This window comes from Ochrobactrum sp. PL_is501, from assembly GCF_055816895.1.
Genome location: NZ_JBVPGR010000031.1, coordinates 169245 through 266262, shown reverse-complemented (window position 1 = coordinate 266262; position 97018 = coordinate 169245). Strand labels below are relative to the sequence as shown.

The window sequence follows — 97018 nt, the reverse complement described above, 5'->3', positions numbered from 1 at the left end:
TGCAGCTCTGGTTGCAGCTTCCGGCGCTCAGGCTGCCGACGCAATCGTCGCGCCAGAGCCAGAAGCCGTTGAATATGTCCGCGTCTGCGATGCTTACGGCGCTGGCTACTTCTACATCCCAGGCACCGAAACCTGCCTGCGTATCCATGGCTACGTTCGTTACGACGCCAAGGGCGGCGATCGCGTTTACGCTCGTTCGCTGGACGACCTCGAGCGCGACACCTGGGGCAAGAACGCCCGTGCAACGCTTCGCTTCTCGACCGCTTCGGAAACCGAACTCGGCACCCTGAAGACGTTCACCGAACTGCGTTACAACTGGAACGGCGGCGGCGACGGCGAAGAATACGCATACGGCTCGAGCGAAAACAGCTCTCTGCGTTATGCTTACATCCAGCTCGGCGGTCTGCGCGTTGGTCTCGACGAATCGGCTTTCGTAACCTTCCCTGGTTACCTCGGCAACGTCATCAACGACGACGTGATCCTCGCTGGCGGCTACCGCACCAACCTCATCAGCTACACCTTCACCGGCGGCAACGGCTTCTCGGCCATCCTGTCGCTTGAAGAAGGCGGCAACGGCGACTCCGACGTTGACGTAACGCTCAAGGACTACACGCCGCACGTTGTTGGCGGTCTGAAGTACGCTGGCGGCTGGGGCTCGATCGCTGGTGTTGTCGCTTACGACGCCCGCAACGAAGAGTGGGCTGGTAAGGTCCGCGCCGACGTCAACATCACCGACCGTTTCTCGGTTTGGGTAATGGGCGGTTACAAGTCCAACGACGACAACTACTACGTCACGCAGGAATTTGCTGACGGCAGCTGGCGCGGTATCCGCCGTATCGACTCGTTCTACGGCACCTGGGGCGGCGATTGGGCCGTTTGGGGCGGCGCAGCGTTCAAGGCAACCGAAAAGGCTACCTTCAACGTTCAGGTCGCTTACGAAGATGCAGAAACCTTCGCAGCAACTGCAAACGTTGCTTACGAACTGGTTCCTGGCTTCACCATCACCCCAGAAGTTTCCTACACCAAGTGGAACGACAAGCACTCTGAACTCAAGGGTGAAGATGCTTGGCAGGGCATGGTTCGCTTCCAGCGCTCGTTCTAATCCCTTCGGGATTGTTCAAAAGAACCCGGCAGCATCGCTGCCGGGTTTTTTGTTTTTCGATTTTCACGGTTGTGACCTTGCTTTCACCGGAAACTCAGTCTTTGTACGGATAAGAAAGCGATACGTGTTTCGTCGCTTCGTTTCCGATCATTTCCAGCGTGGAGACGCCACGACATGTTCAAATGGTTTTGGCCCGGCATAACGTGGACCGCAGCGCTGATGGCGCTTGCCCTCTGGTTCGGTGCGGACCGGGTTGAGACGGATATCGCGACGCGCACCGGCGAGGCACTCGCTCCATTCGTGTGGGCGGGCTTTGATGTGGACGGTCGCGATGTCACGCTGAAGGGCATTGCGACCGATCCAGAAGTACAGTCTGCTGCCAAAGATGCGCTGGAAAAGGTATGGGGGCTTCGCGAGGTCACCGATCTGACGAGCGTTCTACCGCTCGTGTCGCCCTACGCATTGCAGATAAAGAAGAGTGCTGACGGAATTGTCCTGTCCGGTTCAGTTCCGGATAATGACGTAAGAGACCGAATCATGACTGCCGCTGAAAGTGCGGCTCCGGGCATTCCGCTTGACGATCAAATGGCGGTAGGCCGCGGCAGCCCGCCGGACTTCGCTCATTCGGTGGAGTTTTCCCTGCAACTCCTGTCGGGATTGCGGGAAGGGGAGATCGGGATTTCCGATCGCAATATTTCGATCAAGGGCAGGGCAGCAGACGCAGCAAGCTATCAAAAGCTTCAGGCTCGATTGAGTTCTTCGCTTCCCTTCGGTCTGAAGGCTGAACGGGTTGAGATTGGCGAAGCTGAGCCTTCACAGTGAGCAAGGCCGGTCCGATTTGGAATTCATCTCCGCCAGTTTTCTGTTCGGAATTGACAGCCCGCCTGTTCGGGCCTTTCCTTTCGCACTATGAATAGGCATAGCGGAGCATATGTTCCGTTTCCGGAATAGAAAGCGGACCTGACAATGCTTTATTTAGCCGTATCGTTTTGGCCGGTTCTCGTCGTGGCGGTTCTGATTGGCGCGGTTGTCGGCTGGCTGACCGGTTCAAAGTAGTGGTTGCAAATTTGGGGCGGGGAAAATTAACGGCGAATATGTTCGTCGGGCTTGAGTAATTTGGAGTACGAGGAAACCATATGCCGTTGCTGATTGTTCAACTGGCTGTTCTTGTTGCCATCGCTTTTATTGTCGGCTGCTTTCTGGGCCGCTTCGTCAGGCGCAGAAACGCTGCAGTCCCGGACCGCGAACGCACAATCATTGCCGCAGCACGCGCCACCTTGCCCGTCGAAGAAAAGCAGGAAACGGCCAAGGAAGCTGAAGCACCAGCGGAAGCCGAAGGCCCCAGGACCTCACCGCAGCCGAGCGAGCCGCAGACGCTTTCGGTCAAAGTCGTGCCCGAGGCAGAAGTGGTTGGAAACTGGCCTTTGCAAGCCGAAAGCCAGGAGGCCGATGCGGAACCCGTTCTCGATCCGGGCCGTCCAGAGCTTCTTGAAGCTGCACGTCGTGGAAAAGCTGATGATCTCACCGTCATAAAAGGTATCGGTCGGGCCGTTCAGGGATTGCTCAACGGTATCGGCGTATTTCATTACGACCAGATTGCCAGCTGGAACGATGAAGAATCGCGCTGGATTGAGCGAAATATAGGTTTTCCGCGCCGAGTGGAGCGCGAGGATTGGATCGCGCAAGCCGCAAAACTGGTGAATGCAGCGAACAAAGCCAGTGCCAGGCATACGGAAAAGCCGCGAAAGGCGACCAAACCCAAACCGCGACGGACAAAAAAAGCAGGCGAATGAGCCTGCTTTTTCTTTGTCTTTTAATATTCCCGCTTAACGCCGGCCGTAAATCAGGTCAGCCTGGATATCGGCGCTGCCGGTCAGTCGGGCCTTGTATACCTCGTAGTTTTCCATCACCCGCTGAACGTAGTTTCGTGTCTCGGAATACGGGATGCGCTCTATCCAGTCCACCACCTGATCAATGGGCTTGCCGCGCGGATCGCCGTATTTCTCGATCCATTCCGATGCGCGGCGGGGGCCGGCATTGTATCCGGCGAAGGTGAGAACGTATGACCCGTTGAAACGATCGAGCTGTTCTCCGAGGAAATGGGCGCCAAGCGTGGCATTGTATCCTGCGTCCGTCGTGAGACGCGGTGCGGAGAAGCTCATGCCGTTACGGGTCGCCACATTCTTCGCTGTTGCAGGCATCAATTGCAGCAAGCCGCGTGCCCCGGCCTTTGAAACAGCACCAACGTTGAACTCGCTTTCCTGCCGGGCAATTGCATAGGCAAGGGCTTTGCCTGATCCGCTTATATTGGCGCTTGCCGGGATTGCGCCAAGCGGATGCGACAGGGCACCAACGTCGAGGCCGCGCAACGCAGCATTCTTGCCGACGCGCAGAGCCAGATAATGATTCTCGTTGCGTTCAGCCATGACCGCCAGCAGGGCCAGTTCGCCTACACTGTCGAGCTCTTGCGACAGCTGGTTATAGAGGGTGGTTGCCCGACTGCTGTAGCCCACCTGCTCCAACCGCTTGATTGCCTGTACCGCAGGGCGGCCGGCAAAACGCGTACGATCTGCCTCGGTTGGCTTTGGATAGATGAGTTCCGGTGCTTTTTCGCTTAGTTTGGCTGCTGAAAGCTGTCCGTAGAATGTCGTGCCGAAATGAGCGGAACGGCGATAATAGTCGCGGGCATCGCCGCCGGAACCGGCTTCAGCGGATCGCCCGAGCCAGTAGAAGGCACGGGACGCCGAAATTGGACGGGAGGAAATTTCTGCGATTCTGGCAAAATGCGGCGCAGCCGTTTTCGGCTGGTTCAGGGCGCGGAGCGCATACCATCCGGCATGGAATTCCGCTTCTGCGGCCATGGTGGGCGATTCGGCGGCATGAGCCGAAACCAGCTTGTACGCGAGCTGCGGCTTTCCAAGATCAAGTAGTTCTCGTGAAAGGATGCGGCGTTCGACCCACCATGCATCCGGATCGACAAGCGCCGACGCCTGACGCGGAGCTTTCAGCATGAGGTCTGTCGCCTCATTGTAGCGTTCGGCACGACGCAGATAGCGAATCTTCAGAAACTGATAGGCAGCATTGCCCTGCCAGCTGCGGTCGACATCCGCTATCGCCTTGGCGGCATTCGGAGATTTTTGTGCAACTGCCGCAAAGGCATTATAGAGCGATTGCGCCTGTGCAGGGCCTGCAAGCAGCTTTGCCGACTGCATGCGGTCATTATAGAGAGAGCGCAGAATGCGGCGCTGATGATCCTCGCGGGTCAGGACGCCCGAAAACTCTTTCAGTATCTTTTGCTCGTCTTCGGCAGAAAGGCGCTGCGTAGCCCACCACGGCGAAAGCAGCTCTCGCGCTTTGGCGGCATTGCCGGTGCCGATATAGGCGCGGGCAAGCACAATCATGCCTTCGGTAGTCTCTGGCCGCCTATTGCCGAGCGATGCGATGACGGTTGCAGGGGCCGGATTTTCCTTGAGCAGAGCCCGCTCGGAATTGCGCCGCAGGACTGGAGTTCCCGGCCAACCGCGCAGCTCTGCAACCGCCGTGGCGATTTCAGCGCTCGGAACGCTGTCGAGACCGGAAGTGGCAATTGCCCAGGTCAATATCTGGCGGTCAAGCGAACCATGCGGCATTCCATTGCGGAACGCAATCGCGCTCGCGGCGTCTCGGGAGGAGAGGGCGTCAAGGCCGCTCTTGAGCGTTCCGCCTATCGCGGCCGGATTTTCCATGCGGCTGACTGCTGACGTCATGACCGGATCGGGCGTATTCGGGCGCGGTTTCGGCGTTACAAGATTCATCGGCGACTGATGTGTCGCGGTCGGCGCAAACGGGCGCGCGAGCGGAGTTGGAATATCTGTCGGTAGCGACGATTGCGCGAGCGAAATCATCGGCTGCAAGGCAACCGCAACAAAGCAACTGGCGAGGAGCGCTTTTTTCTTCAAGGATATCGCTGCGACGTGTTTTGACATTGGCTAACTAGAACAAAGACTTGGTTGATGCGCAATATGTTGTTGAAATCAGGCTTTTCTTAGCCCGGCTTTTGACGGTCTATTTCGCCATTGAAGTTAGGTCCTGAGCCTAGGCTCAAGGAATGAATCTATCCTTAATAAAGCGTTATCTCCGATCTTCGCTGGCACAGACCTTCCGCAACGTTTGATGTTCTTTTAATCAATCCGGCCTATCATCGGCAGTGCACGGAACTAGCAACAAATTTTGCCGCAAAACTGCCGCATTGCGCCTGTTTTGCCAGCATACCCCGCTTGCTCCACTCGTGCTGCAAGACTATTGTGCAACGCCTCTACCTGGTCACATACCCAAGATGATCGGGGAATGAGGTCCCGTCTTTCTTTTCTCAGGAGTTCACTAATGCTGAAGGGCTCAATTACCGCGCTTGTCACGCCATTCGATTCCGAAGGAGCGTTCGACGAGAAAGCCTTTCGCGCATTCGTAAACTGGCAGATCGAAGAAGGCACCAAAGGTCTTGTTCCGGTCGGCACGACTGGTGAAACGCCAACGTTGTCGCATGACGAGCATAAGCGCGTCATCGAGGTTTGCATCGAGGTTGCGGCTGGCCGCGTTCCCGTGATTGCCGGTGCCGGCTCCAATAATACGGTGGAAGCGATCGAGCTGGCGCAGCATGCCGAAAAGGCTGGTGCTGATGCGGTTCTCGTCGTCACGCCTTATTATAACAAGCCGAACCAGCGCGGTCTTTACGAACATTTCTCGCGTGTGGCGCGCTCTATTTCGATTCCGCTCATCATCTACAATATTCCCGGCCGTTCGGTCATCGACATGACGCCGGAAACGATGGGCGCTCTTGTTCGCGACCACAAGAATATCTTGGGCGTCAAGGATGCGACCGGCAAGATCGAACGCGTTTCGGAACAGCGTGCGACCTGCGGCAAGGATTTCATTCAGCTTTCCGGTGAAGATGCCACTGCCCTCGGTTTCAATGCCCATGGCGGGGTAGGGTGCATTTCGGTTACATCCAATATCGCGCCGCGCCTTTGCGCCGAATTCCAGGATGCGTGCCAGGCCGGTAATTTCGCCAAGGCGCTCGAATTGCAGGATCGCCTCATGCCGTTGCACAAGGCGCTCTTCATCGAGCCGAATCCTTCGGGGCCTAAATATGCCTTGTCTCGTCTGGGTCGCGTCGAAAATGTGCTGCGTTCGCCGATGGTAACGGTGGAAGCCGCGACGGCAGAGAAGATCGATCAGGCCATGAAGCACGCGGGTCTGGTCAACTGACCTGCCAAGTTTACCGCTTTCGCTGATTTTTACGCTCCCGTAGCTTCGGGAGCGTTTTCATTTCCGGCATTGCACATTATATGGTGCCATCATGAACAAGCCCAAGAATTCTCCCGTGCGCAAGATTATCGCGGAAAACCGCAAGGCGCGCTTCAATTTTGAAATTCTCGATACGCTCGAAGCCGGTCTGGTTCTGACAGGCACCGAGGTCAAGTCGTTGCGCGCCAATCAGTCCAACATAGCCGAAAGCTATGCGAGCTTCGAGAACGGCGAGTTCTGGCTCATCAATTCCTATATTCCGGAATATACGCAGGGCAATCGTTTCAACCACGAGCCACGGCGCCTGCGCAAACTGCTCGTCAGCAAGCGCGAAATGTCTCGTCTGTTCAATTCCGTATCACGCGATGGAATGACCGTGGTGCCATTGAAGCTTTACTTCAATGATCGGGGCCGGGCTAAGCTGGAATTGGCGCTGGCGCGAGGCAAAAAGACTCACGACAAGCGCGAGACTGAAAAGAAGCGCGACTGGAATCGCGAAAAGGCTCGCTTGATGCGGGATAAGGGATAAATATCGGCAAAGAAAGAGCGCTTCAGGCGCTCTTTTGATTCAGATAGTTGCGCACATTGCGAAACACGGTGCGGAACATGGCGTCGGTCAGCCGTCCGGTATTCGTGTTATAGCGTGAACAGTGATAGCTGGAGAAAATCCGCAAATTGCCGATGTCGCTCACCTTGTCGTGACCGAACGGATGGCGCGCTACCGGTGCTCCAAGCGCACGGACAGTCGATTGATGCGCAATCGTTCCCAGCGTGACGACGGCTTGCAGATTTGGAAACCGGGTCAGCATTGGCGACAGGAACTGGCGGCAGTTGTTGATTTCAGAGCCGATAGGCTTGTTTTCCGGTGGCACGCATCGCACAGCATTGACAATGCTGGCATCCAGCAGGCGCAAGCTGTCATCGGGGCGGGCCTCGAATTTGCCGGTCGCGAATCCGAATTCGCACAATGTACTGTAGAGAAGATCCCCGGCATAATCGCCGGTAAAGGGGCGCCCGGTTCTGTTGGCGCCACGCAAGCCCGGTGCCAGTCCGACAATCAGGAGCCGGACATCGCTATCATGCGCAGGCAGAAATGGCGGAACCGGTGAATTGTGCCACGAAGGTTCCTTGCGCCGCCATTCCTGCAGGAAAGCATGCAGCCTTGGACAAATATCGCAATTGGGAGATGGTTCGGAAATCATGCCCTTGCATGAACCGGCTCGACGACGGCGTCAATAGCTGTCGTCGAGATCATCATCCTGACGGCGCGCCGGACGTTCTGACGGATCGCGACCGATCTCAGCCTTGAGCGAGACCAGATCGATGAAATGATCGGCCTGACGGCGCAGTTCATCCGAAATCATGGCGGGCTGTGTGGTCAGGGTCGAAACGACGGAAACCTTGCGGCCCTTGCGCTGAAGAGCTTCAGCGAGCGAGCGGAAATCACCATCACCGGAGAAAATCACAAAATGATCAACCGTATCGGTAAGCTGCATGGCATCCACGGTCAGCTCGATGTCCATGTTGCCCTTCACCTTGCGGCGTCCAGTGGAATCGGTAAATTCCTTGGCAGCTTTGGTGACGACCTTGTAGCCGTTGTAATCCAGCCAGTCGATCAAGGGCCGGATTGACGAATATTCCTGATCTTCAACCAGGGCGGTGTAATAATAGGCGCGGAGCAGATAGCCGCGCTTTTGAAATGCTTTCAAAAGCTTCCGATAATCAATATCGAACCCCAAGGTTTTTGAGGCAGCGTATAAATTGGCGCCATCAATAAAAAGCGCAATCTTTTCACGAGAATCGAACATCGTGCAATATATCCACTCTACGGCCGGACGGGAGTGGGCCGGCGACCGCTTATTCAGTTTGTTTTCTAAAACGGCGGGTGGTATCGAATTTTACCAGTGCGTTTATTGCCTTCTAAGGACATATCACAGAAAAACAAGCAACCATTGGTTGTTATTTGCCTGCACTAAATTACCTAAGAGGGAGCCTTATATCAGTAATCTCTTTTTGGTTTATAAATTATTGTGCCGTTTCGACGCATTGCGGGGTTTTATGAGGCAAATCCGTGAAATCGGCGTTAATTTGCCAGATTTCATACGGTGATGCACGAGCAATTCCGCTTTTGCTTGTAATTTGGCTCCGCACGCGTTATGTGGGGAAAAATCCAATAAAGTTCGAGAAATGAAAGGGACCGCGCATGGCCCGCGTCACTGTTGAGGACTGCGTAGATAAGGTCGAGAACCGTTTTGAGCTGGTTCTGCTGGCTGGTCACCGTGCTCGCCAGATTTCCCAGGGTGCACAGATCACCATCGACCGCGACAACGACAAGAATCCCGTCGTTGCCCTGCGCGAGATCGCCGATGAAACCCTGTCGCCGGACGATCTGAAGGAAGACCTTATCCACTCGCTGCAGAAGCATGTGGAAGTCGATGAGCCGGAAGCGGCTGCGCCTGCACAGATCGCCTCTTCGTCGGAAGACGTTGCGGAAGGCATTGCAGAAGCTGCCGAGGAAGACGTAGTTGCTTTCGACCGCATGTCGGAAGAAGAGCTGCTCGCCGGTATTGAAGGCCTCGTCGCACCAGAGAAGAACGACGATTTTTAATCGTCCTCTGGATTAAATCTTTTTGCATGCGCTGCGAGTTTCCGTCGTGGCGCATGTTTTTATGCGCGTGCTCGTGCGCGAGGGTCGGCAGCTGCGATGCTGGACGCCTGCCCGGAAGACGCGCCGCGCTCCAAATGACGAGCGGTTTCTGCCGGAAATTAATATTGTCGGCAGAAAATTAAACCTAAACGTCGAGAACTGTTCGATTTTCGGTGATTTTGGGTCACAATACCCGATATGTTTCCAAACATCGGTTTCGAAAGGGAGTTCTCGTAGATGATGCGCCAATATGAGCTTGTGGAGCGTGTGCAGCGATACAAGCCTGACGTGAATGAGGCGCTTCTCAACAAGGCATATGTCTATGCCATGCAAAAGCATGGCAGTCAGAAACGTGCTTCCGGAGATCCCTATTTTTCGCATCCGCTCGAAGTCGCCGCGATCCTCACCGATATGCATCTCGACGAAGCGACGATTGCCATCGCCCTTCTGCACGATACGATTGAAGATACCACAGCCACCCGACAGGAAATCGATCAGCTTTTCGGTCCCGAAATCGGCAAGCTCGTCGAAGGGCTGACCAAGCTCAAGAAACTCGACCTCGTTTCGAAGAAAGCAGTGCAAGCGGAAAACCTTCGCAAGCTGCTTCTGGCGATTTCCGAAGATGTCCGCGTGCTTCTGGTCAAGCTGGCCGACCGTCTGCACAATATGCGCACGCTGGGCGTGATGCGGGAAGACAAGCGCCTGCGCATTGCCGAGGAAACGATGGATATCTATGCGCCGCTTGCAGGCCGCATGGGTATGCAGGATATGCGCGAAGAGCTGGAAGAGCTGGCATTCCGCTATATCAATCCCGATGCTTGGCGTGCTGTCACGGATCGTCTGGCCGAACTTCTGGAAAAGAACCGCGGCCTGCTGCAGAAGATCGAAAAGGACCTGTCCGAGATTTTCGAAAAGCATGGCATCAAGGCCAGTGTGAAGAGCCGCCAGAAAAAGCCATGGTCCGTGTTCCGCAAGATGGAAACAAAGGGCCTGTCGTTCGAGCAGCTTTCCGACATTTTCGGCTTTCGTGTCATGGTTGATACGGTGCAGGATTGCTACCGGGCGCTCGGACTTATCCATACGACATGGTCGATGGTTCCGGGCCGGTTCAAGGACTATATTTCCACGCCCAAGCAGAACGATTATCGGTCGATCCATACCACCATTATCGGGCCGTCGCGGCAGCGCATCGAACTGCAGATACGCACGCGCGAAATGGACGAGATTGCGGAATTCGGCGTTGCTGCCCACTCGATCTACAAGGATCGCGGCAGCGCGAACAACCCGCACAAGATCTCTACCGAAACCAATGCCTATGCATGGTTGCGCCAGACAATCGAGCAGCTTTCAGAAGGCGATAATCCGGAAGAATTTCTCGAACACACCAAGCTTGAACTCTTTCAGGATCAGGTGTTTTGCTTCACGCCGAAAGGCCGTCTCATTGCTCTGCCGCGCGGTGCGACGCCGATCGATTTCGCCTATGCTGTTCACACAGATATCGGCGACAGCTGCGTTGGCGCAAAGGTCAATGGCCGCATCATGCCGCTGATGACCGAGTTGAAGAACGGTGACGAAGTGGAGATCATCCGGTCCAAGGCACAGGTGCCGCCTGCGGCCTGGGAATCGCTTGTCGCTACCGGCAAGGCGCGCGCCGCCATTCGGCGCGCTACCCGCTCGGCTGTCCGCAAGCAATATTCCGGGCTTGGCATGCGCATTCTGGAGCGCGCATTCGAGCGCGCCGGAAAGCCGTTCAGCAAGGATATTCTTAAACCCGGACTTCCGCGCCTGGCGCGCAAGGACGTGGAGGACGTTCTGGCTGCAGTCGGACGCGGTGAACTGCCGTCGACCGATGTGGTCAAGGCCGTTTATCCCGATTATCAGGATACGCGCGTGACTTCGCAGAACAGCCCCGCCAAGACTGGCGAGAAGGGCTGGTTCAACATTCAGAATGCAGCCGGCATGATATTCAAGGTGCCGGAGGGCAGCGAAGACGCGACAAAGACCGACGCCGACGCCGCACCGAAGCCGGGGAAAAAGGCGCTGCCGATTCGTGGCACCAATTCGGACCTTCCGGTGCGTTTTGCCCCGGAAGGCGCTGTGCCCGGAGACCGTATCGTCGGCATTCTCCAGCCCGGTGCCGGCATCACCATCTATCCGATCCAGTCGCCGGCGCTGACGGCCTATGACGATCAGCCGGAACGCTGGATCGATGTGCGTTGGGACATTGACGAGCAGATGAGCGAGCGTTTCCCGGCGCGTGTCAGCGTCTCGGCTATCAACTCGCCGGGCTCGCTTGCCGAGATAGCGCAGATCGTGGCGGCCAATGACGCGAATATTCACAATCTTTCCATGGTGCGCACCGCACCGGATTTCACCGAAATGATTATCGATGTCGAGGTTTGGGACCTCAAGCATCTCAACCGTATCATTTCCCAATTGAAAGAAAGCGCGAGCGTCAGCGGCGCGAAACGCGTGAACGGATAGGACTAAGATGAACACCGAAGATGTGCTTGCCGTCTTCCGCGAAGCGGGGGCGATCCTTGAAGGCCACTTTATCCTCACATCGGGCCTGCGCAGCCGTATTTTCCTTCAAAAGGCACGTGTTTTCATGCATGCCGACAAGACGGAAAAGCTTTGCAAGGCATTGGCGGAAAAGATCGAGGCGGCAAATCTCGGGACCATCGATTACGTGGTTGGACCAGCCATTGGCGGTCTCATTCCTTCCTATGAGACGTCGCGCCATCTGCACGTTCCGTCAGTCTGGGTGGAGCGCGAGAACGGGGTGTTCCGCCTGCGGCGTTTCGATGTGCCGAAAGGCGCACGCGTCGTCATCGTGGAAGATATCGTCACGACTGGACTTTCCATCCGCGAAACGATCGATTGCATGAAGGACCTCGGTATCGAAGTCGTGGCCGCAGCCTGTATCGTTGACCGCTCGGCGGGAAAGGCCGACGTCGGCACGAAGCTGATCTCTCTCGCCGAGTATGAAGTCCCAGCCTATCCCGCGGATAAATTGCCGCCAGAGCTTGCTGCAATTCCGGCAGTGAAGCCCGGTAGCCGCAACATTTAAGCAGGCAAGCCGATGGCTTTCCATGCGCTGCAGGGGGATACACCCCTGCGGCGAAATTCCGCTTTGCGGGACGCGTTATAGTTACCTATTTAAGGGTAACTGCCAGAGACGTTCTTCCGGCTTCCATAAACAGGATTCCATCGTGAGTGTAGCGCCTATCATATTCGATCCCAGATCGCCTTATCGTGCGCCATGTGGGGTATGCGTGGATTGCGATGTCCGGCGGATGGCCGTTTGCGCTGCGCTGGATGACGGCGATCTTGGCGCTCTGGAAGCAATCATGACCTCCAAGCGTCTCGATGCCAATGAGCAGCTGGTGGAGGAGGGCGAGCCGAAGCGTCGCGTCTTCAGTCTGACTTCCGGCATGTTGCGCATCTATACGTCGCTTCCTGATGGGCGTCGGCAGATTGCGGGTTTCCTGTTCCCCGGCGATTATCTTGGCCTGGCGGACGACGAGACTTACTCCCAGTCGGTTGAGGCTGTGGTGCCATCAGTCCTGTGTGCCTTTACCACCAGGGAGATGGACGATCTGATGGAGCGTTTTCCCAAATTGAAGGAGCGCCTGCATCAGATGACGCGGGCCGCGCTTCGCACGGCGCGCGACAATCAGCTTGTCCTCGGACGCCTTGCGCCGGTGGAAAAGCTTGCGAGCTTCCTGCTGGTCCTTTCTTCCCGTGCGGAAAAGCGCGGCGAGAAGCCCAACCCTGTTCATCTTTCGATGAACAGGACCGACATTGCCGACTATCTCGGCCTGACGATTGAAACCGTCAGCCGCAGCTTCACAAAGCTGAAGACGCAGGGGCTGATCCAACTGCTCGATGCTAATACGGTGGAAATCCTGTCGCGTCGTTCACTGGCAGCCGTTGCTGGAATGGACCCGGAAAGCCTCTAGCTTCAAGCCCACATCGCCAAAAGCCGGGTGAATTTCCGTTGATTCAAATCAATGCACTACCCGGCTGAACAGCCTAATCCTGACCATAGAAATTGATGCGAACCCGTCTTGGGGCGCGCGATTCAAAATGGGGAAAACAGGTGCTGTTGTGGCTGGGAATTGCAATATCGGCTGTCATGCATGCGGGCTTCCTTGCCGCATCATGCCGTCTTGCCCCGCAGAATGTCGCTCCGGTTCCGGTGCGCGCATCGGCAGGGCTTCGCCGGAGCGACCAACGCTTAAGGTGGACGCGCTATGCATGAAGAAGCGATAAGACGCTACGCCGCATTGGCTGTACCCAGATATACCTCCTTTCCGACGGCTGCGGATTTCATGCCCGTGGGCGCTGAGACCACGCATCGCTGGCTGCGCCAGATCGGGCCGGAGGAAAGCGTCTCCCTTTACATCCATGTGCCCTATTGTCGGCAGCTGTGCCACTACTGCGGTTGCCATGCAAAAATGGCTGTCCGCAACGATGTGGTCGAGAATTTCTGTACTGCTCTGCTGAGCGAAATCGAGACCGTCAGCAAGAGCCTGACCGCCCGGCCGAATGTGGTTCACCTTCATTGGGGCGGGGGGACGCCCTCGATTTTGAACCCGCGCCAGTTTATGAGCATTCTGGCGGCGCTGCGCGTTGCATTCGACTTTTCGCCTCAGATGGAACATGCCATTGAGCTTGACCCGCGCACCGTCACGCCACAGCTCGTACGTACGCTTGCGCTCATGGGCGTCAATCGTGCCAGCCTCGGCGTGCAGGATGTAGACGCCGAGGTCCAGAAAGCCATCGGTCGCATTCAACCGATAGAGACGGTCGCCAAGGCTGCAAGTCTTCTGCGCGAAGTCGGCATTGATCGCCTCAACTTCGACCTCATCTATGGCCTGCCGTTGCAGACAGTGGAGACATTGCGCGAGACCTGCGAAAAGGTCGCAATACTCAAGCCCGATCGCGTTGCCTGCTACGGCTATGCGCATCTGCCCCAGCGCCGCGCCAATCAGCGCCTCATCGATGCGAGCCTCCTGCCGGATGCCGATGAACGCTTCGCTCAGGCACGTGTCGTCGCGGAAAGCTTCATCGGTTTCGGTTATGAACCAGTGGGGATCGATCACTACGCATTGCCTGACGACAGTTTGGCCGTTGCCGCGCGCAATGGCACGCTGCACCGCAATTTCCAGGGTTATACGGATGATCGCTGCCAGACTCTGATCGGTCTCGGCCCGTCATCGATTTCGCAGTTCCCCGGCGGCTATGCCCAGAATATCTCGGACGTGACGCAATATTCCAAGCGCGCTAACGCGGGCGAACTGGCAACGGTCCGTGGTTATGCGATGCGCGAAAGCGACCGTATCCGCGCCGGTATCATCACCGCGTTGATGTGCAATTTCCGGGTCGATCTGAACGCTACGGCCCCGGGTGTGGAGTTTTCCGATGAGCTGGCCTTGTTGCGCCCTCTGGTCGCGGATGGGCTGGTGGAAGTCCGTGGCGGGGTCATCAGCGCGACAAGTGACGGCAAGCCGCTGATCCGTCTGGTTGCGGCTGCTTTTGATGAATTTCGCAGGGAGACGATGCACGGCTTCAGTTTCGCCGTCTGAACTTGCGTTGGAACAAAGATGTAGAGCGAAAGATGCTCTATCAAGAAAATGCTGCTGCACCGGGCCGTCAAGAAGGTCAGTAGCATGGGAGCACCGCCGTTGGGGGACGTGCGGTGCTCCACTATTTCAGAGCACAGCCCGAAAGCCAGGACGGCCTTCGGGCTGTGTGTTTTACGTGTCAGGCCTTGCGGTTCTTTTCCAGCTTGGGCAGGAAAATTGTCAGCAGGCCGAGCAGCGGCAGATACGAGCAGATGTTGTAGACATACTCGATGCCCTTTTGGTCAGCGACGACGCCAAGAACGGCGGCTGCGATACCGGCCATGCCGAAAGCAAAGCCGAAGAACAGGCCCGACACCATGCCGACACGTCCCGGCAGCAGTTCCTGAGCGAATACCACGATGGCCGGGAAGGCCGAGGCGAGGATCAGCCCGATGATGACCGTGAGGACAGCCGTCATTTCGAGATTCGCATAGGGCAGGGCCAGCGTGAACGGCAGGACGCCGAGGATTGAGGCCCAGATCACCTTGCGCGCACCGATCTTGTCACCAATGGGCCCGCCGATGATCGTTCCCGCGGCGACCGCGCCGAGAAACAGGAACAGAAGCAATTGCGATGCCTGCACCGTCACGCCGAAATGGCTGATGGTATAGAACGTGTAGTAGCTCGTCAGGCTGGCCATGTAGATGTACTTGGTGAAAACCAGCATCGCCAGAACGCCAACCGAGACGAGCACCTTGTTGCGCGGCAGCGGAAGGGTCTTGTCCGGTTTCGCCTTGCTGGCGTTGGCAATCCGGTAGCGATTGTACCAGTTGCTCACATACCAGAGCAGCATCATGCCGACGAGCGCGGCGACAGAGAACCAGGACACGCTGATCTGGCCGAACGGCAGGACGATGAACGCTGCCAGAAGTGGGCCGATGGACGAACCGAAATTACCGCCCACCTGAAACAGCGACTGCGCGAAGCCGTGCCGTCCGCCGGAGGCGAGCCGTGCCACGCGTGCCGCTTCCGGATGGAAGACCGACGAGCCGAAGCCGACAAAGGCCGCACCCAGAAGCAGGATCGAATAATGATGCGCGGTCGCCAGAAAGACGAGGCCGACAAGCGTGCAGCCCATGCCGAACGGCAGGGAATAAGGCATCGGCTTGCGGTCCGTGTAGATACCCACGAGCGGCTGGAGGATCGATGCCGTCATCTGGAAGGTGAACGTCAAAAGCCCGATCTGCCAGAATGACAGGCTGTAGTTGTCCTTCAGCATCGGATAGATGGCCGGAAGGAGCGACTGCATCATGTCGTTCAGGAAATGGCCCATGCTTGTGGCCAGAATAATGGCGAGGACAGTATTGTCCGCGCCGCTGTTTGATGGCTGCTGTGCAGCACTCATGCTCATACTGCTACTCCGAAGATGAAAGCCAGTCTTCTGGTGTATTTCCTGCGACACTATCTGACAGCAGGAAAAGAGATTTCAAGGAAATTGCGGATGTTGAGAGCCTGTTCCAAAAGTCGCCATGCCGGTCTGCAAATGGCAATTTTCTGCGTTCCGGTGCTCACGTACTGTTCAAGTACATTGTGCTCCGGTACTCGAAAATCGCCATTTTCGCCTCGGCCTGCCGCTTTTTGATTCAGGCTCTGATGAGAAACCGGCGAAAATTTGCGAATTTGATGCCTGAACAGGCATGTGGCTTGCTCAAACGTCAAATTCATTTCGCCAGCGAATGTCGCGACCCATTCTCAGCACACTATTAATAGGACTATTGCCTCTCGCCCGCTTTCGTGATTTGGTCCAATAGTTTCGAGAGTGGGCCAAACAAAGGGCAGAGCTGCAATGAAACCGAAGTCGCCGCCGGGCCTGCTGCTGCCGGGAAGCGAGGAACTGCAGAAGTTCCACGAGCAGCGCATCGCCATGCTGGAAGGCATGAGCGGGCCGGTGATTGCTTTGCCGACGCGCTATCCCGACGGCTATTTCGTGCCGCGCCATCGTCACAGCCGGGCGCAGCTTCTGTGTGCGTCCCAAGGGGTGGTGCTGGTGACGACCGATGCCGGACGTTGGATGATACCCAGCGATCACGCCATGTGGATACCGGCGGGTGTGGAACATTCGGTCGAAATTCTCGGCGAAGTCTTCATGCGGTCGATCTATATCTGCGTCGATGCTGTGTCGGGTGTGCCGGATTATCTTCATGTGGTCGGGCTGACCGATCTCATGCGGTGCCTCATAACCGATGCAACGGCGCAGGACAGTACGCCTGAACCTGACAGCCGCGATGCGCTGGTGATCGAACTTATATTGCGGGACCTCCACACGCTGCCGCAACGCTCGTTGGGCCTGCCTTTTCCATCCGATCCGCGCCTGGAGAAGCTGTGTCGGGAATTCGTGAAAAAGCCTTCTTCACGCGCCACAATTGACGACTGGGCGGACAGGATGGCGATGAGTCGACGCTCGTTCACCCGGCATTTCCAGCGGGAAACCGGCGTAAGCCTTTCGGTCTGGCGCCAGCAGGCATGCCTGTTCGCCGCAGTTCCCCGCCTCACGGAAGGGGAGGCGGTGACGAGCGTGGCGCTGGATCTGGGTTATGACAGCGTTTCCGCTTTCACGACGATGTTCCGCAGGATGCTCGGAGTTTCGCCACGGTTCTATTTGCCGCGGCTCGACACTGTTCCGTTTGAACGCAGCGATAGCGTCGCGGCGGAATAATAATAATTGTCTCTGCGATGGGAGCGCATTAATAGGACGACATGCTTTTTCAACGCCGTAATCCCCCGACCAGAAAAGAGCGTCTGAGGCTTCTGGTCTGGCCGCGCCGCTCCTTCTCCCGTTCCCTCCGGTACGGTGGCAAACGGATTCTGCGTATCACGGCCTCGCCGCATGCCGTTGCTGCCGGTCTGGCGGTCGGCGTGTTCTCGGCGTTTACGCCTTTCTTCGGCTTTCATCTTATCATTGCGATTGTGCTTGCCTATTTTCTCGCCGGGAATATCGCTGCCGCAGCGCTTGGCACGACGCTTGCCAACCCGCTGACGCTGCCGTTCATCTGGGGAAGCACGTTCGAGCTTGGCCGTTTCATCATGAATGGCAGCATCGATGATGCGCCGCCGGTGCGCCTCGGACGAGCCTTGGAAACTATGCGTTTCGATGAAATCTGGACCCCGCTCCTGAAACCGATGCTGTTCGGTTCCACCATTCTGGGCGCCGCATTCGCCGTGGTGGTCTATTTTGTCACCCGGTTTGCGGTTTCAGCCTTCCGTCGTCGCCGTATCGAGCGTCTTGCGGAAAAGCACCGCCTGCATCGCGCACAGGAGTCTCAGAAAGCATGATTGTCGGTATTGGCAGCGACCTCATCGATATTCGCCGTGTCGAAAGTGCGCTTGAGCGGCATGGCGACCGTTTCCGCAACAGGGTCTTTACAGAGACCGAGCAGAAGAAATCGGATGGGCGCAAGCAGCGCGCCGCATCTTATGCAAAGCGTTTCGCCGCGAAGGAAGCCTGTGCCAAGGCGCTCGGAACCGGCATAGCCCAGGGCGTTTTCTGGCGGGACATGGGCGTGGTCAATGCTCCTTCGGGAAAGCCCACCATGCATTTGACCGGCGGCGCGGCCAAACAGTTGCAGAAACTCTTGCCCGCCGGAACCCGCGCTGCCATACATCTGACAATTACCGATGATTTTCCTCTCGCGCAGGCTTTCGTTATCATCGAAGCCCTGTCTGAGACGAAATAATTGTGATTGTGACAGGCAAACTCCTGCTCATAATCGTGCGATAAACCGGCGTTCTGCCGGCGGCGTGATTGCGTCATGCATTCATAGTCGTTATTAGATCGCGTTATCGGAAGCGGAGATCCAATGAGCGTGTCCAGCAAAAGTGAGACAAAAAAATCCGGCGGCCTTGGCGAAACCATCAGCGTTATCGTGCAGGCGCTGCTGCTGGCACTGGTCATCCGCACCCTGCTTTTCCAGCCTTTCAGCATACCATCGGGCTCCATGCGCCCAACGCTTCTGGAAGGCGATTATCTGTTCGTTTCCAAATATGCCTATGGCTATTCGCGCTATTCGCTGCCGTTCGGGCTGGACCTGTTTTCGGGCCGTATCTGGAGCGCTGAGCCGAAGCGCGGCGACGTGGTGGTGTTCAAGCTGCCGAGCGATCCTTCTGTCGACTATATCAAGCGCGTGATCGGCCTGCCGGGCGACCGCGTGCAGATGCGCGGCGGTGTGCTCTATATCAACGATCAGGCGGTCAAGCGCGATCGCATCGGTACGATCAATAATCCCGATGTCACCGAGCAGAACCGCCCGGTCGAGGTTTACCGAGAAACCCTGCCGGAAGGCGTGACCTACGACACGCTCGATCTTGCGCCCAATTCCATCGGTGACGATACGCGCGTCTTCGAGGTTCCCGCCGGTCATTACTTCATGATGGGCGACAATCGCGACAACTCGCTCGATAGCCGCTTCGGTGTCGGTTATGTGCCGTTTGAAAATCTGGTCGGACGCGCCAACATCATTTTCTTCTCCATCGCCGACAAGGCAAGCCCGTTGGAAATCTGGAAATGGCCGTCCGAAGTTCGCTTTGGCCGACTGTTCAATTCAGTCAATGGCACACCGCATACAGCCGTAACCGGAAATTGAAATGGCTTCGGCAAATCAGACAGCAGCAATTCTGGAAGAGCGCACCGGACACCGTTTTCTTAATCTGAAACGGCTGGATCGTGCGCTCACCCACTCAAGTGTGCAGGCGCCATCGCGCGCAAATTATGAACGTCTCGAATTTCTCGGTGACCGCGTTCTGGGGCTGACCGTCGCCGAAATGCTGTTCGATGAATTCCCGGAAGCATCCGAAGGCGAATTGTCGGTTCGTCTCAATGCGCTGGTAAATGCCGAAACCTGTGCGGCGATTGCCGACGAGATCGGTCTTGCCGATCTCATTCATACCGGCTCCGACATCAAGTCACTGAATGACAAGCGCCTCTTGAATGTGCGGGCCGATGTCGTCGAGGCGCTGATTGCCACGATCTATCTCGATGGTGGGCTTGAAGCCGCGCGACGCTTCGTCAAGCGTTACTGGGAAAAGCGGTCCCTGCAAACGGGCGCCGCCCGCCGTGATGCCAAGACGGAACTGCAGGAATGGGCGCACCAGCAGGGCAATGTCCATCCTGCCTATTCCATCATCAGCCGCACCGGCCCGGACCATGATCCGTTGTTCACGGTGGAGGTGACGGTCAAGGGTTTTGCTGCGGAAACGGGCGAGGGCCGTTCAAAACGGATAGCCGAACAACACGCGGCGGAAGCGATGCTTTATCGTGAAGGCGTCTGGAAGCGTGACAATCCGGCTTGATGCAAGAATTGGCAATTTTTAAATCGTGATCGGTTATAATGGTCTAATACGGATAAATGCCGCTTTCGCGTGCAGTTTTGTCGTATCTGGGACGTCGTGCGCTGGAGGACGGCGGCGTTCCGCAAGGAAATATCGTCTGGAAGGATAAACAATGAATAATCGGACGACGCCGGCTGACGGCGAGAACGAAGCAGGACAGACGCGTTCCGGCTTCGTGGCGCTGATCGGGGCGCCGAATGCGGGGAAATCCACGCTGGTCAATCAGCTTGTGGGAACCAAGGTTTCAATCGTCACGCACAAGGTGCAGACGACGCGCGCCCTTGTGCGCGGCATATTCATCGAAGACCAGGCGCAGATTGTCCTGGTGGACACGCCGGGCATTTTCCGCCCGAAGCGCAGGCTCGACCGCGCCATGGTCACCACGGCCTGGGGCGGCGCCAAGGATGCCGATATCATTCTGGTGCTTCTCGATTCGCAAGGCGGCTTGAACGAAAATGCCGAAGCGCTGCTTTCGAGCATGAAGGATGTGCGCCAGAAGAAGGTTCTGGTGCTCAACAAGGTCGATCGCGTCGATCCGCCGATTCTGCTGGATCTCGCCCGCAAGGCCAACGAGCTTGTCGCATTCGACCAGACTTTCATGGTTTCCGCGCTTAACGGCTCGGGCTGCAAGGATCTGGCAAAATATCTGGCCGACAATGTTCCAAACGGCCCATGGTATTATCCGGAAGACCAGATTTCCGACATGCCGATGCGCCAGCTCGCGGCCGAAATCACCCGCGAAAAGCTCTATCTGCGTCTGCATGAAGAACTGCCCTATGCGTCGACCGTGGAAACGGAGCGCTGGGAAGAGCGCAAGGACGGCTCCGTTCGCATCGAGCAGGTCATCTATGTCGAGCGCGAAAGCCAGAAGAAGATTGTCCTCGGTCACAAGGGCGAGACGATCAAGGCAATCGGGCAGTCAGCGCGCAAGGAAATCTCCGAGATACTGGAACAGACCGTTCATCTCTTCCTTTTCGTGAAGGTGCGTGAGAACTGGGGCAACGATCCGGAACGCTATCGCGAAATGGGCCTTGATTTTCCAACCTAGAGCGCGTTTCGATCTGATGAAATCAGATCGGCGCTCTAACTTTGTACTGGCGCGCATCTTGTCCGAAAACCGTTTCACACTTTTCGGGATGCGCTAATTCATAAGACTGGCGGCCATGGAATGGCGCGATGAAGGCATAATTCTCGGGACACGACGCCATGGCGAGACAAGCGCCATCGTGGAAGTGATGACCCGTGAGCATGGCCGCCATATGGGTATGGTGCGCGGCGGGCGTTCCCGCCGCATGCAGCCTTTGCTCCAGCCGGGCAATCATGTTGATGTGACATGGTGGGCGCGGCTGGATGAGCATATGGGCAGCTTTACCATCGAACCGCTGGAGTTTGCTGCCGCGCGCCTCATCGAAACGCCGGTGGCGCTTTACGGTATCCAACTAGCGGCTTCCCATCTGCGTCTTTTGCCGGAACGCGACCCGCACCGCGGTCTTTATGAAACGCTTCGGCTTATCATCGAGCATTTTGACGACCCGCTGGCCTCCGGCGAACTGGTGCTGCGCTTTGAGGTGATGATGCTTGAGGAACTGGGCTTCGGTCTTGATCTCAAGGAATGCGCCGCGACGGGCGTCAAGGAAGACCTGATCTATGTGTCGCCAAAATCCGGACGTGCTGTCTGCCGTGATGCGGGCGCGCCCTGGGCCGACAAGCTTCTGGTTCTGCCGGGTTTCGTCAACAACACGGCCGTCCGTGCAACGTCCTATGACGACATCAATCATGCCTTCACGATGACGGGTTATTTCCTGATGCGGCACGTCTGGGAACCACGTGCGATAACGCCACCCGATGCGCGCGGCGGGTTTCTGAACGCCCTCGGGCGGGCGATCAGCCCATAGTTTCATTTAAGCATGATCTTTTCCGAAAACCGGTTCCCACTTTTCGGGATCATGCTTTCACAGCCAGGCTGAAAACCTCACCTTCAAATGCGTCTGCTCCGCGCCCGATTGCGCGTATGGCGGCAACCATCCGCCCCTGTCGCCCCAGAATATCGTCTGCGAGCGCTATGAGCCGGATATTTGGCGTAGCCGATGGAGACACACCACGCACAATCCCGGCAAGCACATTTTCATCGAGCGCGGGGTTCAAAGCCGAAGCGATGATGAAAGCCGCAGCCGTGGAACGGGAAATACCGGCGTAGCAGTGGATAAGCAAAGGCGCATCCATGGGCCAGCCCTTCGCGAAGTCCAGAAGCGCCTGCACGTGGCTTTCATCGGGAGCAACCAATCCCGCACGAGGTTCAACAATATCGTTGAATGTCAGCGAGAGGCGCACGGCATCATAGCCATCCGGCAGAGCCGCAGGTTTTTCGCTTCCAAGCGTCACAACATGGCTTGGCCGGTGCAAGGCAAGTTGTGTTGCCAGTTGCGACAAGGGCGCCACGACGATCCGGTTCATCGGTTCTGCCGAGCTTTTTCCAATGCCGCAAACCGTGCGAGGAAATCCGTCTGCACATCTTGTGTCGGGCGCGGGGTGATATCCAGTCCTGCCGGATCGAAACCGCGCGGACGCCCGAAATATTTGACGGCTTCCATCTCGGTGAAACCTGCAAGTCGCGTGGCCTCAAAGAAGGCTGCGACCTGATCGGCACGCTTGATGAGCGTCTTGAGCTGGGCGGGAACGGTGATCGGCAGTGAAAAGCGCAGGTGAATGGCGTTTTCCAGCCGCGTTTCAATCATCTTGTAACTGCCGCCCATCACCGCCTTGAAGGGCGAAATCATGTCGCCGATCACATATTCCGGCGCATCGTGCAGAAGCGAGAGTAGCTGCCATTCTATGCTGGCATCGGGCACCAGCCGGGTGAATATCTGGTCCACCAGCAGCGAATGCTGGGCAACCGAAAATGCGTGTTCACCGACAGTCTGCCCGTTCCATCGCGCAACGCGGGCCAGACCATGGGCAATGTCCTCAATCTCGATATCAAGCGGGGACGGGTCGAGCAGATCGAGACGGCGACCCGACAACATGCGTTGCCAGGCGCGCGTCTTGCCGGAAGATCGGTCGGCGCTTGCCATCAGGCGTTTCCTGCTTCGGCTTCCGGAAATCCGAACCGCACGTGCGGCGGCAAGGTGAGGGTGACTGGCGTCTCGCCCGCAAGAATGACGTTCCCGGCATCCATCGCATCCTTGACCCGGTCGATGCGTACAAGCGCGATGCCGACCATATCAGCCGAGCTTCCCATTGTGCCGATCTCACGTCCATCAACGGTGAGCGGCGTACCCATCGGCGGAAGAGGGGCCTCGGAGCGGGCCACCAGAACGCGCCGCCGTGCCGTGCCGCGATGCTGCATCCGGGACACGACTTCCTGCCCGATGAAACAGCCTTTCGGGAACGACACGCCGCCCGTCTGGTCGAAGTTGACGTCATGCGGGAACACGTCGCTGTAAGCGAAATCCGTTTCACCTTCCGCTATGCCATATTCCGCGCGCAGCTTCGTCCATGCGTTCTCATCGGTTGCGCCATCTGCCTGACCATAAATCCGGTAGACATTCAGTTCGGCTGGAAAACGGCTGTCGCGCTTGATTGAATCACTTTGTGAAGAATGTGATTCAGTTTGCCAGGAAACGCTGACAAGCGATTCTGGCAACTGCTTTATTTCGGCTTTCGCACGCAGCCGGTAGAGCGTGATACGCTTGATAAAATCGGCGGCAATGCTTGCCGGAAGATCGAAACGCAAGCCGCCATCGATGCGTGAAACGAGAAAGTCGAACAGGATTTTCCCTTGCGGAGCGAGCAAGGCTCCCGGTTTGAGGTCGTCGGCTCCCAGCTTGTCGAGATCGGTCGTAATCACAGCCTGCAGAAACTTTTCAGCCTCTTCGCCCGTGATGTGAACCAAAGCCCTGTTGGAAAGATTTACCGTTTCAGCTGCCGTCGTCATCGCTTCGTCCTTGCCTTTCGCGCCCTCGTTACGTAAGCCCCATTGCAGAGGCTCGCAAGTCCTATCAATCTGGCAGGAGACAACTATGGCCGAAACATTCGATACGATTTTGAAGGGTGCAACCATCGTCAATCACGACGGTATAGGCCAGCGCGACATCGGTATTCGCAATGGGCGCATCGCTGCCATAGGCTCTCTTTCCACTCACGCGGCGGGCGAGGTGATCGATTGCACCGGTCTGCATATTCTGCCCGGCGTGGTGGATAGCCAGGTGCATTTCCGCGAGCCCGGCCTTGAACAGAAGGAAGACCTCGAAACCGGCTCTCTTGCCGCCGTGTTGGGCGGCGTAACTTCCGTCTTTGAGATGCCGAACACGAAACCGCTCACGACTTCGGCGGAAACGCTGGAAGACAAGGTGAGACGTGGCCGTCATCGCATGCATTGCGATTTCGCTTTCTGGGTTGGTGGCACGCGCGACAATGCGAAGGACGTTGCCGAACTGGAACGCCTGCCGGGCGCTGCGGGGATCAAGGTATTCATGGGATCATCCACCGGCGATCTGCTGGTCGAGGACGACGACGGCGTGCGCTCGATCCTCAAGAACACGCGTCGCCGCGCGGCTTTCCATTCGGAAGACGAGTTCCGGCTGGAGGAGCGTAAGGGCCTGCGGGTTGAGGGCGATCCGTCGAGCCATCCGGTCTGGCGCGATGAAATTGCAGCACTTCAGTGCACCGAACGGCTTGTGCGCATCGCGCGCGACACCGGTGCGCGCATTCACGTGCTACATATCTCCACTGCCGAGGAAATCGACTTCCTGAAAGATCACAAGGATGTTGCGACGTGCGAAGCGACCCCGCACCACCTCACCTTGTCGGCAGACGATTACAAGACGCTCGGCAATCTCATCCAGATGAACCCACCGGTGCGTGACAAGCGCCACCGCGACGGTGTGTGGAAGGGCATCGATCAGGGTATTGTCGATGTCCTCGGTTCCGACCATGCCCCGCACACGCTGGAAGAAAAGCAGAAGCCCTATCCGGCTTCCCCGTCCGGCATGACGGGCGTGCAGACGCTGGTGCCGATCATGCTCGATCACATCAATTCCGGCAGGCTCACGCTGGAGCGTTTCGTCGATCTTTCCAGCCACGGCCCGAACCGCATTTTTGGCATGGCCCGCAAGGGACGCATCGCGGTCGGCTATGATGCAGACCTCACCATCGTGGACATGAAGCGCCGCGAAACGATCACGCATGAGCAAGCCGGTTCGAAAGCTGGCTGGACGCCCTATCATGGCAAGACCGTCACCGGATGGCCGGTTGGAACTTTCGTGCGCGGCATAAAGGTGATGTGGGAAGCGGAGATCGTCAACGCCAACAAGGGCGAGCCGGTGGAGTTTCTCGAAGCATTGCCGCATCGCTGAAAGTCGTCTCATGTTTGTTGTCGACCTGACCTACACCAAGCCTCTTGAGGAGATCGGGAGGCATCTTGAAGCGCATCGGGAATTTCTGGACCGGCAATATGCGGATGGTGTTTTTCTGGCTTCCGGGCCGAAAAACCCACGAAATGGCGGCGTGATCCTCGCAAGCGGTAAGGTCAGCAAGCGTGAGTTGGATTCGATACTGAAGCTCGACCCCTTCATGCAATATGGACTGGCAACTTATGATGTCGTCGAGTTTACGCCAGCAAAGTATGCGCCTCCTCTTGGTGATCTTCTTTAAGGTAAGGAGCTGGTAGCATATTGGCGTGATCTGTCCGCTCTTTGTCCGTAAGGCGGCTTTCGGTCTTGGTTGCAAGGCGTATTTTCTCTCTATAGTCTTTTGATAGGGAGAACAAAAATGTCCGCTCACGATACTGCTCTGCTGGTAATCGACGCTCAGGAGTCGTTCCGCCACCGGCCTTACTACCGGGACGAAGAGGTTGGCGGCTATATCGAGCGCCAGCAGGCGCTGATTGATGGCGCCAAGCGTGCCGGTATTCCGGTGGTGCAGATTTTTCACGTCGAGAATGAAGGACCGTTCTCGGAAGCGTCGGGTCTGGTGAAGGCAATCTCGCCGCTATCGATTGAACCTGACGCAGTTTTCCGCAAGCGCCGCCATAGCGCGCTGGTCGGAAGCGGGCTTGATGTGTGGCTGGTCGCCAACGGCATCCGCCGCGTGCTGATCTCCGGCATACGCACCGAGCAATGCTGCGAGACGACTACGCGGCAGGCTTCGGATTTCGGATATCAGGTCGATTTCGTCAGTGAAGCGACCTTGACCTTCCCGATGATGGACGCAACTGGCCGTGAATGGAGCGCTGCGGATATCAAGGCTCGTACCGAGCTTGTTCTGGCAAATCGCTTTGCCCGTATCGTAACTGTGGAACAGGCGCTGGCTGCGCCCGGAGAACGGAAGGCGGCATGAGTGGTCAAGCGGACATTGCCCGGATAGTTCCGGTTTATGTCGTTATCCCGCCCCGTGTGCTTTTGCTCGATGTGGCGGGACCGCTTGAGGTTTTGCGCAAGGCAAATCTTGAGCAGAATAAGGTGCGGTTCGATGTTCGCTATATCGGGCCCGCGCCAGCTGCGATCAGTTCCATTGGCCTCTCGGTCGCGGGTGTGGAGCCGCTGCCGGAGGCTCTGCCGGATGGCGCGCTGGTCATTGTTTCGGGTGCGGCGGACGTTCCGCTCGGAAGTGCGGAGACCGATCGATCCGCCGATGCGGTGCTGGAAAAGGACATCGTTCTGTGGCTTCGCCGGGCGGTGCGTCCGGGCGTACGGCTCGTGACGATCTGTTCCGGCGCGCTGCTCGCAGCGCGTGCGGGATTGCTGGACGGCTATTCCTGCACCACCCATCATCTGACAATTGATGAACTTGAACGACTGGCCCCCGCAGCGCGTGTTCATGAAAACAGGCTCTTCGTCGAGGATGGCGAGCGGCTGACGAGTGCGGGCATCACCGCAGGCATCGACCTGATGCTGCACATTGTTGCCGGGCTGACCGATCATGCCACGGCGCTGGCGGTCGCACGCTATCTGGTCGTCTATCTGCGTCGCAGCGGCAATGATCCGCAGCTATCGCCCTGGCTTGAAGGGCGAAATCACCTGAACCCCGTCGTGCATCGCGCACAGGATGCCATCGCGCATGATCCGGCAGCTGAATGGTCGGTGGAAAGACTGGCAAATATCGGCGGGGCCAGCCCGCGCAATTTTTCGCGGCTTTTCAACGAATATGCCGGAATGACGGTGACGGATTATGTCAACCGGCTCAAGATCAGCCTCGCGCGTGAGATGCTCATGAATTCGGAACTGGATATTGAAAATGTTGCGACAAAGGCTGGCTTTGCTTCTGCGCGCCAGTTTCGTCGGGTCTGGCAGCGGGTCTACAAGGAGCCGCCGAGCCGGTTTCGCATTGCGGTCTGATTATTCGCCCGCTGTGAAAAAGCGCCAGCTGCCGTCAGGCCCAATGCCGATACTGTAGAAAATATAGCCGCCTGCCTTCTTCATATCCTCGAAATCACCGGCGGTGACGATCTCGAAAAGCTCCACGATCTGCGGCGGTGTCAGCTTGTCGAGAGGCATGGCGTAGAAATAGGGCCAGACATAGACCTCGTCCTCCTTGCCTGCATTCAGATGGACGTAGCCCGTGTCCAGAAGATCGACGATGATTGCGAGAACTTCGCGGCCTGCTTCATCGCCCGAGAGCGATTTGAGGAAATCGATAACGTCTTCCTCGTGGTCTTCCAGCGAGAGCTGTGTCGCCTTGTCCTCGACGCCGAGAAGCGGACGTAGTTGCTCGATGTCGCCGGAACGGGCGGCTTGCAACATGCGCTCACGCATCAGCTTCACAGGTTCCGGAAGCTTGTCGAAATCCCGGTGGATTTCCGGCATGGGCTTGGAGGCAGCCGCGGCAGGCGCGCTGTCCGGCGATATTCTCGGCAGTGCGCGGGGAAGAGCGCCGGGCAGGGGAATGGGGGAAGGGTTGTCACCTTCATCCGCCACAATGCGGGCGCCGGGGCGTTGCAGGAAATCCGACTGATCCGCCAGCGCGAGATCGAACGAATTTGCCGCTGCAGCGGGCAAGGCAATGCCGCAGGCAAGGAATATCCCTGCCAGTACATTTCGAGGCGAGGCGGAGTTCCGGATCGGGAAAAACATCTGGCGCTGGAAGGGGGACGCCGGGAGGGAACTGCTGCGCCGGTCTGGTCCCGCGACCGGCGTTTTTTCTGCTCTTACTGAAGAATGCGCTGCGGCAGGAAGGTTCCTGCTACAATCTGCTCACGCATCTTTTCGATCAGCTCCAGCGCGCAGTCGTCGCCTGCCTCACGGATCAGTTCGGTAAGTGCGGTCGTGAAGGCTGCTTCGGCAAGGATTTCCGGTTCGATACCTTCCGAGATACCGTCAGCCCAGGCCTCATTATGATATTCGATTGCAACGAGCTTCTTCTCGCGCGCAATCATTTCGTCCAGATCGACCGGTGCATGTTCCATAGATTTCATCCTGGCTTTCGCCTTTCTGTCGCACTGTCGGTGTCTCACCGTTTTGCGGGAGCTCAACCGCCTGGCAACCTGACTGCCTTCTTAAGACAGTGTTAACAGATTATCACGGATTTGAACGAACTAATCCTGTCAATCCGCACAAGAGTGAATGATTGGTTAATTTCCATAGCGTGAGATGATCTCGTTCGACAAGTCCCCGCCTTCCTTCATGTAGCGATCTATCGCCGCAAGCGCCGAGGGGGTGCAGCGGGTATAATTGTCGCTGAACACGCGATAGCCGTGGTTGAAGCTTGAAATGAGCCGCACCCGTTCGGCTTCGGAGGGCTTTTCCGCCGTCACGATCGCATCCATCCGATCGCGCCATTCGCTGCCAGCCTCGCCGCACAGATTGCGCAGATAGTGAAGCGAGCCGAGTATTTCGGCGAGCCGCAACATCTTCCCTTCATAGGGCGCGTCCTGAGCGAAAGCCGGAAATGCCGCCCCGACCCATAAAGCGATCGAGAGGCAGACAGCCGGTCGAAAAAACGAAATGCCTTTCAATCGAAACCTCTCACCTGAAAATGAGCTATTGCCACAAATAGGGGCCACTTCAAGGCAGATTGCTAAACAGGATTAATATCGGAATGCTCGTCCTCGGTCTCTGCCACCGACCGGGCGACATCGAGGGTACTGTCCGTCACTTTCGCGAACGCCATTTCCTCTATGGTCAGCCAGTGAATGGATGCGGCGTCGTCCCCCGCCATTTCCCGGCCTGAAAATTCCATAGCCCGGAAGACAGACAGGAAATAGCTCTTGTCATAGGCCTTGCCTTCAAGCGCCAGGTCCACGGTTATGACGTGCGACAGAACCTTTGCATCGAGCGCTGTTTCTTCCTTGAGTTCACGAATTGCCGCTTGTTGCGGTGTTTCGCCCGGTTCGATGCTGCCGCCCGGAAAGGCGAGCCAGCCCTTCCACGGCTCTTTCCCGCGCTCGACCAGAAGAAACCGCCTTTCGCGTCTGCAGATCAGCGAAACACCATGAACCTTTGCAGGTATCGGAAATACGGGAACTGTTTTCATGATGCTCAAGCTATACCATTTGGCAATGGAAAAGCACCCCTTGACCGCTCACCAAAAAGCTTGAACATGCTGGTGTATTGAATTTGACGTTGTTGCAAACGTCAAATTCAAAAAATCCACCAGATTGATAAACTTACCAGTGGTCTTTTAGATTCCGACATTTGCTCGGCATTGGTAACAATAGGAAGCAAATGTCGGAATCAGACCACTAGCCATGTGTGGACGTTTTTCATTGACTGCAAGCCGGGAAGAGCTGGAAGCCTTCGCGGCCGCGTTAATCGCGGAGGATTTTCCTCCACGGTATAATATCGCGCCGACGCAGCCTATTCTAACCGTTATCGGCGGCGAAACGCCGCCGCCGGGGAGCAACAGGCCGGATCGCGTCGGATTGCTGGTGCGTTGGGGATTTGTGCCGTCATGGGTCAAGGACCCGAACGACTGGCCGCTGATGTTCAACATCCGCTCCGAAACGGCTGCGGAGAAGAATTCGTTTCGCGCCGCTCTCAATCATCGACGCGCCCTGATCCCGGCATCGGGCTTCTACGAATGGCGTCGCGAGGGGAAGAACAAGGCTCAGGCTTACTGGGTGCGTCCGCGAAAGGGCGGCATTGTCGCTTTCGGCGGCTTGATCGAGACATGGAGCAGCGCCGACGGCTCGCAGGTCGATACCGGAGGCATACTGACGACGAGCGCAAACGGCCTGTTGCGACCCATCCATGAAAGGATGCCGGTCGTCGTACAGCCGGAAGATTTCGCCCGCTGGCTGGACTGCAAGCGTTTTCTGCCGCGGGAAGTGGCGGATATAATGCGCCCGGCTCAGGATGATTTCTTCGAGGCGATTCCCGTGTCGGACAAGGTCAACAAGGTAGCCAACACGACGCCCGATTTGCAGGATCGTGTGGAGGAGCAGCTATCTTCGGAGCGTGCAGTAGCGAAGCGAAAGAGCAAGCCCGAATCCGATGACGGCAATGACGGGCAGCTTTCGATGTTCTGACAGCATTCGCCAGTCTTCCTGGACTGGCGCTGTTTATACGCTTTCACCGACTCCGGGTGCTGAACCAGATAAGCTTTCTCAGCCGGGCTTCTTGACGGCGAGAATGGAACGCCGACGATTGTCGTTACGACCGTCGCTGCTGCGCCGCGTTGCGTTCAGCAATGCTGCAACAAGCACGGCAGGCCCGATCTCGCGGTATTTATCAACCAGTCGGTCTTGGCGGGGTTGCAGTTCACTCTTAGACATTGGTCCTTCCTTTCGATAATGCCTGTTCACCATTTTGTGATTGATTGAGACCGAATGAAGGCTGTTTGGAGCCGGTTTTGGGGTATTCCAGTTGATGCTGTGGAGGATGTACATATGTTGCAAAATTGCAACATTTGCGACGATCTGGCCAAACTATCAGGCGCGTAGCGAAAGTTCTTGACGGAAGCACCCCTGCTGAGGATAAGTGCTGGCATGAAAACGCCGACCACGATCATTTGTATTTGTGCGATTATTATTGGCTAGCAGCCTGCTGGCCCGGCCGTTTTCGTCTCCCTTCATAAAAACTGGATGATAACGCCCCGGCTAGTTGGCTGCAGTCAGTCGCGCACTGATTTCACAGGTCTTTTTGGGGAATATTTACAATGGCTTATGCGCCGCAACTGCGTCTGTACAACACGCTGACCCGCACCAAGGAGGAATTTTCTCCCCTCGATGCCGACAATGTGCGCATGTATGTCTGCGGCCCCACGGTTTATGATTTCGCGCATATAGGCAATGCCCGTCCGGTGATCGTTTTCGACGTGTTGTTCCGCCTGCTGCGTCATATCTATGGCGCGGATCACGTTACCTATGCGCGCAACATTACGGACGTCGATGACAAGATCAACGCCCGCGCCGCGCGCGATTATCCTGACCTGCCGTTCAATGAAGCCATTCGCCGGGTGACGGAAAGCACCAACGCGCAGTTTCAGGCAGACGTGACGGCGCTTGGCAATCTGGCACCGAGCGTTCAGCCGCGAGCGACCGAGCATATGGACGAGATGCGCGCCATGATCGATCGTCTGGTGAAGCTTGGCGTGGCCTATGTGGCCGAGGATCACGTCCTCTTCTCGCCGTCCGCCATGAACGAGCGGAAGGGACCGCGCTACGGCGCGCTTGCCCGCCGTTCGCTGGATGAGATGCTGGCGGGCGCCCGCGTCGACGTTGCCTCCTACAAGCGGGACGAAATGGATTTCGTCCTGTGGAAGCCTTCGAAGGAGGGCGAGCCGGGCTGGCCATCCCCCGCAGGGATCACGGTGTTGGGCCGTCCGGGCTGGCATATCGAATGCTCGGCAATGTCGATGGCCAAACTGCTTGAGCCGTTCGGCGGTGGCCTGAAATGCGACGATCCGCTGAAGAACCAGTTCGACATTCATGGCGGCGGCATCGATCTCGTCTTTCCGCATCATGAGAATGAAATTGCGCAATCATGCTGCGCATTCGGCACCGAGCGGATGGCGAGCATCTGGATGCACAACGGCTTCTTGCAGGTCGAAGGGCAGAAGATGTCGAAATCGCTCGGCAATTTCATCACCATTCGCGATGTGCTGAATGAGGGCCTGCCGCAACTGGGCGTGTGGGACGACGCCAATGTGCGTGACCGTTGGGTTGGTCTGGCGGCGCGCCTGTCGATGTTGCAGACGCATTATCGCGAGCCGATCAACTGGACGGCGCAGCGTCTGGCGGAATCCGCCGAGGAGCTGCGTCGCTGGTATGGCCTGCTGCGCGACAGGAATTTCACGGTGCCGGAAACGCTGACCGCAGTCGGCGAGGTGGTGGAGGCCCTGTCCGACGATCTCAACAGCTGGACAGCGATCACGGCATTGCGCAAGGCTTTCAAGGCGCGCGATGTTGCCGGGTTGGGCGAGGGCATGGCGCTGCTGGGCCTGTTCGATCCGCATTTCGTAACGGCTGAAGATATTCCGGTTTTTGCGAAGGCAGAAGTGGACAGCGAAGCCGTCGAAGCCCGGATTGCGGAGCGTCTGCGCTTTATCAATGAGAAGAACTGGGCCGAGGCTGATCGCATTCGCGATGAACTGCTTGACGAAGGTATCCAGCTCAAGGATGGCAAGGACCCGGAAACGGGCGAGCGCATCACGACATGGGATGTGGTAGGTTAGCCAAAGACTGGATCAAGGGGAGGACGACATGACGCTTGATAATAAACCGATCTATACCGGCGGCTGCCAATGCGGTGCGGTGCGCTTTCGCGTCGACGGCGCGCTGGGGTCCGCATCGATCTGTCATTGCCGCATGTGCCAGAAGGCGTTCGGCAATTTCTATGCGCCGCTGGTGTCGGTGAGAGAGGCGAAACTGGAATGGACTCGCAACGAGCCGAAGCGCTTCCGTTCGTCCAATCACGTGCAGCGTGGCTTCTGCCCTGAATGCGGCACGCCGCTTACCTATGAAGCGCCCGACGGGGTCGCTCTTGCCATCGGCGCTTTCGATGCGCCGGAGGAAATCGAGCCCACCATTCAATGGGGGATCGAGAAGCAGCTGTCCTATGTGCCGAAGCTCGCAAATCTTCCCAGCTATCCAACGGAACGCGATCCGGAGAGCATCGAATATGTAAGAACGTTGGTTTCCTACCAGCATCCCGATTACGACACTGAAAGCTGGCCGCAACAGCAAGGTTGACCGAACCGCATACCCACCGACAGGCAGGCAAGAATGGCACGCGAGCGCATCTACATCTACGACACCACGCTAAGGGATGGGCAGCAGACACCCGGCATCGACTTCTCTGTGGAGGACAAGAAGTCGATTGTCGTGCTGCTGGAAGAACTGGGCGTCGACTATGTGGAAGGCGGATATCCGGGTGCCAACCCGACCGATACGGCGTTTTTCAAGCGCCGCCAGACTGCTCGCGCCAAATTCGCCGCCTTCGGCATGACGAAGCGTGCAGGCGTTTCGGCGTCCAATGATCCCGGCCTTTCCAGCCTGTTGCAAGCCTCTGCCGACGCGGTTTGCTTTGTTGCCAAAAGCTGGGACTATCATGTCCGGCTCGCGCTGGGCTGCACCAATGAGGAAAACCTGGAGTCGATCACGGCCTCGGTCACCGCTGCACGCATGGCAGGGCGGGAAGCGCTGGTCGATTGCGAGCATTTCTTCGATGGATATAAGGCCAATCCCGAATATGCGCTTGCCTGTGCCAAGGCGGCCTATTCCGCGGGTGCGCGCTGGGTCGTTCTTTGCGACACGAATGGCGGCACACAGCCGTCCGAAGTCGCCGAAATCATCGCTGCCGTTACGGCTGTGGTTCCGGGCGAAAGCCTTGGCATCCACGCCCATAACGACACGGAGCAGGCGGTTGCGGTTTCGCTTGCGGCGATCGATGCAGGCGTGCGTCACGTGCAGGGGACGCTCAACGGTATCGGCGAGCGCTGCGGCAATGCCAATCTCATTTCCCTGATCCCGACCCTTGCGCTGAAACCCTATTGGTCTGAGCGTTTTGAACTGGGGATCAAGCCAGCCGCGCTGAAAGGCATCACGCGCATTTCACGCGCCTTCGACGACATCCTGAATCGTGCACCGGCAGAGCAGGCGCCCTATACCGGCACCTCCGCTTTCGCGACCAAGGCCGGAATTCATGCCTCCGCGCTGCTCAAGGAGCCGCAGACCTACGAGCATGTGCCGCCTGAATCGGTTGGCAATGACCGGCGTGTCATGGTTTCGGATCAGGGCGGAAAGTCCAATTTCATCGCCGAACTGGAGCGCCGGGGCATTCGCGTCGCGAAAGACGATGTGCGCCTTGATACGCTGATTGCGCTGGTCAAGGAGCGCGAGGCGGAGGGCTATGCCTATGAGGGCGCGGATGCGAGTTTCGAGCTTCTGGCGCGCAACATGCTGACGCCGCAGCCGGAATTCTTCAAGGTCGAATCCTTCCGCTGTCTCGTCGAGCGGCGCTTCGATGCCAATGGCATGCTGAAGACTGTTTCGGAAGCCGTGGTCAAGGTGGAGGTCGATGGCGAGGTTCGCATGTCGGTGGCTGAAGGACACGGCCCCGTCAACGCGCTCGATATCGCACTGCGCAAGGATCTGGGGCGCTTTCAGGCCGAGATCGAGGATCTTGAACTGGTCGATTTCAAGGTGCGCATCCTCAATGGAGGAACGGCTGCTATCACGCGCGTCCTGATCGAGTCCGGCGACGCGACCGGCGCCCGCTGGCGCACAGTCGGCGTGTCGGACAATATCATCGATGCGTCGTTCCAGGCGCTGATGGATTCGGTCAATTACAAGCTGATGAAAAACCGCTCGATGGCCGGGCAGGCCGCTGCCGAGTAAACTCGTCTGTTCACGGCGATTGATGCTTGGATCAGTTTAATTGAATGGATTTTATGGATTGTTGAGCGCATAGCGGTTCCATGTTGATCCGTCTGCCAATTGCAATGGGCGGACCGTTTTCGCCCGAGGAGAGAGGCATGTCTGATCAGACCATCACCGATACGCGCCTTTCCGATGGGGCACGCGGGTTTCTGATGGCTCTTGGAGCCTATGGGCTCTGGGGTGCCTTGCCATTCTATCTCAAGGCGCTATCCCACATTCCGGCAATGGAGGTCGTGTCGCACCGTGTGATCTGGTCGGTGCCGGTCGCGCTCCTTCTGCTGGTTGCCCTCGGGCAGTTCCGGGACATTCTCAATGCGGTGCGCCAGCCGCGCATGCTGGCCATGGCGGCTTTGACAGCCGCGCTTATCACCGCCAACTGGTCGATCTATGTCTGGGCTGTTGCGCACGATCAGGTGATGGGTGCGGCGCTTGGCTATTACATCAATCCGCTGTTCAATGTCGTTCTGGGCGGGCTGTTTCTTGGCGAACGTCTGACGAAGGTCCAGTATGTTGCCGTTGGATTTGCGTTTGCGGCAGTGCTTTTGCTGACTATCAATGCCGGCGGACTGCCTTGGGTATCTCTGGCCTTGCCGATCACATTTGGTCTTTACGGATTCTTCCGTAAATCACTGCCTATGGCGCCGTTGCAGGGCTTCACGCTCGAAGTGCTGATTCTGTGCATTCCGGCGCTCGGCTATGTGCTGTGGCTGGCGGCAAACGGTCAGGACCATTTCTCGACCGGACCGGCCTTTAATGTGACGATGCTGCTTCTGGCCGGACCATTCACGGCTATCCCGCTGATCCTCTATGCAGGCGGCGCGAAGCTGCTTCGTTATACGACCATCGGTCTCATGCAATATATGACGCCGACGATGCTGTTCTTCTTCGCCATCTTCATTTTCCACGAGCCGTTTTCGGCCGCGCAGCTCGGTGCCTTCGCGCTGATCTGGGCGGGGCTTGCGCTCTATACGTGGTCGATGCTGATCGAACATCGCCGGGGGCGTGCGAAGGCCTGATCGACAACAGTTTTCTGAAACTGGTTCGCTTGCCGTGGATATCTCCGCGGCGAGCCTTATTTTAGCCGCTGTCTTTATCGCTTATCCGTCGATAATCCAGCGGTAGAGAACTGTTAAAATGGCCTTCGGATCAGCTTCAGCAAGCGAAACAAGGGCTGCTGCAACGGCGGAGCGGGAGCTTGCGGCCTTTGGCGCCGCCCTGAAGGGCGAGCCGCTTTCCTCCCACAGCTTGAAACCATTCAGGCAGGTCCGGTTTTCCTTGCATACCCATCTGCGGTTCTGTCTGGCGCTGGCAGCCGCAACGGTCATTGCCGGAGGCGGACTTCTGTTTACGACCGGGCGGCTTGTGCGCCATGGTCACGCCGCACAACCTGTCTTGGTGAACCCAACGACCCTGACCCAACATCACGCTGCACTGAAAGAGGCGCGACTGCTGCCAGCAGTAAATGCCGATCCGGCCAGCCGCATATCGCGGCGTATCGATATCGCCGAAGGCGTCGAGGATGGTGACGCGCGTCTCTACACCTATCAGCATGTGGTTCTCGACCTCAAAGGTTCCAACCGATCTCAGATCGATGACACATTGCGCGGAGGGAACTCCGAACGGAAATCCATGCCGAAACGACCCGAGGAAGAACTGGAGCGAGGCGTGCCGATCAATGTCAGCCTCGCCAAACCGGCGGTTGGTGCGGGGGCAAAAGTGCATGAGATTGTCGTTGCGCCACAGTCTCGCGAACGATTAGGCGCGTTGTTGCAGGCGGCCGGTATCGCTGTCGAGGACAGCGCGCGCCTGGAAGAAGCCCTGGCACGCACCGAACTGGTGCCGGGCGATAATCTTGAGCTGCTGGTCGACAAGTCCCGGCAGCAGGCCGATGGAGAGCAGCATATCGCGCTTGCGCGCTTCGTGCATGGCGATATCGATAAGGCAATTTATGGGCGAGCTGACGACGGCGTTTTTCGGGCCACCGGCAACGAACGTCTCTTTGCCCGCTTGTCACGCGATGCGATGCTGACGGCCTATCGCCCGCAAAAGGCACCGGACAGCAGCGGCTCCATTCCGTCCCGGCTGGAGCAGGCAGGCGCGCCGGGCGCCATCGTCAGCGAGGTCGAAAAGCTGGCTTCGCAGAACGGCATTTCGCTGAATGGCGCCAGAGAGCCGGACATGATCGACCTTCTGTTCCGCAGGAGTGCCGAGACGGAACCGGAACTGGTTTTCGTCGAGTTCACGACAGACGGGAAAAGCCGTCGCCTGTACCGACATGAAGGCGATGGCGGTGCCGGATATTTTAATGAAGATGGCTCGTCCATGACGAAATATCTCATGCCGAAGCCGCTGCCCAATGGCCGTCTCAACGATGGTTTCGGCTGGCGCGTTCATCCCGTTCTGCATGTGCGCAAACATCACAATGGCGTCGACTATGACGCGCCGACCGGCTCGCCCATCGTTGCGGCAGGCGATGGCGTGGTGGAACTGATCTCGTATCAAAAAGGATATGGCAAATATGTCCGTATCCGCCATCAGGGCGGCTATAGCACGACCTATGCGCATCTTTCATCGGCCAGAAAGGGCTTGAGGGTCGGCGAAAAGGTCAAGCAGGGAGAGGTGATCGCCTATGTCGGCTCGACGGGCTACTCGACCGGCCCGCATCTCTATTACGAGCTCAAGGTCGGCGATCAGTATGTCGACCCGCTGACAGCGCGTCTCAACGCTGGTGAAAAGCTGACCGGCTCATCCCTGAACAGCTTCCGCGAGGAAATCGACCATGTGGGGCAGATCGTCAACGAAATGAAGCTGCCCGTCATGCCTGCTGTACCCGAAACCACAAAGTCAGCCGCGGGTAAAAGCAGCCGTCACCACTGATTACTTTATCGGTCGATAGGCATTCGCCAGCGCGACAAATTCCTCGACGCTGAGCGTTTCGGCGCGGCGTGTTCCGTCGATACCTGTTTTTTCGAGAAGCTCGGCTCCGCCAACCGGTTTCAGGCTCTGGCGCAGCATTTTGCGGCGCTGCCCGAAAGCAGCTTGCGTGATCTGGCCGAGGGCCTGCGCGTCGCAGGGCAGCGGATCTTCCCGAGGGATGATATGCACGACCGACGACATGACCTTCGGTGGCGGCGAGAATGCCTGCGGCGGCACGTCGAAGCTGATCTTGGAAACGGTTCGCCATCCGGCAAGCACACCCAGACGCCCATAGTGATCGCTGTCGGGCGCCGCGACGATGCGTTCGGCAACCTCGCGCTGGAACATCAGCGTCATGGACGAATAGAAGGGCGGCCATGGCTCGACCAGCAGCCAGTTGAGCAGAAGCTGGGTGCCGACATTGTAAGGCAGATTGGCAACGATGCGCGGCTTCGGCCCGTCCGGAAACAGGGCCGAAAAATCCTGCTCCAGTGCGTCGCCGGAGATAATGCGCAGACGACCCGGATAATGTGCCTCGATTTCGGCCAGCGCATCCAGGCATCGTTCATCGCGCTCGATTGCCGTGACATAAGCGCCTTGCGCAAGAAGCGCGCGGGTCAGGCCGCCGGGGCCGGGGCCGACTTCAATAACGGGCTGGTCTTGCAGATTGCCTGCCAGGCGCGCAATTTTCGAGGTCAGATTGAGATCGAAGAGAAAATTCTGACCGAGCGATTTCTTCGGCATCAGGTCATGCCGTTCGATCACTTCACGCAAGGGAGGAAGATTATCTATGCTCATGCTCAACCGTTCGCCGCGTTTTCTGCCAGTTGCTGCGCCAGACGAATAGCGGCCACGAGGCTGTCCGGCCGGGCGATACCCTTGCCTGCAATATCGAAAGCGGTGCCGTGGTCGGGCGACGTGCGAATAAAGGGAAGGCCCAGCGTCACATTTACCGTTTCGTCAAAGGCCAGCGCTTTGGCGGGGATGAGCGCCTGATCGTGATACATGCAGATCGCGGCATCATAGGTTGCGCGGGCAGGCGCGTGAAACATGGTATCGGCAGGCAGGGGGCCGCGAGCGTCTACCCCTTCGCGGCGCAACGCCTCGATTGCAGGAAGGATGATGGCGTCGTCCTCCTTGCCCATGGTCCCGCCTTCGCCAGCATGCGGGTTAAGCCCGGATATGGCCAGTCGCGGGGAAGGAATGCCGAAGCGTATTTTCAGTTCGGCGGCGGTAATCCGCGAAATTTCGATGATATCCGCCGTGTTCAGCCGCACGGGAACTTCGGAAAGCGGAATATGAATGGTGACTGGAACAGCGCGAAGCTGCGGCCCTGCCAGCATCATGACCGGCGTTACCGGCTTATCCGTGTGTTTGCCTGCAAGTTCTGCCAGAAATTCCGTATGGCCGGGATGCTGGAATCCTGCTTCGTAAAGCGGTTTCTTCGAGATCGGGCTGGTGACGACTGCCGCTGCCTCACCCTTCTGGGTAAGTTCAACCGCCCGCTCAATAGCTTCAATAATGCCCGCAGCGTTTTCCGGCAGAGGCTTGCCAACACTCTCGGTCAGCTTGTTCACAAGCGGAATCACCGGCAATGCGTGAGCAAATACACGGCTTGCGGCGGAAACGGCGGTGATGTCCTCAATCTCGATTTGAAGTCCGAGATGTCGCGCACGCGCGGCCAGTTGCAGCGGATCTGCCAGCAAGGCAAAGGGCGGCAACGAAAGCTCGTTGCTCCGCAACCATGCCGCAAGCGCAACATCGGGGCCTATGCCGGATGGATCGCCAATGCTGAGGGCGAGAGGAGGAACAGGTGCTGCCGACATCGCGTCAATATTCCATGGAGACAGATGAAACCGTCAGGGTTTTGCGTTGAAAAATGCGACAAAACAAGCAGTTAAAGCGGTTCCGACGTTTCCATTTAAACCGGAAATGCTCTAGCGATTGATGATTTTCGCCTTCTCGCGCAGTTCGCCCAGATATTTCTCGCTGAGCTGTTCCGCCTTCTTTTCCTGTCCCTCAGGAGAATCTGCGCCTTCCATGGAGAAAACCAGCTGGGCAACGCGGTCATCCGATACCTGCTTGGTTGAGCAGACAGCCAGGAACTCTACGCCCTTTTCGGTTTCCTGCGGCGGGGTGGTGCCGCCAACCGACGTGGACTTGATCGCTTTCGACCATTCGTTCGGCAATTGCTGCTCGATGATGCGGCCAAGATCGCGAACGGTCACATCAAGAATGCCCTTGGCCTGCTGACGGGTCGCATCGCAGCTCTGAAAGCGCGAGCGGAGCGCATTTGCCTCCTGCTTGCGCTTGGCAAGCAGGGCGGGGGAGCGCTTGGAAGCAGGCACCACGAAAATGACCTGCTGGAGGCGGTATTCGGTTGCGACGGGCTTCTTGCCGCCTTCCTTCAGCATGCGCTGGACCGCATCCTGCTCGCTGACCATGCCGGTCGCACGGAAGCGGGCGCTGACAAGACGACCCCAGCCCATTTGGACCATGATGTACTTCTTGAAATGATCCGGCGTGACGCCCGACTGGTTCATCAACTGGTTCAGTTGCGCCAGGCTCATCTTGTTGCGGCTGGCAAATCCGGCATAAGCCTCGTCGACCTGCTGATCCGAAATGTTGATGCCGCGCGATTTCATTTCGATGCGTTTCAACATTTCGTCGGTCAGCTCCTGTTTGGCAACCTGACTGAGATTGCCGCCCTTGCGCTGCAATTTCAGGAAGGCCATGCGGTGCTGAATGTCGCTATTGGTGATGGCGTTGCCGGAAACGATGACCTTGACCTCAGAACCCGCACCTGCAGCGAATGCCGGAACTGCAACCGTCCCCAGCGTGGTCAGGCAGATCGCGGCGCTCAGCATGGAGGCGAAAAGAGGTCTTGCAATCATCATCTTTCTTTCCCGATTCCTTCCGGTTAGCCAACGACAATTCTCACCGGACATATCCCCGGCATGGTCATTGCCGCCATTCAGCCGAGCAATAATCATATCAGCGGCTCATCATAAGCTGCCTGTATAAATGAGCCAGTGCGGCGAAACAATGACCCAAAAGCTATTTTACGAAGCTTGTATCGTCTGAATACTGCAAAAAGGAAGCCAGATTAAGCTCTGAAGTGTAAATTTCTGTATCGAATGAAATGAAAAGACCGGAAGCATTTCCAACGCTTCCGGTCTCTTAAGTTTAGAAGGTCTGGCTGCCGCTGCCTATATCACCCAGTGTGCGCAGCGAAATGTTGAAGCCGACGCCATGGGATGCTTTATCATCGCCCGGGTTACGGGTCTGGATATAATTCATAGAGTAGGTGAAGCACTCGTCATCATAGGCGAGGCCTGACGATGCGCGGACCAGTGTTTCGGAAACCAGATCATAGGTGCCTGAACCGAAAACGCGCCAGTTCGTGTTGATACGCGCTGTGGCCGAACCGGTGATTTCCTGACGAAGGTCGTTATATCCGTAAGCTGGCTGAGGCGCGATATAGGCATATTGCGCCGAAACCGTCAGCTTCTGCCAGCTCTGCTGGGCTTCAAGTTCGCCGCGACGAACCGAGAAGCTATCCTTGTCGAAGCGTCCGCGAGCAGCGAGGGCAAGACCCCTCGAGTTGGATGTGCCGATCATGGCCACATAGTCGGAGCGTGCATCCTGCAGGCCGGAATCTGCGCCGACATTCAGGAAATCGCTCGTGCCGTACGAGTTCACGCCGCCCAGTTGGAAGGACTGGCCGCCAAGGGCGTAAAGAGCCCAGTCGCTATTGTCGAAGTTGCCCGAATAGCGCAGGCCGAGATTGGCGCGTGTGCCACCTTCAACACGGTCATAACCGGAGAACTTGTCACGCGAGAACAGGTTGGTTGCGTCGAAGACGAAGCTCTGTGCGTCCTCATTCGGCAATTCGCCTGCATAGCGTTCGTTATTGCGAATATAAAGCTGCGCAATCGGCTCGATAATATGGGTCGAGCTGGTGCTCGAGAACAGGATCGGCCAGCGCAGTTCAAGCCCGGCGGTCGCCATGGCGCGAAACGCCTCCGAACGCACGAGCGCATCCGTATAACCGGCATCTGCCAGATTGAAGTTCGTATTGGCGCCAATCGCGTCGCCGCGCAACGCCAGCAACGGCGTGATGACCAGACCGGCAGGCGTGATGAATGTACGCTTCCATTCCGCTTCTGTGGTCAGGCGCGCATTGGTTCCATCGAAGCCCGGAACACGGGGATAACGAGGGCCGATAAGGTTGCCGTTAACATCCCTGACCGCAGGCGTATAATTCGCATTCTGGCGATAAAGAACCTGCAGATTGGTATTGAAGTTCAGCTCGCCGCCATAGACCGGATCAGGCACCGTGTACGAATAATCCAGGCTCGGGAGGACCCAAGGCTGCTTCGAGTGCATCTCGTACGGGCTGTCCGCGAGAAGGGATTCCTGCACGTTGAAGCGATAGAAATTCAGGTCGAAATAGTTACGGTTATTGATACCCGTGAGGTAGATCTTCGAAACCTGCGTTCCGGCATTATAGCCGTCAATGCTGTAGGTGCGGCTGAAATTCCGGTCGGTCTGTGCCATCACATCCCAACCGAAGCGCCAGCGCGAATTGAGCTCGAAATCGCCCTTCGAGGCGACCATGCCGCGATTGTCTTCGTAGCGGTCTACAGAAGCCGCATCGAATTTTTCCGGCTTCATCTGGTGAATGCCGGCAATGCGAAGATTGTAGGTGCCGTTTTCAAGACGATGGCGCCATTCCGCTTCGGTGAGGAAGCCCTGCTTGGTATAGCCGGTCGTGGAAAGCGTCAGGTCGTAGTTCGGGGCGAGCGCCCAGAAATACGAATTCTTGATGCCGACACCCAGTTCATCCTTGTAGGAAAAGCCCGGAAACAGGAAGCCGCTCTTGCGCTTCACCGTCGGGTCGGCCATTTCGAACGCCGGGAACCAAGCAAGCGGCATGCCGAGGAACTCGAAGCGGCCACGCTCGAAACGAACGGTCTTGGTCGCGCTATTCCAGATGATCTTGCGGGCCTTGATCTGCCAGAGAACGGGCTTGTCGGGGTTCTTGGCGCAAGGTTCGCAGGCCGTATAGACGCCATTGTTGAACGTTGTGATTTCGCCATTGCTGCGCTCGGCGCTTTCGGCGGCAAAACGGGTATTGTCCGTCGTCTCGACGCGCAGGCCGTTTACGAAGCCGTCGCGGAAACTGTCGGTAATATCCATATGGTCGGAGTAGATCTTGTTACCGTCGCGCTCGACGATCTCAACATTCCCCGTTGCGGTCATGCGCCGCGTCTGCTGGTTATAGGTCACCTTGTCGGCAACCAGATGATTGCCGTCATATTCGATGCGCACCTTGCCCTGTGCCGTGACGGTGTTCACATCGCGGTCATAGACGAGCTCGTCAGCTTGCAGAAGCATGCGGGCATTCGGATCGCTCTGGTAATTGGCGCCGAGAGCGTCCTGAGCCGATGCGGGTGAGGGCAGGGCCGCGACAGAAATGAAAGGCAAAGCAAGGACGCACGCCAAGGCCGTCCCGCGCGCAAGGCGCGAGAGTGAATGGGGCAATACCATGCGGGCGTTACTCGAACCCACTAACCATCCTCCTTATGCAACAGAAAGGAGACACCAAAGAATGTCGCGATAATAACCGGAACCCAGGCAGCCACGAACGGCGGAACGAATCCCGCATTCCCGAATGCCTTCACCAGCACCGAAACGACATAAAGCATGAAGCCTGCAATAACGCCACCCAGAATCATCGCTCCCGACTGGCCAAATCGCACAAATTTCAGCGACACTGTTGCAGCAATGAGAGTCATCGCCATCAGCAATGCCGGCAAAGCCAGAAGTGACTGGTATTGCATGTCAAATGCGTTTGCGGAGTAGCCGAAGGAACGTGCGACCTCGATCTTGCGGCGCAACTGCGTGAAGGGGATTGTGTCCGGCGTCGCGAGCTTTTCTTCCACATATTCCGGGCGCAGCTGCGTCTCGATCTGGAAACTCGCCATTTTCTGGGGTTCTTGGCCGCGCGCGAATCGCGTCACGTCGGTCAACTGCCAATGTCCGTCCTTTAGCTGCGCCGTGCGTGCGTCGTAGCGTTCCTTGATATTCTTCTTTTCATCGAACTGAATGAAAGTCGCGTCGGCAAGCGTCGCGCCCTGATCGAGAATGCTTTTTGCGCCGATGATGGTTTCGCCTTCGTCGGTCTTCTGGCGCAGCCACGGATCGCGCAGGGCGGAAACATCGGTAATCTTGCCGGTCTTCCAGGTGGAAGCGATTTCATCGGCTTTTGCAAAGCCGTAAGCGGCGAACGGATTGAGGACGAAGATCGTGGCCAGCCCGAACAGGAAGGCGCCAAAGCAGGCGGGCAGAAGAAACTGCCAGGCCGACACGCCGACCGAGCGGGCGACGACCAGCTCGTATTTTCTGTTGAGCGAAATCAGTGTCGCCATTGCCGAGAACAGGGCGACGAAGGGGATCATCTGCTGCATGATGAAGGGCACGCGCATGGCGGAAAGCCCAAGCGCTGCCCACACGGAATAATCCGGCAGGTTTGAAAGCTTGCTCGCATTCTCGGTGAAATCGAGAAGCAGCGACAAAGCAAAAATGCCGAGCAGAAAATAGAGCGTGATCTGCACGTAGCGGATGAAGAAATAGCGCCCAAGCGTCCAGCCGATCATGCCTTTCCTCCGGCATTATTGCGCGAACGTCCGGTGAGGCGGGCATAGAGTGCCGAGCCCTGGCGTCTCAAACTGTCGAAACCGTCAAGAATGCGGTCGTTCCATTTGTCGGGCAGGCCGATGCGTCGCCCGGTGGCGAGCGCAAAGCCCGTCACGAGGATGACGGCAAGCGGGACGAGGTACATCACGACGATATAGCCGGCATCCTTGTCGGCGCGGTCAGAGGCGAAATAGCCTGCCCAATAGACGAGAAGGGCGGTGCTGATCGCCGAGAAGGACGCGGACACACGCGCCTCGCGATGCGAACGGGAATCGCCTGCGAAGGCCAGCGCAATCATCGCAAACACAACCGGATAGAGCCATTGCGTCAGGCGCCGGTGCAATTCGGCCTTGTAGCGCAGCGGACGCGTCTGGAGGATGGGATCGTTCGGGTCCGGGTTCAGCAGATAGGAAAGCGGCCGGTCCTTCGCATAGATAACGAAATCATCGCCTGCCGAGGCAAACTGGCTGAGATCGAACGCATAGGAATTGAACTTGATGATCGAAACCGTGCCATCCGATACATCACGGCGCTGCACTTCGCCGTTCTGCATCAAAAGCATGTCGCCGCTCGGCGTCGAAGCGATCGCGCCATCGGCCGCATAATAGATGAGGTCGAGCGCCGGATCGCGGGAATCGGCAATGAAAAGCCCGCCGATGCTGCCATCGGCGCGCCGTTCCGCGACCTGGATATAGAGATTGTCCGCAAGTTTGCGGAAATTGCCTTCCTGAACGATGACATTCATGAGGTCGGCGCTGGCATTGGCGATCATCGCGCGCATGTTCATGCGCGCATAGGGATCGACATAATTGGCCACCAGAAACGAAACGATGGAAATGGCCGCAGCGAGAATCAGGATCGGGCGCATGACCGCGCTGCGCGGTGCGCCGGACGCATTGATGACGACAAGCTCGGAATCCTGGTTCATGGTGGAAAGCGTCTGCGTGATCGCAATAATCAGCGCAAACGGCATCACAAGCGGGATGGCCGAGGGTATCAAAAGCGAACTGAACTGAACGATGGTCTGGAATGTCTGGCCGCTTGTGGTCAGAAAGTCGATGCGCTGGAGCACCTGCACGGTCCAGGTGATTCCGACCGCAGCGCCAAGCACTGCGAGGAACATGATCGCCACCCGGCGCAGGATGTACAACTCGATCAATCGCATAGGTGGAGTCTACATCCCGGTTCCGTTGATGAGCGCGCACCCGGAAAAGGCGGCGGCACTCGTGATAATCACTAAACTAATGACGCTTGGCTAAGATTGACCCAATAAACGCGGTTAACAGATTACTAAAACCATCACGAAGATGCCAGCTCTCGTGTTCCTGTTAACGGGTCCCGTTAATGAGCGATGAGTCGGCTCAAGGCAACCAGTTTTTGCATGGAGCGGGTAAGACAGGCTCGCAATTGTGTCTTGCACGGTTTTCCTCGGCCTAAAACTGGAACAATCTTGGTTCCACTCTTGCTGTTTCGCCATATTCGTCTCACATGAGTGGGGAAAAGTCGCGACACAATCGTGTCATTCTTAAATCGACATCAGGTTTGGAGTTGTCATGTCTAAACGTCCTTCGATCTCTTTCAGCGATTTTGCAGTACCGGAAAGAGGCGTGTCCATCGTGCTCGTCGCCAAGGGCGGCGGCTTTGCGGACGAGGCGGCCGCGGCTGCTGGCGGTGCGGAAAAGATCAAGCGTATTGCTGAAATTTCCGGGTTCACCGGTGCTTTGGGCAAGACGGCGGAAGCGATCGAGACGACTTCCAGCGGTGTCGACAAGATCGTTCTGGTCGGCGTCGGAGAACCGGGCAAGCTTGGCAATGATGACTGGTTGAAGATTGGCGGCGCTGCATTTGCCCGAATCGGCAAGGCGGAACGCGCAACCGTTACGCTCGCCTTGCCCGAGACCACCATTGCCGGAGATGAAGCAGCCGATCTCGCCTTGGGCATGATTCTGCGCTCCTACAAGTTTGAACGCTACAAGACGCGCAAGAACAATGAGGACAATGGCGATCCGAAACACGCGGCCAAGGTCAGCATCTGCGTTGCCGATCCGCATACGGCAAAGCGTGCCTTCGAAGTTGCCGAAGCAGTGGCGGACGGCGTTATCCAGGCGCGCAATCTCGTCAACGAGCCTGCGAATATTCTGGGACCCGTCGAGTTTGCGCAGGAAGCCGAAAAGCTCGAAAAGCTTGGTGTGAAGGTCGAGATTCTTGGCGAAAAGGAAATGAAGAAACTCGGCATGGGCGCGCTTCTGGGCGTGGCGCAGGGTTCCGTTCGTCCGCCGCGGCTGGTCGTCACGGAATGGCAGGGCGCGAAGAGCAAGGAAAAGCCGATTGCCTTCGTCGGCAAGGGCGTGGTGTTCGATACGGGCGGCATCTCCATCAAGCCTGCTGCCGGTATGGAAGATATGAAGGGCGACATGGGCGGCGCGGCAGCCGTCACCGGGTTGATGCGCGCGCTGGCCGGGCGCAAGGCAAAGGTCAATGCCATCGGCGTTATCGGCCTCGTGGAAAACATGCCCGACGGCAACGCCCAGCGTCCGGGCGATATCGTTACCTCCATGTCCGGGCAGACGATTGAAGTCATCAATACCGATGCTGAAGGCCGCCTCGTTCTGGCCGATGCGCTGCACTATACGAACGACCGTTTCAAGCCGCGCTTCATCATCAATCTGGCCACGCTTACGGGCGCTGTCATGGTCGCGCTCGGCCAGTATCATGCCGGTCTCTTCTCCAATGACGACGAACTTGCGGACCAGCTCTACGATGCGGGCCAGTCGACCGGCGAAAAGCTGTGGCGCCTGCCGCTTGGCACTGAATACGACAAGATGATCGATTCGAAGTTCGCCGATATGAAGAACAGCGCTGGCCGTTATGGCGGTTCCATCACGGCGGCGCAGTTCCTCAAGCGCTTTGTTGGCGAGACCCCTTGGGCGCATCTCGACATTGCCGGAACCGCCATGGGTTCGCCTGCCAACGAATATAGCCAGACCTGGTCTTCCGGCTATGGCGTCCGTCTGCTGGACCGCCTTGTCCGGGATCATTTCGAAAGTTAAAACAATAAGATGGGTGGAGAAGCGGAATCAGTTTCTCCACCCTTTCGCGAAACGGATAGTGCATGGCGGAAATTCTCTTCTACCATCTGACGGAATCCACACTCGATGAGGCCTTGCCGGGTCTGGTCGAGCGCTCACTCGGGCGCGGCTGGCGCGTCGCGATCCAGACCGTCAGTGAAGAAAGACGCGATGCGCTCGACGGCTTGCTCTGGACCTTCTCCGACACCTCTTTCGTGGCGCATGGCACCGACAAGGAGCCTCACCCCGAACACCAGCCGGTCCTGCTGACCACGAGTGAAGCCAACCCGAATGGCGCGACGGTGCGCTTTCTCGTAGAAGGTGCGGGGCTGGAACAGGCGGATGCCTATGAGCGGCTTGTCGTCATGTTCGACGGGCACGATCAGGAGCAGCTCGATATTGCCCGGGCGCAATGGAAGAGCTTCAAGGCGGAGAACCACGATTTGACCTATTGGCAGCAAACGCCGGATCGCCGCTGGGAGCGCAAGGCGTGATGCGGGCATTTTTCATTTTGATGATCATCGCCGGTTTTGGTCTTGCTATCGGCTATCCCTGGTATATGCGCCATTTCACGGGCAGCGAGATTGGCCGCTGGACCATGCTGGAAAACCGGCAGAGTGACTTCAAGATACAGGAAGTCAGGCTGTCGGCGGCTGATGGTCCGGTGCGCGTGTTCATCGATGCGACGCCCTTGCCGGGCTATGTCCCAGCCGAACGGCGTTCGGCGGTGACGCTTGCTGTCAGCCGCGACGGGATGCCTGTTCTTTCGCAGGGGCTTGATTTTGCCTCGACCAGCGGCTCCATCAATACGGACCGCCCGCAGGACGGCAGCGTTCTGCGCCAGAGCGCAGGCGATATCGATCCCGTTATTCCGGGGCTTTATGCATTTCGTCTGGTACAGGGAAATACGGACGGGCTTCAGCTTTCAAAAGCCGATCTCGTGTTGCGGCGCGGGGCGGAAACGCCCGATGAGGTTTATACGACCATCGGCTTGATCCTCGGTGCATTCGGTCTTTATGCCTTGATGCGCACACGACTGCGTCCCCAGAGCTGATTGATAACGATGCTTGGCCGGATTTCCGATAGATTGCTGCTGTTGCTGCTTTCGGCTCTGGTGGCGCTTCTCGCGCTGATACCGCTCGAAAGGCTGGGGCTCTTCGGTTCCTCTTTCGAGGGGCAAAGCGGTTATGCCGCTCTTTATTTTGGATTTCCGGTTCTGACCGTCGTTTTCGCGATTCTGGCGGTGCGGTTGATGCCTCGTCCCTTGCCGGTCGCCATGCGCGTTATCGGCTGGGTTGTGCTTGCAATCGCGCTTTTCTTGATGGCCGCATAGACTACGGATCTAGAGCATGTCTCCCGAAAGTGGAGCCGGTTTCGGGATAAAGACATGCGTAAAAACAAATAGATAGAGCGGTCCCAATGACTCCGTTTTAACCGGAATCACTCTAAGAAATGGCCGCTTTTAATCGGCCATTGCTTCTTCATATTCGGCCGACATTTCCAGCCATTTGTCCTCAGCATCCGCAAGGGCAGAGCGTGCATCGCTCATGTCCTTGTTGATGCGGATCGCCTTTTGCGGCTCCTTCTCGTAAAGGGCCGGGTCTTCGAGTTGTGACGAGAAGACTTGAATCTGTTTCTGCAGCTTTTGAATCAAGGCCTCGGTTTCCTTGATCTTTTTTTGCAGTGGCGCCATGGCCTCGCGCTTCTGGGCAGCGAGTTTTCGCTGTTCGGCCTTGTTGACCTTGGCACTGTCGTCACGGTCGGAAGCCGGTTCCCCCTTGGCGTCGGCCAGAACGATCTGACGGTATTCATCGAGATCGCCTTCAAAGGCCTTCACGCCGCCTTCGCGCACCAGCCAGAGGCGTTCCATCGTGGCTTCGATCAGATGGCGGTCGTGGGCGATCAGGATCACCGCGCCGTTGAACGCGTTGAGCGCATGCACAAGCTCTTCGCGGCTGTCGATATCGAGATGGTTGGTCGGTTCGTCGAGGATCAGCAGGTTCGGACCGTGGAAGGTCGCAAGGCCCATCAGGAGGCGCGCTTTTTCGCCGCCGGAAAGGTCTTTCGCCGGTGTCAGCATCTTTTCCGTCGAAAGGCCCATCTGTGCGACACGAGCGCGGACTTTTGCTTCAGGCTCTGTCGGCATCAGCTTGCGCACATGCTCGATGGCATTGTCTTCCGGTATGAGGTCATCCAGCTGATGCTGCGCGAAGAAGGCAACTTTCAGATTGGGCGAAACCGTGAGCGTGCCTTTTTCGGGCGTCAGGCGACCGGCAATCAGCTTGGCCAGCGTGGATTTGCCGTTGCCGTTCGAGCCGAGGAGGGCGATGCGGTCGTCATTGTCGATGCGCAGCGTCACATTGCGCAGCACCGGCTTGCCCGGCACGTAGCCGACATCGGCGTTGTCCAGCGCGATGATGGGGGAGGCGGCCTTCTTTTCCGCATCCGGAAAGCGGAAGGGCTGCACATGGCTTTCGACATAAAGCTCAATGGGTTTGAGCTTTTGCAGCGCCTTCAAGCGCGACTGGGCCTGCCGGGCCTTGGTGGCCTTGGCGCGGAACCGCTCCACGAAGCTTTCCATATGCTTGCGGTGGGCTTCCTGCTTGGCATGGGCCTTTTGCTGCAATTCCAGCATCTCGTGCCGCTGGCGCTCGAACTGGTCGTAATTGCCGCGCCAGAAGCTGATCTTCTTCTGGTCGAGATGCATGATCGAGCTGGTGGCCGAGTTCAGGAGATCGCGGTCGTGGCTGATGATGATGACTGTGTGCGGATAACGCTTCACATAGTCGACCAGCCACAGCACGCCTTCAAGGTCGAGATAGTTGGTCGGCTCGTCGAGCAGCAGCAGGTCCGGCTCGGCGAAGAGAACGGCAGCCAGTGCCACGCGCATGCGCCAGCCGCCAGAGAAAGCTGACGCTGGCTGGCGTTGCGCTTCCGCGCTGAAACCGAGGCCGGAGAGGATGGCGCCAGCGCGCGCTTCCGCTGAATGGGCGTCGATATCGGCAAGGCGCGTATGAATTTCGGCGATGCGATGCGGATCGGTGGCGGTGGCCGCTTCTTCAAGAAGTGCCGCGCGCTCCTTGTCCGCTTTCATGACGATTTCGATCAGCGCTTCGTCGGTGCCGGGCGCTTCCTGCGCGACCTGACCGATACGGGTGTTTTTCGGCAATGAGATGTTGCCGGTTTCTGGCGCGAGATCGCCCGTAATCACGCGAAACAGCGTGGATTTGCCGGTGCCGTTGCGTCCCACGAAACCCGTCTTCGATCCCGCTGGCAGCGTCACGCTGGCGTGGTCGATCAGGAGGCGTCCGGCGATGCGTACGGAAATGTCGTCAAGGATAAGCATGATGAAAGCGCTTTTGCACGGCTTGAAGCGTTTCCGCAAGTATCAACATCAGTCAGGCGAAACGCCGCCCGCCTTCCGTTCGCAGGAAATGCATGAGATCGAGTGACGGCGCTTCCGTCCCCAGTCTTGTGAACGCGGTATGGATCTGTCCGCGATGATGCGTCTGATGATTGAACATATGGGCAAGCGACGGAGCCAGCCGCTGGCTTATCGTGCGCATTTCATTGAGCGCCGTGTAGCTGTAGCGACCGCTAAGCTTCTGGGTGTCGAGCTCGTCCGCATAGCGGCATATGCGCGCGTCTTCCGCCTGCCGCAGATCGCGCAGCATGATGAAATTGTCGGAAATGATTGCATCGAGCGTCTTCGGATGGTCGCCTTCGGTGGTGAACCGTTTCATCCAGATGCGGTCTGCAACCAGTATGTGATTGAGCGTGCGATGGATGGAGCCGAAGAACAGGCCGAGATCAAGCCTGTATTCCTCGTCGCTCAACTCGGCGGCGGCGGCATAGACCAGTTCATTTGCCCATCGGTTGTAATAGGCGAACATTTGAAAGTGCTGTTCCATGAAAGCCCCTAGCTGTCGCTCCCTGCGCGGTTGAATCGACGCGGCACCATCTATGCAATCAATTTTCTGTCGTCTCAAGGTGCTAATCGGTTCGCCTCTTGGCAATCGGGCCTATCGACGGTATAGAGCCTCACTTTTCTGAAAATCCCAGCACAAGGTGTCATAATGGCAATCGAACGTACCTTCTCCATGATCAAGCCCGATGCGACCCGCCGCAACCTGACCGGCGCCATCACCGCCAAGCTCGAAGCAGCTGGCCTGCGCGTCGTCGCTTCGAAGCGCGTCTGGATGAGCCTGCGTGAAGCTGAAGGCTTCTATGCTGTTCACAAGGATCGCCCTTTCTTCGGCGAACTGACCGAATTCATGTCCTCTGGCCCGACGGTCGTTCAGGTTCTGGAAGGCGAAAACGCCATCGCCAAGAACCGCGAAGTCATGGGCGCAACCAACCCGGCAAACGCTGACGAAGGCACCATCCGCAAGGAATTCGCCCTGTCGATCGGCGAAAATTCCGTACACGGTTCGGACGCTCCGGAAACCGCCGCGGAAGAAATCGCATACTGGTTCTCGGGCACCGAAATCGTCGGCTGATCCTAACGAGAATATAAAGAAAAAGCCCGGTTCGACCGGGCTTTTTTGTTGCTTGGGCGATGTGTGGAAACACGTTTCAAAGGCTCTGCGCGAGCCTTGCCACTTCCTTCCCGTCGTCGTCGAAGAGAACGAGCTTGCCCATGTCGATCTTGTAGGATCTGGTCTTGCCGAGCACGTCGAGGAACTTGCGCTCCTGATTCATGAGGGCAGGCGGGCACTGGACATAGGTCGATCCGATCTCGGCGAAGGAAATATTTTCCCCGGTGACAGTTGCCTTGCTGAAATAGCGGTTGCAGCCGCCGGAGCCGCTGACGGCGCCATCGGTCGAAACCGTCAGGGTCGTCTGGGCATTGTCGATCACGCCGCCGCCCTGAATGTCTTCCGCGAGCCAGTCCTTGCCCTCGATGCCGATGGCTGCACCTTCATCGCCGCTCTTGCGCACCATGACCACCCTGATTTCCGCCGGTTCGCCGGGGTTCTCGGGATCAATGGCGTAGCGCTCGTCATTGACGAACCAGAGCGTGTCGCCAGCGGAAATCCGCGCCTGCAAGGCGTAGGAATGGCCGGACTGGATCTGGTCCGTATCGAAATTGATGGCGAACGGGATCGGCGAACCCTGAACGGATTCGATCCGCGTTTCACCAATGACCTTGGAGGGCGCATCGGCCAGCGAGACGTCGGAAAGCTGAACCGTCAGGCTTGCTTCCGGCGGCAGCGCGATGCGCTCGCGATACATGACCTTGCCGCTGATGGTTTTTTCCGCCGCCAGGCTGCTTGTCGGCATCGAGGTGGTCAGGAACAAGGCAGCGCCGCCAAGCGCGCCAATGCCGACCACGAGTGCCGCAGCAATTGAAAGGGTTTTCGCCAGTCCATTTCGCATCGTCAAAGCCCGAAACTTCCGTTCCCGCATGCGTTGTTTGTTACAAGACAGATGGCGCTGATGCGGATTCCAACCTGTCTGTCATCATCGCCTGTCGGTGTCTGATTCATACCGCCGACATTAGCGAAATCTTCATGTGAAAATTATGGCGGCGCAAGAACACGTCACCTGAATTACCCAATATTCTAGGGGGTTAAATAGTTAATTCGCGATTAAAATAAAAAATCGAGATCAATTGTGAAACCTCAAAGCATCGGCCCGAACATCGGAATCGATTTTCGGAAAGCACGATGCGTAGATTCAATAGGTTGGAGCGACCTTCGTGCGTCCGTAAGGACGCACGGCGCTCTAATCGGAAGATCAGTCCAGTTTCCAGCGTTCGCGTATCTTCTCGTCTTCCTCCTTGGATGACACCCACCCGCCGACCGAACCGTCCGCGAGATGCTCCCGCTTCCAGAACGGCGCGTTGGTTTTCATGTAATCCATCAGGAATGAGGCGGCCTCGAAAGCCGCATGGCGATGCGATGACGCCGCGGCCACCAGAACGATGTTTTCGCCTGGTTTTATAAGTCCGTAACGGTGAATGATCGTCAGCGCTGTTATCGGCCAGCGCGCGATGGCTTGTTGGGCGATGCGGGTGATTTCCGCCTCCGCCATGCCCGGATAATGCTCCAGTTCCAGTGCGCAAAGCGTGCCGCTTTCATCACGGCAAAGCCCGGTGAAAGTGACGATGGCGCCGATATCCGTGCGCCCCTGTTGAAGCTTGCGCAGTTCCGCCGCCGTGTCGAAATCTTCGCTTCTTATGCCGACGAAAAGTGGGCACGAAGTTTGCCCGCTCATTTCATCCTCCCGTCATGGGCGGAAAGAGCGCAACCTCGTCGCCGTCATTCACCAGTTCAGTGTGTTCGGCATGTTCCTGATTGATCGCCGCCCGAATGACATGCTCATGCTCGAAGGCGGCTTCATATTCGTCGCCACGCGATTTCAGATGGCCGATCAGACCGCCGACGGTCGTTGTGGGTGAGGGGAGTTCAATAGTCTCCTCGCCCTTGCCGATTTTCTCGCGCACCCATGCGAAATAGACGAGTTTTACCGCCACTGGATCAATCCATCACGTGTTTGAGGCCCGCCTTGAAGTAATCCCAGCCCGTGTAAAGCGTCAGAAGGGCCGATACCCAAAGCAGGACAATGCCTGTTTCCGTTACATAGGGCATGATTTTGTCACCGGCAGGGCCTGCCAGCAGGAAAGCAAGCGCGATCATCTGCGCGGTCGTCTTCCATTTGGCGAGACGCGAAACGGGAACGCTGACTTTCAGCTCGGCAAGATATTCGCGCAGGCCCGAAACCAGGATTTCGCGGCACAGGATGATGATGGCGGCCCAAAGCGTCCAGCCGGCAATGGTGCCGTCGGCAGCAAGCAGCAGGAGACAGGCGGAGACAAGAAGCTTGTCGGCAATCGGGTCCAGCATGCGGCCGATGGTCGAGGTCTGCTTCCAGATGCGGGCGAGATAGCCGTCAAAAAAGTCGGTGATGCTGGCGACTGCAAACAATCCAAGGGCTGTCCAGCGGGCAAAATCGCTCGACTCCAGCCGTCCCTCAATAAAGAAACACAATACCACAAGGGGAACGGCGATGATCCGGCCGTAAGTGAGGATATTGGGTAGGGAGAGGGTATGATTCTTCTGCATTGTTCCGCCGCATCGTTCGTTTGGGCACATCATCAGGGATGACACATAAAATCAACACCTGCGGACGTGTTCTGCCGGGACGTAATGACGCTCGCGCCCCGATCCCGGACAAAATTAGCGCATAATCCGACCGGAGTGAAACGACGATCGACAAGATTATGCTTGAAATAGAAAAGCTTGGAGCGCCGATCTGATTCAATCAGATCGAAACGCGCTCCAGATCATTTGTCGCGAAAATGGTCGTGAATTGTCTTTGCCATCGCTTCGGAAATGCCGTCAATCTGCATGAGGTCCTCGACGGCGGCGCGTGAAACGGCCTTCGCGGTTCCGAAATGGTGCAGAAGCGCACGCTTGCGCGACGGGCCGATTCCCGCGATTTCATCAAGCGGGTTCTTGACCATTTCCTTCTTGCGCCGGGCGCGGTGCGTGCCGATGGCGAACCGGTGGGCTTCGTCGCGCAGGCGCTGGATGAAATAAAGCACGGGATCGCGCGGCGGCAGCGTGAAGGGCTGCTTGCCTTCCACGAAGAAACGCTCGCGTCCCGCCTCGCGGTCGACGCCCTTCGCGATGCCGATTGCATTGACGAGATGGCTGATGCCAAGCTCGCCAAGAATTTGCCGCACGGCACCCACCTGACCTTGCCCGCCGTCGATCAGGATGACATCGGGCCAGGCGGGAAACGCATCGGTCGCCTCAGCATTGGTCTGTTCTTCCGGCGCGCCGTGTTCCTTCACCAGCCGCGAGAAGCGCCGCTCGATCACCTCGCGCATCATGCCGAAATCGTCGCCCGGCGTAATGTCCGTCGAGCGGATGTTGAACTTGCGGTACTGGTTTTTGACAAAACCTTCCGGCCCGGCGACGATCATGCCGCCGACAGCGTTTGTGCCCATGATATGCGAGTTGTCATAGACCTCGATCCGGCGCGGCGGCTGCGACAGACCGAAGGTTTCGGCCATGCCTTGCAAGAGGCGCGCCTGCGACGAGGTTTCGGCGAGCCGCCGCCCAAGCGCTTCGCGCGCATTGGTGAGTGCGTGATCGACAAGATCCTTCTTCTCGCCGCGTTGCGGCACGTTGACCTGCACCTTGTGTCCCGCGCGCGTCGACAGCGCTTCGGCGATCAGCGATTGTTCCTCCACAGTCTCGGACAAGAGAACAAGACGCGGGCACGGCTTGTCGTCGTAGAACTGGGACAGGAAGGCCCCGAGAACCTCTGCCGGCCCGAGCGAACTGTCGGCTTTCGGGAAATAGGCACGGTTGCCCCAGTTCTGGCCGGTGCGGAAGAAGAAGACCTGGATGCAGGTCATGCCGCCTTCCTGATGAATGGCGAAAACGTCTGCCTCTTCCACCGTCTGCGGATTGATGCCCTGATGCGACTGAACATGGGAAAGTGCGGCCAGACGGTCGCGGTAGACCGCCGCATGTTCAAAATCGAGATCAGCGGATGCGGCCTGCATCGCGGCTGCCAGATGGTCCTTGACCGACTGGCTTTTGCCGGACAGGAACGCCTTGGCTTCGCTCACCAGCTCGGCATAGTCCGCGTCGCTGATTTCATGCGTGCAGGGACCGGAACATCGCTTGATCTGATAGAGAAGACAGGGACGGGTTCGGGTTTCAAAAACCGAATCCGTGCAGGTTCGCAGCAGGAATGCGCGCTGAAGCGCGTTGATCGTACGGCCCACGGCGCCAGCCGAGGCGAAGGGGCCGAAATAGTCGCCCTTGCGGGACCGCGCGCCGCGATGCTTGAAGATGCCGGGCGCCCGATGGTCGCCGGTCAGCAGAATATAAGGAAACGACTTGTCGTCGCGCATCAGCACATTGAAGCGCGGGCGCAATCTCTTGATGAGATTGGCTTCCAGCAGCAATGCTTCGGTTTCCGTGCGGGTAACGACAAATTCCATCATCGCCGTCTCACGGATCATCCGCACGATGCGATTCGAATGGGCTATGCCGCGCGCATAGTTGGAGACGCGCTTTTTGAGATTGCGCGCCTTGCCGACATAAAGCACGTCACCATCGCTGTTGAACATGCGATAGACGCCCGGATTGTTGGGCAAGCGCTTGACGAAGGCGTTGATGATGTCCTGCCCGCTCAGGCCCTCGATATCCGGCAGGCCATCGGAGGAATCCCATTGAATGGAATCGGCGGCAGACGGCGCTGCCGGAACGTCGATTATGTCGTCGCCCTCATCGTCCTCTTCGGTTTCCGCGTCGCCAATGATGATACCGGCCACGTCCTGCTCGTCATCCGACGGCAGGTTCGCGGCAGCATCATCATTGTTTTTGCGGTTTCCAGTCATTCGGTGATTCCTGCGATATCCGGGGTTTCCCATGCCAGATGCTGGCCGCCATCAAGCGCGATCATCTGGCCGGTGACGGAGCGGCTTTCCCAGAAATAACGAACAGTACGCCCAAATTCCGACAATTCCGGTGCACGCTGCAAAAGAAGTTTCTCGACCTGCTGTTCGAAATCACCCGGCTTCTGCCTTTCGCTCGGCAATGTGGGGCCGGGGGCGATTGCATTGACTCGGATTCGCGGCGCAAGCGCCTGCGTCATGGTGCGGGTGGCATTCCACAGCGCCGTTTTCGAGAGCGTATAGGAAAAGAAGTTCGGATTGAGCTTCCACACGCGCTGGTCGATCACGTTGACCACAAGCCCATCCTCGCCATCGGGCAAGGCATTCGCCATTTCTTCGGCCAGCAGGACTGGGGCTTTCAGGTGAATGGCAAAATGCTTGTCCCACAGCGCCATGTCCAGTTGCCCGATGCGGTCATCTTCAAAAAGTGAGGCATTATTGACCAGAAGCCGGATCGGCCCGATCTGGTTCGACGCATCTTTTACCAGATTGCGCACATCGGCTTCGGACGAAAGGTCTGCGCGTACCACGCAGGCGGTGCCGCCTCGCTCGTTTATGGCGCTCGCAAGGGCCGCGCCTTCATTGATGGAGTGATTATAGTGTATGGCGACCGGGAAGCCATGAGCGGCAAGGTCTTCGACGATTGCCTTTCCAATGCGCCGCGCGCCGCCGGTTACCAGAACCGGACATTTGGCAAGCAGGCGAGGCTCGTGATCATTCAACACGGTAAACACTTTCTTATCGAGATTCTTCAGTCGATTTCATGCCACTTCGATCGGAAAAATGCAGCTAAAAACAGCGCGCCCAATATTCATAGCTGACAAATTTGTAGGGATTTCAGCGGCTTCGTTCAACCTTGCCGGACGCCGCGGGGCACCGCAACCGGCATGCACCAACTATATAGGCGGGTATATTCGGCGTTGCGATAATGCAACATCGCATTTTTGCCATTTTCTCGACAGTTTATCTCCACAGAAGCGGGCATTTCGTGCCGCATTTACCGCCGATATACCGATCCGGTCAGCGCGGCATGGACGATTTGCTCCCAAGGCCGTCCGCCCGATAAGGGACCGCGCGAAATGTAATTTGTGTAAGGAGAATGCTATGCGCACTCTTAAGTCTCTCGTAATCGCCTCGGCTGCGCTGCTGCCGTTCTCTGCGACTGCTTTCGCTGCTGATGCCATCCAGGAACAGCCTCCTGTTCCGGCTCCGGTCGAAATGGCTCCGCAGTACAGCTGGGCTGGCGGCTACACCGGTCTGTACCTCGGCTACGGCTGGAACAAGGTCAAGACCAACACCGACGGCAGCATCAAGCCGGATGACATGAAGGCTGGCGCTTACGCTGGCTGGAACTTCCAGCAGGACCAGTTCGTATACGGTGTTGAAGGCGACGCCGGCTACTCCTGGGCCAAGAAGTCCAAGAACGGCCTGGAAGTCAAGGAAGGCTTCGAAGGCTCGCTGCGTGGCCGTCTCGGCTACGACCTGAACCCGGTCATGCCGTACATCACCGCCGGTGTTGCTGGTAAGCAGGTCAAGCTCGACAACGGCTTCGACGACGAAAGCAAGTTCCGCGTTGGTTGGACTGCTGGCGCCGGTCTGGAAGCCAAGCTCACGGACAACATCCTGGGCCGCGTCGAATACCGTTACACCCAGTTCGGCAACAAGACCTATGATCTTGGCACCGAGTCGGTCCGTAACAAGCTCGACACCCACGACATCCGCGTCGGCGTTGGCTACAAGTTCTAATTATCTGATAATTGAACACGGAAAACCGGGCAGGCGACTGCCCGGTTTTTTGTTGCGTTGTTTTTGAATTCAGCTGTTTGCTGTCTCCATCAGCCAGCCGCGAAAGGCCGACATCGCCTCGGTTTCCGCCCGCGATTGCAGCCGCGTCAGCCAATAACTGCCCATCGTCACCGTCGTTTCGAAGGGCTGCATGACGGCTTCCGACAGCAATTGCCGGGAAAACATCAGCGGCGGCGCAAGCGCGACGCCTGCTCCCTGCATGGCGGCTTCCATCATGGCAAGCGACGAATCGAACATGATGCTGCGGGGCAGGGGCATGTCACCCGTAACGCCCGCCGCCAGAAACCACTGCGCCCATTCATCGGCACGATAGGAGCGCAGCAGCGTTTGGCGCGCAAGATCGGCCGGTGTTCGCAATTCGCGCGCGAGCTCCGGAATGCATAGTGGCGACAAGGGCGCTTCCAGCAATCGGGTTGCATCGATCCCGTGCCAGGCGCCGCTGCCGAATCGGATGGCGTAATCGAGCCCCTCCGCCGCAATATCCACCCGGTTATTGTTGGTCGAAAGCCGCAAGTCGATGAACGGATAGCGATTCTGAAAATCGCGCAGGCGCGGCAGAAGCCAGCCGACGGCAAGCGTCCCGACCGCACCCACCCGCAATATCTCCCGGTAATGCCCAGCCTCGAAACGCTCAAGCGTTCCGGCAATCCTGTCGAATGCGTCCTTCAATGTGGGAAGCAGCGTTTCTCCTTCGCTGGTCAGCATCAGCCCGCGCGGCAGGCGCTCGAAGAGCGTCACATTGAGGCGGGTCTCAAGGCTTTTGACCTGATGGCTGACAGCGGCCTGCGTGACGCAAAGCTCAATGGCGGCCTTGGTGAAACTGAGGTGACGCGCCGACGCTTCAAAGGCGCGCAGCGAATTGAGCGGGAGATGCGGGCGAACCATGGAAACCCAAATTTTTCTAATGCCAAATGCTAGATAACGTCGTTTGTCGTTGCTGCGCAAGCATCGTATATCAGCAGGGCCTGAAAGGCTTGCATCCCGCAGATAACGGGTTTCAGTATAATGGATCGCGCAGCGACGGCTATGTCTTGATTAAGATGCAGCCGAACGCATAATCATGAGGTTTATTCATCTGTCATGAGAAAATCTACGACACTTTTGATCGGTTTCCTTGCTGGCGCGGCTGTCATTCCCGCCAGCGGCGCGCTGGCGGCTGGCAAGCTGAACGATGACGACCTGCGCCGCATTGTCGATGAAACTGTGCGCCCGCTCATGGCCGAGCAGAAAATCCCCGGCATGGGCGTTGCCATAACCATCGACGGCAAAAGCCATTTCTTCGGCTATGGGGTGGCATCGAAGGACAGCGGGCAGAAAGTCGATGAGAATACGCTTTTCGAGATAGGCTCGATCAGCAAGACCTTCACTGCAACGCTTGGCGGTTATGGATTGGCGACCGGCGCATTCTCCCTGTCCGATCCCGCAACCAGATGGGCTCCCGAACTCAAAGACAGCAGTTTCGACAGGATTACCATGCTGGATCTTGGAACCTATACGCCGGGGGGATTGCCCTTGCAGTTTCCCGATGCAGTCACCGACGACAGTTCCATGCTGGCCTATTTCAAGAAGTGGAAGCCGGACTATCCGGCGGGTACGCAGCGCCGTTATTCCAACCCCAGCATCGGCCTGTTCGGCTATCTCGCGGCGCGCAGCATGGGCCAGCCGTTCGACGTGTTGATGGAGCAGAAGCTTCTGCCCGCATTCGGCCTGAAAAACACGTTCGTCCATGTGCCGGAAAGCCGGATGAAGAACTATGCCTACGGCTATACCAAGGCCGATAAGCCGACCTGGGTATCGGCAGGCACGCTGGATGCGGAGGCCTACGGCATCAAGACCACGGCGCCCGACCTCCTTCGTTTCGTCGCGCTGAATATCGACAGCTCGCCGCTTGCTCCCGACTTTCAGAAAGCCGTCGCCGCAACCCATACGAGTTACTACCGTGTCGGCGCGAACCATCAGGGGCTCGGCTGGGAAATCTATGCCAATCCGGTCACGCTCGACACGCTTCTGGCGGGCAATTCGTCCGACATGGCGCGGAAATCCCATAAGGTCGAGAAATTCGATCCCCCGCACGCGCCCTCGGCGGATATGTTCATCAACAAGACAGGCTCCACCAATGGTTTCGGTGCCTATGCGGCCTTTATTCCAGCGAAGCAGGCGGGAATCGTTCTGCTCGCCAACCGGAACTATCCGAACGACGAGCGCATAAAAGCTGCGTATCGGATTTTGCAGGCGATCGATAAAAGCCAATGAACCGCAAGAGAAAACCCCGGGAAATCCGGGGTTTTATTCGTTCCAGACCAATCAGCCGCGCGGCAAAAGTTCCGTCAGTTCCGGATGCAGTTCCTGAAAACGCTTCATCCAGCGCTTGAGCTTGGAGCGGTTGCGCTCCCACTTGCCTTCAAAACGGAGCGCCAGATAGCCAAGCGCCGCTGCAACGGCGATATGTCCCGCATGCAGCTTGCCCGCCAGACGCGGCGGCGCTTCATTCAGAAGGTCGAGCGCGCGTTCGGCCTTGCGCCACTGCAGGTCGAGCCAGGGCTGGTGAACCTTCTCTTCCGGGCGCATGCGCCGTTCATAGACATGCGCCAGAAGCACGTCGCAAAGACCATCGGCAATGGCTTCAAAACGCTCCGCGTCGGTGCGCTTTTCGGCATTGCGCGGGAAAAGCTTCTTGCCGGAAACCCGGTCCAGATACTGGACGATCGCACGACTGTCGAAAACGGATTTGCCGTCATCCGTCACCAGTGTCGGAATTTTCCCGAGCGGATTGGCATGGATGAGGTTCTCCGGTTCAGCCGCGGTATTGACGACAACGCTTTCAAACGGAATGCCCGCATAGTGCGCGGCCATGCGAACCTTCGCGCTATAGGGCGAAGCAGGTGAATAGAGGATCTGTGTCATCGTAATTTCCTGAACAGGCTAAGTAGGGTCTATTGCGTGGCGGGCATCATCACGGAGCGGCTTCGGCAGGCATTGGCGTCCACCTCGCCACAGGAACGGAATTGCAGGTCCTTTGTCATGCAGATGCGGACTTCCTGCAGGTAATTCCGCTTGCAACTGATCGAAATACCGTCCGGCTTCATGCCGGGATTGGCAGCGACGAAGGCTTTTTCAACAAGCATGGGATCGACGCGCCGCCCGCCAGCCAGCCCACTGCCAAGACTGCGCAGGCTTGGCGGAATATTGACCTGATCGAAAGCGTTGCGCAGCGTGTCGAAATAATCATTCTGTGAAAGGCCCGAGCAACTGCCGTGCTTGCGCCATTGATAGGCGACGAGACCGGCAGCGGGCATGATGTCCGAGAGGCTGGAAATAATCCGTCGCGGCACATAGCTGCCGCCGCTTCGATTATTGTCAAGCTGGCAGTTCGCTGGATAACCCCATTCGTTCTGCGGCCACAGGCCATGCACCACGAAACCGAAAGGCCGGTTGGTGCCGCATTGCTGCTTGTTGGCGCGCGGGCCTTCCGATGCGCAGTAGCTTGGCGACCAGGAGAGGGCGAGTACATAAAAGTCGAACTCGCCCGGAATGTCATCGGCGCGTACAGGCAGGACGTTCGCCATCGCCGCTGCAAGCAACGTGATCGCAGCAGCGCCAAACTTCCGCAGCATATGCCCTCCACTCAATGGTTGCCCTGAGGCTTCAGTGCCTGAATCAAAAAGCGGCAGGCCGGCATCACGAAGAATGCAACTGTAGTGTTAGCGAAGAACGCGGCACCGGGCGTCATATACATACCAGCGGTCGAAACCGTCGACGCAGAACTCGACGTTGCGGCCCATGGAGGCAAAGCCCTGGCCTTCCTCAACCATATACCAGACCGAACGATACTGGCCATCGGTCAGAACGGCGGTTGCCTTGCAATAGGTGCGCTCGATCTGGGCCGGGTTGGTCTTTGGTTCATAGCGCGTCAGCTGAACGTCGCTCATGGCCGTGATGCCGACTTGCGGCAGGTTCGGAACGTGGCGCACCTGATAGCCGAAATCGGAAACCACCGAGCGCAGGACGCTCTGCTGGCTGCACGCGCCCGCATCGGCAACCCCTGCGGGAGCCGGAGCAAGATAGTCTGCGGCGCTCGCGGGCAGGGAAGCCAGCGTCAGGGGAAGGACGGCTGCGGCGAAAGCGGCTGCGCGTGAAAATCGTCCGATGCGATCCAGGGTTCGTTGCATATCTCTATCCTGTCCGAAATTGCGAGCCAGCTCGCTGAATTCTGTGATGGCCGAAGCCTCGTCAAGGCGCAGTTTCTGCTAGCAATTTCTCCGGGTCAAGTGCGATCCGTCTCGCTGCGCACCCACTTGATGCTGAAATTGCTCCCCTTTTCCTCGGCCAGAAGCTTGGTAAGGCAGGGAAGCAGGATTTGCATCTCACTTTCGAGTGTAAAAGGCGGATTGACCACAATCATGCCCGTGCCATCAAGGCGCGGTTCGGCGGAAGGCGCGCGAATCGCAAGCTCGATCTGCATGATCTTGGGAATGCCGGTTTCACGCAGGCGGCGGGTGAAACGTTCGGTTTCCCTGCGGTCTTTTACCGGATACCAAAGCGCGTAGATGCCGCCGCCGAAACGCTTGTGCGCCTTGACGAGGCCGTCGACCAGACGATCGAATTCGCCTTCCTTTTCAAAAGGCGGATCGACCAGCACCATGCCGCGTTTTTCCTTCGGCGGCAGGTGGGCGCCAAGCGCAAGCCAGCCGTCGAGCTCGGTCACGCGCACCTGATAGTCACCGTCGAAGAGTTTCGCCAGCCTGGCCGAATCCTGCGGGTGCAGTTCCAGCGCGGACAAACGGTCCTGCTTGCGCAGCAAATGCCGCACCAGAAGCGGTGAACCCGGATAATGGCGAAGCGCTTCGCCTTCGTTGACGGCACGGACGGCGCCAAGATAAGGCTCCAGCAATTCCAGCGCGGGCTGCTCGATCTGGCCTTTCTGGATGGCTTCCACGATGCGGTCGATGCCGCCCGTCCATTCGCCGGTCTTGCCGGCTTCCACGCCCTTCAGATCGTAAAGCCCGATGCCCGCATGGGTGTCGATGACGCGAAAGGCCTGCTCCTTGCGCTTCAGATATTCGACGAGACGGGCCAGGATGACGTGCTTGACGACATCCGCAAAATTTCCGGCGTGATAGGCGTGACGATAATTCATGGCTGCGCTTGTTTCATGTCGGCCTGTTTTCGGCAAGGGGCAGAAATGCTCAAAAGGCATCGGTCTGCGTCGTTCCTGCAATATCTCTTCTGTCACAAATGTGACATACAACTTTCAGCATCCGCTCCTTATCCTTTGAGTCGAGTCCTGAATGTCTGGTGGCGTCCTTCTGATCGTCCTCTTTGGCGCGTTCCTCCACGCGAGCTGGAACGCAATCGTCAAGGGCAGCGGAGACAAGTTTTTCGGCGCTGCCAGTGTTACCGGCGCTGCCGGGCTGATCGCTCTTTTCATCCTGCCTTTTTTGCCGCTGCCGAACCCGGCAAGCTGGATTTACATGCTTCTGTCGACGGTCACGCAGACCTTCTACATGTCGCTGGTGGCAGCAGCCTATAAGTCCGGCGATATGAGCGAAGCCTATCCGATCATGCGTGGTACGCCGCCCTTGCTGGTGGCGCTGGTAAGCGCGCCTCTGGTCGGCGAGGTGATGGGCTGGCAAAGCTGGCTTGGCATCATTCTGATCTGTTCCGGCGTTCTGGCGATGGCGCTTGACGCCCGGCGCAGAAATCGCGGTGCTTCAAGCCGCACCGCCTTGCTGGCCCTCACCAATGCCGGTTTCATTGCCAGCTATACGATCATCGATGGCCTTGGCGTCCGCGTTTCGGGCGAGCCATTGTCCTATACGCTTTGGCTGTTCCTGATGAACGCCATTCCGCTTGCCGGTTGGGCATTTTATCGCGAGCCGGACCGGTTCATCCAATATCTGCGCAATCACTGGCGACCGGCCATGATCGGCGGGGTGGGCACATTGGGGTCGTATGGCCTGGCGCTCTGGGCGATGACGATGGCTCCAATTGCCGTCGTCGCGGCACTGCGGGAGACGGCGATCCTCTTCGGCGTGCTCATTTCCTTCCTGGTGCTGAAAGAAAAAGTCGGCCTGTCGCGTTTTGTGGCTGCCGGGCTTATTGTCTTCGGTGCGATTTCATTGCGCCTGTCGTGAAAATTTATTTCGTCACAGTGACAATCTTCCGGCAGAAATTCGTTTCTGCGGCAAGTGGCTTGAGCTAATAAAGTAGTATGAACCAGCACGCCCCCATTTCGAATACCAAGATCGGTCATTCGGCCTGTCCGCATGATTGCCCGTCAACCTGCGCACTCGACGTGGAAATTCTCGACGAGCGCACCATCGGGCGCGTGCGCGGCGCGAAGGACAACAGCTACACGGCTGGCGTCATCTGCGCCAAGGTCGCGCGCTATGCCGAACGCGTCCATCATCCCGACCGCCTGAAGCATCCGCTGGTTCGCGCTGGCGCGAAAGGCGAGGGGCAGTGGAAACAGGCATCATGGGAAGCAGCCCTTGATCTTGTTGCCGAGCGCTTTCTGAAAGCCGAGCAGGATTATGGCAGCGAGAGCGTCTGGCCCTATTACTATGCAGGCACGATGGGGCTGGTGCAGCGCGACTCGATCAATCGTCTGCGCTTTGCCAAGCGCTATTCCAATCAGTTCGACAGTTTCTGCACCAATATGGCCTGGACCGGCTATTTTGCCGGAACCGGAAGCCTGACCGGCCCCGATCCGCGTGAAATGGCCAAAGCCGATGTCGTGGTCATCTGGGGCACCAATGCCGCGGCCACGCAGGTCAATGTCATGACCCATGCGGTTCGCGCGCGCAAGGAGCGCGGCGCGAAGATCGTCGTCATCGACGTTTACGCCAATGCGACCGTCCGGCAGGCGGATATGGGCATTGTGCTGAAGCCCGGAACCGATGGCGCCTTTGCCTGTGCGGTCATGCATGTGCTGTTCCGCGACGGTCTGGCCGACTGGGATTATCTGGAGCGTTATACCGACGATCCCAAGGGGCTTGAAAAGCATCTTCAGACCCGCACGCCGGAATGGGCAGCGGCGATTACCGGCTTGTCCGTTGAAGAGATCGAGGCCTTCGCTCATCTCGTCGGCAAGACCAAGCGCACCTATTTCCGGCTGGGCTATGGTTTCACCCGCCAGCGCAATGGCGCGGTGAACATGCATGCCGCTGCTTCGATTGCCTGCGTCACGGGCGCATTCCTCCATGAAGGCGGCGGGGCTTTTCATTCCAATTCCGGCATCTTCAAGATGGACAAGCGCGAGATCGAAGGCCGCGCCATGCAGGATGTCGGCATTCGCTTTCTCGATCAGTCGAAGATCGGTCGCATTCTCACCGGTGACCGGCAAGCGCTTTTTGATGGTCCGCCCGTCATGGCGATGCTGATCCAGAACACCAATCCGGCCAATGTCACCCCGGAACAGCGGCTGGTCCGCAAGGGCTTCGCGCGTGAGGATTTGTTCGTCGCCGTGCACGAACAGTTCATGACCGATACGGCGAAGATGGCCGATGTCGTCCTGCCTGCGACTACATTCCTTGAGCACGACGATATTTATCGCGGCGGCGGGCAGCAGCATGTGGTTCTGGGGCCGAAGCTGATCGAGCCTCTCGCCGATGCGCGCCCGAACATCTTCGTCATCAACGAACTGGCCAAACGGCTTGGCGTCGGGCATCTGCCCGGCTTCGACCTCGACGAGCGCACGCTGATCGACAACATGAATGCCAATAGCGATTTGCCGCATTTCGACGAATTGAAGGAAAAGCGGTTTGTCGATCTGCAGCCGCCCTTCGAGGAAGCGCATTATATCAATGGCTTCAAATGGCCTGACGGCAAGTTCCGCTTCCGCCCCGACTGGACCGGAAGCCCTTCGCCGAACAAGCCGCCGGAAGTCATGGGGCTTCAGGGGCCTCATCAGTCGATACCGGAATTTCCGGACCATTGGGAAGTGATTGAAACGGCGGATGCCGAACATCCGTTCCGCATGACAACCTCACCCGCCCATAATTTCCTGAACTCGACCTTTGCCGAAACGCCGACCTCGCTTGCCAAGGAAATCCGGCCCGAACTTCTGATCCATCCCGACGATGCGGCAGAGCTTGGCATCGAGGACGGCGAGCGCATCGAGATTGGCAATCATCGCGGCGAGCTGGTGCTTCATGCCGTGCTGCGCACCGGGCAAAAACGCGGTGTCGTCGTGTCGGAGGGCATTTTCCCGAACTCGGCATTCGAGCGCGGCGAGGGGATCAACATCCTGGTTGGCGCTGAACCTGCCGCCCCCTATGGCGGGCTGGCGGTGCATGACACCAAAATCTGGATACGCAAAATAAATGCATAAATACTAATCCAACAACGCCGGGCGCATATATAAACTATATATGCGCCCGGCGTTGTTGGAATTCGCGCCGCTTGTTAGCCAGCGTAACGCAGCTTCAGCTTGGAAACGCCGACAGCTGCATTCAGACCACGCTGGCCCTGAAGTGAAATCGGCTGAAGCGAAATCGTCTTCCACGAACCGCCGGTCAGGATATTGGTGCCGAAGCCGACGCCAATGGCTGCATTGGCGGAAGCGCCAACGTAGCGGCCCTGAAGCGCGCCTTCCGGACGAACGCTTGGGGCCCATACCGCCCAGGCGACACGGCCGCCATTGATGAAGCCGACATCGACGCCGAGCTTGGTGATGGTGCCGGTGTAATGCTCAATCGGGCCGCGACCGCGGGCAGGCTGGAATACGCAATCCACATCCTGCTGGCTGCCGATGATCACGCCGATCGCCGGGGAGATATCGCAGGACAGCATACCGACTTCCGAGCGCGGCTGGGTGCGACCCGAAGCGGGAGGAGCTACGAAGTCGGCTGCGATGGCTGGAGCCGTAACCGCAATGCCGGAAACCACGGCCATTGCGGACAGGAAGGAAGTCGAAAAACGGAGAGACATGTCTTTGTCCTCTTCTAAAAACATATTGAAAGAGACGTTTCTCACGACTCTTAACGGGGTTTGCCGAAGCAAGTTCCGTTAGGAGGGGGAATTAGAGCTTTTTGCGGGTGATTAAAGTTTTGTTAACAAAAAACTTCGTGTGTGATGAATTTGCCGCGGTCAGACGCTAACAACCACGCAGTCTGCCGGTTCATCTGACTGGTCCCCTGCCTGTCCGGCGGCAAATTTGCGCAGGGCGGCTGCATAGAGCTGATGTTCGGCTTTCAGGACACGCGCTGCAAGTGTTTCCGCATTATCTCCGGGGCGCACCGGCACCGCCGCCTGCGCCAGGATTGGACCTTCATCCATGCCTTCGGTCACCAGATGAACGGTGCAGCCAGCGACCTTCATCCCCGCATCGAGGGCCCGCTGATGGGTGTGCAGTCCGGGGAACAGCGGCAGCAGGGAAGGGTGAATATTGAGAATGTGGCCTTCATAGGGGGCAATGAAGCGGCCCGACAGAAGGCGCATGTATCCGGCAAGGCAGATGATATCCGGCTTCAAGGCGGCAAGCGCTTCGAGAATGGCATCTTCATGCGCTTCCTTCGAGGCATAATCCTTGCGCTTGAAAACTTGCGTGGCAATGCCTGCGCCTTGCGCCTTGGCAAGACCGCCAGCTTCTGCCTTGTCGGAGAATACAGCCACTATTTCGGCTGGAAAATCCGCAGCTTCGGCGGCACGGATCAGCGCCTCCATATTGGAGCCGCCGCCCGAAATGAAGATGACGACCCGCTTGCGGCTCATAGCGGGAGCTGGCCCTTGTAGACGACGCCATCTTTCTCGCGCTTGACCATCCGGCCAAGCGCGACGACCTTTTCGCCTTCAGCGGCAAGGGCGGCTACGACTTCCTCGACCTTCTCAGGCTTCACGACGGCAATCATGCCGATGCCGCAATTGAAGGTGCGCAGCATTTCGTTCGGCTCGACGCCGCCGGTTTTGGCAAGCCAGGAGAAGACCGGCGGAACGGAAATGGAGGCAAGGTCGATTTCGGCGGCAAGACCTTCCGGCAGGACGCGCGGAATATTGTCCGGAAAACCGCCGCCAGTGATGTGCGCCAGCGCCTTGATGCCATCCGAAGCGCGGATCGCGGCGAGAAGCGGCTTCACATAGATGCGTGTGGGGGTAAGCAGCGCTTCACCGAGCGTGGCGCCCGGCTGGAACGGTGCATCGGACTTCCAGCCGAGGCCGGAAAGCTCGACGATGCGGCGCACCAGCGAAAATCCGTTGGAATGAACGCCGGACGAAGCAAGGCCGAGGATGACGTCGCCTTCGGCAATGTCGCCGCGCGGCAGCAGGCGGTCGCGCTCAGCCGCGCCAACCGCGAAACCGGCAAGATCATAATCGCCGTCGCGGTACATGCCCGGCATTTCAGCGGTTTCGCCGCCGATCAGCGCGCAACCGGCCTGACGGCATCCTTCGGCAATGCCCGCAACGATATCGACACCCTGATCCGGCGAAAGCTTGCCGGTGGCAAAATAGTCGAGGAAGAAGAGCGGTTCGGCACCCTGCACGACCAGATCGTTGACGCACATGGCAACAAGGTCAATGCCCACTGTGTCGTGCTTGTCGGCATCGATGGCGATCTTCAGCTTGGTGCCGACACCGTCATTGGCGGCAACGAGCACCGGGTCCTTGAAGCCCGCAGCCTTGAGGTCGAACAGGCCGCCAAAGCCGCCGATCTCTCCGTCCGCACCGGGGCGGCGCGTGGAACGCACGAGCGGCTTGATCTTCTCGACCATCAGGTTGCCAGCATCGATGTCGACGCCAGCCTGCGCATAGGTCAGGCCATTCTGGGCAGCAGACTTGTCGGCGGGCTTATTGGCGGGCTTGTTTTCCATGGTCATGGCCTGCTCCTGAAAGGGGGTGCTTATCCACGCAGTTGTCTAATGCATTTTCGGCAAAAGCGTATAACGGTTTTGCTTGAGAAAATGCGATAAACAGAGAATGTGCGCGCAATGACACGAGACGGCGCTGCCCGCAAGGCCACAAAGCCGGAAAAGAGCGAATTAGCGCAGGATTCTGCCTGGAATCGTGATGGATCATTTCTCTTGCGATAGAGGGTTGTGCTTCGAGCGACCTTTCGATCAAGCATTGCAATTCAGGCAGGCCGTTCTAACTTGTCGCCGTTCGCACTAAGATATCCGTAACGCCATCCTGCTATCAGGACAGGCTTATCAAGCTTATTTCCTGGAAAATGGACGCCCATGGTCAAGAAACCGACACCAACGCGCACGACCGCCAGCCGAACGATCCGTCAATCGGAAGCGACGGTTCGCGATGGCGACATTCACGTCAATGTGGAAGTCGGTGCGCTGACCGGCTCTTCGGTGCGCCGTCAGGCAATGTTCTGGATCGGCGCTGTCGCGGTCTTCGTCCTGTTCCTTGTCGTGTTCAGTTCCGTCCTGCTGCCTTTCGTGGCCGGGATGGCGCTGGCCTACTTCCTTGATCCCGTTGCGGACAGGCTGGAGCGCCTCGGCCTTTCGCGGCTTGCGGCCACGGTCGTCATCCTGCTCATCTTCCTGATGGCGCTGATCCTCGGCCTGATGATCGTCGTGCCGATCCTCGCAACGCAGCTTGCGGATTTCATTTCCAAAATCCCCGAATATATCACCCAGTTGCAGTCCCTGCTGGCGAATGAGGATTCGCACTGGCTGAAGAAATATATCGGCATTGACAGTTCCGTCATTCAGCAGAATCTGAGTTCGCTGCTCCAGCAGGGCGCCGGTTTCCTCTCGACCTTGCTTCAGTCCCTGTGGAATTCGGGGAAATCCCTGATTGATATTGCGGGGCTTTTCGTCGTTACGCCGGTGGTCGCGTTCTACATGCTTCTGGACTGGGACCGCATGGTCTCAAGCATCGATTCATGGGTGCCGCGTCGCCAGCTTCACACCGTGCGCGGCATTGCGCGCGAGATGAATGCCGCCGTCGCCGGTTTCATTCGCGGACAGGGCACACTCTGCCTCATTCTGGGAACCTATTACGCCATCGGCCTTACGCTGACGGGGCTCAATTTCGGCCTGCTGATCGGCTTTTTCGCCGGTCTCATCAGCTTTATTCCCTATATCGGTTCCTTTGTCGGCCTGGCGCTCGCCATCGGCGTGGCGCTGGTCCAGTTCTGGCCTGACTGGATCATGATCTGTGCCGTTGCGGGCGTGTTTTTCCTTGGCCAGTTCGTGGAAGGCAACATCCTCCAGCCGAAGCTCGTCGGCTCGTCCGTGGGGCTGCATCCGGTCTGGCTCATGTTCGCGCTTTTCGCCTTTGGCTCGCTGTTCGGCTTCACCGGAATGCTGGTGGCTGTGCCTGCCGCAGCCGCGGTCGGGGTGCTTGTGCGCTTCGCATTGAATAGCTATCTCCAATCACCGATGTATGATCCTGCCTATCATCACCCGGACCCGGATGCGGGGCCGCTGATCGAGGCAGGCGAGAATGCGGGCAGAGAGAAATGAGATTGGGTCGTAACCGGCCAGGCGTTACAACAGGATGTGCAGGAGGCCGCGATGCGTGAGGCACCGCGCCAGATTCCGTTGAACCTTGAGCATCAGCCCGGTTATCACCGGGAGGACCTGATCGTCACGGGCTCCAACCGCGCCGCCGTTGATCTCATTGATCGCTGGCCGAACTGGCTGTCGCCGGTCACCATTCTTGCCGGGCCGACTGGCTCGGGCAAGACGCATCTTGCGGAAATCTGGCGTGCCGGAACGGGCGCGCTTCTGGTTGATCCATCCAACATCACCGAAGAAGCCGTGAATGGCGCTGCCGAATATCCGGTACTGATCGACGATATCGGCGGCACGCCTTTCGACGAAACCGGGCTTTTCCATCTCATCAACAGCGTCCGGCAGAATGCGGCTCAAGGGCTTGGGCCTTCACTGCTGATGACGTCCCGCCTGTGGCCTGCGAACTGGAACGTCAAGCTTCCCGATCTTGCCTCGCGCCTCAAGGCCGCGACCGTTGTGGAAATTGCCGAACCCGACGACCTCTTGCTTTCCGGAGTCATTCACAAGCTTTTCGCGGACAGGCAGGTGAGCGTGGAGCCGCATGTCGTCGCCTATCTGGTCAGCCGGATCGAGCGCTCGCTTCTGTCTGCAATCCGCATTGTCGACAAGCTCGACCGCGCGGCGCTGGAACAGAAAAGCCGCATCACGCGCACGCTTGCCGCACAGGTTCTGGCCGACAGCGAACAGCCGGAACGCTGAGGATGAGAATAGCGGTCACCGGGGCAGGCGGTTTTATCGGAAGCGCACTCACTCAAATGCTGGCCGGGGAGGGGCACGAAGTGCTGCCTTTGTCCCGCAATGACCTGTCAGATCCAGACTTTTCAGGCGTGGAAACACTCGTCCATTGCGCAGCGCTCGCGCATCGCACCGGCGCGGAACGCCCGGATGCAGCAACGTTCGACGCGGTCAATCATCGGCTGGCGGTGGAGCTTGCCGTCAGGGCAAAAGCTGCTGGTGTCAGGCGCTTCGTCTTTGTCTCGACGATTTATACGGTTGCCGGAAACCCGTCGCCGCTGACGCCGGACATGCGGCTGAACCCTCGCGATGATTATGGTCGCGCCAAGGCCAAGGCGGAAGCTGATCTGCGGGAATTAAGCGGGATCGAGATTGTCATCGCACGCCCGGTTCTCGTTTACGGTCCCGGAGCGCGGGCGAACCTGAAAGCGTTGATAAAGCTTTGCGATAGCGGATTGCCGTTGCCTTTCGGTCTGGCAAACAACAGGCGCAGTTTCGTGTCTCTTGAGAATGTCGCGCGTGCGCTGACGTTTTTAAGCGTTGCGCCTGCGGACAAGGTCGCCGGGCGCGTGTTCCATCTTGCCGAGCCGCAACCGCGCTCCACAAAGGAACTCGTGACGAAGCTTCGGGCTGCCTTGGGAAAGCCTTCGCGGCTTTTGCCCCTTCCGCCGGTCTTCATGCGGCTCCTGCTTTCGGCTGCGGGCAAAAGCGGCCTTTACGACCAGCTTTATGGCGATCTGGTCGCGGACAGTTCATCGCTGATTGAAGCAGGGTTCGACTATCTGCCGGGCGACCGGCAGTTGGAAGCAATGGCACGTCGCCCGGATTAGTTCTTCTGGCCGACAGCCTTGGGCGGCTCCATGCGCGAATGCGCTGGTCGGGGAGACTGTTTGGGCGCGGCTGCGGTTGCAGTTTGCTGCTTCTTCGCAACGGAGCCGGTGATCAGGCTGGCGCTGTCCGGCTTGTTGCGTCCGCCGATAAGCTGGTCCTCGTGCACCCAGCCAATCATGTTGGTCTTCGGGACGATCACGCGATGCCAGCGCCCCGTCTTTCCATAGGAACGCATCTCGCGGCCTTTTTCCACGACGCCGATGGATGGCGACTTATCCCAGGCATTCTTGTGGATGGTGAGGCGCGCCTTGGCATAGATCACCGATGGCGAGCTTGCCGGCGTGTTGATGCCGCGCGGCGGCATTGAGCGCAGCGCAGCCGTAGGCGGCGGGGGCGGAGGCGCAACGACCTGACTTGCGGGGCGCGGCGGGGTGGCGGTCTGGATTGCAGCCTGCTGGACAGGCTTTTGCGGCGTGGGTGCCGCAACGGGCGCGGACGGACGCGGCACAGGGCCGACGGCAGCGCCATAATCCTTCGCCGGTGCTTTGCTTTCAGGAGCCTTGCTGGTGGCGGTCGCCTTCGGTTCCGTTCTCGCGGCGGGCTGCGCAACCGGCTTGGAGGCAGGGCGCTGGAACAGCGCTGTTAACGCGGCTTGCGGGCTCTTGTGCTGGGTGGTTGCCCACAGGCTGAAAGCACCGAGGCCCAGAATGGCGGCTAGCGCGAGCAGGGGAGTGGACGAGCCGGAAGATTTGCCCGACGACTTGCTTGAACGCTTGGTGGAGCGCTTGGGCGAGCGGGTGGTGCGTTTGCGTGCAGCCATCGTCTGTCTCCTGTTCGAATCGCGATAGGGAGACGCTACCAATTGTTCCTTCGCATTTGGTTACCGGAGCTTCAGGCGGGTGCGGCCCGACCGATGCAACGCAAACAAAAAACGCCGCTTTCGCGGCGTTTCGAGGCAGGTTGGTAAGACTTACTGGTGGCCAGACGTCTTGTGATCGCAGGAAGTCTGGCCTGATGCCTTTTCCTGCTGCCGTTGGTTGGCTTCGCTTGCTTCAACCGCGTTGCGCAGCTCTGCCCATTCGCGTTCATGACGACGATAAAGCTCATCGGAAACAGTCTGGATACCCATTTGGTCCTCCGTTTTATCTGGTGCCCCAAATAACATGGCGAGGGCGAAAACGTTTCATCACAAAGCGTAAGCGCTTGAAATCTTAATCGGTTTATATGTTTATAACTTCGGTTCGATCCTAATTTTCCTGAATGGAAACGCCGTCTTCTCCGATTTTCATCTCGATCCCGGCGGGTTTGGTCTCTTCGCGATAGACATAGACCGCCAAGCCGGCGGCTACGACGATCAGCGCGCCAATAATCAGATAAAGCCCGTTTCTATTCACACTCAGTCTCCAACAGGTTGGTCGTGAAGTGTGAACGCGCGCGTGTGGGATTTGGTTCCGCCTGCGCATCGGCGCGCAATAAGCGCAAAGTGATCGCGTGGAGAGTACCTCCTCATATGATGATGCTGATATTGATCGTGCGATTGAAAAACTGGAGGGAACTGAAGTTAATGCGCTCCGCCGGCGATAAAAATACGTGCAAAATGGTCGCCGACAGATTTACTTCCCGGGTAAAATATCGTCTTCCAGATTTCCGGTTCGAGTTCGTCATCCTGTTCGAGGGGGCGGCGCCTTCCGGATAAGATGTACGTAAATACAAAAGATTAAAGCGCCGATCAGATTTAGTCGGATCGAAATGCGCTCGAATATAATGCTTTCTCCCGAGAGAAAGATGTCGCCAAGGGGGTATTGGAGTTCATTCTGATATTTTTCTTGGCGAGCGTTGTGTTTTACATGGTTTTCCGTGCGGTGGTTTGTTGAATGAATAGTGTTTATAAAAATACTGCCTCTTACAAAGGTATAAGCCTGAATTTCATCTTCATGTGCGTTCTCTTCATTGGGTCGGGTGTCGCGCTTTTTCGCGAAGCCACTCAGTCGCTTGTGGCTGTCTTCGTTTTTGTTGCTTCAGGCTGGATAATTTCGCTCTGCATGCATGAGGGTGCGCACGCCTTGGCTGCCTATATGGGGGGTGACCGGTCCGTCGTTTCAAAAGGATATCTAAGCCTCGATCCGTTTGCATATGCTCACCCGTTGACGAGCTTCGGTCTGCCGCTTGTTTATCTGATGCTCGGTGGCATAGGCTTGCCCGGCGGCGCGGTTTCGATCGACAGGAGCGCGGTGCGCAGCAAGCATTGGGGAGCGCTGATTTCAGCGGCGGGCCCGCTGGCAAATCTGGTCGTTCTTCTGGCCCTGAGTCTGCCCTTTGTGAGTGGCTGGGCCTATGCGATGGACAATGACGATTTCTGGTCGGCCGTGGCGTTTCTGGCCGCGCTTCAGGCTTCGGCGGTGGTTCTCAATCTTCTGCCAATACCAGGGCTGGATGGGTTCGGGATTTTGTCGCCTTACCTGCCGGAGGAAATGCAGAAACAGGCCTATGCTTTCACACCGCTTCTGGGGCCATTCCTAATCATGATTTTTCTCAATAAATCTGTCGGCCTTGCGATCTGGAACGCGGTTTCTACGCTCACGACAAAGCTCGATATCGCACCTTCCTACATTTTTACGGGCCTCTCACTGTTCAGGTTCTGGGCTGAATAGCTGCCGACGCAGGTCGAGTGCGAGCCCGATCCGACAATTGAGATGCGGACAATAACGGCACGGCGTTGTCCAATTCCATCAGCGGTTCGGCTGGCAGACGCGCGCAACAGACCCAGAAGAACAGACCGATAGATTTAGCCCGCATCCCGAAAAGTGAGAAACGCCTGGCAGGGAAATCAGTCCACTGGACGGATTTCTGATCCTGCTTCGATCTAATGCCCGCGTTTCGGTCGCGATGTCGGAACAATAGTGTCCCTTCATGAGTTTGTCCCGCGTGGCGGTTCCAGTGTCCTGTTTTGGCCTGAGCCGCTCCCGCCGACAGCGATGGAGGGCAAAATGGGTGAGTTCTTGTTCTGGATCGTACTGATCGGATTGCCTGTGCTTCTCGTCGGCGGTTTCGGATATGCGCACTATCTGAAACGCACCGGGGGAACCACCCGGCATGAAGATGGCGCTTGAAAAGAGCAAGGCAATCCATGGCACCCCGTGCAAACTGGAAAGGCCAGTTGAAAATCGAACAGCTTCTGTGTCCTGTTGCGCTGTTCACCGCCGCATCGACCTCCGAACGCGTTTCGTTTCATCTGGTCAATCGCAAGACAGGAAATCGTCTCAGCCGGGAATTCGTGGACAGCGATACGGGCAAGCCCGTGCCGCGCGAGAAACAGGTCAAGGGATACGAGGTTTCATCCGGCTCTTATTTGAGCTTTGACGAAGAGGAGATCGCGTCCGCTATTCCCGAAAGCGACAAGACGCTGAATGTCACCCGTTTCGTCAAATGCGATGAGATCGACGATGTCTATCTCGACCGGCCATATTATCTGGCTCCGGCGGGAGATGACGAGAGTTTCGTACTCGTGCGCGAGGGCATGAAGGCCGAAAAGGTAGCCGCAATTGCGGAAACGGTTCTCTTTCGTCGTGCGCGACAGGTTCTCATTCGCCCATATGACGACGGCCTGATCGCGACTACCCTCAATTTCGAGTATGAGGTGCGCGCCGCATCAGACGCATTTGCCGATCTGGGCGCGTTCAGCTTCGATCAGGAAATGCTCGATCTGGCAAAACACATCATCGACACCAAAATGGGCAGTTTTGACCCTGCCGGTTTCGACGATCGCTACGATACGGCGCTGGCTGACTTGATCAAGGCAAAGATTGAAGGAAAGCCGCTCAGGAAGCCGGCTGCGCCGAAAACTGCCGAGGTCATCGATCTCAAGGAGGCTCTCCGCAAGAGCGCCGGTCTGGGCGGGGGGCGAGCATCGGCCAAAACTGCAAAAGGCAGGACGAAATCCCGGGCTAAACCCGATGCGAAGTCTGCCAAAAGGGCTGGCTGATCATGGGACAGCCGCTCGAAACCTATCGCAAGAAACGCGATTTTACCCTGACCAGGGAGCCGCGCGGCAAGTCCTCCCGCGCGAAAGGTGATCTTTTCGTCGTGCAGAAGCATGATGCCCGGAGATTGCATTATGATTTTCGGCTTGAGATGGACGGCGTGCTGAAAAGCTGGGCCGTAACGCGGGGCCCGAGCCTCGTTCCCGGCGAAAAGCGCCTTGCCGTGCATGTAGAGGATCATCCTCTTGAATATGTAGGCTTCGAAGGCACAATACCCAAGGGCGAATATGGCGGCGGCACAGTCATCGTTTGGGATACGGGGCGTTGGAAATCCACCGGCGATGCGCACAAGCAATACAAGAAAGGGCATCTTGAGTTTGAGCTTGCCGGAGAAAAACTCAAAGGGCGCTGGCATCTGGTCCGTATGCACGGAAAGCCGGGCGAGAAGCGGGAAAACTGGCTTCTCATCAAGGGAGAGGACGAGTTTGCCAGAGACGAGAACGAGCCTGACATTCTTGAAGAACAGCCCCAATCCGTAAAGACCGGCCGCGGCATCGCCGATGTTGAGGACGAGGCGCCGGGCTGGTCATCGAAAACCGGGGCAATCAAGAAGAAGGCCGCCGCTCCAAAGAAGCCTGTGAGGCCGGTTCCTAAAAATGCGCATCCGGGGCCGATGCCGGGTTTCGTCAAGCCTGAGCTTGCCACGCTTGTACCGGCTGCGCCGGAGGGAAGCCGCTGGCTTCACGAGATAAAATTCGATGGCTATCGCATCCAGGCCCACGTTGCGCGCGGCGAGGCCACGCTTTATTCGCGCAGCGGCCTGGATTGGACGGGCAAGTTTGGCCAGTCGATCATTGACGATCTCGTTGGGACTGGAGTGGACGAAGCCATATTTGACGGTGAGATCGTTGTAGAAAACCGGTCGGGACTGTCCGATTTTTCAGCTTTGCAGGAAGATTTGAGCGAGGGGCGTTCGGATCGGTTCGCTTATTATCTCTTCGATCTTCTTTATGTCGATGGGCAGGACCTTCGCCGGTCTCCCTTGGTCGAGCGCAAGAAGCTGCTTGAAAAACTGGTCCCTGCCAAATCATCGACCTTGCGCTTCAGCGAGGCCTTTGATGCCGATGGGGCTGCGGTGCTGAAGAATGCCTGCGGGCTCGGGCTTGAAGGCATTGTGTCGAAGCTGGAGAACGCATCCTATAAAAGCGGGCGCAGCGGCGACTGGCGCAAATCGAAATGCATCGGACGGCAGGAATTCGTCATCGCGGGTTATGTTCCCTCAACGGCAATGCGAGGGGCAATCGGCTCGTTGCTGCTGGGGGTGCACGATAAAAAGGGGCTGGTCCCGGTGGGCCGGGTGGGAACGGGCTTTTCTGTCAATATTGCGAAGGAACTTTACAAGCGGCTGCATGCCATGCGGCTGGAGGAAAGCCCCTTTGCCGTGCCTCTGACCGCGGATGAAAGGCGAGGCGCCAGCTTCGCCAAGCCGAAGCTGGTAGCGGAAATCGAATTTCGCGCGTGGACTGCCGACAAGCGATTGCGTCACGCTTCCTTCAGGGGGCTGCGCGAGGATAAGGCCGCCAGCGATGTAATATGGGAGGAGCAAGCCGTGTCAGCTCGTGTTTCCGACAAAGGCACCGGGGAAATCGACGTGAAACTCACACATCCCGACCGCGTTTACTGGCCGGAGGAGGGCGTTACAAAACAAGGGCTTGCGGATTACTATGCCGAAGTCTGGCCCCGTATCGAACCTTTTATCGTCAACCGTCCTCTGGCGCTGGTGCGCTGTCCGACCGGCATCGAAGGGGAGCACTTCTTCCAGAAGCACGCATGGAAAGGGTTGAACGAATATATTGTCGAGGTTCAGGACCCAAAGGACAAGGCGGAGGAACCCTATATCAGCATCCGGGATTTCAACGGGCTGATCGGTCTGGTGCAGGCCGGAACGCTGGAAATTCATCCGTGGGGATCGACGCTCAAGAACTGGGAATTGCCGGATATACTGACGATGGATCTTGATCCGGGCGAGGGCGTTCCCTGGTCACGCGTGATTGAAGCAGCTTTGGAAGTCAGGGAGCGTCTGGAGAAAACCGGATTGGCGGCGTTTGTCAAAACATCCGGGGGCAAGGGGCTGCATGTGGTGGCGCCGCTCAAGCCCAAGGCTGACTGGGACGCGCTGAAAAGTTTTACCAAGGCTATTGCCGACCAGATGGCAGCGGATAGCCCCGATCGTTACGTATCGACGATCTCCAAGGCCAAGCGCAAAGGCAGGATTCTCATCGATTACCTGCGCAATCAGCGTGGCATGACTGCCGTAGCGCCTTACTCCCCGCGGGCGCGCCCCGGCGCTGCGGTTTCCATGCCGCTTGCATGGGATGAAGTCACGCAGGCGATAGGTCCAGCCCATTTTACCATTCCCAACACGCCGACCCGGCTGGCCGCGCTGGAAAGCGATCCCTGGCAGGATTTCCGCAGCGCGGAAACGCCATTGCCGAAAATGAAAAAATAAGAAGTGGCAACACCTACACCGCTCCAGCGCCCGGAGCGGTTGGCTTTACGATTTCTTGCCTTCCCTGCTGAGACTTTTGCGCAAGGCGTCCATGATATTGATGACATTGCCCTCCGTTGCCGGTGCTGCCTTGCGGGGCTTCGATCCGGCTGCCGGTTTCTTTTTCTTTTTGGCGGAAATCATGGACTGGAGGTTCTTCTGCACGGGGTCCTGAAGGAAATCGGGATTCCAGTCTTCCGTCTTGTCCTTGATAAGCTTGCGGACCATGGAAAACAGCTTCGTGTCCGGTTTGCTTTCCTCAATGGCGGAAAAATAATCGGCGGCTTTCCGCACCTCATCGCCGAAGCGCAGCGTCCACAGGACAATCCCGCGCCCGCAAGGTTCGAGAAGCACCGCTCTTTCACGCCTGTACATGACGAGGCGGGCCAGGCCGAAGACCGAACTTTTCTCCATCGCCTCCCGGATGACGGCAAAGGCCTCCTGACCGACCTTGTCGGAAGGGGCAAGATAATGCGGCTTGTCGTACCAGATCCAGCCGATGCTGTCGCGTGGCACGAACTTGTCGATGTCTATCGTTCTCGTGCTCTCAAGCGCCACGGCTTCCAGTTCGTCCTCTTCAAGAAGGATATAGCTGCCATCGTCTTTCTCGAAGCCTTTCGCCTCGTCGTCATCGCGCACGGGCTTGCGCGTAACCGAATCCACATAGCGGCTGATCACCCGGTTTCCGGTCTCGGCATTCAGGGTGTGAAAGCGCACCTTTTCGCTGTCGCTGGTCGCAGGCGTCAGTTCCACCGCGCATGTGACGAGCGAGAGTTTGAGATAGCCTTTCCAGAAACTGTGGGGCACGGCCTGATCCTCCGGGAAGAACAGGATAACCCGCCTGGAGCCGGATGGTTCCCGTTCGGATTTATGCAACCCCGGGAACCTGTCGAGCTTTAACCGCCGAAATTTCGCCCGTCTGCCCGCCTTGCAAAGCGCAGCACGATGAAACCGGCAAGTCCGGCGACAAGCGAGCCAATCAGGATTCCGATCTTCGCTTCATTTTGCAGCATGGTGTCATTGAAGGCGAGAAGCGAGATAAACAGGCTCATGGTGAAGCCGATGCCGCATAGAAGCGTCGTGCCCAGCATTTGCGTCCAGCTTGCGCCGGCTGGCAGGTCCACAATTCCGCTTCTTACCAGCAGCGACACTGCGCCGAAAATGCCCACGAGCTTGCCGACTGCCAGACCGGCGGCGACGCCCACGGTCACCGGCGCGAAAAACGCTTCCGTGCCGAGGCCCGCAAAGCTGACGCCTGCATTGGCGAAGCCGAATATGGGCACGATGATAAACGAAACCGGCTTGATCAGGCTATGCTCGAGCAGATGCAGCGGGCTTTCGGCAATCGTCGCTTCGGGTTTCGCGGGCGTGCGCTTGATTGGAATGGTCAGCGCCAGCAGGACGCCCGCAATGGTCGCGTGAACGCCGGAGCGGTAGGTGAAAAACCACAGTGCGAGACCCAATAGCAGATAGGGCGTCAAACGTTTTACGCCGCTCAGGTTCAAGACCAGCAGCGCGGCTACGACAGCCGCAGCCAGTCCCAGATCGATCAGAGAAACGCCGGTTGTGTAGAACAACCCGATGACAATTACCGCGCCGAGATCGTCGATGATCGCAAGGGCGGCGAGAAACACCTTCAGTGACGTGGGAACTCTCGGTCCCAGCAAGGAAATGACACCGAGCGCAAATGCAATGTCGGTCGCCGCCGGGATCGCCCAGCCGTGAGATGCGCCGCTATCGAGGTTGAAGGACAGATAGACCAGAGCAGGCACCGCCATGCCTGCCGCAGCAGCTACGCCCGGCAAAATGCGGCGCGGCCAGGAGGAAAGATGGCCGTCGACCATCTCGCGCTTGATCTCCAGCCCGACCATCAGGAAGAACACCGCCATCAGCGCGTCATTGACCCAATGCTGGACCGAAAGCGGGCCGAGATAGGCATGGAGAGCGCTGAAATAGGTTTCCGAAAGCGGCGAGTTCGCCACCAGCAGCGCCGCTATGGCCGCAGCTATGAGCAACAGGCCGCCTGACGACTCACTATCGAGAAAATTGCGTATAGTATTTTGAATGCGACCAGCCATTGGCAGCTCCCTGACAGAAACGGTTAAAAACAGTCTCCGTATTCAGGGTTTTCCCTGGGCGCACGCAGCACACGCCATGAAAGTAAGATAGCGAGAAAATCTGTAGATTCAAGTCATATGATCAATCCGTGACGGGATTATCGATGGGCGACGTATTGTAGGATTATAAGTTGATTGAATAGAGAAAATCTATTTTATGGTCATGGATTATTATTTTATGAATGTTATGTGTTAGTCTCATTATTATTTGAGATTTGCATTTTTCCACAATTGTTGATTTGCCATTCTCGGAATGAAGTGAATAAGGTAAGCAAGGCCTGGCGTGCCCCTGAGAGAAGCGTGAAGGAGCGTTGGCAGATTAGCGATCCCGGAAGTGGTGCTTGACAAGCCGCGTCGGTCTTTCCATGTTCGGCGACACAATTTGAACAAAATTATCCAGGGAACGGAGAACAGTTATGACATTGGGAAAAATCACCCGGCGCGGTGTGGTTGCCGCCTTTGCAGGCATTTTTGCTGTCGGGGCCAGCATTGCCGTCGCGCAGTCTCCGGCCTTCTTCCGCATCGGCACCGGCGGCACGGCTGGCACCTATTATCCGATAGGCGGGTTGATCGCCAATGCGATTTCCGGGGCAGGGGACAAGGGCGTACCCGGTCTGGTGGCCACGGCGGTTTCATCGAACGGTTCGGTCGCGAACATCAACGCTATCCAGTCCGGCTCGCTCGAATCGGGCTTCACCCAGTCCGACGTCGCCTATTGGGCGCATACGGGCACCGGCCTTTATGAGGGCAAGGGCAAGGTCGAGGACCTGCGCCTGATTGCTACGCTCTATCCCGAGACGATCCATCTGGTCGCTCGCAAGGATGCGGGAATCAAATCCGTTGCCGATCTCAAGGGAAAGCGCGTTTCCATCGATGAGCCGGGCTCAGGCACGATTGTCGATGCCCGCATCGTTCTGGAAGCATATGGCTTGAGCGAAAGCGACATCAAGGCCGAGCATCTGAAGCCCGGTCCGGCCGGCGAGCGTCTGAAGGACGGCGCGCTTGATGCCTATTTCTTCGTTGGCGGCTATCCGACTGGCGCAATCTCGGAACTGGCGACGTCGAACGGCATTTCGCTGGTCCCGATATCCGGTCCGGAAGCGCAGAAGATTCTGGAAAAATATTCGTTCTTCTCCAAGGATACGGTGCCGACCGACACCTACAAGGATGTCGGCGAAACTGAAACGCTGGCGGTCGCGGCACAGTGGGTCACGAACGCCAAGCAGCCGGATGAATTGGTCTACAACATCACCAAGACCCTGTTCAACGACGACAGCAGAAAGGCTTTCGATGCCGGACATGCGAAAGGCAAGCTGATCAAGCTCGATACGGCGACGACGAGCCTCGGCATTCCGCTGCATCCCGGTGCGGAGCGTTTCTACAAGGAAGCAGGCGTACTGAAATAAGTCGCCCATTCCGGTTCGAATGAACAAGATGCACGGAGTTTCACCCGAACTCCGTGCATTTTCTTCCAGTTCGAAAAAGCATCTTTCATATCGATAATTTTGTTAAAACAAGCGGTTAGAGCGATTTCCCGATTCAGTTGAATCGGCTGCGCTCTGAATGGAGAGGACAGTATGGCGAGCGAGCAAGAGACGAAACTGTCGCCCATGGAACTGGATGAGGCCAAGGCGCGCGAGCTGGAAGAAAAGTTCGACTCCGAGATACGCTTTCGCCCGCTGGCACCGCTGGCAGCGCGCATCGTCGGCGGGCTGCTCATCATACTTTCCCTCTTCCACTATTACACGGCGGGCTTTGGCCTTTTGTCGGAAATGGTGCATCGCGGCATCCATCTTTCCTTCGTGCTTGGTCTGGTCTTCCTCGTCTTTCCGTTTTCCCGCAAGGGCTACGACCAGCCCACGACGTCGTCATGGCTGAGGCCGCTTGGCATTTCCATCATCGACTGGGCGCTGGCGATCATCGCGGTCGTGTCCGTTGCCCATGTTCCGATGATTCCGCTTGACGATCTGGCGTTCCGTGTCGGCAATCCGACGACGACGGACGTTGTGCTTGGCGGTCTTCTCATTCTGGTTCTGCTGGAAGCGACACGGCGCTCGGTCGGGTGGCCGCTGCCGATCATATCGGTCCTGTTCATGCTCTATGCCATTTACGGGCAGCATATGCCGGGCATTCTCGTCCATCCCGGCGCGACCGTCAGCCAGCTCGTCGACCATCTTTATCTGACGACGCAGGGCATCTACGGCATCGCGCTTGGCGTGGTCGCAACCTATGTCTTCCATTTCGTGCTGTTCGGGGTGTTTGCCACCCGCATCGGCCTTGGCCAGCTATTTCTGGATTGCGCGGCATGGGTGGCGGGCCGTTTCGCGGGCGGCCCGGCAAAAGTCTCCATTTTCGGGTCGGCCCTTTTCGGCATGATTTCCGGTTCGTCGGTCGCCAATACGGTGACGGTCGGTTCGCTCACCATCCCGGCGATGATCCGGCTTGGCTACAAGCGCCATTTCGCCGCCGCCGTCGAGTCCGCATCGTCGACAGGCGGGCAGATCACGCCGCCGATCATGGGCGCTGCCGCATTCCTGATGATCGAATTCCTGAACCTGCCTTACACGACGATCATTCTGGCGGCCATCGTGCCGGCCTTCATGCACTTCTTCGGCGTCTTGATGCAGGTCCATTTCGAAGCAAAGCGCAACGGCTTGCGCGGCATGACCAAGGAAGAGCTGCCCGACCTCAAGGAAGCTTTCAAGCGCGACTGGCCGACCGTCATTCCGTTGGTCGTGCTGATCGGGGTGCTTCTGTCGGGCTACACGCCTTATCTGGCTGCATTCTGGGGCATTACGCTGTGTATCGCGGTGGGTTTGCTCAATCCGCGCAAGCGCATGTCGATAGGCGAGATTTTTGACGGATTGCGCGATGGCGCCAAATATGCGCTCGCCGTGGGCGCGGCGGCGGCGACTGTCGGCATTATCGTCGGTGTGGTCACGCTTACCGGCGTCGGCTTCAAGATTTCCTATATCGTGACGTCGACGGCGGCGCAGCTCGCCACCTATTTCGGTACCATTCTGCCTGCCGCCTGGTTTGGTCCGCAGACCCTGACGCTGCTTTTCACGCTCATCATGACGGGGATCGTCTGCATTTTGATGGGCTGCGGCATCCCGACGACGGCCAATTACATCATCATGGCGACCATCGCCGCACCTGCGCTGGGGCTGCTGGGTGTCGAGCCGATCGTGGCCCATTTCTTCGTTTTCTATTATGGCGTGCTGGCGGACATCACCCCGCCCGTCGCGCTCGCCGCTTATGCGGCGGCGGGAATGGCGGGCGCTGATCCGTTCAAGACCGGCAATACAGCCTTCCGGCTCGGTCTCGGCAAGGTGCTTGTGCCATTCGTGTTTGTATTCTCTCCGTCGCTGCTGCTGGTCACGTCGGGTTTCAACTGGCTGGATTTCTCCGTGGCCTTCCTCGGTTGCGCCATCGGCATTACCGCGCTTGGTGCCGCACTGTCGGGCTTTTTCCTGGTGCGCACCAAGGCATGGGAAAATGTCCTGCTGATCGTGGCCGCGATCCTTCTGGTTGCGCCGGAGATTTACTCCTCGCTCGTGGGGCTGGCGCTGCTGGTGCCGGTTGTGGTTCGCCACCTCTCGTCGGTGCGACAGCCTCAAGCTGCTTGAGGCACATCGCGAAAATTGCCTGTCCGGCTCAGCCAGTCATCATCCGATAGATCGCTGGCAGAGCGAATGGCAGTTTCGACAGTTTGGCGACGAGCGCATAGTTTCTCCGGCCGAAAAGTGCGGGGAGATAGCTGCTCGCCTCGCGGTCGACCGTCACGGCAAAGACGTTGACGCCTCTGGCGCGCGCTTCTTGGACCGCTCTGCGGCTGTCTTCGAGCGCGAACCGGCCTTCATAGTGATCGACATCGTTCGGTTTGCCGTCGGTCAGCACCAGCAGAAGCTTCTTTCGGTTGGGCTGTTCGGCAAGCTTTGCCGTCGAATGGCGGATGGCCGCTCCCATGCGCGTGTAGAAACCGGGTTTCAGCGCCGCAATGCGGTGCTCGACCGCTGGCCCGAAAGCTTCGTCAAAGTCCTTCACCGTCTCGACCCGCACCCATGAGCGGCGGCGCGAGGTAAAGGTCTGGATGGAGCAGCGGTCGCCACAGGCAGCAATGCCATTGGCCAGAACCAGAAGCGCCTCCTTTTCCACATCCAGCACACGCCGGTTGTCGATCCACGCATCGGTGGATAGCGACACATCGACCAGAATGGTAACGGCAAGGTCGTTTGCCTTGGGGCGGCTCATCAGATGCACACGGTCGCTGCCCTGACCGCCAGCGGCAAAGTCGCATCGCGAACGGACCACGGCATCGAGGTCGAGATCATTGCCATCGAGCTGTGCACGCATCAATTCTCGGCCCGGACGCAGGATCTCGAACTGGCGGCGCACGCGGCGCACGAGGCTTCGCGCTTCGTCATCCAGTTCCAGAGCGTCTTCGCGGGCCTGCGCCGGTGCCGCCAGAACGCTGCAATGATCCTGAAGATAGGTCGCCTTGCGGTAATCCCATTCCGGATAGGTCAGTTTGGCGGAAAGAGCCGCCCGATCGACGGCTTCGGGCGGCAGATCGAGGTCGAACCGGAAACGCGCAGCCGGTCTGCCCTTGCGCTCGCCCAATGTGAGATCGTCAAGCTCATCGGCGGATTTGGCGTTCTGTTCATCGCTATCGTCGGTTGGCCGGTCGACGCTTACCATTTCGGCCATGGCCAGGATTTTCTCGAAACGGTTGAGAATGAACGGGCTACGGTCGGCCAGTCTCGGGTCCTGCTTTTCGCGGTTGGCGATCTGCCGCCCGGTTTCCACACCTTCCACCTTGCTGCCGGGCACCGGCTGGTCGTCGCTGTCACGCGGCGCGGTTTCCTCCCGCCTTATCAATTCCGGCCAGAGCGGAACGGGCAGGGCAGGCAGATAGCCCGCTGGCGCGCAATGTGGAAAGATCGTGGGGAGGCTGTCATCCGGCAATCCGGCCCCCTGCTTCAGAAGCGCCAGAATGCGCTCTTCCACCTGTCGCTCCAGCCCATGGAGCGAACGTTTCGGACGTACAGCGAGCAACGCTTCGCACAGGCGCGCATAGCGGTTCTGCAAACCGGGAAAAACCCGGCAAGTCTTCGCAACCGTCTCCGACGCCAACGCAAGCGACGCAAGATTGCGGCGCAGCGGATCGGTGGAAGGCTCGTTCACCTCAACCGGCATGACCGCCATGTAACCGGCAAGCCAGACGTAAAGATCGTAATTGAGCGCGCTGTCGGGAAAGAGCGCGATCTCCGGCGGCAGCATCAAAGTCGCTTCGTCCCGCAATGGCTGGCTGAGTTTTTCCTCGCCCAGAGCCATGCGCTGCCGCAACCCCAGCCTATGCCCGGAAGTTCGGGCGCGGGCAGGGGCAATCTGCACGGCAACATCGCCGCCAAAACCACGAAAGCAGATGGCGAGCTTCTGGCGAATATCGCCAAGCTGTACGGCGTGCTCGGGATAATGCGGCCACGATCCCGTCTTGCCGATCAGGCGATGCCACGCCCGACCGACTGTTTCCTCCAGTTCCAGAAAATCCAGCATTGCGGCCCCGCCTATTTCAGCATTGCATCAGCGACTTCAATCAGGGCGGCTTTCACGTCCGGCTCATCGGTCAGCGGCTCGATCATCGCGGCGCGCGCCGCTTCGCGTTGCGACATGCCTGCCTCGATCAGCGTCGCGCAGTAGACCAGCAAGCGTGTGGAAACGCCTTCTTCCAGATCATGCCCTTTCAAGCCGCGTAAGCGGTGAGCCAGTGCCACCAGCGGCGCGACCATGTGGGCAGCGAGGCCGCTTTCTTCACTCACCACTGCGATTTCCTGTTCCTTGGGCAGAAAGTCGAACTCGATGGCGACGAAGCGCTGGCGTGTGCTTGGCTTGAGGGACTTCAGCAGGTTCTGGTAGCCCGGATTATAGGACACGACGAGCATGAAGCCATCCGGCGCTTCCAGCAGTTCGCCGGTGCGTTCCAATGGCAGAAGGCGGCGGTCGTCAGTCAGCGGATGCAGAACCACGGCCACATCCTTGCGCGCTTCGACAATCTCGTCGAGATAGCAGATGCCGCCCTCGCGCACGGCGCGGGTCAGCGGGCCGTCGACCCATATTGTATCGCCGCCCTTCAGCAGATAGCGCCCGGTCAGATCGGCAGCAGCCAGATCGTCATGGCAGGAAACCGTCGAGAGCGGCAGGCCGAGCTTTGCGGCCATATGGCTTACAAACCGTGTCTTGCCGCAGCCGGTCGGGCCTTTCAGCAGCAGCGGCAGCTTGCGCGTCCAGGCCATTTCAAAGAGCGCACATTCGTTGCCGGACGGGCTGTATGGCGGGATCGAGACATTGGCATTTTCTACATTTCTGAGAATGGGGTTCATGGCCGTTTTCCTTTGTGTCAGACAATGAAGCCCCGCCAATGGCGGGGCTTGTTGGCAGCGATCATTCGGCAGGCTGTATCAAGGGGCTTGCGTTTTCGCGGCGTTCCTTGCCCGGAACCAGCACGGCCCAGATGAACATGAAGGCCGAGATCACCACCACGACGCCGGAGCCGAGGCGTATCCAGTAGAATACGGCCAGCTGGTCCTGCACATTCATGAATCCTTCTCCCAACACACGCTGGAGATGGGTCTGGACGACGCCTGCGAAGGTCAGCGCGAAGGTCATCACGGACATGGCGGTGCACATGGCCCAGAAGCTCACCATGGAAAGCATCTGGTTATAGGGCGCCCGCCCGCGCAGTTCGGGGATCGCATAGGCCATGACTGCGAGGTTGAGCATGACATAGGCGCCGAAGAAGGCGAGGTGTCCGTGGGCGGCAGTAAGCTGCGTGCCGTGGGTGTAGTAGTTGACCGACGACAGCGTATGCAGGAAGCCCCATACGCCTGCCCCGAAGAAGGCCATTACCGAACAGCCGATGGACCACAGAAGGGCCGCACGGTTCGGGTGTTTGCGACCGGCCTTCCATGTCATCACGAAGGTGAAGATGACCATGGTGAAGAACGGCGCGACTTCCAGCGTGGAGAACAGCGAGCCGATCCACTGCCAGTAACCGGGTGCGCCGATCCAGTAATAATGGTGGCCGGTGCCGAGAATGCCGGAAAACAGGGCGAGACCGACAATGACATAGAGCCATTTTTCCACGACTTCGCGGTCGATGCCATTGAGCTTGATCATCAGGAAGGCGAGGATCGACGCCATGATCAGTTCCCACACGCCTTCAACCCACAGATGGATGACGTACCACCAGTAAAGCTTGTCGAGCGCGAGATTGATCGGATTGTAGAAGGCGAAGAGGAAGAACAGCGCCAGCCCCCACAGACCGAACAGAAGAATGTTGGTCACGGTGGTCTTGCGGCCCTTGAGCGCCGTCAGCGTGATGTTGAACAGGAATATCAGGCAGACAACGACGATGCCGACCTTGATGATGAATGGCTGTTCGAGAAATTCACGCCCCTCGTGAATATGGAACAGGTAACCGACAACGGCGATACCTGCCGCCACGAAGAACAGCCAGAACTGGATGACAGCAAGCTTGGTGCTGTAAAGTTCGGTTTCGGTTTCTTCCGGCAGCAGATAATAGGTCGAACCCATGAACCCCATCAAAAGCCACACGACCAGCGCGTTGGTGTGGATCATGCGGACGATGTTGAAGGGCAGAAGCTCGGAGAGCGTATTGGGCAGAACATAGATCGTACCGGCGAGAACGCCGAATGCGACCTGCGCGATGAACAGCACGAGTGCTCCATAAAAATAGAGCATCGCGACCTTTTGGCTTTCATATTTCATAATGTGTAACTCCGTTCATCCCGCGCTCAGCCTGCCTCGTTGGGCGGCCAGTCCTGCGTCTTGATGCGGCTGGTCCATTCAAGGAAATCAGCCAGATCGTTGAGTTCCTGTTCGCTCAGGTTGAACTGGGGCATCTGGCGACGCCCTTCGATCCCCGTGGGTTGTGCCTGCATCCACGCTTTCATCGTCTCACGTGCGCCTTCCGGGTCTTCTTCGCCGCCCCAGCGCTTCCAGACATTGCCAAGCTCAGGCGCGAAATAGGCGCCTTCGCCAAGCAGCGTGTGGCAGTTGATGCAGGAGTTTTTCTCCCAGATGTGCTTGCCGCGGGCGACCGAGGCCGTCAGCGTGGATTCATCCGTGGATGTCGTTTTCATGTAATAGTGGCTGTGCGCCGTCAGCCCCACGAAGATCGCGAAAAAGAAAATAGACCCGCCATAGAAGACGTTTCGGGCGCCGGTCTTGGTTAGGCGTTCTGCCATCCCTTCGTCCTTTCATATGCCGGGGGACAAGGCCCCGGCAAAAAATCCCCCCGTCGATAATGCGGCTGGTCATTCCCCTCGCCAGCATCACGGGATAGGACTGTTCTATCGGTCGGAGGAAAGCCTTCTTTGCGATTTGGCAAAGACCAATACAGATGTTCAGAAGAGAGCACGCACAATGATGGAGCGCGCCAGCGCAAGCGCCAGCAAAATGGCGGGCCAGGCCAGAAGGGTCGGCTTCAATGTGCCGCTGGTTCCGCGCATTTCCATGAAATCGAGGATGACGAACCAGCCTTTCGCAAAAGCCAGAATCAACACCACGACGATGGCGGCGAGCATTCCGCCGCTGGTGGCTGCGATGAATGCGCCGCTCACCGCAAGGAGAACGAGAAAAACGAATGTTCGGGTCAGGGAAGGATCACGGTCGGACACTGCGGGCCTCAGGCAAGATAAAGGACAGGAAACATCACCAGCCATACGAGGTCGATGGCGTGCCAGAGCGTCGTGATCAGCAGGACATTGGAGCGTGTCGGTCGCCAAGCGACGAGCGCCAGAATGAGCGAGCCGAACAGCACATGCATCAGGTGAAAGCCGGTCAGCAGAAAATAAAGCTCGAAGAAGGAACCAGCCGCCTCATCGCCCGCGAACCGGATTTCATGCGAATATTCAACGAGCTTGATCGCCACGAAACCCAGGCCGAAAAAGGCGGCAAATAAAAGCGGACGGCGAGCCTGGCTCAGATCGTTGCGCCTGCGCACGGCAATTGCCGCCTGCCAGCCGCTCATCAGGAGCACGACGGTATTGGTCGCGGCGAGGGCAGGGTTCAGATGCGAACGCAACCGCGCCACCCCTTCTACGTCGATGATAGACATCACCATGAAAGCGACCAGCAGGATCGCGAAGGCGACGAGCTCGCTCCACACGAGAATCCACAGCAGAAGATCGTCTTCCGGGCGATCCTCTGCCCCCACTGCAACTATGCTCAAATCTTCGGTTCCAGACATGGAACATGCCTAGCGCCCGCAATTGGGAGCTTCTTTGCGTTTTGGCAAAGAACAAGCGCACTGATGGCGACATTGTATCGCCACCATAGCAAAGGGAATTTCAATGACGGACGCACAGATCGGACTCATGGTCGCGACACCGGCGATCATCGGCTTTTCACTGGTTCTCTATCGCATGGGAGCCTTGCAAGGCGCTGGCACCCTGTCCGCCGTTGCGGCTTCCATCGTGATTGCCGCCGTCCTTTTCCTCGGTCAGTAGGCGAGGGAGACGGGCGCCATGAATGCGCTGCCCGTCATCCCGAATCTCTTTGAAAAGAACTATCTTTAAATATTTGTTTTAGTTGGGTTTCAGTTCGTTGTTGGCGGCTGTTTTCGCCGAAATTTTCGTGTCTGCCCGCCGCTCTATCGCTCGCCGTCGGCAAGCCGCCTGATGCCCGACATATTGAGAACGGTCAGTTTCTGGCGTCCGCCGCGAACGAATCCCTGCGCTTCCCAGCCGGTGAGAATGCGCGACACCGTATGCAGCGTCGTCCCGGTCATTTCGGCGATATCCTGCTTGGTGATCGGAAAATCGATGCGGATGCCGTCTTCTTCTTTGCGTCCGGCCTGACGCGCAAGGCGCAGAACCGTGTGCGCGACGCGCCGTTCCACTTCTTCCGTCGACATTTCGCGGATGCGCGTATGGGCTTCTTCCAGCCGCTTGCCGATGGTCTGGATTGCATTCATCGCCAGACCGGGATTCTGCTCGACGAAATAGTCCCAAAGCTCGGTCGGCCAGGCGAGAACGATGCTTTCCGCCACGGCGACCGCCGTGCCGGGATAATCGCTTCTCTGCAAGGCTTTGGCAAATCCGAAAAGATCGCCCGGATGCACCATGCGGACGATGATCTGCTGTCCGTCCGGCGTCACCTGATTGACCTTCAATCGCCCATGCAGGAGGAGATAGAAAAGAACCGCATCGTCACCTTGTTCAAAGATCGCTTCTCCAGGAGGAACACGCTTTGTAGTTGCATAGGAAACAAGCTTGTCGAGTTCACCGTCACTCATTTTGGCGAACAGGGACAGTTTCCTGACGAGTCCGCGATCTATCATGGACATTGCGTTTCTCACACTCCAAATCCTGCGTCTACCTTAGCACAGCAATGCAGGCTTGGAATTGTTTTCGGAGCCGGGGATCGGGCATTCACAGCTAATCCCTCATGCGCCGATGTTCTGGATACGCTTCCACACCACGGCATACCAGCGGTTGTCGCGCACCAGCCTGAAACCGAGATTGTCGGGCGGGACGCCGACGCTGCATCCTCCGGTTTTCGGGTTGCGGATGAACGAGCTCATCGCGGCGCGGTGCTTGCCGTTGACCACATAAACACCGCACGAGGGCACTTCCGCAACCTGCTTGCCATAGGCATCGATATTGACACGGCGGTGGCAGGTCTGCGTCCATTCCCACACATTGCCTGCAATGTCGGCTACTCCGAGTTCATTGACGCCGAATGCTCCGGCAGGGCGTCGCGCCGGGCTTCTGTCCAGCTTGCGGGCGCTTTGCTTTTCATAGTCCCTCAGCCAGCGGACTGCCGGATTGCTGGCGGAATCATCCTCGATGCCCAGCGCATCATCGGGAAAGCGCGAGCCTGCGGCGAAAGCCCATTGCTCGTCTGTCGGCAGGTGCCAGTTTTCGCCGGTCTTGCGCGACAGCCAGTCGGCATAGGCCTGTGCGTCATCGTAACTGACGCCGACGACAGGTGCCTCGGCACCCGGTGCATCGTGATTGTGCGGCAGGGCCTCGGCTGGCTGGCATGCGCCGTCCTCTACGCAAAGCTCGTAGTCAGCCGTGCCGACCTGATATTTCATGATCTCGAATGGCCGTGACAGCCTGCGGGTCGTCAACGGGGCGTCCACCGGATAATTGTTCTTCTGGAAGTCGCCATCGGCCCGATAAGTCATGGTGCGGGGCGTGATGACAACCGTTTCGGGACGCAGCGCGGACGCACCCGGCAGCGACTGGCCCGGACGTCCCACGGCGTCAACGACGAACAGTCCCGCGACGACCGCCAGCAGAACCGCCGGAACGGCCACCGCAAGCTCACGCAGGCACTTCTTTCCTTTGCACTTGTCCATCGGATAACAGGGGACCGCATCCATCCGGGAGGCAGACGGATGCAGCCCCGAGCCTTTCATCCTAAAGCATCATTGGGGAAGATTTAGCCAAAGGCGCCCCGGGAGGCGAAGCGCCTTCATGCATTTGCCTTATGTGCCCGACGGCGCGAGAACCGAGGTCATCAGGTCGTCGTTCCATTCGCCGGTGACCTTGAAATGGGCTGCCGCGCCAAGTTCAAAAGCCTCGATCAGATTGTGGTTCACATAGGCATAGATGCCCGGCTGCTGGAACGTATAGAAAGCTGCTCCGGCTGCGCCGCCCGGGATGAACCAGGTTTCCTGATCGACGTCCGGCGGGGTGTTGAACTTGCCGGTCGACCAGACATAATCCCCGTGACCTCCGATCAGGTGCGGCCTGGTATCGCGATTGGCCTGCGAATGGACGATCAGGACCTTCTCGCCAACTGCCGCCGTCATCGCCTTGTCGCCGGTGAGGGCGCCGACAGCACCGTTGAACACAACATGGGTCGGGGTGAGGGTGCGCATGACCTTGACGGTGTCTTCATATGCGTCGCCCGGCGCATCGTATTTCTTGAATTTCCCGTTCTCGTCACGCGGCACATAGAAATCCTGCTCGCCGACATAATAGATCTTGTCATAGGTCAGGGCTTTGCCCTTGCCGTCATGCAGTCCCTCGCGCGGCAGCACCATGATCGCGCCGTTCATGCCCGAGACGACATGCCACGGAACCATTCCGGGAGGTGCGCAGTGGTAGACGAAGACGCCGGGCTTGGTCGCCTTGAAGCGCAGGATGGTCTTCTCGCCCGGATTGATTTCGGTCAGCCCGCCGCCGCCAAGCGCACCCGTTGCCGCATGGAAATCGATATTGTGCATCAGCGTGTTGGTTTCGGGGTTGATGAGCGTCAGCTCGACATAATCGTCCTGATGCACGACCATCAGCGGTCCCGGAACCGTGCCGTTGAACGCCATGGCGTGAACTTCGGTTCCCGCGTCATCGATGACGATCTTCTTTTCCTCGATCACCATGGTGAATTCGATCACCTTGGGGCCGCCCTCGGCAACCTGAGTGTGGGCGTGCACGAAGGGAGGGTCCACCAACTCCACCTTCTGGCGCGGCAGCGCCGCTATCTCCGCAGCACTTGCCTTCCGCACCGCGCCCTGTCCCCAGGCCGATGTGGTTGCCAGCACCGGCGCGAGCGCCCCAGCCAGGGCGGCTCCCGCCAATATGCTGCGGCGGCTGATTTGCATCTGGTCGACCATCGATACTCTCCTTTACGATAGGACCGAGCATTTCCTGCTCTGTCATGACGACTATAGAAAAGGCCGTGTGGATGGTCCTTGACTGCGATCAAGGTGACGCAGAAAATCGGGTAATATTAATAATGCAATATCAATGGCTTATCTTGATTGATTGATTTATGTTTCGTCTTGTTTGCGCTGGCGCAAAGGCTTGACGGCAAAAAGGTTCTGCCCAAACAGAAACCAGCGAACAGTCTGGCACCGTTCGCTGGTTGCGATGATAGTTCGCGTGGCTTTGGATTATTCTCCAAATCGGGCCTGTACTTCAGGCGCTGCCATCTCCGGAATCCACTCCGGTTCATAGGTCAGTTCGACATTCACCGCGCGAACGCCTTCGACGGATTCGACGCTGGCGCGCACGGCATCGGTCAGAAAACCGGCTGCCGGGCAACCGGGTGTCGTGGTCGTCATGCTGATATCGACAACGCCGCCGTTCTGTATGTCGATGCTGTAGATCATGCCAAGGTCGATCAGGTTGAACCCGAGTTCGGGATCGAGCACCAGACGGAGATTATCGATGATTTGCTGTTCCATCGGGGCATCGGCTGCGGGATGCATGGCAACTACCTCGGCTGTCCGATGCGTATCATGATGCGATAGGCATTGCCGGTTTCGTCGAAATTGCCGACCCATGCATGGCCGCGATTCTCAAGCTCGGGGAACAGGAACAAAGGCTCCCGGTGCAGGAGGGCGAACAGAACCGCACCAGCGGGCATGTCCTCCACTTCGGCAAGAATGCGCACCATGGGTTCCGGCGGCTGCATGTCGGAACAGTCGAGATAGCGCGACGGTTCGGGCCAGACATCCGGCGAAACGACATTCTCCGAAAACCGCAATTCCGGCGCAGTATCCGCCGCCGGGCTGAAAAGCACCTGCCAGTCGCCGTTTTCCAGAGGCTCGGCTTTTGCGGAAAAGCCTTTCCGTTCCATGACGCTGAAAAGCGGTGCTGGTTTGAACGGCGCGATCAGCAGGAGGCTTTGCCCCGGCGCAAGGCCGTCGACTGCTTCCATGATGGCATTGAACGGTTCCACGCCGCCCTTGATCAGCGGGCGCACATCCAGCACATGGTGTGCGATGTCCTGAACTGAGGGTGTCATTTCGATCTCCTGAAAATTGGTTCACCGGCATAGATCAGATGCGGCAGGGTTGCCCCTTTTGGCAGACGCAGGCCGTTGGGTACATCAAGAAGCCGCCGGGCGCGAAAGAAGTGCACGGTCAATCCGAGTATGGCGACGAGATTCAAACCTGCGGCCAGACGAAACACGGTCGGATAACCGGCGATGAGGGCCAGCGTCCCGACTGCAACGCCGCTATAATAAAGAGCGAACCATTGCCGCGCGCGGCGTTCGCTGACCATATCCTGCACGCGCGGCGTCGGCGCGCGTCCCATGACGGGGCCATAGCATTCCAGCCAGGTCAGGAACGGTACGATCTTGTAGAGTTGGGCGAGGCTCAGGCCGCTCAGCCAGCCGAAGGTGAAGAGATAGACGAGACCGGCAATCATCTGATCGGAGGTGCCTGTCCAGAACAGGGCAATCGCCAGCAGAAGAGAAAGTCCAAGCGCGATGAAGGCCGGAATACTGGCGGCGCTGTTCAATTCAATCGTCTTGCGTTTGCGTTGCCGGTAGATCGCCTGAATATCGATCATATAAAGAGCGACGCAGGCGATGCCGGGAACGAGAGCCGCTGTGACGGCAACCTCGGTCGATCCCATTTCCATCGCTGCAATGACGATCCCGGCTGCAAGGATGGTGAGGGCGGCAGCACCTTCCCACCATATGATTCTGGTTGTCTGCCGCACGGCGTCGGGCGAAAGCATGAACATGGTCAGAAGTCTGTAGCTGACGCCCATGGCGGTAAACGTCATCCAGCCGCCAAGGCCAAGTGCGGCGTGAACCGGCAAGGCTGATCCCGCAATATCGAGCAGGACCGCCTGTTCCGCCAATCCGGAAAGCGTGAATGTGAAAACGCTGCCGAGCAGGGCGGTTATCACAAGGCAGCATATGCCGGCCGCGACGAACCGCGCGGGCAGGGCGATCGGGCGGGCAAGCCAGAGCGTCATGCCCAATATTGCGAAAATGATGGAGAAACCGCAGGTCAGCAGGATGCCGGATACCGGCAGCAGCCATGCCGGACTTTCCGCCAGCCCCGCCATGCCCGCAAAGCCGGTGAGCAGGCCGCAAAGGCCCGCCACCAGCAGAAGCAAGGCGGGAAGGCTCGCACGGCTTCCCCATAAGCGCCCGTTCACCAGAACCGGCACGAATTGCATGAGTGCGCCGCTCATCAGCAGGGCCAGCCATCCGATGGAAACGGCATGCACGACGATGAGCGTCTCGGCGGCGCGAATCCCATGAACCGGAAAGCCGAAACCACCCGTCATCAATCCAAGCCCAAAGACGAGGAAAGCCAGCGAAGCGGTAAAATAGGACAGGGTCCAACGGGAAAGCGTCGCGCCGATCATCTCAATTCGTCCGGGTCAGGGTGCCTATGAGACTTCAGTGATTGCCGCAGGTGCATTCATGGCCCGCGCCATGATGGACTTTTCGGCGGCCGATCTCGACCCGCCACAGCGGGCCTGTTTCCTTGTAGACCCAGGAGAAAGTGGCCGGATTGCGGGTTTCAAGCTGGTGGCGCAGCGGCACCGGATCGTGATCGTTGACGATTTCCAGCGCTTCGCCGGGTTCAAGCGCATCGATCATTGAGAAGATCGTCGCGTGCCGCGAAATGGGCGGTATGGTGCGAACATCAATTACCGGGGTTGGGGAGACAGGTTCTGCCGACATTTTTATTGTTCCGTGGCTGTCAGGCTTCGAAGCATGATGACGACAGCCGCATCATCATTGGAGCCATTCTAGAGTGACAGGCGCAAACCGGATTTGTTGTATCTCAAAGAAGACGGGAATTTCTGTCCGATATTCCATTCAATCGATGATG

General features: G+C 57.9%; 98 protein-coding genes and 1 pseudogene. 47 read left to right on the top strand and 52 right to left on the bottom strand.

Annotated elements, in window-relative coordinates; genetic code table 11:
- From AC0TOF_RS07095 to AC0TOF_RS07085, 3 genes are all read left to right on the top strand, one after another.
- On the top strand, positions 1-1102 hold a 1102-nt coding region (locus tag AC0TOF_RS07095), incomplete at its 5' end, for a porin (RefSeq protein WP_473767667.1).
- A gap of 174 nt (positions 1103-1276) precedes the next feature.
- Complete coding sequence (locus tag AC0TOF_RS07090; protein WP_473767666.1) at positions 1277-1924, top strand: BON domain-containing protein; 648 nt, start codon at positions 1277-1279, stop codon at positions 1922-1924.
- A 314-nt stretch (positions 1925-2238) separates the two neighbouring features.
- Positions 2239-2895: a 50S ribosomal protein L21 gene (locus AC0TOF_RS07085; RefSeq protein ID WP_473767665.1), complete on the top strand. Its 657-nt coding sequence runs from the start codon at positions 2239-2241 to the stop codon at positions 2893-2895.
- Positions 2896-2928: 33 nt separating this feature from the next.
- Here AC0TOF_RS07085 and AC0TOF_RS07080 read toward each other — a convergent pair whose 3' ends face one another.
- On the bottom strand, positions 2929-4986 hold the full coding sequence (locus tag AC0TOF_RS07080) for a lytic transglycosylase domain-containing protein (RefSeq protein ID WP_473767676.1): 2058 nt from the start codon (positions 4984-4986) through the stop codon (positions 2929-2931).
- Positions 4987-5464: 478 nt separating this feature from the next.
- Here AC0TOF_RS07080 and dapA point away from each other — a divergent pair, with 478 nt between their 5' ends.
- Positions 5465-6346 carry a 4-hydroxy-tetrahydrodipicolinate synthase gene (gene dapA, locus AC0TOF_RS07075; RefSeq protein WP_473767664.1) on the top strand — a complete coding sequence of 294 codons (882 nt, stop codon included), beginning with the start codon at positions 5465-5467 and terminating at the stop codon, positions 6344-6346.
- Positions 6347-6437: 91 nt separating this feature from the next.
- Entirely contained in the window at positions 6438-6914 is a 477-nt protein-coding gene (gene smpB, locus AC0TOF_RS07070; RefSeq protein ID WP_122000010.1) for an SsrA-binding protein SmpB, read from the top strand.
- A gap of 22 nt (positions 6915-6936) precedes the next feature.
- Here the strand turns inward: smpB and AC0TOF_RS07065 are convergent, their stop codons facing one another.
- Both AC0TOF_RS07065 and AC0TOF_RS07060 read right to left on the bottom strand, forming a co-directional pair.
- Positions 6937-7587 carry a uracil-DNA glycosylase gene (locus tag AC0TOF_RS07065; protein WP_473767663.1) on the bottom strand — a complete coding sequence of 217 codons (651 nt, stop codon included), beginning with the start codon at positions 7585-7587 and terminating at the stop codon, positions 6937-6939.
- A 30-nt stretch (positions 7588-7617) separates the two neighbouring features.
- Entirely contained in the window at positions 7618-8193 is a 576-nt protein-coding gene (locus AC0TOF_RS07060) for a LabA-like NYN domain-containing protein (protein WP_112592144.1), read from the bottom strand.
- A 395-nt stretch (positions 8194-8588) separates the two neighbouring features.
- Between AC0TOF_RS07060 and rpoZ the strand changes: the two genes are divergently transcribed.
- The 5 genes from rpoZ to hemN all read left to right on the top strand — a co-directional run bounded on the left by rpoZ (position 8589) and on the right by hemN (position 14623).
- Positions 8589-8993, top strand: coding sequence for a DNA-directed RNA polymerase subunit omega (gene rpoZ / locus AC0TOF_RS07055; protein WP_022569110.1), 405 nt, complete (start codon positions 8589-8591; stop codon positions 8991-8993).
- 276 nt (positions 8994-9269) lie between these two features.
- Positions 9270-11516 carry a RelA/SpoT family protein gene (locus AC0TOF_RS07050; RefSeq protein ID WP_122000012.1) on the top strand — a complete coding sequence of 749 codons (2247 nt, stop codon included), beginning with the start codon at positions 9270-9272 and terminating at the stop codon, positions 11514-11516.
- 7 nt (positions 11517-11523) lie between these two features.
- Positions 11524-12102 carry an orotate phosphoribosyltransferase gene (gene pyrE, locus AC0TOF_RS07045; RefSeq protein ID WP_122000013.1) on the top strand — a complete coding sequence of 193 codons (579 nt, stop codon included), beginning with the start codon at positions 11524-11526 and terminating at the stop codon, positions 12100-12102.
- A gap of 226 nt (positions 12103-12328) precedes the next feature.
- On the top strand, positions 12329-12994 hold the full coding sequence (locus AC0TOF_RS07040; RefSeq protein ID WP_473767662.1) for a helix-turn-helix domain-containing protein: 666 nt from the start codon (positions 12329-12331) through the stop codon (positions 12992-12994).
- A 294-nt stretch (positions 12995-13288) separates the two neighbouring features.
- Positions 13289-14623, top strand: a complete 1335-nt coding sequence (gene hemN / locus AC0TOF_RS07035; protein ID WP_122000015.1) for an oxygen-independent coproporphyrinogen III oxidase — start codon at positions 13289-13291, stop codon at positions 14621-14623.
- A 178-nt stretch (positions 14624-14801) separates the two neighbouring features.
- Here hemN and AC0TOF_RS07030 read toward each other — a convergent pair whose 3' ends face one another.
- Positions 14802-16013 (bottom strand): MFS transporter, encoded by a 1212-nt coding sequence (locus AC0TOF_RS07030; RefSeq protein WP_473767661.1) that lies wholly within the window; start codon positions 16011-16013, stop codon positions 14802-14804.
- Positions 16014-16145: 132 nt separating this feature from the next.
- Here AC0TOF_RS07030 and AC0TOF_RS07025 point away from each other — a divergent pair.
- The 8 genes and pseudogenes from AC0TOF_RS07025 to recO all read left to right on the top strand — a co-directional run.
- Positions 16146-16261 (top strand): annotated as a pseudogene (locus tag AC0TOF_RS07025) (flagellar basal body P-ring protein FlgI); the annotation flags it as partial.
- Between the two features lie 217 nt (positions 16262-16478).
- Positions 16479-17318, top strand: coding sequence for an AraC family transcriptional regulator (locus AC0TOF_RS07020; protein WP_473767675.1), 840 nt, complete (start codon positions 16479-16481; stop codon positions 17316-17318).
- Positions 17319-17359: 41 nt separating this feature from the next.
- Positions 17360-17935 carry a type IV secretion system effector BspA gene (bspA, locus tag AC0TOF_RS07015; RefSeq protein WP_473767660.1) on the top strand — a complete coding sequence of 192 codons (576 nt, stop codon included), beginning with the start codon at positions 17360-17362 and terminating at the stop codon, positions 17933-17935.
- Positions 17932-18336, top strand: a complete 405-nt coding sequence (acpS, locus tag AC0TOF_RS07010) for a holo-ACP synthase (protein WP_122000019.1) — start codon at positions 17932-17934, stop codon at positions 18334-18336. The genes bspA and acpS overlap by 4 nt, the downstream gene beginning before the upstream one ends.
- Before the next feature lie 123 nt (positions 18337-18459).
- Entirely contained in the window at positions 18460-19242 is a 783-nt protein-coding gene (gene lepB, locus AC0TOF_RS07005) for a signal peptidase I (protein WP_122000020.1), read from the top strand.
- A gap of 1 nt (position 19243) precedes the next feature.
- Positions 19244-19948, top strand: coding sequence for a ribonuclease III (gene rnc / locus AC0TOF_RS07000; RefSeq protein ID WP_122000021.1), 705 nt, complete (start codon positions 19244-19246; stop codon positions 19946-19948).
- 151 nt (positions 19949-20099) lie between these two features.
- Entirely contained in the window at positions 20100-21035 is a 936-nt protein-coding gene (gene era, locus AC0TOF_RS06995) for a GTPase Era (protein WP_473767659.1), read from the top strand.
- 115 nt (positions 21036-21150) lie between these two features.
- On the top strand, positions 21151-21882 hold the full coding sequence (gene recO / locus AC0TOF_RS06990; protein WP_473767658.1) for a DNA repair protein RecO: 732 nt from the start codon (positions 21151-21153) through the stop codon (positions 21880-21882).
- Between the two features lie 49 nt (positions 21883-21931).
- Here recO and AC0TOF_RS06985 read toward each other — a convergent pair whose 3' ends face one another.
- The 3 genes from AC0TOF_RS06985 to ygfZ are packed head-to-tail and all read right to left on the bottom strand — an operon-like array spanning position 21932 to position 23921.
- Positions 21932-22441, bottom strand: a complete 510-nt coding sequence (locus AC0TOF_RS06985; protein ID WP_473767657.1) for a tyrosine phosphatase family protein — start codon at positions 22439-22441, stop codon at positions 21932-21934.
- Positions 22438-23058 (bottom strand): YfbR-like 5'-deoxynucleotidase, encoded by a 621-nt coding sequence (locus AC0TOF_RS06980; RefSeq protein WP_473767656.1) that lies wholly within the window; start codon positions 23056-23058, stop codon positions 22438-22440. The genes AC0TOF_RS06985 and AC0TOF_RS06980 overlap by 4 nt, the downstream gene beginning before the upstream one ends.
- Complete coding sequence (gene ygfZ, locus AC0TOF_RS06975; RefSeq protein WP_473767655.1) at positions 23058-23921, bottom strand: CAF17-like 4Fe-4S cluster assembly/insertion protein YgfZ; 864 nt, start codon at positions 23919-23921, stop codon at positions 23058-23060. The genes AC0TOF_RS06980 and ygfZ overlap by 1 nt, the downstream gene beginning before the upstream one ends.
- 85 nt (positions 23922-24006) lie before the next feature.
- Here ygfZ and AC0TOF_RS06970 point away from each other — a divergent pair, with 85 nt between their 5' ends.
- From AC0TOF_RS06970 to AC0TOF_RS06955, 4 genes are all read left to right on the top strand, one after another.
- Entirely contained in the window at positions 24007-25341 is a 1335-nt protein-coding gene (locus AC0TOF_RS06970; protein WP_473767654.1) for a dihydroorotase, read from the top strand.
- A gap of 10 nt (positions 25342-25351) precedes the next feature.
- Positions 25352-25639 (top strand): YciI family protein, encoded by a 288-nt coding sequence (locus tag AC0TOF_RS06965; RefSeq protein WP_473767653.1) that lies wholly within the window; start codon positions 25352-25354, stop codon positions 25637-25639.
- A 117-nt stretch (positions 25640-25756) separates the two neighbouring features.
- Positions 25757-26323: an isochorismatase family protein gene (locus AC0TOF_RS06960; protein ID WP_473767652.1), complete on the top strand. Its 567-nt coding sequence runs from the start codon at positions 25757-25759 to the stop codon at positions 26321-26323.
- On the top strand, positions 26320-27321 hold the full coding sequence (locus AC0TOF_RS06955) for a GlxA family transcriptional regulator (protein WP_473767651.1): 1002 nt from the start codon (positions 26320-26322) through the stop codon (positions 27319-27321). The genes AC0TOF_RS06960 and AC0TOF_RS06955 overlap by 4 nt, the downstream gene beginning before the upstream one ends.
- Here AC0TOF_RS06955 and AC0TOF_RS06950 read toward each other — a convergent pair whose 3' ends face one another.
- The 4 genes from AC0TOF_RS06950 to AC0TOF_RS06935 all read right to left on the bottom strand — a co-directional run bounded on the left by AC0TOF_RS06950 (position 27322) and on the right by AC0TOF_RS06935 (position 29455).
- Positions 27322-28056: a hypothetical protein gene (locus AC0TOF_RS06950; RefSeq protein WP_122000030.1), complete on the bottom strand. Its 735-nt coding sequence runs from the start codon at positions 28054-28056 to the stop codon at positions 27322-27324. It lies immediately after the preceding gene.
- 74 nt (positions 28057-28130) lie between these two features.
- Entirely contained in the window at positions 28131-28397 is a 267-nt protein-coding gene (locus tag AC0TOF_RS06945) for a hypothetical protein (RefSeq protein ID WP_122000031.1), read from the bottom strand.
- 156 nt (positions 28398-28553) lie between these two features.
- Positions 28554-28928 (bottom strand): TIGR02301 family protein, encoded by a 375-nt coding sequence (locus AC0TOF_RS06940; protein WP_473767674.1) that lies wholly within the window; start codon positions 28926-28928, stop codon positions 28554-28556.
- Positions 28929-28999: 71 nt separating this feature from the next.
- Entirely contained in the window at positions 29000-29455 is a 456-nt protein-coding gene (locus AC0TOF_RS06935; RefSeq protein WP_473767650.1) for an NUDIX hydrolase, read from the bottom strand.
- Between the two features lie 214 nt (positions 29456-29669).
- On the opposite strand from AC0TOF_RS06935, the gene AC0TOF_RS06930 reads away from it, so the two are divergent.
- The gene (locus tag AC0TOF_RS06930) at positions 29670-30449 is read left to right on the top strand and encodes an SOS response-associated peptidase (protein WP_473767649.1); all 780 of its coding nucleotides are present in this window, start codon (positions 29670-29672) and stop codon (positions 30447-30449) included.
- 78 nt (positions 30450-30527) lie between these two features.
- Here the strand turns inward: AC0TOF_RS06930 and AC0TOF_RS06925 are convergent, their stop codons facing one another.
- The gene (locus tag AC0TOF_RS06925) at positions 30528-30695 is read right to left on the bottom strand and encodes a hydrolase (RefSeq protein WP_122000034.1); all 168 of its coding nucleotides are present in this window, start codon (positions 30693-30695) and stop codon (positions 30528-30530) included.
- 383 nt (positions 30696-31078) lie between these two features.
- Between AC0TOF_RS06925 and cysS the strand changes: the two genes are divergently transcribed.
- The 5 genes from cysS (at position 31079) to AC0TOF_RS06900 (ending at position 37679) form a co-directional block, all read left to right on the top strand.
- The gene (cysS, locus tag AC0TOF_RS06920; RefSeq protein WP_473767648.1) at positions 31079-32596 is read left to right on the top strand and encodes a cysteine--tRNA ligase; all 1518 of its coding nucleotides are present in this window, start codon (positions 31079-31081) and stop codon (positions 32594-32596) included.
- Positions 32597-32624: 28 nt separating this feature from the next.
- On the top strand, positions 32625-33113 hold the full coding sequence (locus AC0TOF_RS06915) for a GFA family protein (protein WP_473767647.1): 489 nt from the start codon (positions 32625-32627) through the stop codon (positions 33111-33113).
- 33 nt (positions 33114-33146) lie between these two features.
- Positions 33147-34760, top strand: coding sequence for a citramalate synthase (gene cimA, locus AC0TOF_RS06910; RefSeq protein WP_122000037.1), 1614 nt, complete (start codon positions 33147-33149; stop codon positions 34758-34760).
- 137 nt (positions 34761-34897) lie between these two features.
- Entirely contained in the window at positions 34898-35818 is a 921-nt protein-coding gene (gene rarD, locus AC0TOF_RS06905; protein ID WP_473767646.1) for an EamA family transporter RarD, read from the top strand.
- Between the two features lie 118 nt (positions 35819-35936).
- Complete coding sequence (locus tag AC0TOF_RS06900) at positions 35937-37679, top strand: peptidoglycan DD-metalloendopeptidase family protein (protein WP_473767645.1); 1743 nt, start codon at positions 35937-35939, stop codon at positions 37677-37679.
- Here AC0TOF_RS06900 and rsmA read toward each other — a convergent pair whose 3' ends face one another.
- The 6 genes from rsmA to lptF all read right to left on the bottom strand — a co-directional run bounded on the left by rsmA (position 37680) and on the right by lptF (position 45585).
- Entirely contained in the window at positions 37680-38516 is an 837-nt protein-coding gene (gene rsmA / locus AC0TOF_RS06895; protein ID WP_473767644.1) for a 16S rRNA (adenine(1518)-N(6)/adenine(1519)-N(6))-dimethyltransferase RsmA, read from the bottom strand. It abuts the gene before it with no gap.
- 2 nt (positions 38517-38518) lie between these two features.
- Positions 38519-39544, bottom strand: a complete 1026-nt coding sequence (gene pdxA, locus AC0TOF_RS06890; RefSeq protein ID WP_473767643.1) for a 4-hydroxythreonine-4-phosphate dehydrogenase PdxA — start codon at positions 39542-39544, stop codon at positions 38519-38521.
- 111 nt (positions 39545-39655) lie between these two features.
- Positions 39656-40615, bottom strand: coding sequence for a peptidylprolyl isomerase (locus AC0TOF_RS06885; protein WP_473767642.1), 960 nt, complete (start codon positions 40613-40615; stop codon positions 39656-39658).
- Positions 40616-40904: 289 nt separating this feature from the next.
- The gene (locus tag AC0TOF_RS06880; protein ID WP_473767673.1) at positions 40905-43271 is read right to left on the bottom strand and encodes an LPS-assembly protein LptD; all 2367 of its coding nucleotides are present in this window, start codon (positions 43269-43271) and stop codon (positions 40905-40907) included.
- A 20-nt stretch (positions 43272-43291) separates the two neighbouring features.
- Complete coding sequence (gene lptG, locus AC0TOF_RS06875) at positions 43292-44380, bottom strand: LPS export ABC transporter permease LptG (RefSeq protein WP_122000044.1); 1089 nt, start codon at positions 44378-44380, stop codon at positions 43292-43294.
- Positions 44377-45585: an LPS export ABC transporter permease LptF gene (gene lptF, locus AC0TOF_RS06870; protein WP_473767641.1), complete on the bottom strand. Its 1209-nt coding sequence runs from the start codon at positions 45583-45585 to the stop codon at positions 44377-44379. The genes lptG and lptF overlap by 4 nt, the downstream gene beginning before the upstream one ends.
- A 388-nt stretch (positions 45586-45973) precedes the next feature.
- On the opposite strand from lptF, the gene AC0TOF_RS06865 reads away from it, so the two are divergent.
- The 4 genes from AC0TOF_RS06865 to AC0TOF_RS06850 all read left to right on the top strand — a co-directional run bounded on the left by AC0TOF_RS06865 (position 45974) and on the right by AC0TOF_RS06850 (position 48821).
- Positions 45974-47470 carry a leucyl aminopeptidase gene (locus AC0TOF_RS06865; protein WP_473767640.1) on the top strand — a complete coding sequence of 499 codons (1497 nt, stop codon included), beginning with the start codon at positions 45974-45976 and terminating at the stop codon, positions 47468-47470.
- 62 nt (positions 47471-47532) lie between these two features.
- Positions 47533-47982 carry a DNA polymerase III subunit chi gene (locus AC0TOF_RS06860; protein WP_122000047.1) on the top strand — a complete coding sequence of 150 codons (450 nt, stop codon included), beginning with the start codon at positions 47533-47535 and terminating at the stop codon, positions 47980-47982.
- On the top strand, positions 47982-48542 hold the full coding sequence (gene bspB, locus AC0TOF_RS06855; RefSeq protein ID WP_473767639.1) for a type IV secretion system effector BspB: 561 nt from the start codon (positions 47982-47984) through the stop codon (positions 48540-48542). The genes AC0TOF_RS06860 and bspB overlap by 1 nt, the downstream gene beginning before the upstream one ends.
- Before the next feature lie 33 nt (positions 48543-48575).
- A complete protein-coding gene (locus AC0TOF_RS06850) occupies positions 48576-48821 on the top strand; it encodes a hypothetical protein (RefSeq protein WP_473767638.1) in 246 nt (81 codons plus the stop codon).
- Between the two features lie 129 nt (positions 48822-48950).
- Here the strand turns inward: AC0TOF_RS06850 and AC0TOF_RS06845 are convergent, their stop codons facing one another.
- Entirely contained in the window at positions 48951-50834 is a 1884-nt protein-coding gene (locus AC0TOF_RS06845) for an ABC-F family ATP-binding cassette domain-containing protein (protein ID WP_473767637.1), read from the bottom strand.
- Between the two features lie 52 nt (positions 50835-50886).
- On the bottom strand, positions 50887-51399 hold the full coding sequence (locus tag AC0TOF_RS06840) for a DinB family protein (protein WP_473767636.1): 513 nt from the start codon (positions 51397-51399) through the stop codon (positions 50887-50889).
- Positions 51400-51564: 165 nt separating this feature from the next.
- Here AC0TOF_RS06840 and ndk point away from each other — a divergent pair, with 165 nt between their 5' ends.
- Positions 51565-51987, top strand: a complete 423-nt coding sequence (gene ndk, locus AC0TOF_RS06835) for a nucleoside-diphosphate kinase (protein ID WP_006466421.1) — start codon at positions 51565-51567, stop codon at positions 51985-51987.
- Between the two features lie 76 nt (positions 51988-52063).
- Here ndk and AC0TOF_RS06830 read toward each other — a convergent pair whose 3' ends face one another.
- From AC0TOF_RS06830 to AC0TOF_RS06805, 6 genes are all read right to left on the bottom strand, one after another.
- Positions 52064-52867 carry a YbaY family lipoprotein gene (locus tag AC0TOF_RS06830; protein WP_122000050.1) on the bottom strand — a complete coding sequence of 268 codons (804 nt, stop codon included), beginning with the start codon at positions 52865-52867 and terminating at the stop codon, positions 52064-52066.
- Positions 52868-53227: 360 nt separating this feature from the next.
- Entirely contained in the window at positions 53228-53707 is a 480-nt protein-coding gene (locus AC0TOF_RS06825) for a molybdenum cofactor biosynthesis protein MoaE (protein WP_122000051.1), read from the bottom strand.
- Between the two features lies 1 nt (position 53708).
- Positions 53709-53966: a molybdopterin converting factor subunit 1 gene (gene moaD, locus AC0TOF_RS06820; protein ID WP_473767635.1), complete on the bottom strand. Its 258-nt coding sequence runs from the start codon at positions 53964-53966 to the stop codon at positions 53709-53711.
- Positions 53967-53970: 4 nt separating this feature from the next.
- Positions 53971-54555 carry a CDP-diacylglycerol--glycerol-3-phosphate 3-phosphatidyltransferase gene (gene pgsA, locus AC0TOF_RS06815; RefSeq protein WP_122000053.1) on the bottom strand — a complete coding sequence of 195 codons (585 nt, stop codon included), beginning with the start codon at positions 54553-54555 and terminating at the stop codon, positions 53971-53973.
- A 221-nt stretch (positions 54556-54776) separates the two neighbouring features.
- Positions 54777-56852, bottom strand: a complete 2076-nt coding sequence (gene uvrC, locus AC0TOF_RS06810; RefSeq protein WP_122000054.1) for an excinuclease ABC subunit UvrC — start codon at positions 56850-56852, stop codon at positions 54777-54779.
- Positions 56849-57634, bottom strand: coding sequence for an SDR family oxidoreductase (locus AC0TOF_RS06805; protein ID WP_473767634.1), 786 nt, complete (start codon positions 57632-57634; stop codon positions 56849-56851). Before AC0TOF_RS06805 ends, uvrC begins: the two co-directional genes overlap by 4 nt.
- 379 nt (positions 57635-58013) lie before the next feature.
- Between AC0TOF_RS06805 and omp25 the strand changes: the two genes are divergently transcribed.
- A complete protein-coding gene (omp25, locus tag AC0TOF_RS06800) occupies positions 58014-58655 on the top strand; it encodes an outer membrane protein Omp25 (protein ID WP_006472445.1) in 642 nt (213 codons plus the stop codon).
- Positions 58656-58724: 69 nt separating this feature from the next.
- On the opposite strand, the gene AC0TOF_RS06795 is transcribed toward omp25, so the two are convergent.
- Positions 58725-59600 carry a LysR family transcriptional regulator gene (locus AC0TOF_RS06795; protein WP_473767633.1) on the bottom strand — a complete coding sequence of 292 codons (876 nt, stop codon included), beginning with the start codon at positions 59598-59600 and terminating at the stop codon, positions 58725-58727.
- Between the two features lie 195 nt (positions 59601-59795).
- Here AC0TOF_RS06795 and blaOCH point away from each other — a divergent pair, with 195 nt between their 5' ends.
- A complete protein-coding gene (gene blaOCH, locus AC0TOF_RS06790; protein WP_473767632.1) occupies positions 59796-60968 on the top strand; it encodes an OCH family extended-spectrum class C beta-lactamase in 1173 nt (390 codons plus the stop codon).
- Between the two features lie 51 nt (positions 60969-61019).
- On the opposite strand, the gene AC0TOF_RS06785 is transcribed toward blaOCH, so the two are convergent.
- From AC0TOF_RS06785 to AC0TOF_RS06770, 4 genes are all read right to left on the bottom strand, one after another.
- Positions 61020-61619, bottom strand: a complete 600-nt coding sequence (locus AC0TOF_RS06785; RefSeq protein ID WP_122000058.1) for a glutathione S-transferase — start codon at positions 61617-61619, stop codon at positions 61020-61022.
- A gap of 29 nt (positions 61620-61648) precedes the next feature.
- Entirely contained in the window at positions 61649-62329 is a 681-nt protein-coding gene (locus tag AC0TOF_RS06780; protein ID WP_473767631.1) for a ribonuclease T2 family protein, read from the bottom strand.
- Positions 62330-62416: 87 nt separating this feature from the next.
- A complete protein-coding gene (locus AC0TOF_RS06775; RefSeq protein WP_473767630.1) occupies positions 62417-62884 on the bottom strand; it encodes a phage portal protein in 468 nt (155 codons plus the stop codon).
- A gap of 95 nt (positions 62885-62979) precedes the next feature.
- Positions 62980-63852 (bottom strand): 23S rRNA (adenine(2030)-N(6))-methyltransferase RlmJ, encoded by an 873-nt coding sequence (locus AC0TOF_RS06770; protein WP_473767629.1) that lies wholly within the window; start codon positions 63850-63852, stop codon positions 62980-62982.
- Between the two features lie 151 nt (positions 63853-64003).
- Here AC0TOF_RS06770 and AC0TOF_RS06765 point away from each other — a divergent pair, with 151 nt between their 5' ends.
- On the top strand, positions 64004-64849 hold the full coding sequence (locus tag AC0TOF_RS06765) for a DMT family transporter (RefSeq protein ID WP_122000062.1): 846 nt from the start codon (positions 64004-64006) through the stop codon (positions 64847-64849).
- A 77-nt stretch (positions 64850-64926) separates the two neighbouring features.
- Entirely contained in the window at positions 64927-67047 is a 2121-nt protein-coding gene (locus AC0TOF_RS06760; RefSeq protein WP_473767628.1) for a molybdopterin oxidoreductase family protein, read from the top strand.
- Positions 67048-67121: 74 nt separating this feature from the next.
- Here the strand turns inward: AC0TOF_RS06760 and AC0TOF_RS06755 are convergent, their stop codons facing one another.
- The 3 genes from AC0TOF_RS06755 to purM all read right to left on the bottom strand — a co-directional run bounded on the left by AC0TOF_RS06755 (position 67122) and on the right by purM (position 69529).
- On the bottom strand, positions 67122-67646 hold the full coding sequence (locus tag AC0TOF_RS06755; RefSeq protein ID WP_473767627.1) for a DUF992 domain-containing protein: 525 nt from the start codon (positions 67644-67646) through the stop codon (positions 67122-67124).
- Between the two features lie 159 nt (positions 67647-67805).
- Positions 67806-68429: a phosphoribosylglycinamide formyltransferase gene (purN, locus tag AC0TOF_RS06750; protein WP_473767626.1), complete on the bottom strand. Its 624-nt coding sequence runs from the start codon at positions 68427-68429 to the stop codon at positions 67806-67808.
- On the bottom strand, positions 68426-69529 hold the full coding sequence (purM, locus tag AC0TOF_RS06745; protein ID WP_473767625.1) for a phosphoribosylformylglycinamidine cyclo-ligase: 1104 nt from the start codon (positions 69527-69529) through the stop codon (positions 68426-68428). The genes purN and purM overlap by 4 nt, the downstream gene beginning before the upstream one ends.
- 360 nt (positions 69530-69889) lie before the next feature.
- Between purM and AC0TOF_RS06740 the strand changes: the two genes are divergently transcribed.
- From AC0TOF_RS06740 to AC0TOF_RS06730, 3 genes are read left to right on the top strand one after another with little or no spacing between them, the layout of a single operon-like run.
- On the top strand, positions 69890-71131 hold the full coding sequence (locus AC0TOF_RS06740) for an AI-2E family transporter (protein WP_473767624.1): 1242 nt from the start codon (positions 69890-69892) through the stop codon (positions 71129-71131).
- Positions 71132-71182: 51 nt separating this feature from the next.
- The gene (hdaA, locus tag AC0TOF_RS06735; protein ID WP_122000066.1) at positions 71183-71881 is read left to right on the top strand and encodes a DnaA regulatory inactivator HdaA; all 699 of its coding nucleotides are present in this window, start codon (positions 71183-71185) and stop codon (positions 71879-71881) included.
- A gap of 2 nt (positions 71882-71883) precedes the next feature.
- Positions 71884-72747: an NAD-dependent epimerase/dehydratase family protein gene (locus AC0TOF_RS06730; RefSeq protein ID WP_473767623.1), complete on the top strand. Its 864-nt coding sequence runs from the start codon at positions 71884-71886 to the stop codon at positions 72745-72747.
- On the opposite strand, the gene AC0TOF_RS06725 is transcribed toward AC0TOF_RS06730, so the two are convergent.
- The 3 genes from AC0TOF_RS06725 to AC0TOF_RS06715 all read right to left on the bottom strand — a co-directional run bounded on the left by AC0TOF_RS06725 (position 72744) and on the right by AC0TOF_RS06715 (position 74142).
- Positions 72744-73568: a hypothetical protein gene (locus tag AC0TOF_RS06725; RefSeq protein ID WP_473767622.1), complete on the bottom strand. Its 825-nt coding sequence runs from the start codon at positions 73566-73568 to the stop codon at positions 72744-72746. The two genes, AC0TOF_RS06730 and AC0TOF_RS06725, sit on opposite strands and share 4 nt — an antisense overlap.
- A gap of 150 nt (positions 73569-73718) precedes the next feature.
- Positions 73719-73877 (bottom strand): hypothetical protein, encoded by a 159-nt coding sequence (locus AC0TOF_RS06720; RefSeq protein WP_006472432.1) that lies wholly within the window; start codon positions 73875-73877, stop codon positions 73719-73721.
- Positions 73878-73995: 118 nt separating this feature from the next.
- A complete protein-coding gene (locus AC0TOF_RS06715) occupies positions 73996-74142 on the bottom strand; it encodes a hypothetical protein (RefSeq protein WP_104753803.1) in 147 nt (48 codons plus the stop codon).
- 540 nt (positions 74143-74682) lie between these two features.
- Between AC0TOF_RS06715 and AC0TOF_RS06710 the strand changes: the two genes are divergently transcribed.
- From AC0TOF_RS06710 to ligD, 4 genes are all read left to right on the top strand, one after another.
- The gene (locus AC0TOF_RS06710) at positions 74683-75399 is read left to right on the top strand and encodes a site-2 protease family protein (RefSeq protein WP_473767621.1); all 717 of its coding nucleotides are present in this window, start codon (positions 74683-74685) and stop codon (positions 75397-75399) included.
- Between the two features lie 336 nt (positions 75400-75735).
- Positions 75736-75858, top strand: a complete 123-nt coding sequence (locus AC0TOF_RS06705; protein WP_473767620.1) for a hypothetical protein — start codon at positions 75736-75738, stop codon at positions 75856-75858.
- A 17-nt stretch (positions 75859-75875) separates the two neighbouring features.
- Entirely contained in the window at positions 75876-76730 is an 855-nt protein-coding gene (ku, locus tag AC0TOF_RS06700; protein WP_122000086.1) for a non-homologous end joining protein Ku, read from the top strand.
- A 2-nt stretch (positions 76731-76732) separates the two neighbouring features.
- On the top strand, positions 76733-79237 hold the full coding sequence (gene ligD / locus AC0TOF_RS06695) for a DNA ligase D (RefSeq protein WP_473767619.1): 2505 nt from the start codon (positions 76733-76735) through the stop codon (positions 79235-79237).
- Positions 79238-79282: 45 nt separating this feature from the next.
- Here the strand turns inward: ligD and ku (AC0TOF_RS06690) are convergent, their stop codons facing one another.
- Positions 79283-80083, bottom strand: a complete 801-nt coding sequence (ku, locus tag AC0TOF_RS06690) for a non-homologous end joining protein Ku (protein ID WP_473767618.1) — start codon at positions 80081-80083, stop codon at positions 79283-79285.
- Positions 80084-80172: 89 nt separating this feature from the next.
- Positions 80173-81354 carry a Na+/H+ antiporter NhaA gene (gene nhaA, locus AC0TOF_RS06685; protein ID WP_473767617.1) on the bottom strand — a complete coding sequence of 394 codons (1182 nt, stop codon included), beginning with the start codon at positions 81352-81354 and terminating at the stop codon, positions 80173-80175.
- Positions 81355-81809: 455 nt separating this feature from the next.
- Between nhaA and AC0TOF_RS06680 the strand changes: the two genes are divergently transcribed.
- Both AC0TOF_RS06680 and AC0TOF_RS06675 read left to right on the top strand, forming a co-directional pair.
- On the top strand, positions 81810-82799 hold the full coding sequence (locus AC0TOF_RS06680) for a TAXI family TRAP transporter solute-binding subunit (protein ID WP_473767616.1): 990 nt from the start codon (positions 81810-81812) through the stop codon (positions 82797-82799).
- A 171-nt stretch (positions 82800-82970) separates the two neighbouring features.
- A complete protein-coding gene (locus AC0TOF_RS06675; protein ID WP_473767615.1) occupies positions 82971-85022 on the top strand; it encodes a TRAP transporter permease in 2052 nt (683 codons plus the stop codon).
- Between the two features lie 28 nt (positions 85023-85050).
- Here the strand turns inward: AC0TOF_RS06675 and AC0TOF_RS06670 are convergent, their stop codons facing one another.
- The 6 genes from AC0TOF_RS06670 to AC0TOF_RS06645 all read right to left on the bottom strand — a co-directional run bounded on the left by AC0TOF_RS06670 (position 85051) and on the right by AC0TOF_RS06645 (position 90667).
- Complete coding sequence (locus AC0TOF_RS06670) at positions 85051-86952, bottom strand: nitric oxide reductase activation protein NorD (protein WP_473767614.1); 1902 nt, start codon at positions 86950-86952, stop codon at positions 85051-85053.
- 11 nt (positions 86953-86963) lie between these two features.
- Positions 86964-87776: an AAA family ATPase gene (locus AC0TOF_RS06665; RefSeq protein ID WP_473767613.1), complete on the bottom strand. Its 813-nt coding sequence runs from the start codon at positions 87774-87776 to the stop codon at positions 86964-86966.
- 61 nt (positions 87777-87837) lie between these two features.
- Positions 87838-89184 carry a nitric-oxide reductase large subunit gene (locus AC0TOF_RS06660; protein WP_122000094.1) on the bottom strand — a complete coding sequence of 449 codons (1347 nt, stop codon included), beginning with the start codon at positions 89182-89184 and terminating at the stop codon, positions 87838-87840.
- Between the two features lie 26 nt (positions 89185-89210).
- Positions 89211-89663: a c-type cytochrome gene (locus AC0TOF_RS06655; protein ID WP_006466562.1), complete on the bottom strand. Its 453-nt coding sequence runs from the start codon at positions 89661-89663 to the stop codon at positions 89211-89213.
- Positions 89664-89822: 159 nt separating this feature from the next.
- Positions 89823-90095 carry a cytochrome C oxidase subunit IV family protein gene (locus AC0TOF_RS06650; protein WP_473767612.1) on the bottom strand — a complete coding sequence of 91 codons (273 nt, stop codon included), beginning with the start codon at positions 90093-90095 and terminating at the stop codon, positions 89823-89825.
- 8 nt (positions 90096-90103) lie between these two features.
- Complete coding sequence (locus AC0TOF_RS06645; protein ID WP_473767611.1) at positions 90104-90667, bottom strand: cytochrome c oxidase subunit 3; 564 nt, start codon at positions 90665-90667, stop codon at positions 90104-90106.
- Between the two features lie 103 nt (positions 90668-90770).
- Between AC0TOF_RS06645 and AC0TOF_RS06640 the strand changes: the two genes are divergently transcribed.
- Positions 90771-90926 carry a hypothetical protein gene (locus AC0TOF_RS06640; RefSeq protein WP_010660610.1) on the top strand — a complete coding sequence of 52 codons (156 nt, stop codon included), beginning with the start codon at positions 90771-90773 and terminating at the stop codon, positions 90924-90926.
- A 143-nt stretch (positions 90927-91069) separates the two neighbouring features.
- Here AC0TOF_RS06640 and AC0TOF_RS06635 read toward each other — a convergent pair whose 3' ends face one another.
- From AC0TOF_RS06635 to AC0TOF_RS06605, 7 genes are all read right to left on the bottom strand, one after another.
- On the bottom strand, positions 91070-91765 hold the full coding sequence (locus AC0TOF_RS06635; protein WP_473767610.1) for a Crp/Fnr family transcriptional regulator: 696 nt from the start codon (positions 91763-91765) through the stop codon (positions 91070-91072).
- Between the two features lie 99 nt (positions 91766-91864).
- Positions 91865-92785 (bottom strand): SUMF1/EgtB/PvdO family nonheme iron enzyme, encoded by a 921-nt coding sequence (locus AC0TOF_RS06630; protein WP_473767609.1) that lies wholly within the window; start codon positions 92783-92785, stop codon positions 91865-91867.
- A 129-nt stretch (positions 92786-92914) separates the two neighbouring features.
- Entirely contained in the window at positions 92915-94045 is a 1131-nt protein-coding gene (nirK, locus tag AC0TOF_RS06625) for a copper-containing nitrite reductase (protein WP_006466572.1), read from the bottom strand.
- 279 nt (positions 94046-94324) lie between these two features.
- Positions 94325-94642 (bottom strand): metal-sulfur cluster assembly factor, encoded by a 318-nt coding sequence (locus AC0TOF_RS06620; RefSeq protein ID WP_122000100.1) that lies wholly within the window; start codon positions 94640-94642, stop codon positions 94325-94327.
- A 5-nt stretch (positions 94643-94647) separates the two neighbouring features.
- Complete coding sequence (locus tag AC0TOF_RS06615; RefSeq protein WP_473767608.1) at positions 94648-95181, bottom strand: DUF2249 domain-containing protein; 534 nt, start codon at positions 95179-95181, stop codon at positions 94648-94650.
- A complete protein-coding gene (locus AC0TOF_RS06610) occupies positions 95178-96545 on the bottom strand; it encodes a hypothetical protein (protein ID WP_473767607.1) in 1368 nt (455 codons plus the stop codon). The genes AC0TOF_RS06615 and AC0TOF_RS06610 overlap by 4 nt, the downstream gene beginning before the upstream one ends.
- A gap of 34 nt (positions 96546-96579) precedes the next feature.
- The gene (locus tag AC0TOF_RS06605) at positions 96580-96867 is read right to left on the bottom strand and encodes a DUF2249 domain-containing protein (protein ID WP_122000103.1); all 288 of its coding nucleotides are present in this window, start codon (positions 96865-96867) and stop codon (positions 96580-96582) included.
- Between the last annotated feature and the right edge of the window lie 151 nt (positions 96868-97018).

Excerpts from the sequence above, each read along its gene's own strand:
- AC0TOF_RS06710 (WP_473767621.1), top strand. The coding sequence starts at position 74,683 with ATGTGCGTTCTCTTCATTGGGTCGGGTGTCGCGCTTTTTCGCGAAGCC.
- AC0TOF_RS07030 (WP_473767661.1), bottom strand. The coding sequence starts at position 16,013 with ATGAGCATGAGTGCTGCACAGCAGCCATCAAACAGCGGCGCGGACAAT.
- hdaA (WP_122000066.1), top strand. The coding sequence starts at position 71,183 with ATGCGTGAGGCACCGCGCCAGATTCCGTTGAACCTTGAGCATCAGCCC.
- AC0TOF_RS06755 (WP_473767627.1), bottom strand. The coding sequence starts at position 67,646 with ATGTCTCTCCGTTTTTCGACTTCCTTCCTGTCCGCAATGGCCGTGGTT.
- AC0TOF_RS07065 (WP_473767663.1), bottom strand. The coding sequence starts at position 7,587 with ATGATTTCCGAACCATCTCCCAATTGCGATATTTGTCCAAGGCTGCAT.
- AC0TOF_RS06885 (WP_473767642.1), bottom strand. The coding sequence starts at position 40,615 with ATGATGATTGCAAGACCTCTTTTCGCCTCCATGCTGAGCGCCGCGATC.
- AC0TOF_RS06605 (WP_122000103.1), bottom strand. The coding sequence starts at position 96,867 with ATGTCGGCAGAACCTGTCTCCCCAACCCCGGTAATTGATGTTCGCACC.
- dapA (WP_473767664.1), top strand. The coding sequence starts at position 5,465 with ATGCTGAAGGGCTCAATTACCGCGCTTGTCACGCCATTCGATTCCGAA.
- AC0TOF_RS06730 (WP_473767623.1), top strand. The coding sequence starts at position 71,884 with ATGAGAATAGCGGTCACCGGGGCAGGCGGTTTTATCGGAAGCGCACTC.
- AC0TOF_RS07085 (WP_473767665.1), top strand. The coding sequence starts at position 2,239 with ATGCCGTTGCTGATTGTTCAACTGGCTGTTCTTGTTGCCATCGCTTTT.
- AC0TOF_RS06615 (WP_473767608.1), bottom strand. The coding sequence starts at position 95,181 with ATGACACCCTCAGTTCAGGACATCGCACACCATGTGCTGGATGTGCGC.
- AC0TOF_RS07080 (WP_473767676.1), bottom strand. The coding sequence starts at position 4,986 with ATGATTTCGCTCGCGCAATCGTCGCTACCGACAGATATTCCAACTCCG.
- purM (WP_473767625.1), bottom strand. The coding sequence starts at position 69,529 with ATGACCATGGAAAACAAGCCCGCCAATAAGCCCGCCGACAAGTCTGCT.
- AC0TOF_RS07060 (WP_112592144.1), bottom strand. The coding sequence starts at position 8,193 with ATGTTCGATTCTCGTGAAAAGATTGCGCTTTTTATTGATGGCGCCAAT.
- ligD (WP_473767619.1), top strand. The coding sequence starts at position 76,733 with ATGGGACAGCCGCTCGAAACCTATCGCAAGAAACGCGATTTTACCCTG.
- bspA (WP_473767660.1), top strand. The coding sequence starts at position 17,360 with ATGCTTTTTCAACGCCGTAATCCCCCGACCAGAAAAGAGCGTCTGAGG.
- cimA (WP_122000037.1), top strand. The coding sequence starts at position 33,147 with ATGGCACGCGAGCGCATCTACATCTACGACACCACGCTAAGGGATGGG.
- AC0TOF_RS06965 (WP_473767653.1), top strand. The coding sequence starts at position 25,352 with ATGTTTGTTGTCGACCTGACCTACACCAAGCCTCTTGAGGAGATCGGG.
- AC0TOF_RS06960 (WP_473767652.1), top strand. The coding sequence starts at position 25,757 with ATGTCCGCTCACGATACTGCTCTGCTGGTAATCGACGCTCAGGAGTCG.
- AC0TOF_RS06740 (WP_473767624.1), top strand. The coding sequence starts at position 69,890 with ATGGTCAAGAAACCGACACCAACGCGCACGACCGCCAGCCGAACGATC.
- cysS (WP_473767648.1), top strand. The coding sequence starts at position 31,079 with ATGGCTTATGCGCCGCAACTGCGTCTGTACAACACGCTGACCCGCACC.
- AC0TOF_RS06935 (WP_473767650.1), bottom strand. The coding sequence starts at position 29,455 with ATGAAAACAGTTCCCGTATTTCCGATACCTGCAAAGGTTCATGGTGTT.
- AC0TOF_RS06785 (WP_122000058.1), bottom strand. The coding sequence starts at position 61,619 with ATGACACAGATCCTCTATTCACCTGCTTCGCCCTATAGCGCGAAGGTT.
- AC0TOF_RS06900 (WP_473767645.1), top strand. The coding sequence starts at position 35,937 with ATGGCCTTCGGATCAGCTTCAGCAAGCGAAACAAGGGCTGCTGCAACG.
- AC0TOF_RS06825 (WP_122000051.1), bottom strand. The coding sequence starts at position 53,707 with ATGAGCGGGCAAACTTCGTGCCCACTTTTCGTCGGCATAAGAAGCGAA.
- AC0TOF_RS06675 (WP_473767615.1), top strand. The coding sequence starts at position 82,971 with ATGGCGAGCGAGCAAGAGACGAAACTGTCGCCCATGGAACTGGATGAG.
- AC0TOF_RS06945 (WP_122000031.1), bottom strand. The coding sequence starts at position 28,397 with ATGAAATCTATGGAACATGCACCGGTCGATCTGGACGAAATGATTGCG.
- AC0TOF_RS06765 (WP_122000062.1), top strand. The coding sequence starts at position 64,004 with ATGTCTGGTGGCGTCCTTCTGATCGTCCTCTTTGGCGCGTTCCTCCAC.
- AC0TOF_RS06660 (WP_122000094.1), bottom strand. The coding sequence starts at position 89,184 with ATGAAATATGAAAGCCAAAAGGTCGCGATGCTCTATTTTTATGGAGCA.
- AC0TOF_RS06915 (WP_473767647.1), top strand. The coding sequence starts at position 32,625 with ATGACGCTTGATAATAAACCGATCTATACCGGCGGCTGCCAATGCGGT.
- recO (WP_473767658.1), top strand. The coding sequence starts at position 21,151 with ATGGAATGGCGCGATGAAGGCATAATTCTCGGGACACGACGCCATGGC.
- ku (WP_122000086.1), top strand. The coding sequence starts at position 75,876 with ATGGCACCCCGTGCAAACTGGAAAGGCCAGTTGAAAATCGAACAGCTT.
- AC0TOF_RS06640 (WP_010660610.1), top strand. The coding sequence starts at position 90,771 with ATGACGGACGCACAGATCGGACTCATGGTCGCGACACCGGCGATCATC.
- era (WP_473767659.1), top strand. The coding sequence starts at position 20,100 with ATGAATAATCGGACGACGCCGGCTGACGGCGAGAACGAAGCAGGACAG.
- AC0TOF_RS06780 (WP_473767631.1), bottom strand. The coding sequence starts at position 62,329 with ATGCTGCGGAAGTTTGGCGCTGCTGCGATCACGTTGCTTGCAGCGGCG.
- pyrE (WP_122000013.1), top strand. The coding sequence starts at position 11,524 with ATGAACACCGAAGATGTGCTTGCCGTCTTCCGCGAAGCGGGGGCGATC.
- AC0TOF_RS06620 (WP_122000100.1), bottom strand. The coding sequence starts at position 94,642 with ATGCATCCCGCAGCCGATGCCCCGATGGAACAGCAAATCATCGATAAT.
- AC0TOF_RS07050 (WP_122000012.1), top strand. The coding sequence starts at position 9,270 with ATGATGCGCCAATATGAGCTTGTGGAGCGTGTGCAGCGATACAAGCCT.
- AC0TOF_RS06655 (WP_006466562.1), bottom strand. The coding sequence starts at position 89,663 with ATGGCAGAACGCCTAACCAAGACCGGCGCCCGAAACGTCTTCTATGGC.
- AC0TOF_RS06950 (WP_122000030.1), bottom strand. The coding sequence starts at position 28,056 with ATGTTTTTCCCGATCCGGAACTCCGCCTCGCCTCGAAATGTACTGGCA.
- AC0TOF_RS06630 (WP_473767609.1), bottom strand. The coding sequence starts at position 92,785 with ATGGACAAGTGCAAAGGAAAGAAGTGCCTGCGTGAGCTTGCGGTGGCC.
- AC0TOF_RS06705 (WP_473767620.1), top strand. The coding sequence starts at position 75,736 with ATGGGTGAGTTCTTGTTCTGGATCGTACTGATCGGATTGCCTGTGCTT.
- AC0TOF_RS06680 (WP_473767616.1), top strand. The coding sequence starts at position 81,810 with ATGACATTGGGAAAAATCACCCGGCGCGGTGTGGTTGCCGCCTTTGCA.
- bspB (WP_473767639.1), top strand. The coding sequence starts at position 47,982 with ATGCGGGCATTTTTCATTTTGATGATCATCGCCGGTTTTGGTCTTGCT.
- pgsA (WP_122000053.1), bottom strand. The coding sequence starts at position 54,555 with ATGCAGAAGAATCATACCCTCTCCCTACCCAATATCCTCACTTACGGC.
- rpoZ (WP_022569110.1), top strand. The coding sequence starts at position 8,589 with ATGGCCCGCGTCACTGTTGAGGACTGCGTAGATAAGGTCGAGAACCGT.
- AC0TOF_RS06970 (WP_473767654.1), top strand. The coding sequence starts at position 24,007 with ATGGCCGAAACATTCGATACGATTTTGAAGGGTGCAACCATCGTCAAT.
- AC0TOF_RS06840 (WP_473767636.1), bottom strand. The coding sequence starts at position 51,399 with ATGGAACAGCACTTTCAAATGTTCGCCTATTACAACCGATGGGCAAAT.
- AC0TOF_RS06845 (WP_473767637.1), bottom strand. The coding sequence starts at position 50,834 with ATGCTTATCCTTGACGACATTTCCGTACGCATCGCCGGACGCCTCCTG.
- AC0TOF_RS06725 (WP_473767622.1), bottom strand. The coding sequence starts at position 73,568 with ATGGCTGCACGCAAACGCACCACCCGCTCGCCCAAGCGCTCCACCAAG.
- rnc (WP_122000021.1), top strand. The coding sequence starts at position 19,244 with ATGGCTTCGGCAAATCAGACAGCAGCAATTCTGGAAGAGCGCACCGGA.
- AC0TOF_RS06720 (WP_006472432.1), bottom strand. The coding sequence starts at position 73,877 with ATGGGTATCCAGACTGTTTCCGATGAGCTTTATCGTCGTCATGAACGC.
- nhaA (WP_473767617.1), bottom strand. The coding sequence starts at position 81,354 with ATGGCTGGTCGCATTCAAAATACTATACGCAATTTTCTCGATAGTGAG.
- AC0TOF_RS06775 (WP_473767630.1), bottom strand. The coding sequence starts at position 62,884 with ATGCAACGAACCCTGGATCGCATCGGACGATTTTCACGCGCAGCCGCT.
- AC0TOF_RS06645 (WP_473767611.1), bottom strand. The coding sequence starts at position 90,667 with ATGTCTGGAACCGAAGATTTGAGCATAGTTGCAGTGGGGGCAGAGGAT.
- AC0TOF_RS06865 (WP_473767640.1), top strand. The coding sequence starts at position 45,974 with ATGTCTAAACGTCCTTCGATCTCTTTCAGCGATTTTGCAGTACCGGAA.
- AC0TOF_RS06665 (WP_473767613.1), bottom strand. The coding sequence starts at position 87,776 with ATGAACCCCATTCTCAGAAATGTAGAAAATGCCAATGTCTCGATCCCG.
- AC0TOF_RS07090 (WP_473767666.1), top strand. The coding sequence starts at position 1,277 with ATGTTCAAATGGTTTTGGCCCGGCATAACGTGGACCGCAGCGCTGATG.
- AC0TOF_RS06770 (WP_473767629.1), bottom strand. The coding sequence starts at position 63,852 with ATGAATTATCGTCACGCCTATCACGCCGGAAATTTTGCGGATGTCGTC.
- AC0TOF_RS06860 (WP_122000047.1), top strand. The coding sequence starts at position 47,533 with ATGGCGGAAATTCTCTTCTACCATCTGACGGAATCCACACTCGATGAG.
- AC0TOF_RS06985 (WP_473767657.1), bottom strand. The coding sequence starts at position 22,441 with ATGAACCGGATCGTCGTGGCGCCCTTGTCGCAACTGGCAACACAACTT.
- AC0TOF_RS06610 (WP_473767607.1), bottom strand. The coding sequence starts at position 96,545 with ATGATCGGCGCGACGCTTTCCCGTTGGACCCTGTCCTATTTTACCGCT.
- blaOCH (WP_473767632.1), top strand. The coding sequence starts at position 59,796 with ATGAGAAAATCTACGACACTTTTGATCGGTTTCCTTGCTGGCGCGGCT.
- nirK (WP_006466572.1), bottom strand. The coding sequence starts at position 94,045 with ATGGTCGACCAGATGCAAATCAGCCGCCGCAGCATATTGGCGGGAGCC.
- pdxA (WP_473767643.1), bottom strand. The coding sequence starts at position 39,544 with ATGTCGGCAGCACCTGTTCCTCCTCTCGCCCTCAGCATTGGCGATCCA.
- purN (WP_473767626.1), bottom strand. The coding sequence starts at position 68,429 with ATGAGCCGCAAGCGGGTCGTCATCTTCATTTCGGGCGGCGGCTCCAAT.
- AC0TOF_RS06670 (WP_473767614.1), bottom strand. The coding sequence starts at position 86,952 with ATGCTGGATTTTCTGGAACTGGAGGAAACAGTCGGTCGGGCGTGGCAT.
- ygfZ (WP_473767655.1), bottom strand. The coding sequence starts at position 23,921 with ATGACGACGGCAGCTGAAACGGTAAATCTTTCCAACAGGGCTTTGGTT.
- lptG (WP_122000044.1), bottom strand. The coding sequence starts at position 44,380 with ATGATCGGCTGGACGCTTGGGCGCTATTTCTTCATCCGCTACGTGCAG.
- hemN (WP_122000015.1), top strand. The coding sequence starts at position 13,289 with ATGCATGAAGAAGCGATAAGACGCTACGCCGCATTGGCTGTACCCAGA.
- AC0TOF_RS06930 (WP_473767649.1), top strand. The coding sequence starts at position 29,670 with ATGTGTGGACGTTTTTCATTGACTGCAAGCCGGGAAGAGCTGGAAGCC.
- AC0TOF_RS06925 (WP_122000034.1), bottom strand. The coding sequence starts at position 30,695 with ATGTCTAAGAGTGAACTGCAACCCCGCCAAGACCGACTGGTTGATAAA.
- rarD (WP_473767646.1), top strand. The coding sequence starts at position 34,898 with ATGTCTGATCAGACCATCACCGATACGCGCCTTTCCGATGGGGCACGC.
- lepB (WP_122000020.1), top strand. The coding sequence starts at position 18,460 with ATGAGCGTGTCCAGCAAAAGTGAGACAAAAAAATCCGGCGGCCTTGGC.
- lptF (WP_473767641.1), bottom strand. The coding sequence starts at position 45,585 with ATGCGATTGATCGAGTTGTACATCCTGCGCCGGGTGGCGATCATGTTC.
- AC0TOF_RS06635 (WP_473767610.1), bottom strand. The coding sequence starts at position 91,765 with ATGTCCATGATAGATCGCGGACTCGTCAGGAAACTGTCCCTGTTCGCC.
- uvrC (WP_122000054.1), bottom strand. The coding sequence starts at position 56,852 with ATGACTGGAAACCGCAAAAACAATGATGATGCTGCCGCGAACCTGCCG.
- AC0TOF_RS06880 (WP_473767673.1), bottom strand. The coding sequence starts at position 43,271 with ATGGTATTGCCCCATTCACTCTCGCGCCTTGCGCGCGGGACGGCCTTG.
- AC0TOF_RS06830 (WP_122000050.1), bottom strand. The coding sequence starts at position 52,867 with ATGCGAAATGGACTGGCGAAAACCCTTTCAATTGCTGCGGCACTCGTG.
- smpB (WP_122000010.1), top strand. The coding sequence starts at position 6,438 with ATGAACAAGCCCAAGAATTCTCCCGTGCGCAAGATTATCGCGGAAAAC.
- AC0TOF_RS06795 (WP_473767633.1), bottom strand. The coding sequence starts at position 59,600 with ATGGTTCGCCCGCATCTCCCGCTCAATTCGCTGCGCGCCTTTGAAGCG.
- omp25 (WP_006472445.1), top strand. The coding sequence starts at position 58,014 with ATGCGCACTCTTAAGTCTCTCGTAATCGCCTCGGCTGCGCTGCTGCCG.
- AC0TOF_RS06955 (WP_473767651.1), top strand. The coding sequence starts at position 26,320 with ATGAGTGGTCAAGCGGACATTGCCCGGATAGTTCCGGTTTATGTCGTT.
- AC0TOF_RS06980 (WP_473767656.1), bottom strand. The coding sequence starts at position 23,058 with ATGGCAAGCGCCGACCGATCTTCCGGCAAGACGCGCGCCTGGCAACGC.
- rsmA (WP_473767644.1), bottom strand. The coding sequence starts at position 38,516 with ATGAGCATAGATAATCTTCCTCCCTTGCGTGAAGTGATCGAACGGCAT.
- ndk (WP_006466421.1), top strand. The coding sequence starts at position 51,565 with ATGGCAATCGAACGTACCTTCTCCATGATCAAGCCCGATGCGACCCGC.
- acpS (WP_122000019.1), top strand. The coding sequence starts at position 17,932 with ATGATTGTCGGTATTGGCAGCGACCTCATCGATATTCGCCGTGTCGAA.
- AC0TOF_RS07040 (WP_473767662.1), top strand. The coding sequence starts at position 12,329 with ATGGCCGTTTGCGCTGCGCTGGATGACGGCGATCTTGGCGCTCTGGAA.
- AC0TOF_RS06760 (WP_473767628.1), top strand. The coding sequence starts at position 64,927 with ATGAACCAGCACGCCCCCATTTCGAATACCAAGATCGGTCATTCGGCC.